At 71.2% G+C, this 114,469-nt stretch carries 94 protein-coding genes and 2 tRNA genes; 44 read left to right on the top strand and 52 right to left on the bottom strand.

Translation table 11 applies throughout. The features are described from left to right. Window positions 1-104 precede the first annotated feature (104 nt). Entirely contained in the window at window positions 105-2,510 is a 2,406-nt protein-coding gene (locus tag G495_RS16735; RefSeq protein WP_051444901.1) for an N-acetylmuramoyl-L-alanine amidase, read from the bottom strand. A gap of 184 nt (window positions 2,511-2,694) precedes the next feature. Next, window positions 2,695-4,056 (bottom strand): SH3 domain-containing protein, encoded by a 1,362-nt coding sequence (locus G495_RS16740; RefSeq protein WP_035250322.1) that lies wholly within the window; start codon window positions 4,054-4,056, stop codon window positions 2,695-2,697. Between the two features lie 350 nt (window positions 4,057-4,406). Here G495_RS16740 and mnmE point away from each other — a divergent pair, with 350 nt between their 5' ends. Continuing rightward, a complete protein-coding gene (mnmE, locus tag G495_RS0100020) occupies window positions 4,407-6,008 on the top strand; it encodes a tRNA uridine-5-carboxymethylaminomethyl(34) synthesis GTPase MnmE (RefSeq protein WP_028586116.1) in 1,602 nt (533 codons plus the stop codon). 1,013 nt (window positions 6,009-7,021) lie between these two features. Here mnmE and G495_RS0100025 read toward each other — a convergent pair. From G495_RS0100025 to G495_RS0100075, 11 genes are all read right to left on the bottom strand, one after another. Further along, on the bottom strand, window positions 7,022-9,151 hold the full coding sequence (locus G495_RS0100025; protein WP_028586117.1) for a hypothetical protein: 2,130 nt from the start codon (window positions 9,149-9,151) through the stop codon (window positions 7,022-7,024). A 27-nt stretch (window positions 9,152-9,178) separates the two neighbouring features. Then, window positions 9,179-9,646, bottom strand: coding sequence for a type III secretion system chaperone (locus tag G495_RS21970; protein WP_028586118.1), 468 nt, complete (start codon window positions 9,644-9,646; stop codon window positions 9,179-9,181). 572 nt (window positions 9,647-10,218) lie between these two features. Beyond that, window positions 10,219-10,295: transfer RNA gene (locus tag G495_RS0100035), tRNA-Pro, on the bottom strand. A gap of 371 nt (window positions 10,296-10,666) precedes the next feature. Continuing rightward, window positions 10,667-11,104: a MerR family transcriptional regulator gene (locus G495_RS21490; protein WP_028586119.1), complete on the bottom strand. Its 438-nt coding sequence runs from the start codon at window positions 11,102-11,104 to the stop codon at window positions 10,667-10,669. A 68-nt stretch (window positions 11,105-11,172) separates the two neighbouring features. Further along, window positions 11,173-13,572, bottom strand: a complete 2,400-nt coding sequence (pheT, locus tag G495_RS0100045) for a phenylalanine--tRNA ligase subunit beta (protein ID WP_028586120.1) — start codon at window positions 13,570-13,572, stop codon at window positions 11,173-11,175. Between the two features lie 404 nt (window positions 13,573-13,976). Further along, complete coding sequence (gene pheS, locus G495_RS0100050; protein ID WP_028586121.1) at window positions 13,977-15,026, bottom strand: phenylalanine--tRNA ligase subunit alpha; 1,050 nt, start codon at window positions 15,024-15,026, stop codon at window positions 13,977-13,979. A 2-nt stretch (window positions 15,027-15,028) separates the two neighbouring features. Then, window positions 15,029-15,382 carry a 50S ribosomal protein L20 gene (rplT, locus tag G495_RS0100055; RefSeq protein WP_028586122.1) on the bottom strand — a complete coding sequence of 118 codons (354 nt, stop codon included), beginning with the start codon at window positions 15,380-15,382 and terminating at the stop codon, window positions 15,029-15,031. An 84-nt stretch (window positions 15,383-15,466) separates the two neighbouring features. After that, window positions 15,467-15,676, bottom strand: coding sequence for a 50S ribosomal protein L35 (rpmI, locus tag G495_RS0100060; RefSeq protein WP_028586123.1), 210 nt, complete (start codon window positions 15,674-15,676; stop codon window positions 15,467-15,469). A gap of 103 nt (window positions 15,677-15,779) precedes the next feature. Further along, window positions 15,780-16,301: a translation initiation factor IF-3 gene (gene infC, locus G495_RS0100065; protein WP_028586124.1), complete on the bottom strand. Its 522-nt coding sequence runs from the start codon at window positions 16,299-16,301 to the stop codon at window positions 15,780-15,782. Continuing rightward, window positions 16,270-18,201 (bottom strand): threonine--tRNA ligase, encoded by a 1,932-nt coding sequence (thrS, locus tag G495_RS0100070; RefSeq protein WP_028586125.1) that lies wholly within the window; start codon window positions 18,199-18,201, stop codon window positions 16,270-16,272. Before thrS ends, infC begins: the two co-directional genes overlap by 32 nt. 138 nt (window positions 18,202-18,339) lie before the next feature. Further along, window positions 18,340-18,414 (bottom strand) — tRNA-Val (locus tag G495_RS0100075). 329 nt (window positions 18,415-18,743) lie between these two features. Between G495_RS0100075 and G495_RS0100080 the strand changes: the two genes are divergently transcribed. The 10 genes from G495_RS0100080 (at window position 18,744) to G495_RS0100125 (ending at window position 32,078) form a co-directional block, all read left to right on the top strand. Next, the gene (locus G495_RS0100080) at window positions 18,744-19,415 is read left to right on the top strand and encodes a glycosyltransferase family protein (protein WP_028586126.1); all 672 of its coding nucleotides are present in this window, start codon (window positions 18,744-18,746) and stop codon (window positions 19,413-19,415) included. A 108-nt stretch (window positions 19,416-19,523) separates the two neighbouring features. Further along, entirely contained in the window at window positions 19,524-19,799 is a 276-nt protein-coding gene (locus G495_RS16750) for a hypothetical protein (RefSeq protein ID WP_051444903.1), read from the top strand. Window positions 19,800-20,494: 695 nt separating this feature from the next. Further along, window positions 20,495-22,051, top strand: a complete 1,557-nt coding sequence (locus G495_RS0100090) for an ABC transporter substrate-binding protein (protein WP_028586127.1) — start codon at window positions 20,495-20,497, stop codon at window positions 22,049-22,051. Between the two features lie 194 nt (window positions 22,052-22,245). Further along, window positions 22,246-23,223: an ABC transporter permease gene (locus tag G495_RS0100095; RefSeq protein WP_028586128.1), complete on the top strand. Its 978-nt coding sequence runs from the start codon at window positions 22,246-22,248 to the stop codon at window positions 23,221-23,223. Window position 23,224: 1 nt separating this feature from the next. Then, the gene (locus tag G495_RS0100100; RefSeq protein WP_028586129.1) at window positions 23,225-24,139 is read left to right on the top strand and encodes an ABC transporter permease; all 915 of its coding nucleotides are present in this window, start codon (window positions 23,225-23,227) and stop codon (window positions 24,137-24,139) included. Between the two features lie 3 nt (window positions 24,140-24,142). Next, entirely contained in the window at window positions 24,143-25,135 is a 993-nt protein-coding gene (locus G495_RS0100105; protein ID WP_245588329.1) for an ABC transporter ATP-binding protein, read from the top strand. 18 nt (window positions 25,136-25,153) lie between these two features. Next, window positions 25,154-26,182 (top strand): ABC transporter ATP-binding protein, encoded by a 1,029-nt coding sequence (locus G495_RS0100110; RefSeq protein ID WP_028586131.1) that lies wholly within the window; start codon window positions 25,154-25,156, stop codon window positions 26,180-26,182. Between the two features lie 14 nt (window positions 26,183-26,196). After that, window positions 26,197-28,068: a GIY-YIG nuclease family protein gene (locus G495_RS22695; RefSeq protein ID WP_084457643.1), complete on the top strand. Its 1,872-nt coding sequence runs from the start codon at window positions 26,197-26,199 to the stop codon at window positions 28,066-28,068. Between the two features lie 138 nt (window positions 28,069-28,206). Continuing rightward, complete coding sequence (locus G495_RS16760) at window positions 28,207-30,687, top strand: c-type heme family protein (RefSeq protein WP_035250327.1); 2,481 nt, start codon at window positions 28,207-28,209, stop codon at window positions 30,685-30,687. Then, window positions 30,684-32,078 (top strand): sigma-54-dependent transcriptional regulator, encoded by a 1,395-nt coding sequence (locus G495_RS0100125; RefSeq protein WP_028586132.1) that lies wholly within the window; start codon window positions 30,684-30,686, stop codon window positions 32,076-32,078. Before G495_RS16760 ends, G495_RS0100125 begins: the two co-directional genes overlap by 4 nt. Before the next feature lie 101 nt (window positions 32,079-32,179). Here G495_RS0100125 and G495_RS20015 read toward each other — a convergent pair whose 3' ends face one another. Continuing rightward, entirely contained in the window at window positions 32,180-34,801 is a 2,622-nt protein-coding gene (locus G495_RS20015) for an EAL domain-containing protein (protein ID WP_051444904.1), read from the bottom strand. A 441-nt stretch (window positions 34,802-35,242) separates the two neighbouring features. Between G495_RS20015 and G495_RS0100135 the strand changes: the two genes are divergently transcribed. Beyond that, on the top strand, window positions 35,243-36,955 hold the full coding sequence (locus G495_RS0100135) for a glutamine--tRNA ligase/YqeY domain fusion protein (RefSeq protein ID WP_051444905.1): 1,713 nt from the start codon (window positions 35,243-35,245) through the stop codon (window positions 36,953-36,955). Between the two features lie 281 nt (window positions 36,956-37,236). Here G495_RS0100135 and rnr read toward each other — a convergent pair whose 3' ends face one another. The 4 genes from rnr to G495_RS0100155 form a co-directional block, all read right to left on the bottom strand. Further along, entirely contained in the window at window positions 37,237-39,456 is a 2,220-nt protein-coding gene (gene rnr / locus G495_RS0100140; RefSeq protein ID WP_028586134.1) for a ribonuclease R, read from the bottom strand. Between the two features lie 114 nt (window positions 39,457-39,570). Further along, complete coding sequence (gene lpxK, locus G495_RS0100145; protein WP_028586135.1) at window positions 39,571-40,632, bottom strand: tetraacyldisaccharide 4'-kinase; 1,062 nt, start codon at window positions 40,630-40,632, stop codon at window positions 39,571-39,573. Window positions 40,633-40,677: 45 nt separating this feature from the next. Beyond that, window positions 40,678-41,385 (bottom strand): Bax inhibitor-1/YccA family protein, encoded by a 708-nt coding sequence (locus G495_RS0100150; RefSeq protein WP_028586136.1) that lies wholly within the window; start codon window positions 41,383-41,385, stop codon window positions 40,678-40,680. 95 nt (window positions 41,386-41,480) lie between these two features. Beyond that, entirely contained in the window at window positions 41,481-42,539 is a 1,059-nt protein-coding gene (locus G495_RS0100155) for an adenine nucleotide alpha hydrolase family protein (protein ID WP_028586137.1), read from the bottom strand. Window positions 42,540-42,760: 221 nt separating this feature from the next. Here G495_RS0100155 and recA point away from each other — a divergent pair, with 221 nt between their 5' ends. Then, window positions 42,761-43,840 (top strand): recombinase RecA, encoded by a 1,080-nt coding sequence (gene recA, locus G495_RS0100160; protein WP_028586138.1) that lies wholly within the window; start codon window positions 42,761-42,763, stop codon window positions 43,838-43,840. A gap of 130 nt (window positions 43,841-43,970) precedes the next feature. Beyond that, entirely contained in the window at window positions 43,971-46,616 is a 2,646-nt protein-coding gene (gene alaS / locus G495_RS0100165) for an alanine--tRNA ligase (RefSeq protein ID WP_028586139.1), read from the top strand. A 406-nt stretch (window positions 46,617-47,022) separates the two neighbouring features. Here the strand turns inward: alaS and G495_RS0100170 are convergent, their stop codons facing one another. From G495_RS0100170 to G495_RS0100180, 3 genes are all read right to left on the bottom strand, one after another. Beyond that, window positions 47,023-47,892, bottom strand: coding sequence for a DMT family transporter (locus tag G495_RS0100170; protein ID WP_028586140.1), 870 nt, complete (start codon window positions 47,890-47,892; stop codon window positions 47,023-47,025). Between the two features lie 80 nt (window positions 47,893-47,972). Continuing rightward, the gene (locus G495_RS0100175; RefSeq protein ID WP_028586141.1) at window positions 47,973-49,067 is read right to left on the bottom strand and encodes an SO_0444 family Cu/Zn efflux transporter; all 1,095 of its coding nucleotides are present in this window, start codon (window positions 49,065-49,067) and stop codon (window positions 47,973-47,975) included. Window positions 49,068-49,080: 13 nt separating this feature from the next. Beyond that, window positions 49,081-49,431, bottom strand: a complete 351-nt coding sequence (locus tag G495_RS0100180) for an ArsR/SmtB family transcription factor (RefSeq protein ID WP_028586142.1) — start codon at window positions 49,429-49,431, stop codon at window positions 49,081-49,083. A 1,043-nt stretch (window positions 49,432-50,474) separates the two neighbouring features. On the opposite strand from G495_RS0100180, the gene G495_RS0100185 reads away from it, so the two are divergent. Both G495_RS0100185 and G495_RS16770 read left to right on the top strand, forming a co-directional pair. Continuing rightward, on the top strand, window positions 50,475-51,746 hold the full coding sequence (locus tag G495_RS0100185; RefSeq protein ID WP_028586143.1) for a double-cubane-cluster-containing anaerobic reductase: 1,272 nt from the start codon (window positions 50,475-50,477) through the stop codon (window positions 51,744-51,746). Window positions 51,747-51,748: 2 nt separating this feature from the next. Continuing rightward, window positions 51,749-52,555, top strand: coding sequence for an acyl-CoA dehydratase activase (locus tag G495_RS16770; protein WP_035250332.1), 807 nt, complete (start codon window positions 51,749-51,751; stop codon window positions 52,553-52,555). Here G495_RS16770 and G495_RS20020 read toward each other — a convergent pair. From G495_RS20020 to G495_RS0100205, 3 genes are all read right to left on the bottom strand, one after another. Then, window positions 52,530-54,671, bottom strand: a complete 2,142-nt coding sequence (locus tag G495_RS20020) for an ATP-binding protein (protein ID WP_051444906.1) — start codon at window positions 54,669-54,671, stop codon at window positions 52,530-52,532. The two genes, G495_RS16770 and G495_RS20020, sit on opposite strands and share 26 nt — an antisense overlap. A gap of 133 nt (window positions 54,672-54,804) precedes the next feature. Continuing rightward, window positions 54,805-55,407: a hypothetical protein gene (locus G495_RS0100200; protein WP_028586144.1), complete on the bottom strand. Its 603-nt coding sequence runs from the start codon at window positions 55,405-55,407 to the stop codon at window positions 54,805-54,807. 182 nt (window positions 55,408-55,589) lie between these two features. Next, the gene (locus G495_RS0100205) at window positions 55,590-56,552 is read right to left on the bottom strand and encodes an ABC transporter ATP-binding protein (RefSeq protein WP_028586145.1); all 963 of its coding nucleotides are present in this window, start codon (window positions 56,550-56,552) and stop codon (window positions 55,590-55,592) included. 77 nt (window positions 56,553-56,629) lie between these two features. Here G495_RS0100205 and G495_RS0100210 point away from each other — a divergent pair, with 77 nt between their 5' ends. The 4 genes from G495_RS0100210 to G495_RS16780 are packed head-to-tail and all read left to right on the top strand — an operon-like array spanning window position 56,630 to window position 59,164. Further along, window positions 56,630-57,094: a DUF3795 domain-containing protein gene (locus G495_RS0100210; protein WP_028586146.1), complete on the top strand. Its 465-nt coding sequence runs from the start codon at window positions 56,630-56,632 to the stop codon at window positions 57,092-57,094. After that, window positions 57,094-58,434 (top strand): methylenetetrahydrofolate--tRNA-(uracil(54)-C(5))-methyltransferase (FADH(2)-oxidizing) TrmFO, encoded by a 1,341-nt coding sequence (gene trmFO, locus G495_RS0100215; RefSeq protein ID WP_028586147.1) that lies wholly within the window; start codon window positions 57,094-57,096, stop codon window positions 58,432-58,434. Before G495_RS0100210 ends, trmFO begins: the two co-directional genes overlap by 1 nt. Next, entirely contained in the window at window positions 58,431-58,922 is a 492-nt protein-coding gene (locus tag G495_RS0100220; protein WP_028586148.1) for an EVE domain-containing protein, read from the top strand. Before trmFO ends, G495_RS0100220 begins: the two co-directional genes overlap by 4 nt. Before the next feature lie 35 nt (window positions 58,923-58,957). Continuing rightward, window positions 58,958-59,164, top strand: coding sequence for a SlyX family protein (locus G495_RS16780; protein WP_035250335.1), 207 nt, complete (start codon window positions 58,958-58,960; stop codon window positions 59,162-59,164). Between the two features lie 327 nt (window positions 59,165-59,491). Here G495_RS16780 and G495_RS21495 read toward each other — a convergent pair whose 3' ends face one another. The 3 genes from G495_RS21495 to G495_RS22700 form a co-directional block, all read right to left on the bottom strand. Continuing rightward, window positions 59,492-60,064 carry a hypothetical protein gene (locus G495_RS21495; protein WP_156939525.1) on the bottom strand — a complete coding sequence of 191 codons (573 nt, stop codon included), beginning with the start codon at window positions 60,062-60,064 and terminating at the stop codon, window positions 59,492-59,494. Then, window positions 60,058-60,987, bottom strand: a complete 930-nt coding sequence (locus tag G495_RS0100230; RefSeq protein ID WP_156939526.1) for a lipid II-degrading bacteriocin — start codon at window positions 60,985-60,987, stop codon at window positions 60,058-60,060. The genes G495_RS21495 and G495_RS0100230 overlap by 7 nt, the downstream gene beginning before the upstream one ends. Before the next feature lie 422 nt (window positions 60,988-61,409). Beyond that, window positions 61,410-63,674, bottom strand: coding sequence for a DUF3536 domain-containing protein (locus G495_RS22700; RefSeq protein WP_028586150.1), 2,265 nt, complete (start codon window positions 63,672-63,674; stop codon window positions 61,410-61,412). 161 nt (window positions 63,675-63,835) lie between these two features. Between G495_RS22700 and G495_RS0100240 the strand changes: the two genes are divergently transcribed. Continuing rightward, entirely contained in the window at window positions 63,836-64,105 is a 270-nt protein-coding gene (locus G495_RS0100240) for a hypothetical protein (protein WP_028586151.1), read from the top strand. A 185-nt stretch (window positions 64,106-64,290) separates the two neighbouring features. On the opposite strand, the gene lon is transcribed toward G495_RS0100240, so the two are convergent. The 21 genes from lon to G495_RS0100350 all read right to left on the bottom strand — a co-directional run bounded on the left by lon (window position 64,291) and on the right by G495_RS0100350 (window position 84,120). Continuing rightward, a complete protein-coding gene (gene lon, locus G495_RS16785; protein ID WP_084457655.1) occupies window positions 64,291-66,849 on the bottom strand; it encodes an endopeptidase La in 2,559 nt (852 codons plus the stop codon). Between the two features lie 142 nt (window positions 66,850-66,991). Next, a complete protein-coding gene (locus G495_RS0100255; RefSeq protein ID WP_028586152.1) occupies window positions 66,992-67,267 on the bottom strand; it encodes an acylphosphatase in 276 nt (91 codons plus the stop codon). Between the two features lie 73 nt (window positions 67,268-67,340). Then, window positions 67,341-68,021: a RadC family protein gene (radC, locus tag G495_RS0100260; protein WP_028586153.1), complete on the bottom strand. Its 681-nt coding sequence runs from the start codon at window positions 68,019-68,021 to the stop codon at window positions 67,341-67,343. 114 nt (window positions 68,022-68,135) lie between these two features. Beyond that, window positions 68,136-69,143 (bottom strand): DNA polymerase III subunit delta, encoded by a 1,008-nt coding sequence (gene holA, locus G495_RS0100265; RefSeq protein ID WP_028586154.1) that lies wholly within the window; start codon window positions 69,141-69,143, stop codon window positions 68,136-68,138. Between the two features lie 10 nt (window positions 69,144-69,153). Further along, window positions 69,154-69,660, bottom strand: a complete 507-nt coding sequence (gene lptE / locus G495_RS0100270) for an LPS assembly lipoprotein LptE (RefSeq protein ID WP_028586155.1) — start codon at window positions 69,658-69,660, stop codon at window positions 69,154-69,156. Between the two features lie 4 nt (window positions 69,661-69,664). After that, entirely contained in the window at window positions 69,665-72,169 is a 2,505-nt protein-coding gene (leuS, locus tag G495_RS0100275) for a leucine--tRNA ligase (RefSeq protein WP_028586156.1), read from the bottom strand. A 31-nt stretch (window positions 72,170-72,200) separates the two neighbouring features. Beyond that, window positions 72,201-72,728, bottom strand: a complete 528-nt coding sequence (locus G495_RS0100280) for a hypothetical protein (protein ID WP_156939527.1) — start codon at window positions 72,726-72,728, stop codon at window positions 72,201-72,203. Next, window positions 72,706-73,215 carry a transcription antitermination factor NusB gene (gene nusB / locus G495_RS0100285; RefSeq protein ID WP_028586158.1) on the bottom strand — a complete coding sequence of 170 codons (510 nt, stop codon included), beginning with the start codon at window positions 73,213-73,215 and terminating at the stop codon, window positions 72,706-72,708. Before nusB ends, G495_RS0100280 begins: the two co-directional genes overlap by 23 nt. A 3-nt stretch (window positions 73,216-73,218) precedes the next feature. Beyond that, window positions 73,219-73,689, bottom strand: a complete 471-nt coding sequence (gene ribH, locus G495_RS0100290) for a 6,7-dimethyl-8-ribityllumazine synthase (RefSeq protein WP_028586159.1) — start codon at window positions 73,687-73,689, stop codon at window positions 73,219-73,221. A 34-nt stretch (window positions 73,690-73,723) separates the two neighbouring features. After that, window positions 73,724-74,950 carry a bifunctional 3,4-dihydroxy-2-butanone-4-phosphate synthase/GTP cyclohydrolase II gene (locus tag G495_RS0100295; protein ID WP_028586160.1) on the bottom strand — a complete coding sequence of 409 codons (1,227 nt, stop codon included), beginning with the start codon at window positions 74,948-74,950 and terminating at the stop codon, window positions 73,724-73,726. A 52-nt stretch (window positions 74,951-75,002) separates the two neighbouring features. Beyond that, complete coding sequence (locus tag G495_RS0100300) at window positions 75,003-75,668, bottom strand: riboflavin synthase (RefSeq protein WP_028586161.1); 666 nt, start codon at window positions 75,666-75,668, stop codon at window positions 75,003-75,005. Between the two features lies 1 nt (window position 75,669). Continuing rightward, window positions 75,670-76,821 (bottom strand): bifunctional diaminohydroxyphosphoribosylaminopyrimidine deaminase/5-amino-6-(5-phosphoribosylamino)uracil reductase RibD, encoded by a 1,152-nt coding sequence (ribD, locus tag G495_RS0100305; protein WP_028586162.1) that lies wholly within the window; start codon window positions 76,819-76,821, stop codon window positions 75,670-75,672. After that, the gene (locus G495_RS0100310; RefSeq protein WP_028586163.1) at window positions 76,808-77,266 is read right to left on the bottom strand and encodes a deoxycytidylate deaminase; all 459 of its coding nucleotides are present in this window, start codon (window positions 77,264-77,266) and stop codon (window positions 76,808-76,810) included. Before G495_RS0100310 ends, ribD begins: the two co-directional genes overlap by 14 nt. Window positions 77,267-77,375: 109 nt before the next feature. Further along, window positions 77,376-78,617 (bottom strand): serine hydroxymethyltransferase, encoded by a 1,242-nt coding sequence (glyA, locus tag G495_RS0100315; protein WP_028586164.1) that lies wholly within the window; start codon window positions 78,615-78,617, stop codon window positions 77,376-77,378. A gap of 58 nt (window positions 78,618-78,675) precedes the next feature. Then, the gene (gene fabF / locus G495_RS0100320) at window positions 78,676-79,920 is read right to left on the bottom strand and encodes a beta-ketoacyl-ACP synthase II (RefSeq protein WP_028586165.1); all 1,245 of its coding nucleotides are present in this window, start codon (window positions 79,918-79,920) and stop codon (window positions 78,676-78,678) included. 123 nt (window positions 79,921-80,043) lie between these two features. Then, window positions 80,044-80,274 (bottom strand): acyl carrier protein, encoded by a 231-nt coding sequence (gene acpP, locus G495_RS0100325; RefSeq protein ID WP_028586166.1) that lies wholly within the window; start codon window positions 80,272-80,274, stop codon window positions 80,044-80,046. Between the two features lie 59 nt (window positions 80,275-80,333). After that, complete coding sequence (fabG, locus tag G495_RS0100330; protein ID WP_028586167.1) at window positions 80,334-81,077, bottom strand: 3-oxoacyl-[acyl-carrier-protein] reductase; 744 nt, start codon at window positions 81,075-81,077, stop codon at window positions 80,334-80,336. Window positions 81,078-81,250: 173 nt separating this feature from the next. Further along, window positions 81,251-82,231, bottom strand: coding sequence for a beta-ketoacyl-ACP synthase III (locus G495_RS0100335; RefSeq protein WP_028586168.1), 981 nt, complete (start codon window positions 82,229-82,231; stop codon window positions 81,251-81,253). A gap of 100 nt (window positions 82,232-82,331) precedes the next feature. Further along, on the bottom strand, window positions 82,332-83,354 hold the full coding sequence (gene plsX / locus G495_RS0100340) for a phosphate acyltransferase PlsX (protein ID WP_028586169.1): 1,023 nt from the start codon (window positions 83,352-83,354) through the stop codon (window positions 82,332-82,334). After that, window positions 83,344-83,526 carry a 50S ribosomal protein L32 gene (gene rpmF, locus G495_RS0100345; protein ID WP_028586170.1) on the bottom strand — a complete coding sequence of 61 codons (183 nt, stop codon included), beginning with the start codon at window positions 83,524-83,526 and terminating at the stop codon, window positions 83,344-83,346. Before rpmF ends, plsX begins: the two co-directional genes overlap by 11 nt. Window positions 83,527-83,589: 63 nt before the next feature. Beyond that, window positions 83,590-84,120, bottom strand: a complete 531-nt coding sequence (locus G495_RS0100350; RefSeq protein ID WP_035250340.1) for a YceD family protein — start codon at window positions 84,118-84,120, stop codon at window positions 83,590-83,592. 211 nt (window positions 84,121-84,331) lie between these two features. On the opposite strand from G495_RS0100350, the gene rpmB reads away from it, so the two are divergent. Further along, a complete protein-coding gene (gene rpmB / locus G495_RS0100355; protein ID WP_028586172.1) occupies window positions 84,332-84,553 on the top strand; it encodes a 50S ribosomal protein L28 in 222 nt (73 codons plus the stop codon). A 298-nt stretch (window positions 84,554-84,851) separates the two neighbouring features. Here the strand turns inward: rpmB and G495_RS0100360 are convergent, their stop codons facing one another. The 3 genes from G495_RS0100360 to G495_RS0100370 all read right to left on the bottom strand — a co-directional run bounded on the left by G495_RS0100360 (window position 84,852) and on the right by G495_RS0100370 (window position 87,313). Next, entirely contained in the window at window positions 84,852-85,514 is a 663-nt protein-coding gene (locus tag G495_RS0100360; RefSeq protein WP_028586173.1) for an acetyltransferase, read from the bottom strand. A 30-nt stretch (window positions 85,515-85,544) separates the two neighbouring features. Next, window positions 85,545-86,948 carry a glutamate--tRNA ligase gene (gltX, locus tag G495_RS0100365; RefSeq protein WP_028586174.1) on the bottom strand — a complete coding sequence of 468 codons (1,404 nt, stop codon included), beginning with the start codon at window positions 86,946-86,948 and terminating at the stop codon, window positions 85,545-85,547. A gap of 143 nt (window positions 86,949-87,091) precedes the next feature. Then, the gene (locus tag G495_RS0100370; protein WP_028586175.1) at window positions 87,092-87,313 is read right to left on the bottom strand and encodes a NifU family protein; all 222 of its coding nucleotides are present in this window, start codon (window positions 87,311-87,313) and stop codon (window positions 87,092-87,094) included. 213 nt (window positions 87,314-87,526) lie between these two features. On the opposite strand from G495_RS0100370, the gene G495_RS0100375 reads away from it, so the two are divergent. From G495_RS0100375 to G495_RS16820, 20 genes are all read left to right on the top strand, one after another. Beyond that, window positions 87,527-88,051: a winged helix-turn-helix domain-containing protein gene (locus G495_RS0100375; RefSeq protein ID WP_028586176.1), complete on the top strand. Its 525-nt coding sequence runs from the start codon at window positions 87,527-87,529 to the stop codon at window positions 88,049-88,051. Continuing rightward, entirely contained in the window at window positions 88,048-89,895 is a 1,848-nt protein-coding gene (locus G495_RS16790) for an ABC transporter ATP-binding protein (RefSeq protein WP_051444907.1), read from the top strand. Before G495_RS0100375 ends, G495_RS16790 begins: the two co-directional genes overlap by 4 nt. Window positions 89,896-89,945: 50 nt before the next feature. Continuing rightward, entirely contained in the window at window positions 89,946-90,956 is a 1,011-nt protein-coding gene (locus G495_RS0100385; protein WP_028586177.1) for an NAD-dependent 4,6-dehydratase LegB, read from the top strand. Between the two features lie 37 nt (window positions 90,957-90,993). Continuing rightward, a complete protein-coding gene (locus G495_RS0100390) occupies window positions 90,994-92,577 on the top strand; it encodes a hypothetical protein (protein ID WP_028586178.1) in 1,584 nt (527 codons plus the stop codon). Continuing rightward, window positions 92,570-93,757, top strand: coding sequence for a UDP-N-acetylglucosamine 2-epimerase (gene neuC / locus G495_RS0100395; RefSeq protein ID WP_028586179.1), 1,188 nt, complete (start codon window positions 92,570-92,572; stop codon window positions 93,755-93,757). Before G495_RS0100390 ends, neuC begins: the two co-directional genes overlap by 8 nt. Further along, entirely contained in the window at window positions 93,750-94,877 is a 1,128-nt protein-coding gene (gene neuB, locus G495_RS16795) for an N-acetylneuraminate synthase (protein WP_051444908.1), read from the top strand. The genes neuC and neuB overlap by 8 nt, the downstream gene beginning before the upstream one ends. After that, complete coding sequence (locus G495_RS0100405; protein WP_028586180.1) at window positions 94,870-95,916, top strand: nucleotidyltransferase family protein; 1,047 nt, start codon at window positions 94,870-94,872, stop codon at window positions 95,914-95,916. Before neuB ends, G495_RS0100405 begins: the two co-directional genes overlap by 8 nt. A gap of 51 nt (window positions 95,917-95,967) precedes the next feature. Continuing rightward, window positions 95,968-96,933, top strand: coding sequence for a fumarylacetoacetate hydrolase family protein (locus G495_RS20025; RefSeq protein ID WP_051444909.1), 966 nt, complete (start codon window positions 95,968-95,970; stop codon window positions 96,931-96,933). After that, the gene (locus tag G495_RS21975; protein ID WP_028586181.1) at window positions 96,930-97,550 is read left to right on the top strand and encodes a hypothetical protein; all 621 of its coding nucleotides are present in this window, start codon (window positions 96,930-96,932) and stop codon (window positions 97,548-97,550) included. The genes G495_RS20025 and G495_RS21975 overlap by 4 nt, the downstream gene beginning before the upstream one ends. Continuing rightward, window positions 97,547-98,260, top strand: a complete 714-nt coding sequence (locus tag G495_RS21980) for an acylneuraminate cytidylyltransferase family protein (protein ID WP_051444910.1) — start codon at window positions 97,547-97,549, stop codon at window positions 98,258-98,260. Before G495_RS21975 ends, G495_RS21980 begins: the two co-directional genes overlap by 4 nt. Before the next feature lie 112 nt (window positions 98,261-98,372). After that, window positions 98,373-99,422, top strand: coding sequence for an N-acetylneuraminate synthase family protein (locus G495_RS0100425; RefSeq protein WP_028586182.1), 1,050 nt, complete (start codon window positions 98,373-98,375; stop codon window positions 99,420-99,422). Between the two features lie 2 nt (window positions 99,423-99,424). Continuing rightward, window positions 99,425-100,234 (top strand): SDR family oxidoreductase, encoded by an 810-nt coding sequence (locus tag G495_RS0100430; protein WP_028586183.1) that lies wholly within the window; start codon window positions 99,425-99,427, stop codon window positions 100,232-100,234. A gap of 22 nt (window positions 100,235-100,256) precedes the next feature. Then, window positions 100,257-101,726, top strand: coding sequence for an aldehyde dehydrogenase family protein (locus tag G495_RS0100435; RefSeq protein WP_028586184.1), 1,470 nt, complete (start codon window positions 100,257-100,259; stop codon window positions 101,724-101,726). Window positions 101,727-101,752: 26 nt separating this feature from the next. Next, window positions 101,753-103,657, top strand: coding sequence for a transketolase C-terminal domain-containing protein (locus G495_RS22705; protein WP_035250573.1), 1,905 nt, complete (start codon window positions 101,753-101,755; stop codon window positions 103,655-103,657). A gap of 14 nt (window positions 103,658-103,671) precedes the next feature. Beyond that, a complete protein-coding gene (locus G495_RS0100445) occupies window positions 103,672-105,162 on the top strand; it encodes a hypothetical protein (RefSeq protein ID WP_028586186.1) in 1,491 nt (496 codons plus the stop codon). Then, window positions 105,159-105,866, top strand: a complete 708-nt coding sequence (locus tag G495_RS0100450) for an acylneuraminate cytidylyltransferase family protein (RefSeq protein ID WP_035250348.1) — start codon at window positions 105,159-105,161, stop codon at window positions 105,864-105,866. The genes G495_RS0100445 and G495_RS0100450 overlap by 4 nt, the downstream gene beginning before the upstream one ends. 14 nt (window positions 105,867-105,880) lie before the next feature. Then, on the top strand, window positions 105,881-106,810 hold the full coding sequence (locus G495_RS0100455; protein WP_035250351.1) for a dihydrodipicolinate synthase family protein: 930 nt from the start codon (window positions 105,881-105,883) through the stop codon (window positions 106,808-106,810). Between the two features lie 74 nt (window positions 106,811-106,884). Then, window positions 106,885-108,474, top strand: coding sequence for a Gfo/Idh/MocA family oxidoreductase (locus tag G495_RS22710; RefSeq protein WP_035250354.1), 1,590 nt, complete (start codon window positions 106,885-106,887; stop codon window positions 108,472-108,474). A gap of 9 nt (window positions 108,475-108,483) precedes the next feature. Continuing rightward, window positions 108,484-109,698, top strand: coding sequence for a glycosyltransferase (locus tag G495_RS20030; RefSeq protein WP_051444912.1), 1,215 nt, complete (start codon window positions 108,484-108,486; stop codon window positions 109,696-109,698). A 10-nt stretch (window positions 109,699-109,708) separates the two neighbouring features. Further along, window positions 109,709-110,857 carry an AI-2E family transporter gene (locus G495_RS16820; protein WP_051444913.1) on the top strand — a complete coding sequence of 383 codons (1,149 nt, stop codon included), beginning with the start codon at window positions 109,709-109,711 and terminating at the stop codon, window positions 110,855-110,857. A gap of 3 nt (window positions 110,858-110,860) precedes the next feature. On the opposite strand, the gene G495_RS0100475 is transcribed toward G495_RS16820, so the two are convergent. Continuing rightward, window positions 110,861-112,054, bottom strand: a complete 1,194-nt coding sequence (locus G495_RS0100475; protein ID WP_028586189.1) for an MFS transporter — start codon at window positions 112,052-112,054, stop codon at window positions 110,861-110,863. Window positions 112,055-112,204: 150 nt separating this feature from the next. Here G495_RS0100475 and G495_RS16825 point away from each other — a divergent pair, with 150 nt between their 5' ends. After that, window positions 112,205-113,320 carry a glycosyltransferase gene (locus G495_RS16825; RefSeq protein ID WP_035250357.1) on the top strand — a complete coding sequence of 372 codons (1,116 nt, stop codon included), beginning with the start codon at window positions 112,205-112,207 and terminating at the stop codon, window positions 113,318-113,320. Beyond that, window positions 113,317-114,447, top strand: a complete 1,131-nt coding sequence (locus G495_RS0100485) for a glycosyltransferase family 4 protein (RefSeq protein WP_028586190.1) — start codon at window positions 113,317-113,319, stop codon at window positions 114,445-114,447. The genes G495_RS16825 and G495_RS0100485 overlap by 4 nt, the downstream gene beginning before the upstream one ends. The last annotated feature ends 22 nt before the right edge of the window (window positions 114,448-114,469 follow it).

Here is a 114,469-nt window from a genome sequence, read left to right on the forward strand (position 1 = left end):
GGGGAAGGGGAGGGCGGGCCCCGCTTTCGGCGCTTGGGGAAAGGGGGGCCCGCCTCCCCTTCCCCGGTGGCCGCAGGCCGCCCCGCCGGGCGCTGCGCCGGGCCTTACAGCCTGCCGCTCTGGAGTTCCTGGCGGTAGGAGTCGATGCCTGCGGTGATGCCATCGGCCACGCGCTGGAGGTAGGCGTCGGAGCGCAGCAGGTCAGCCTCGGCGGGGTGGGTGATGTAGCCGATTTCCACGAGCACGGCGGGCATCTTGGCGCCGATGAGCACGAAGAACGGCGCGCTGCGGGCGCCGTGGTCCACGATGCCCTTGTACTTGGCGCTCAGCTGGCGCACGCAGTTCTTCTGGACGTGCCGGGCCAGGACCTTGGATTCCTCGATCTTGAAGCTGTGCACGAGGTCCATGACGATCTTCTGGGTGTCGCTGATCTTGACGGGATCGACGTTGTTTTCCTTGGCGGCCAGGCGCAGGACGATGTCGTTGCGCGCCTTGCCCAGGTAGTATGTCTCGAAGCCGCGCACGGAGCTGGAGTTGTTGGCGTTGCAGTGCAGCGAGATGAACAGGTCGGCCTTCTTGATGTTGGCGGCCAGCACGCGGTCTTCGAGCTGGATCTTGGTGTCGTCGGTGCGCGTGTAGAGCACCTGGTAGCCGCGTTCCTGGAGGGTTTTGCCCAGGATGCGCGCTGCGCGCAGGGTGATGTCCTTTTCCTTGGTGCGGATGGACTTCTGGGCCCGGCCCTTGCTGTCCTTGGTGGTCACGTATTGCAGGGCGCCGGGGTCGCGGCCGCCGTGCCCGGCGTCGATCATGATGGTGCGCACGGTCATGCCCAGCTGGGCGAGCACGTCGTGGGCGGTCGTGGCTTCCTTCTTGCCGGGGGTGCGCGCGTCGTCGGGGCGGGTTGCCGGGGCGGCGGCCTGCTGCTGGGCCTGCTGGGCCTGCCGGTCGCGCGCCACGGACTGGCGGGCAAACACGTCGATGACGATGCGCGGCGGGTCGGGCAGGGTCAGCACGTGGTATTCCTGCTCGTCCTTGAAGTCGAGGACCACGCGGGCGGTGCTGGCCGTGTTCTGCCCGGCGCGGATGGATTGCAGGAAGCCGCCGGGGATCTCGACCTTGCGTTTGAGTTCGGGGCCCAGGGTGGTCTTGTCCAGGTCCACGTACATGCGGTGGGTCTTGCCCTGGGCGGGGTCGGCGGGCAGCCGGGCGTGCTTGAAGGCCACGGGGCCGGAGATGTCGAGCACGATGCGCGTGAAGTCGTCGCCGCTGCTGTAGCGCACGCCGGTGAGCACGCCGGGGCCGGTGGCCTCGGCGAAGGTGCCCGTGGCCACGTCCTCGGGGAGCGGGGCGCCATCGGCCAGGGCCGGGATGGGGGCCGGGGCGGTCATGGGGCCCTCGGGCCGGGGCAGGGCCTTGGCCCGGGCCTGGTCCATCTCGGCCAGCAGGGCCCGCGCGGGCTTGATCTGGTCGCCGTCGGGGTATTCGGCCAGCAGCAGCAGCAGGTCGGCGTAGGCCTTGTCCTCGTCGCCCAGGTTGCGGTAGGCGACCTGGGCCTTGCGGAAGATGGCGTCGTCGCGCCAGGAGTCCTTGCGGTCGAAGGCGTCGGCGGCGCGGCCATAGTATTCGGCGGCCTGGGCGTAGTCCTCCCGGGCGCCCGAGCGGCGGCCTGCCTCCTCGCTGGCGAAGCCCGCGAAATAGGCGGCCCGGGCGCCCAGGGTGGCGCGCGGAACGGCCCGGTAGACCTCGGCCAGCCGGGCGGCGTTGTCGCGCATCTGGCGGGAGGTGGTGGCCTTGGAGGCGCGCAGGGTGTTGAAGTCGCCCACGGCGCGGTCGTAGGCCGCGCGGATCTTGGGCGTGACCGTGGCGGAAGCGGAGGAGGCCGGAGGCGGCGCGGGCATGGAGGCCCGGGGCGTCTGTGCGGCCTGGGCGGCGGGGGCGGGCTGGGCCTTGCCGGTGATCTGGGTCAGCAGGGCGCTGGCGGCCTTGGCCTGGTCGCCGTTGGGGTAGGCGGCCAGCAGTTCGCGCAGGTCCGCCGCCGCCGTGCGCGGGTCGCCCAGGCGCCGGTAGGTCACTTCGGCCTTGCGGTACAGGCAGTCGTCCACCCAGCTGTGCCCGGGGGGGAAGCGGTTGGCCGCGCGCTGGTAGGCGTCTGCGGCGCGCACGGCGTCGTTGCGCAGGCCCGAGCGGTTGGACAGCTCCTGGTAGCTGCGCCCGATGTAGAACAGCGACTTGGGGGCGAATTCGGTGTCCGTTCCTGCGCGCAGCACGGCCTCGAAGCGTTCCAGGACCTTGCCCCACAGGTCGCGGCGCATGGCGCGCGATTCTTCGGCCATGACCCACTGGAACGACTCCAGGGCCCGGGCGTAGAGCTGCTGGCGCGAAGCGCTCTGGGCCAGGGCCTGGGGCGCGGCCAGGGCCGCCAGCAGAGCCAGCACGGCCAGGACGGCCCCGGGGCGCAGGGCGCGCAGGGTGCGGGCGAAAACCGGGGCGGGGGCTTGGGCTACGGGCATTGCTGGCCGGGCGTTGGAAGTTCACTGCCGATGGCGCGCCGCGCGCGCTCGGGGTCATATACCCGGGTTTGCGCACAAACCGCAAGCCCGGCAACGCATGCCGGGCACGGGTGGAGGCGGCGCGGCGGGGTCGCGGTGGTGGTGCTGTCGGCTGGTCCGGGGCCGGGCGGGCGCCCGGCGGGCCTCAGCGGCCCACCTGGGCCAGCCCGCCGAGCTGAAGCAGCAGGTTGCCCGCGGGGCGTTCGAGCTCGGGCAGGTCTTCGCCGGGTTCCAGGCTGGTGATGACGGTGGCGCCGAGGATGTGGCGCCCCGAGGCTTTGCCCGCGAGGGTGCGCAGGCCCCAGGCCGAATGCAGCACGGCGGGGCGGCCCTGCCACTGGCCGAGGTAGACCACGATGTGCCCGGGGCGCCAGAGCAGGGTCAGCCAGGGCCGGGCCTGGGCGGCGATGGCGTGCAGGCGGGCCTCGCGGTCCATGTCGCCGAAGGGGACCAGCCCCCAGTGGCGGGCCTGGGCGGCGGAATTGCGTGGCTGCCAGATGCCCATGGGCGCGAAGAGGTCCATGACCAGGGCCGAGCAGTCGCGGTTGGCGTACATGCCGCCCCAGCCGTAGGGCTGGCCGAGCAGTTCGTTGGCCAGCCGGGCGAAGTTGGCCGGGGTCGGGGCCAGGGGCCAGGGCGCGGCCACGTCGTCGCCGAGGCTGGCGGTGAGCAGCACGGCCTGGCCCTTGGTGTCGCGCGCGGCGAGGAGCACATCCAGGTTGCGGCTGTCGCGCCCGGTCAGGGGCAGGACCATGCCGACGCGGCCCATGAAGCGGAACTGGCCGAAGCAGTCGGCCACGGGCACGCGGTCGGCGGTCAGGGCGGCGAGGTGCACGGTGTTGAAGGCGTCCATGAACCCGGCGTCCACGAAGGCCAGGTCGCGGGTGGGCATCCACCCGGCGGCGGCGGAGGTCTCCACCAGGGCCCAGGCGCCGTCGGCGGAGGTGTGCAGCACCAGCAGCGGGGTCTGGGCCCAGACGGCGGAGTTCTGGTTGTAGTCGAAGGGGTAGCCCTCCCCGGCCAGGGCGAAGTTGTGGAACAGCGGGCGGACGGTGGGCAGCACGCGCAGGTCGGAGGCCACGACGCTGATGGCCGGGCGCAGGGTGTTGGGGAAGCTCTCGGGGTCGGCCAGCTCGCGCATTTCGCTGGCCAGCCCGGCGGGCAGGGGCAGCCGGTTCTCGCCGTGGTAGCGGGCGGGGTCGAAGCCGTCGAGGAAGCCGAAGACTTCCTTGGGGCCGTGGGCCGGGGCCGTGCGGGCCCAGGGGGCGAAGAAGCGCTGGCGGTAGTCGTCGGCCAGGGCTTTGTGTTGGTCCGGCGGCAGCAGGGGCCGGGTGGCCGTGAGCGGGTCGATGTAGGCCCCGGCGTCCTGGGGCATGTCGCGCAGGTCGGCGATGACGGTGCCGGGCGGGGAAACGCGCGGGGCGCAGCCGGCGGCCAGCAGCAGGGCCGCGAGCAGCGCCGCGAGCAGGACCGGGACGGCGGGGCGGCGGATGGCGGTGGGGTTCATGGGGCCAGTGTTATCCGCCCCGGGGCGGAAAGGCAACCGCCGGGGGCTGCGGGGCAGCGGCGGCGGGCGAAGGAACGGGGCGCGGGGCGACCGGGGAGCGCAAGGGACGGCGGGGCGGGCGGCGGCGTTTGCCCGCGCAGGGTCGCGGCAACCCCGTGCAAACGCCAAGGCGCGTTTCGCGGGGCGTGGGCCCGCACAGCGCCAGGGCCGCACCCTCCCGGGGCTTTCGCCCGCGCCGCCCGGGCCCGGGTCGTCAAGGAAAGCGCGCATCTGCATACGAGATCTTTCGCCCGCGCCCGCCCGGGCCCAGGCGCTTTGCAAACATCCGCCCCTGGCGTATACCCCGGGCCATGCGCCAGTTTGCCATGACCCAGGACACCATCGCGGCCATCGCCACCCCGCCCGGGTGCGGCGGGGTGGGCATCGTGCGCGTGAGCGGGCCCGGGGCGCGGGCGGTGGGGCAGGAGCTGTTTGAATCGTCGCGGCCCGGGTTCGCCGGGTTTCTGCCCTACCGGCTGCACCACGGCTGGGTGCGCGATGCGGCGGGGCGGCGGCTGGACGAGGTGCTGGCGGCGTTCATGCCCGGGCCCGGCTCGTACACCGGCGAGGATGTGTTGGAATTGCAGGGCCATGGCGGCCCGGCGGTGCTGCGCGCGGTGCTGGGGGCGGCCCTGGCCTGCGGCGCGCGCATGGCCGAGCCCGGGGAGTTCACCTACCGGGCCTTCTGCAACGGGCGCATGGACCTGACCCAGGCCGAGGCCGTGGCCGAGCTCATCGCCGCGCCCACGGCGGCGGGGGCGGCCCTGGCGCAGGCGCGGCTGGCCGGGGGCCTGGGCCGCAGCGTGGCGGCCCTGCGTGCGCGGCTGGAGGAGCTGCGCGCGCAGCTGTGCGTGGCCGTGGATTTCCCCGACGACGAGGTGGAGTGCCTGGCGCCGGAGGCCTTCGAGGCCGGGGTGCGCGCGGTGGGTGCCGAGCTGGCCGGGCTGGTGCGCGGCTTCGAGCGCGGGCGGGTCTGGCGCGAGGGGGTGCTGTGCGTGCTGGCCGGGCGGGTCAACGCGGGCAAGTCGAGCCTGATGAATGCGCTGCTGGGCCGCGAGCGGGCCATCGTCACCGATATTCCCGGCACCACGCGCGACTGGATCGAGGAGGCCCTGGACCTGGAGGGCCTGCCCGTGCGGCTGGTGGACACGGCGGGCCTGCGCGAGACCGGCGACGCCGTGGAGCGCGCGGGCCTGGAGCGTGGGCGCGAGCTGGTGCAGCGGGCCGACGTGGTGCTGCTGGTGGTGGACCGCACCCGGCCCCTGGCCGGGGAGGACCAGGCCCTGGCCAGCGAGCTGGGCCCGGGGCGCGTGCTGGCGGTGCTCAACAAGACCGACCTGGCCGGGGAGCCGGGCGGGGCCGGGGCGGCGGACGGACCCCAGGGCCCGGAGGGGCCGGGCGCTGGCGGGGCCCCGGGCGCCGGGCCGCACGCACCGGGCGCCCGCCCGCGAGACGCCGGACCGGGCCCGGGCCCGGCGCCCAGCCCCGAAGTGCCCGCCGCGCCCGAAGCGCCCGGTGGTGCGGCCGCCCCCGGGGCATCGGGCGCGCAGCCCCGCAGCGCCGGGGCCGACCCGGCGGACTGGTTCGCCCGGGCGGGGTTCGAGGCCGTGGCGGTCTCGGCGCGCACGGGCCAGGGGTTGACGGCGCTGTGCGGCGCGCTGCGCGCCCGGGCCCTTGGCGGCGCCGCCCCGGCCACGGGCGAGCTGGTGCCCAACATGCGCCAGGCCCGGGCCCTGGCCGCCGCGCGCGACGCCCTGGTGGCCCTGGAGGCCGACATCCGCGTGGGCCTGCCCTACGACCTGCTGGGCGTGGGCCTGGAATCGGCCTGCACCCACCTGGCCGAAATCACCGGCGAAATCACTCCCTCCGCAGTGCTGGACAGCGTGTTCGGCACCTTCTGCATCGGCAAGTAGCGCAGCGGCGCAGCGGCGCAGCGGCCAGCGGCAGGGCGATGCTGTCCGCAGCAGCGCAGCATCATCAGGCGGCGCCGGGCGGCCTACAGGCCTCGCGGGTCCTTGGCGCGGCGCACGCCAGCCGTCCTGCGGGCCTGTCCGCGCGGGCAGGCGCAGGCGGCGGCCTCGTTCTATGCAGTGCGCCGGGGGCAAGGGCGCTGGCCTTTCCGGCCAAAAAAAGGACGCCCGGCGCGGGTGCGCCGGGCGGGAGTGTGGCCGGGCCGGGGGTGTTTGTGGGGGGTGCCCCCGGACCGCAGAGGTGTCAGCGCGTGTCGGGGACCGTGGGGCCGGTGCCGTGGTGTGCGCAAGGCCCGGGAATATGCCTTGGCACGGGCAAGGGGGTGGTGCCCCGGAACGGTCGCTGCGGCCTGGGGCCGCGTGATGCCTGACTTGTGTGTGTTGCCGTTGGCCTGAAACCAGGCGGCAAGACACATGTAATAAATTTCACATGGCGTTGCAACCGAAAAGCGAAGCGGAAAGGAAAAATTATGAATCCTTTTATTTCAGGCTATTAACGTGATCTTGCGCCGCGCGAGGTGATCCGGGGCGAATCTTGGCATGATTTTCTTTGATTCTAGTGTGTTGTAGCTTTTTTGCCCCACGGGGCAGGGTTTGGGGCCATCAAATATATTGTTTTATTATTCACAACATGTCGGCCCGCCCGGCCCGCGAGCATCGCGCCCCCGGCTGCAACAGGCACCCGCCCGCATCGTGCGCCGCCGCGCGCCCGCATCCCTGCCTGCCTGCCTGCGTGCCGCCTGGCGCGCCCCGGGCGCGTAGGCCGCCCGCGCCGCCCGGCCCGCACGCATCGCGCGGGCCGCAGCCTTGCGGCCACGGCCCGCGCCCGTGCTGTTCCGCTGCCCGGGGCGTCTGGTGGCGCGCCCGCGAGACATGGTGCTTTTCCCTCGCCGTAGCTGCCACTCGCCAAAGGCTTTTGTTCCCAACCCCCCTGGTTCTCCTGCGCGGGCGCGGCCCTAGTGGCGCATGGTGCCCAGGAAGAAGTCGAAGCTGTGCACCTGGACCGTGGGCACGGTGCCCGGCTGGTCGCAGCCGCTCAGGGTCATCTCCACGCGCGAACTCAGGCCGAGGGGCTCGTTGCGGTTGCTCGCCGGGCCCATCCGGCTGCGCTGCATGGCCTGATCCACGCGCACGTCGTATTGCCCCCCGCCGCGCGAGGTGATGCGGAACTCCAGCAGGTCGCTCAGCTTGTTGCCCTGGGCCGTGAAGGTCTTCATGGTCTGCTCTGCGGTGGCGGGGTCGGCGAGCAGCGCGTTGAGGATGGAGGCCCCGGCGGCCTGGAACAGCCCGCGGGTCGCCCGCCCGGCTTCCTCGGCATTGGGGAAGTGGCCGACCAGCCGGTCCAGGGCCTGTTCCATGGCCTCGTAATCGTTGGTCCCCGTGCCCGCGATGCGCTCGCCGTCCACCACGATGCCGTTGCGGAAGAAGTCCTTGAGGAAGGCCTCGGAAAAGTGCGCCATCTTGGCCTGGAACCCCACCGAGGCTTGCAGCATCAGGCCCTGGCCGGGAACGGGCGCCTCGGCATGCATGTCCTCGCCGATGTTCGTTTGCAGGAATTCCTGGGCCTTGGTCATGTCGAAGCCCTCGACCCGGGGCTGCCCGTGGTCGGAGTGCACCCCGGGGCCGAACAACTCGCGGACCTGGCCCATGGTCACGCTGTGCAGCCCGACCTCGCCCATGCTGTCGGAGACCTCCCCGGGCAGGCCCAGGTGCCGGGCCAACCCGGTGAGCAGCTGCATGCAGGCCACGTTGTTCTTGAGCATCTGGGGCTGGGTCATGTCCTGACGGGCCAGATCGAAGCGGTAGAGGTTCATGGCCGAGCCCCGGGCCATCAGGCGGTCCAGGGCCTGGGTGCCCGTTTCGCCGCTCAGGCCCTCGCACTCGAAGGAGCTCTTGAACAGGGCGTCCTTGACCACCTCGACCTCGTCCATGCCGCCGATGCCCTCGCGCAGGCCGCCGTCGCGGATGAAGACTCCGTCCATGGCCTCCCGGAAGGTGTCCATGGCCTCGGCGACCTCCGCGCGGCCCATGCTCGGATGGATCACGGTGGCCACCAGGACCCGGGTGTCGCGCAGGCCGTCGCACAGGGTGGCGACCATGCCCGGCGTGAACACCGAGGGCGCGGACAGCACGGCGTTGCGGGCCGCCGTCTTTTCTTCGGGGCTCAGGGTGGTGTTGGCGTCGATGACCTGCAGCGCGTCCAGGAAGCCGTCGATGACGCGCTCGCGCAGGGCCTGGGTCTCGATGTTCGAGGGCGGGTGGATGGCCTCGGGGTTGTAGGTGCAGCGGGCGGTCAGCTTCGTGTGGACCAGGGCCTCGAGCTTGTCCATCTGCTCGGGGCTCATGGTCACGGTCATGGCGCGCAGCTCCGCGCGCTGGCGCAGGGCCATGGGCAGGGCCGAATCCGGGCCCGAGTGCTCGCAGTGCTGCCGGACCTTGGCGTCGATCTGGCCCCGGACCCGCGTGAGGCTGAACTGGCGGCAGGCCTCCAGGAGGGCGTCCTTGGCCTGGGCCAGGGTCGGGGTGGAGCCCGAGCGCACGAACTGCCGCGCCACCTGCTCCTGGATGCCCTGGAAGTCCTCGGCGGTCAGCGAGTCCAGCTGCTCCTCCATGCCGAAGAGGGTCATCTTTTCGCGCATGGCGGCCTTGAGCAGGGACTCCGAGCCCTCCCCGGCGCTGGGCGAGTCGCACATGCCCTTGATGTTCAGGCGGATGCCCGCCTCGTGGGCCTGGGTTTCGCCCGTCTTGGTGCGCACCAGGTCGCCGATGACCTGGGAGACCTCGCGCCCGGTGATGGGCGTGCCCCGGGTCAGGGCGCTGCCCAGGCGGCCCCGGGCGATTTCCGCGAAGCGGTCGCCCATGCCCTCGGTGTCGCGGATGCGCGCCACCACGTGGTTCATGATCGAGCTGTTGATGGTCGCGGTGTTGCCGATGTTCAGGGCCGACTTGATCCAGTTCACGGCGCGGCCCAGCCAGCTGCCCGCCCCGGCCTGGATCTGGTTGGCGCCGTCCAGGCCCACGTGGCGGTTGCCGATGGTGGCGAATTGCTGCCCCAGATTGGTGAGCCCTTGGATATCCCCAGGCATGTCAGCCTCCTTTGCTTGAAGATGTTGTCAGACCCGGATGCCTGCGGTGGGCGGGGCCTGGGGGCTGTCGTCGTCCTGCGGCGGGGCGTCGGCGGCGATGTCCTGGACGCGTTGCCCGAATTCCTCGGCCAGGGTGACGAAGGCCTGGATGTAGTCGCCAAGAACGTGGGCGCTCGACAGCCCGCCAACGCCAATTTTGTTGGTGTAGACAATGGCCTCGCGGTCCATGTCCACGCCCAGGACGCCGCCGCTGGTGCGCCGGAAAAAACAGTCGCTTTCCAGCAGGTCGGTGAAGACGCGCAGCCGCGTGGGCTCGTGGGCAGGCACGGCCCCGATGCGGCTGTAGAAATAAAATTCTTCAGAATCAGGGAGATACTCGATGTTGACCACGGTCTGGTCGAATTGCAGCGTACAGCAGTTGCCTTCGTCCAGGGTCAGGCCCTCCAGGCCGATGATTTGGCCGAACCCGGCGATGATGGTCTGTGCGGTGCTCATGCGTGGCTCCTTTGCGCCATGTCTGTACAAGATGAGTGCCAACTTTTCCGCAGGGCCGCAGGCGACCCAACGGAGGGCGATGAGAGTTGGAGTCACTCTATAAAGCCCCGGATTGTCTGCGGTGTCAATGGCGGCCTCCCGGGGTGTGGGGCAGAAGGCAGGGCGGGACCGGAGAATGCGGGCGGGCGAGGGAGGGGCGGGCAAGCGGGGGCAAAACGCGGCGGGCACCAGGGAAGGGCACGGGCGAACGCGAAGCATCGGGGCGGCGGGGGGGCGGAGAGGGGCACGGCGGGGAAGGCAGGGACCGAAGAACGCGGACGGGGCCCAGGCAGGGGCTGAGGCCGGAGGCATGAACGGGGGCAGGCAAGGGCGCGGGCGACCGCGAGCGGAGCAGGCAGGATGGCGGCGGGCCGGGGGGCTGCGCGGCGCGGGCCGGAATCGCCCTGTGCGCGCCTGTTCCGCGCAACGCCGCACTCCGCCGTCACCCTCCGGCATCCTGCAACGGACGCAGGCCCTGCCGGGAAAACGAAAAAGGTTCCAAGCGTAACCGCTTGGAACCTTCATCTTTCGCGTGGTCGGGATGAGATGATTTGAACATCCGGCCCCCTGAACCCCATTCAGGTGCGCTACCAGACTGCGCTACATCCCGACGCATGGCGCGCTTTCGCGCGCGGGGAAGGTCTTCCTAGAGCTTTGGGCTTCAAATGTCAACCGCCTGGGGCCGGGGGAGGGGAAATTCTTGGGGGGTGCCGCAGGGAGGGGGAGTGCAGGGGCCGGGGAGCGTGCGGGGCGCGGGCCGCAGGGACAGAGGGAACGGGGCGGCTCCCAGGGCCGGAGTGTTTTTGAGGAGCGCGGGCCGCAGGGGTTGGCCTTTCCGCTTCGTCTTGGAGACGCGGCGGGCAGGAAGGTTCTGGGAGAGCGCAGGCGGCAGGGGCAGGAGCGTGGGGCGCATGGCGCCGAAACCGGAGGATGCAGGCCGCAAGAGGGTGCGGCGGGCCGCCGCGGCGCTGCGGGGCGGGGTCAGTCGCGCAGCAGGCGCCGCAGGGCCAGCAGTTCTTCGACCAGGGTGCGCTTGAGGGTCGTGTCCGCGCTCCCGGTGCCGCCGGGGCTCCCGGCGTCGCCAGGGGCACCGGGGGCTTCCGCGTTGCCTGGGCCGTCCGCGCCTCCGGGGTCGCCCGCGCCGCCCTGGGGGGCCGGGGTTCCGGCGGCCTCGGCCCGGGCCTGGGCGGCAAGCTCTTGCTCCAGGCGCCTGCGGGCGCCCTCGATGGTCAGGCCCTCGCCGTGGAGCATGGCCTGGATTCGCTCCAGCAGGGCCAAGTGCTCGTCGGTGTACAGGCGCTGGCCCTTGCGCGTGCGCACGGGCTCGAGCTGCGGGAATTCGGACTCCCAGTAGCGCAGCACGGAAGGCGCCAGCCCGAGCCTCTTCGCCGCCTGCCCGATGCGGTATCGTCCGCCCATGCCTGCCTCCCGCCGGGGTCGCGCCCCGGGTGGTCGCCACCTTGCGCAGCGCCCCGCCGCCTCTGCCTCTAGATTTCTACGGGCAGCGCCTTGCGCAACCCCTCCACCACCTGGGCGTGGCGCTTGTCCACTTCCTTGTCCTTGAGGGTCCGCTGGGCGTGGCGGTAGGTCAGGCGCACGGTGACGTTGCGCCGCTGCCCGCCCTGGGGCTCGTAGAGGTCGGTCATGGTCACGTTTTCCAGCAGGTCCACGCCCATGCCCGTGATGGCGTCGATGATCGCCTGGGCGTGCAGCCCGGCGGGCGCCTGGACGGTGATGTCGCGGCGCACGGGCGGGAACTTGGCCAGGGGCGCGAAGCCCGGGGCCAACGCCTCGTGCAGGGTCCGCAGGACATCGGCGTCCAGCTCGGCCAGCCAGATTTCGCGCCGCGCGTCGTAGCGGTCGGCCACGGCCTCGCTGACGCGGCCCAGCACACCGGCCTCGTGGCCGTCCACGCTGACCTCCACGCAGGGCGACAGGTAGCTGTGGCCCTCGCGCAGGGCGTAGCGCGCTCCGGGCAGGCCCAGGTGGGTCAGCAGGTGCTCCACCAGTCCCTTGAGGTCGGCGTAGTCGGCGTTGTCCTCCCCGGGCCAGGGCCAGCGCTCGGCGCGCCGCCGCCCGTAGACCAGCAGCCCCAGGCGCGCGGGTTCGCGGGCCGTGGTTTCCGAGGCCGGGTCGGCGAAGAACAGGTGCGCGAATTCGAACAGCCGCAGCCGCGCGGCGCCGTGGGCCACGTTGGTGCGCACGTTGGCCAAAAGGCCCGGGGCCAGGGCCGTGCGCAGCACGTTCTGGTCCTCGGACAGGGGGTTGACCACCGGCACGCGGCCCTGGGCGGGCAGGCCCAGGAGGTCCAGGTCCGCCTGGCCGCAGAAGCTGTAGTTGATGGCCTCGCGCAGGCCCACGCCGCGCGCCCAGCGCTTGAGCAGCATGGCGAAGTCGAAGCGCGTGTCCTTCTGGCCGATGGCGTCCAGGGACTTGGCCACCCGGGGCAGCACCGCCGGGATGCGGTCCATGCCGTGGACGCGGGCCAGCTCCTCGATGAGGTCCACCTCGCGTTCCAGGTCCAGCCGGTGGCTGGGCACCTGGACCTGCCAGTCGGCGGGGTCGGCCTCGTCCACGGCGCAGCCCATGCCCGCAAGGGTCGTGCGGCAGAACGCGTCCTCAAGGGGGATGCCCAGGAGCTTTTCGGCCCGGGCGCGGCGCAGGCGCACGGTGCGCTGGCGCCAGGGTGCGGGCTCGGCCACGCAGACCCCGGGCAGCAGCCGCCCGCCGCCGCATTCGGCCATGAGCGCCGCGGCGCGGTCCAGGCTGCGGCGCGCCAGGCCCTGGTCCACCCCGCGCTCGAAGCGGTAGGAGGCCTCGCTTTGCAGGCCCAGGCGCCGGGCCGTGCGCCGGATGGTCGCCGGGTCGAACACCGCCAGTTCCAGGAACACATCGGTGGTGGCGTCGCCGACCTCGGTCTCCAGCCCGCCCATGACCCCGGCCAGCCCCACGGGGCGCTCGGCGTCCCAGATGAGCAGGTCGCGGGACGTGAGGGTGCGCTCCTGGCCGTCCAGGGTGGTGAAGCGCTGGCCCTCGGCGGCCAGGCCCACGCGGATGGCCGGGCCGCGCAAAAGATTCAGGTCGTAGGCGTGGTTGGGGTGGCCCAGCTCGAACATGACGTAGTTGGACACGTCCACGATGTTGCTGATGGGCCGCTGGCCCACGGCGATGAGCCGCCAGCGCATCCAGTCGGGCGCGGGACCCACGCGAACGCCCTGGATGACCCGGCCCTGGAACAGCGCGCAGCGCGCGGGGTCGTCGATGGCGATGGGCACCATGGCCGAGCAGTCCGGGCCGGACTCCACCACGCGCGGTGCGGGCATGGTCAGCGGCAGGCCGAAGGCCAGGGCTGTTTCGCGGGCCAGCCCGAGCACGGAGTTGCAGTCCGCGCGGTTGGGCGTCACGCCGATGTCGAAGACCACTTGGTCCAGGTTCAGGGCGTCGGCCAGGGGCGTGCCGGGGGCCAGGCCCGGGTCCAGGACCATGATGCCCGCGTGGCTCTTGCCCAGGCCGAGTTCGTCCTCGGCGCAGATCATGCCCGCCGAAACCTGGCCGCGCAGCTTGGCCTTCTTGATGACCAGTCCGCCGGGCAGCTCGGCGCCGATGGTCGCCACGGGCACCTTCTGGCCCTGGGCCACGTTGGGCGCGCCGCAGACGATGGGCAGCGGCTCGCCCTGGCCCACATCCACCAGACAGACGGAGAGCTTTTCGGCCTCGGGGTGGCGCTCGCACTGCACCACATGGCCGACCACCACGCCGTCCAGGTGGCTGAAGGGGCGGATGATCTCCTCCAGCTCCAGGCCGAGCATGGTCAGCCGGTGGCCCAGCTCCTCGGGCGTGCCCTCGTAGGGCACGAATTCGCGCAACCAGTTGAGACTCAGCAGCATGGTATTTCCCCTTGGGCCGGGCGGTCGGGCGCGGGGCGCCCCGGCGGCCCGGGCGGATGTCGGCGTGGGTGGTGCCGGGCGGCGGCGGGCATGGGCCCCGCGCCTGCGGCAGGTGGGTTTGCATATCCTTAAACGGCGCGCTTATCAACCGTGGGGCGGCGCGGGGGCGGGGTGCGGGGCAGGGCAGGTCGGCGCGAACGCAGGGCAAGGGGGACGCGAGGGTGGCGGAGCAGCGGGCGAAAGGGGAGTAAGGCGGGCGGCCCGCCGCCAGGGCGTGTCTTGTGCGCTCGCGCGAGGCGGCGCCGGGCGTCGGCGGGGCGCCCGGCCCGCCGCCCCCCGGCGGGGCATGAAAAAGCCCCGGCTCGTGGGAGCCGGGGCCGTGTGTTCCGGGAGATGGGTTCAGGTCAGGCAAACTGGCCGAGGAAACGCGTGTCGTTCTCGAAGAACATGCGCAGGTCGCCGATGCCGTACTTGAGCATGGTCACGCGCTCCACGCCCAGGCCGAAGGCGAAGCCGGTGTAGACCTCGGGGTCGTAGCCCACGGCCTTGAAGACCTCGGGGTCCACCATGCCGCAGCCCAGGATTTCCACCCAGCCCGTCTGCTTGCACACGCGGCAGGGCTCGCCGTGCAGCGTTCCCGCGCCGCCGCACATGCGGCAGCTGATGTCCACCTCGGCGCTGGGCTCGGTGAACGGGAAGAAGCTGGGGCGGAAGCGCACCCGCGTGTCCACGCCGAAGATCTGGCGCAAAAACGAGGTCAGGGTGCCGCGCAGGTCGGCCATGCTCACCTCGCGGTCCACCAGCAGACCTTCGATCTGGTGGAACATGGGGGTGTGCGTGAGGTCGGAGTCGCGGCGGTAGACCTTGCCGGGCGCGATGACCGCCACCGGCGGCTTGCGGGCCAGCATGGTGCGGACCTGCAAGGGCGAGGTGTGCGTGCGCAGCACCACGTTGTCCGCGACGTACAGGGTGTCCTGCATGTCGCGGGCGGGGTGCTCGGGGGGCAGGTTCAGGGCCTCGAAGTTGTACCAGTCGGATTCGACCTCGGGCCCGGAGACCACCTCGAAGCCCAGCCCGGTGAACACCGTGCAGATTTCCTCCATGACCAGGGTCACGGGGTGCAGGGAGCCCGCCTCGGGCGTGCGCCCGGGCAGGGTCGGGTCGAAGCGCGACAGGGCGCCCCGGGCGGTCTCGGCGGCCAGCTCGGCCTCGCGGGCGGCGAACAGGTCGGTCAGCGCCTGCTTGGCGGCGTTGGCGGCCTTGCCGGCCAGGGGCCGGTCCTCGGGCGCGAGGCTGCCCAGCCCGGCCAGCAGCCCGGCCAGCAGGCCCTTGCGCCCGAGGTACTTGACCCGCAGGTCTTCGAGATCCTGCGCGGCGCAGGAGGCGAGCTCCCCGCGCATGGCGGGGACCAGCGCCTCCAGGCCGCGGACGAGTTCCTCACCCGCCTGGGACATGGCTACTGGACCTTGGCCTTGGCGATCTGGGCGATCTGGGCGAAGGCGTCCTTGTCGCGCACGGCGATGTCGGCCAGGACCTTGCGGTTCAGGGCGATGCCGGCCTGGCCCAGGGCGTGGATGAACTTGCTGTAGCTCATGCCATGCTCGCGGGCGGCGGCGTTGATGCGCATGATCCACAGCGAGCGGAACTCGCGCTTGCGGACCTTGCGGTCGCGGTAGGCGAAGACCAGGGCGCGCTCGACCGTCTCGCGGGCGGTTTCGTACAGCTTGCTGCGCGCGCCGCGGTAGCCCTTGGCCATCTTCAGAAATTTCTTGTGCCGCGCCTTGGCGGTCTTTCCTCTCTTGATGCGCATCGTTCGTTTCCTCCTTGTGGCCCGCCCTCCTGGGTTACCCCGGTACGGCAGGCAGAACGATATTCGGGTTGTCGGGGAGCGGCCCTATTTCTTGAGGGTCGCCTTGGGCACCATGCGCTTGACGGCGGGCTCGTTGGCGCTGTCCACCAGGGCGCCCTGGCCGAGACGGCGTTTGCGCTTGGCGTTCTTCTTGGTCAGGATGTGGCGCAGGCCCTGACGGCGGCGGGCGATCTTGCCCGAGCCGGTCAGCTTGAACCGCTTGGCCGCGCTTCTGTTGGTCTTGAGCTTGGGCATCTGTTTCTCCTTGTCGATTGGCCGCATTGCGGCAAAACCCCGGGACATCCCGGGGATGGTTCGGGCGCGTGGCCCGTCCCGGAACACTCTGCCGGGTGGACGGCTACTTGGGCAACGGTGCCAGCAGCAGGCTCATGGTCCGGCCCTCGCTGCGCGGGAGCTGATCGACCTTGGCCAGGTCCTTGACGGCCTCGACCATGCGATCCAGGATCATCAGACCCCGGTCCTTGTGCACGATCTCGCGGCCCCGGAAGAAGACCGTGACCTTGACCCGGTCGCCGTCCTCCAGGAACCGCCGCACATGCTTCAACTTGGTGTTGAAGTCGTGGTCGTCGGTCTTGGGGCGGACCTTGATCTCCTTGATCTGGACGATGGTCGTCTTCTTGCGGGCTTCCTGGGCTTTCTTCTGCTGCTGATACTTGAAGCGCCCGAAATCCATGATCTTGCAGACCGGGGGTCGCGCGTTGGGCGACACCTCCACAAGGTCAAGGCCCGCATCCATGGCCATCTTGAGTGCGTCCGGGGTGAGCATGATACCCACCTGCTCGCCGTCGTCTCCGATCACGCGCACTTCGCGCGCACGGATCTGCCGGTTACGCCGGACTTGGTTGGCTACCGAAGCTATAGCGCATTCCTCCTCGTTTGAAGGGCTCCTGGCAGTCCTCCAGAATCATCCGCGAGGCCTCGACCAGGGTTTTGAGGCCGCAGTTTTCGCCGCGCAGGCGCACGTTGACGCCGCCGGACTCCACTTCCTTGTCCCCCACCACCAGGATGTAGGGGATCTTGGCCATCTGGGCCTCGCGGACCTTGTACCCCAATTTTTCATTACGCAAATCCGCCTCGGCGCGCACCCCGCTGTCTTGCAGGGCGGCCAAGGCGGTTTCGGCAAACGCCTTCTGGTCGTCGGTCACGGTGAGCACGCGTGCCTGCACCGGGGCCAGCCAGGTGGGGAACGCTCCGGCATACTGCTCGGTGAGGATGCCGATGAACCGTTCCACGGAACCCATGATGGCGCGGTGGACCATGACGGGCCTGTGCCTCTCCCCGTCCTGGCCGATGTACACCAGGTCGAAGCGTTCAGGCAAGGTGAAATCCACCTGGATGGTGGAGCACTGCCACATGCGGCCCAGGCAGTCGCGCAGCTTCACGTCGATCTTCGGGCCGTAGAAGGCGCCGTCGCCCTCGTTGATGGCGTAGGGCAGGCCCATTTCGGCCATGGCGTCCATGAGCGCGGCGGTGGCGCGCTCCCAGTCCTGGTCCGAGCCGATGGACTTCTCGGGCCGGGTGCTGATCTCCATGGCGCACTCGAAGCCGAACAGGCCCATCAGGTCCTGGATCCAGGCCATGACGCCCTTGATCTCGTCCAGGAGCTGGTCGGGCCGGCAGATGATGTGCGCGTCGTCCTGCGTGAACTGGCGCACGCGCAGCAGCCCGTGCAGCACGCCGGACTTCTCGTGGCGGTGCACCACGCCCAGCTCGAAGTAGCGCACCGGCAGGTCGCGGTAGCTCTTCATGCTGGAGTTGTAGATGAGCATGTGCGCCACGCAGTTCATGGGCTTGACGCCGTAGGCCGTCTCGTCGATCTGCGTGAAATACATGTTTTCGCGGTAGTTGGCGTAGTGGCCCGAGGTCTCCCACAGCTCGCGCTTGAGCAGCTGCGGGGTGCGCACGATGCCGTAGCCGCGGCGCAGCATCTCGCGGGTCACGAAATCCTCGAGGATGGTGCGCACCAGGGCGCCCTTGGGGTGCCAGTAGACCATGCCCGCGCCGCCTTCCTCGTGGAAGCTGAACAGGTCGAGCTGCGGGCCGAGCTTGCGGTGGTCGCGGCGCTTGGCCTCCTCGATCTGCGCCAGGTGCGCGGCCAGGGCCTTGTCGTCGGCAAAGGCCGTGCCGTAGATGCGCTGGAGCATGCGGTTGTTCTCGTCGCCGCGCCAGTAGGCCCCGGCCACGGAGAGCAGCTTGAAGGCCGACACGAAGCGCGTGGAGGGCACGTGCGGGCCGCGGCACAGGTCCACGAAATCGCCCTGGCTGTAGAGCGAGAAGTGGTCGCCGCCCAGGTCGTCCATGATCTCGGCCTTGTAGGTCTCGCCCATGGCGTTGAACAGGGCCACGGCTTCGGCCTTGGAGACCTCGCGGCGGGTGAAGGCCGCGTCGCGGGCCACGATGGTGTGCATCTCGGCCTCGATGGCCTCCAGGTCCTCGGGGGTGAAGGGCCGCTCGAAGTCGAAATCGTAGTAGAACCCGCTTTCGATGGCCGGGCCGATGGTCACCCGGGCCTGGGGAAAGAGGGTCTTCACGGCCTGGGCCATGACGTGGGCGGCGCTGTGGCGGATGACCTCCAGCCCCTGGGGCGAGGCGGCGTAGACGGGGGTCAGGGTGGTGCAGCCCTGGGGCACGGTGGCGGTCAGGTCCATGGTGGCGTCGGCGCAGCGTGCGGCCACCACCTGCTTGAACCGTTTCTTGGACAGGCCGCGCGCCAGGGCGTCGGCGCACGACTCCCCGGCTTTGGCTTCCACCGCTTCGATGGCTTCTTGGCCCTGTTCCTGTGCCACGTCATACCTCCCGTGCAATGCAACGGCGCGCGCCGGGCCCCGCCCCCCGGGGAGCGGTCCCGCCGCGCAAACAAGAAGGGGAGGCGAGCGCCTCCCTCGTTGCTGAAATCATGGTAGGCCCGAGCAGATTTGAACTGCTGACCCCTTGCGTGTCAAGCAAGTGCTCTCCCCCTGAGCTACGGGCCTACGCCACTTGGGAAGAGCACGTATAGACGCCTTCCCCAGCGCTGTCAACAATCCGGGGCCACAATTTCCGCACATTCCCGCAGGGCGCGGCGGGGAGCCTCGCGCGGCATGACGAGCCGCCCCGGCGCGGCTGGGGCGCTCGCGCCGGGGCGGTGGGGGGAGCGGCGCGTCGAGGGCAGGCGCCACCCAGGTGCGACGGGCGCCGCAGCCGGGGCCGCCCGCGCACTCCGGGCCCGGCCCCCGTGCGCCGCAGGGCGCGGGGCAGGGGAGGCGCGCGGCCCGTTGCGCCCCGCCCGCGCGCGGTGTACTCTGCCGCCCGGAGGACCGCCGTGGACCAGGCCCCGCTGTTCAGCGTCATCACCCCCAGCCGGGGCGACCGGCCCCGGGCCCTGGCCCTGGCCGTGGACAGCGTGGCTGTGGCCGCCGCCCAGGCCGGGCTGGCCCCCGGCGCCGTGGAAATGCTCGTGGGCTACGATGGCGTGCGCGGGCCGCGCACGGGCCCGGACGGCGCGCCCCCGCCGCCCTGGGTGCGCTTCTTCGACCTGCCCCGGGGCGGCAACTACGGCAACCCCGCGCGCCAGGCCCTGCTGCGCGCGGCGCGGGGCGCCTTCCTGCTGCTGGTGGACGACGACAACGCCCTGACCCCCGGGGCGTTCAATACCTACATGCAAGGGCTGGAGCACGAGATGCAGGTCGGGCGCATCGACGTGTCGCGGGCCTTCGGCAAGCCCTTCCTGCCCGAGGCGCTGCCCGGGCGCGAGACCATCCGCCCCGGCAACATCGACCCGCTGTGCCTGTGCCTGGCGCGCGAGCTGGTGGTGGTGCGCTGCGGGGGCTGGCGCCCCGAGGGCGGCTACGAGTCCGACTACCTGAACATCCTGCGCTACGCCCGCCGGGCGCGCTCCATCCGCCACACCGACGCCCTGGTGGGCGTGTACGACGCGGGCGCGGGCCTGGACCCGGGCGGGCAGAACCCCCGCCAGGCCGCCACCCGGGGCTGAGGCGGACCTGCGGCGCCCGGCGCACTGGACAAATGCTCCCCCCGGGCTTATCTCCCAGCCTGCGGCGCCGTGCGCGCCGCGCCCACCGTCAACCCGAAGGAGACCTCCATGGACGATATCGACCTCACGCGCACCTGCCCCCACTGCGGCCAGCCCCTCAAGCCCTGGCTCGGCCCGCCCGAGACCATGTGGGGCGTGCTGCTGGTGTGCCCCAGCAACCAGTGCCCCCTGTTCCAGTCCTCCAACGACTGCGTGACCGAGTTCAACCCCGAGTCCAAAATCGGCTTTCGCTACGCCGAGGATCCGGCCAACGACTACAAGTCCTTCAACCTCGCGGCCTACTGCGGCGAGACCTTCATGGATCTGACCCGGGCCAGCGAGTAGCCGTCCGGGCGCGCGGGGCGGTGGCGTCCCGCGCCGCCCGGAGGCGGGACGCCGCCGCCCGCCGCCCGCCTTTGCATCCCGGGCCTGCGGTTGTCGCCGCAGCCCGTCGTCCGCCTCCGCTTCCTGGGCTCCTGGCTGCGCTTGCACCGCCGTCCCGGCCGCGTTTCGCCTGCGGCCCGGGCGCGCCATTGGGCCGGGTTGCCCTCTGCGCCTGCGCCCCCGCCCGCTCCGGCTGCGGCGCTGCCCCCGCCCCGGGCCCCGGCCGCACGGAAGCCCCGGCCTGCGGCTGCGCCCCCGCGTGCGCCGCGCCTTCGTTCCACGTGTGTCCCATCTCCCGACTACGCGCGCTGCGCCCCCGCGTGCGCCGCGCCTTCCGGAATGTCTTGAAATAGTCTAAACTTCTGCCCACTCAGAAAATTTTGGAATTGTTATTTTCCCCCGGGCGGGGTAACGAAAGGGGATTGGATTCCTGCGCGTTGCGGCGCGGCGCACCCTGGTGGGGGGACGAACGTCCCGCTGGTGCGCCGGGCGCCGCCGCAGGGCCCGGCGCGGTTGTGGCGCCAGGATTTTTCCGCTACACCCTGCGGGTGCGGCGCCCGGCCCCCCCCCCCCCCCCCCCCTGGTTTCCGCGACGGGGCGGCCCGGCACGACTGCGCGGCGGTGTGCCCTTTCTCAACCCAATTCGGAGGTATTCGATGAAACGCCTGCTTCTCGCCTGCCTGTGCGCGGCCATGCTCTGCGGCTTTGCCGGGGCGGCCCACGCCAAGACCCTCAAGATGGCCCTGGACGCCGACCCCACGTCCCTGGACCCGCATGTCCAGCTCTCGGGCGGCATGCTCCAGTATTCGCACATCTGCTTCGACCCGCTGGTCCGCTGGGCCAAGGACGGCTCCTTCGAGCCCCGGCTGGCCGTGTCCTGGGAGCAGATCGACCCGCTGACCACGCGCTTCCGCCTGCGTGAGGGCGTCAAGTTCCACAGCGGCAACACCTTCACCGCCAAGGACGTGGTCTGGACCCTGGAGCGCCTGAAGCAGAGCCAGGACTACAAATTCCTCTTCGAGCTGTTCGGCCCGGCCCAGGCCGTGGACGACCTGACCGTGGACATCGTGACCACCAAGCCTTACGGCCTGGTGCTGGCCATGGCCACCTACATCTTCCCCATGGACAGCGCCTTCTACAGCGGCGTGGACGACAGCGGCCAGCCCAAGGACCTCATCGCCAAGACCGGGCCCTCCTTCGCCCTGACCAACGAGTCCGGCACCGGCCCGTTCTACGTGACCTACCGCGAGCACGGCGTGAAGACCGTCTTCACCCGCTTCAAGGACTACTGGGACACCAAGAGCCCCGGCAACGTCAGCGAGATCGTGCTCACGCCCATCAAGGAAGAGGCCACCCGCGTGGCGGCGCTGCTGTCCGGCGACGTGGACTTCATCGCCCCCGTGCCCCCGCAGGACCTGGAGCGCGTCGGCACCCACAAGGACGTGCAGCTGGTGACCATGTCCGGCACCCGCGTCATCACCTTCCAGCTCAACCAGAAGCGCCGTCCCGAGTTCGCCGACAAGCGTGTGCGCATGGCCTTCGAGTACGCCGTGAACAACGCGGGCATCGTGGACAAGATCATGAAGGGCTTCGCCACCGTGGCCGCCCAGCAGAGCCCGGCGGGCTACGCGGGCCACAACCCCGAGCTGGCCCCGCGCTTCGACCTGGACAAGGCCAAGGCGCTGATGAAGGAGGCCGGCTACGAGAACGGCTTCACCGTGACCATGATCGCCCCCAACAACCGCTACGTGAACGACGAGAAGATCGCCCAGGCCGTGGCGGGCATGCTGGCCAAGATCAACGTCAAGGTCGAGCTGAAGACCATGCCCAAGGCCCAGTACTGGGATGAGTTCGACGCCCAGGTGGCCGACGTGCAGATGATCGGCTGGCACGCCGACACCGAGGACAGCGCCAACTTCTTCGAGTACCTGCTCATGTGCCCCAACAAGGAGACCGGCTCCGGCCAGTACAACAGCGGCAACTACTGCAACGCCGAGCTGGACGCCCTGGTCGTGGCGGCCAACGCCGAGTTCGACCCCGCCAAGCGCGCCGCCATGCTGCAGCAGGCCGAGAAGATGGCCTACGACGACGCGGCCTTCGTGAACCTGCACTGGCAGAACAACTCCTGGGCGGGCCGCAAGAACCACAAGAACCTGGAGCACATCCTCAACGTCATGGACTTCCCCTACTTCGGTGACCTGACCATCGAGTAGGGCCCAGACGCGCGGGCCGGGGGGTTGCCATGACGCCCAAAGCGTTGTAGTGCCCCCTGCGCCCGGGCGAAGTCCCGCACGGCCCGAAAGCCCCCGGCTTTCGGGCCGCAACAGGGCTTCGCAGGCACGCAGCCGCCGCGGGACAGGCCCGCGCGGCCAGAAGTCCATCCACCCCAGCAGCGGCAAGACACCCTATGTTCGCCTTCATTGTCCGACGCATCGCCCAGGCGGTCATGGTGATGCTCGTTATCAGCGTCATCGGCTTCGCCATCAAGACCGCCGTGGGCGACCCCGTGCGCGATCTGGTGGGCGTGGCCGTCTCCGCCGAGGAGCGCGCCCGGCTGTCCCAGGAGCTGGGGCTGAACGACCCGCTGGCCGTGCAGTGGGTGCGCTTTCTGGGCGGCGCCCTGCAGGGCGACCTGGGCCAGTCCTATTTCTTCAAGCGCCCGGCCCTGGAGGTCATCGTGCGCAAGGCCCCGGCGACCCTGGAGCTGGTCCTGGCGGCCTCGGTGATCATTTTGCTGGTGTCGGTGCCGGTGGGCATCTACGCGGCGGTGCGCCCGCGCGCGCTGGCCTCGCGGCTGCTCATGGGCGGCAGCGTCATCGGCGTGTCCATCCCGGTGTTCCTCACGGCCATCATGCTCATCTACGTGTTCGCCATCCACCTGGGCTGGCTGCCGTCCTACGGCCGCGGCGAGACCGTGCGCCTGACCTCCTGGTGGGACACGGGGCTGCTGACCAGGGACGGGCTGGAGCACCTGGTGCTGCCGGCCATCTCCCTGTCCTCGGTCATGCTGCCGCTGTTCATCCGCCTGATCCGCGCCGAGATGAAGGAGGTGCTCGAGGCCGAATACATGAAGTACGCCCGGGCCAAGGGCCTGCGCCCCTGGCGCGTGCTCTTCGTCCACGGCTTCAAGAACACGCTCTTGCCCGTGATCACCGTGGGCGGCGTGCAGCTGGGCACGATGATCGCCTTCACCGTGCTCACCGAGACGGTCTTCCAGTGGCAGGGCATGGGCTTCATCTTCCTGGAGGCCGTGGAGCGTGCCGACACCTCCCTGCTGGTGGCCTACCTGATTTTCGTGGGCTTCGTCTTCGTGCTGGTGAACACGGCGGTGGACATCATCTACGGCCTGGTCAACCCCATGGTCCGCATCGCGGGGAGGAAGTAGCATGGCCCTGGTCCAGCGCCTGCGCGAATCGTATTTCTTGCACAGCTTCCTGCGCGACCCCGTGGCCATCGGCAGCTTCGTGGTGGTGGCCCTGCTGGTGACGGCGGGGTTCCTGGCGCCGGTGCTGGCGCCCATGAACCCCTACGACCCGGCCCAGATCGACGTGATGGACTCCGAGCTGGCGCCGATGTGGATCGACCAGGACAGCGCCTTCCCCCTGGGCACCGACGCCCAGGGCCGCGATATCCTGTCCACCATCCTCTACGGCACGCGCGTCTCGGTGCTCATCGGCCTGGGCGCCGTGGCCCTGCAGGCGGTGCTGGGCATCGGCATCGGGCTCGTCTCGGGCTACGCGGGCGGGCGCATCGACGCCGTGCTCATGCGCGTGGCCGACGTGCAGCTGTCGTTCTCCACCTACATGGTGGCCATCTTCCTGGGCGCCATCTTCCAGACCGCCTTCGGCGTGGGCCGCTACGAGCAGGTGGCCGTGCCCTTCCTCATCGTGGTCATCGGCCTGGCCGAGTGGCCGCAGTACGCGCGCACCGTGCGCGCCTCGGTGCTGGCCGAGAAGAAGAAGGAGTACGTCGAGGCCGCGCGGGTCATCGGCCTGCCCTCGTGGCGCATCATGTGGCGGCACATCCTGCCCAACACCATGACCCCGGTGCTGGTCATCTCCACCGTGCAGGTGGCCAACGCCATCATGAGCGAGGCGGCCCTGTCGTTCATCGGCCTGGGCATGCCCGCCACCAAGCCCTCCCTGGGCTCGCTCATCAAGTCCGGCTTCGAGTACATCTTCTCCGGCTCGTGGTGGATCACCCTGTTCCCGGGGGTGGTGCTGGTGCTGCTCATCCTGGCCATCAACCTGCTGGGCGACTGGATGCGCGATTTCCTGAACCCCAAACTCTACAAGAGCTGACGCGTGAAGATACAGCCCCAGGACGCCACCGCCACCCCGCGGCTGCTGGAGGTCGCGGACCTCACGGTGAAGTTCGCCCTGCGCAAGGGCACGCTGCCCGCCGTGTCGGGCGTGAGCTTCAACCTCGGGCCCGGCGAGCGGCTGGGGCTGGTGGGCGAATCGGGCGCGGGCAAGTCCGTCACCGGCTTCGCCGTCCTGAACCTCATTGCCAAGCCGGGGTTCATCGAGTCGGGCCGGGTGCTCTTCGAGGGCAAGGACCTGACGGCCCTGCCCGAGGAGCGGCTGCGCGAGGTGCGCGGCAACCGCATCAGCATGATCTTCCAGGACCCGATGATGACCCTGAACCCGGTGCTCACCGTGGGCACCCAGATGGTGGAAACCCTGAAGGCCCACCGGGACATCAGCGACAAGGAAGCCACGGCCATCGCCCTGGAGAAGCTGCGCAAGGTCTACATCCCCTCGCCGGAAAAACGCCTGCGCCAGTATCCCCACGAGTTTTCCGGCGGCATGCGCCAGCGCATCGTCATCGCCATCGCCCTGCTCACCAGCCCGGCGCTGATCATTGCCGACGAGCCGACCACGGCCCTGGACGTGACCATCCAGGCCGAGATCATGGACCTGCTGCTTGCGCTGTGCCGCACCGAGAACATGGGGCTCATCCTCATCACCCACGATCTGGCCGTGGTCTCGCAGGTGACGCAGAAGATCGCCGTGATGTACGCGGGGCGGATCATCGAGATGGGCCTGACCCAGGAGATCATCGCCAACCCGCTGCACCCCTACACCCAGGGGCTGATCCGCGCCCTGCCGCAGTCCGGCTCGGGGCGCGGGGCGCGCCTGGAGCAGATCCCGGGCATCATGCCCAGCCTGTACAACATGCCCCCGGGCTGCGCCTTCCACCCGCGCTGCCCCAAGAAGTGCGCCCTCTGCTCCGAAGAGGCGCCCGCGCTGCTCTCGCGTGAAAGCGGCAGCCTTGTCGCCTGCCACTGCGTGTAGGACGGAGGACCCCAGGACGTGAAAGTGGAACCCGCAAACACCGCACACCTGCTCGAGGTCCGCAACCTCGTCAAGCATTTCGACATCTCCGGCGGGCTGCTCGAACAGCTGACCCTGGACGGCGGCCGCGTGACCCGCAGGCGGACCGTGGTGCGCGCCGTCAACGATGTGTCCCTGGCCATCCTGCCCGGCGAGACGCTCTCGGTGGTCGGCGAGTCGGGCTGCGGCAAGTCCACCCTGGCCCGGGCCGTCATGGGCCTGTATCCGCCGACCTCCGGCGAGGTGCGCTACGAGGGCGCGCGCATCGACCAGCTGGATTCCCGGGCCATGATGCCCTACCGGCGCAAGATGCAGATGGTCTTTCAGGACCCCTACGCCTCCCTCAACCCGCGCATGACCGTGCGCCAGATCCTGGAGGAGCCGCTGCGCTTCCACCACCCCGGCCAGACCGACGCCGCCGTGCGCGACAAGGTGGCCGAGGTCATGCGCCAGGTGGGCGTGCGTCCCGGCTGGGCCGACAACTACCCCCACGAATTCTCCGGCGGCCAGCGCCAGCGCATCTCCATCGCCCGCGCCCTGATGGTCGATCCGGCCTTCATCGTGGCCGACGAGCCCATCGCCGCCCTGGACGTGTCCATCCAGGCCCAGATCCTGAACCTGCTCATGGACGCCCAGGACCAGCGCGGCCTGACCTACCTGTTCATCAGCCACGACCTGTCGGTGGTGCGCCACATCTCCACCCGCGTGGCGGTGATGTACCTGGGCTGCCTGTGCGAGCTGGCGCCCACGGACCCGCTCTTCGACGCGCCCCTGCACCCGTACACCCAGGCCCTGCTTTCGGCCATCCCCCGGCTCGGGGGCACGGCCAGCGGGCATATCCGGCTCACCGGCGACGTGCCCACGCCCATCAACCTGCCCCCCGGGTGCGTGTTCCATGGCCGTTGCCGCCATGCGGACCCGCGCTGCCGCGAGGAGGTGCCCGCCCTGCGCGAGCCCGCCCCGGGCCGCTTCGTGGCCTGCCACGCCGTGGAGGAGGGGCGCATCTGACGCCAAAGGCCATCATGGACGATACGAAACTGCCCTGGCATGTCTACCTGCTGACCTGCGCCGACGGAACGCTGTACTGCGGCGTGACCAACGATCTCACGCGCCGCCTGGCCGAGCACAACGCGGGCACCGGCGCCAAGTACACCCGCTCGCGCCTGCCCGTGGCCCTTACGGCCAGCGCACCCTTTGCCGACCGCTCGGCGGCCCAGGCCGCCGAGGCCGTGGTCAAGGCCCGCCCGCGCGCCAGCAAGGTGGACTACCTGCTGGCCCTGGCCGCCGCGCCGCGCTTCGGCCAGCCCGACCCGGCCCAGGCCGCGCCCGAAAAGAAGCCCCGCTCCGCCAGGGCCCCCAGGGGCAAGGCCCCCGACGCGCCACAGGCCGGGGGCCGGACGGCCAAACCCGAGGCCGCAGCCGAGGCGCAGGCGCCCGGCGCGCCGCAGCCCGGGGCCGCAGCCGCGCCAAAGCCCAAGGCCGGGGGCCGGAAGGCCGCCCCCAAGACGCCCGCAGCCCAGCCCACGGCCACCCCGGCGCCCGAGGCCGCAGCGGCCAAGGCCCCCAAGGGTGGCGCCCGGCCCCGCGAGGCCATGCCCGAGGCCCAGCCCGCGCCCCGGGGCAAGGGCCGCGCCGCCGCGCCCAAGGCTGCGCCCCAGGCCCAGGCGCCCGCCAGCGCCCCGGCGCCCGAGGGCGCCGCCGGGCCCAAAACCAGGGGCAAGGGCCAACAGGCCGCCGCCCCGGCCCCCGAGGCCCGGCCCGCCGCCCGGGCCAAAACGTCCGCTCCGGCCCCGGCCTCCGAGGCTGCCGCGCCCGCAGCCAAGGGCAAAGGCGGAGCCAAGGCCGCCAGCGCCCCGGCTTCCGGCGCGCCTGCCTCGGCGCCCCGGGCCAGAGGCCGGGCCGCCGCCAGCACCTCGGCGCCCGAAGGCGAGGCCCCGGCGCCCCGGGCCAAGGGCAGGGGAGCGACCAGGGGCGAAGCCCCGGCTCCGGCGCCCAAAGCCAGGGCCCAGGGCGAAGCCCCGGCCCCCCGGGCCAAGGGCGGCGCGGCCCAGGGCGAGGCCCCGGCCCGGGAGCCCCGGCCCAAGGCGAAGCAGGCCCCCAAGGCCCGGCCCGCCGAGGCAGCGCCCCAGGCCGCGCCCGTGGTCTGCCTGCCCCCGCGCGACCTGCTGGACCGCCGCCTGGCCCCGCGCCGCGCGGTGGCCGACGTGGAGCCCCTGCGCGGCAAGATCACCAAGGAAGACATCGGCCTGCTGCCCCTGGGCGCCTGGTGCGGCGAGATCGTCATCGTGGACACGCCGCGCGCCGCCGAGGCCGCCGCCCGCGACATGCGCGCCGAGACCGTGCTCGGCTTCGACACCGAAAGCCGCCCGGCCTTCATGAAGGGCCGCTACTACCTGCCCTCGCTGATCCAGATGGCCACCACCGAGACGGTGTACATCTACATGCTCGGGCGCCTGGCCTTCCCGGACAGCCTGATGGCCATTTTCGAGGACCCGAGCATCATCAAGACCGGCGTGGCCGTGCGCGACGACGTGAAGGACCTGCAACGCATCACGCCCTTCGCCGCCCGGGGCTTCATCGACCTGGGCGTGGTCGCCCTGTACCACAAGCTGGACACCCACGGCCTGCGCAACCTGGCGGCCAAGTTCCTGGGCATCCGCATCTCCAAGGCCGCGCGCTGCACCAACTGGGCCAACCCCCGGCTGACCCCGGCCCAGATCAACTACGCCGCCACCGACGCCTGGATCAGCCGCGAGCTGTTCCTGGCCATGGACCGCGAGGGGCTCATCGACCCCGCGCGCGACTACGACAACGGCAACGGCGTGCCCGAGCAGGCCAAGGACAGCAAGACCCGGGCCCGCGTCCGGCGCGGGGGGCGCTCCCGCCGCCGCTGAGCCGGGCCGGTCCCTCCCTGCCAACTCAAGTTTGCACCTGCCGCCAAGTGGTTGCAGGGCAAGGGTTTCCCCTTGCCCGCCGCCGCCGCTGTGCTACAGTGGCAGCGCCCGGCGCCGCCCCGCCGGGCAGGAGCCTGCATGCGCGTATCCCGACCCAAGACCATCCAGACCAAGTTCCTCATGGGCCTGGCGGCCATCGCCCTGGGCGGCGGCCTGCTGTTCTCCCTGGGGCTGTACGTCCACCTGCGCGGGCTGCTGGAGTCCGAGGTGGCCGACAAGGCCGAGATGGTCCTGGACCAGGTGGAGGCCGTGCGCCGCTATGTGCGCGACACCCTGCGCCCGGCCATGTACGAGGTGCTGCCCGCCCACGAATTCGTCATCGAGGCCATGAGCACCTCCTACGTGTCGCGCAAGGTCATGGAGCAGACCGACCTGTCCACGGCCCAGGTCAACTACCGCCGCGTGGCCGTGGGCGCACGCAATCCGCGCTTCGAGGCCGACGACCGCGAGCTGGCGCTCATCGAACACTTCCGCGCCAACCCCGACCAGGAGCGCCTGTCGCGTTTCGAGAAGATCGACGGCGTGGAATACTACATCACCGCCAAGCCCGTGCGCTACGTGGCCGAGTGCATGAACTGCCACGGCGACCCCGACGCCGCGCCCACGGTGCTGCTGGAGCGCTACGGCTCCGGGCGCGGCTTCGGCCACGAGCTGGACTCCCTGGCCGGGGTCACCTCCGTGGCCCTGCCCGTGCACAGCGCGCTGACGCGCATCCGCGGCGCCACCCTGGGCTTCGTGCTGCTGTCGGTTTTCGGCACGCTGCTGTGCTTCGGCGTGGTCAACATGCTGTTCAACCGCGTGGTGGTCTTCAACCTGCGCCGCGTGCTCGACGTGTTTCCCCTCTACTTCAAGGAGCAGGCCCAGAGCCCGATCCTCTCGCGGGTGAACAACCTGGGCGACATGGACGAGGGCGACGAGATCGACGAGATCATGCACGCCGTGGAGGAGATGGCCAGGACCCTGGCCAGCGCCCGCCAGGAGCTGGAACACTACGCCCACAACCTGCGGCGCATGGTGGACGAGCGCACCAAGGACCTCTCCCTGGAGGCCATGGAGCGCAGAAGCGACGTGCTGCTCTTCGTCTCGCTGCTCGACGCCCTGAAGACCTCCCAGACCCGGCGCGAGCTCATCGAAACGGCCCTGCCCAGCATCGGCACGCGCTACGGCGCCTCGCGCGCGGCGTTCATCTGCACAGTGTCCTCGCAGAACTTCTTCTCCTGGCCGGAAAAGGACCGCCGCCCCGACCTGCCTGCGGACTGGGGCCGCGTGGTGGCCGAGGCCCGGCCCGTGATGACCCACGACACCGCGCTCATCCCCGTGCAGCCTTCGGACTCGGCCCTGGAAGGCTACCTGTGCCTGTACTGGGACGCCGAGGCCGAGACCGAGCCCGGCCAGATGCGCGACGTGCTCATCGCCCTGGGCCGCCAGATGGGCATCGCCATGGAGAACCTGAACGCCCTGGACACCCTGCTGCGCCAGAACACCATGCTCGAATCCATCTTCGAGGGCATCGCCGACCCGCTGCTGCTCATGGACGGCTCGTGCAGCGTGATCATGGCCAACGAGGCCGCCCGCCAGCTCGCCGCCGACGAGAACACCTCCGTGTCCGCCGGAGACGGGCTGCTGGCCCGGATGCTGGGCATCGACCCCGCCTCGGGCGAGGGCTGCCCCCTGCGCCGGGTGCTGCTCCAGGGACGCCCCGCGTCCTACGAGGCCACCCTGCCCGGGCCGCGTTCCTTCGCCCTGAGCATCTACCCGCTGCCCGGCTCCCAGGGCCGGGGCGGGCGGGTGGTCGTCTACGCCCGCGAGAACACCGCCGAGAAGCGGATGCTCGAAAGCATCCAGCAGAGCGAGAAGCTCGTCACCGTGGGCAAGCTCGCCGCCGGGCTGGCCCACGAGATCAACAACCCCCTGGGCATCATCCTGTGCTACGCCGAGCTGTTGCGCGCGGCGGCGGACTCGGACCAGCAGCGCGCCGACGTGGACGTGATCATCCGCCACACCAAGCGCGCCCAGCGCGTGATGCAGGACCTGCTCAACTTCGCCCGTCCGCGCGGTGGCGGCCACGGCCCCTGCGACCCGGTGAGCGTCGTCGCCGTGCTGGCCGACGTGTTCTCGCTCCAGGCCCAGAAGGCGGGCGCGACCCTGGAGACCGCCCTGCCGCCGGACCTGCCCCAGCTGGCCATCTCCGCCGAGGCCCTGGAGCAGACCGTGGGCAACCTCTTGCTCAACGCCCTGGACGCCGTGTCGCAGGACCCCGCCGCCCCCGGGCGCATCACCATCGGCGCCAGCCACGACCCCCAGACCGGCACCGTGACCATCACCACCGCCGACAACGGCCCGGGCATCGCCCCCGAGCACCTGCGGCGCATCTTCGACCCCTTCTTCACCACCAAGGAGGTGGGCAAGGGCACCGGCCTGGGCCTGGCCGTGGCCTACGGCCTGGTGCAGCAGGCCGGGGGCAGCATCGAGGCCGCCAGCGACGGTGGCGCCGTGTTCACCCTGACCCTGCCCGTGGCCGCCCCCGCCGCCCCCGCCGCCCCAGGAGACGCTCCATGACCACGCCCCAGGAGACCATCCTCATCGTCGATGACCAGGCCGTGTTCGCCCAGGGCCTGGCCCGGCTGCTGGACACGGAGTTCCCCGGCGTGCACAGCGTGGTGGCCACCAGCGGCCAGCAGGCCCTGGACATCCTGGCCGCCCGGCCTGTGGCGCTGATGCTTTCCGACCTGCGCATGCCCGGCCTGTCGGGCATGGAGCTGCTGGCCCGCGCCCTGGAGGCCGAGCCCGCCCTGTCCGTGGTCATGATCACCGGCTACGGGTCCATCGAGACCGCCGTGGAGGCCCTGAAGGCCGGGGCCTACGATTTCCTGACCAAGCCCGTGGACCGCGAGAGCCTGGTGCGCGTGGCGGCCAAGGGCCTGGAGCGCGCCCGGCTGCTGGGCGAGAACCGCCGCCTGCGCGCCCTGGTGGCCCAGGCCGGGTCCTTGCAGACCCTGCTGGGCCGCTCCCAGGCCATGAACCGCCTGCGCGAGTCCATCGCCGCCGTGGCCGCCAGCGACTACACCGTGCTCATCGGCGGCGAGTCGGGCACCGGCAAGGAGATGGTCGCGCGCACCATCCACAACTCCTCGCCGCGCGCGGCCCAGGCCCTGGTCAGCGTCAACTGCCCGGCCATCCCCGACCACCTGCTGGAATCCGAGCTGTTCGGCCACGTCAAGGGCGCCTTCACCGGCGCGGACCGCAACCGCAAGGGCCTGTTCCTGGCCGCCCACGGCGGCACCCTGCTGCTGGACGAGATCGGCGACATCCCCATGAACGTGCAGACCAAGCTGCTGCGCGTGCTCCAGGAGCGCGAGGTCCGGCCCGTGGGCGCCAACGAGAGCACCCCCGTGGACGTGCGCATCCTGGCCTCCACCAACCAGAACCTCGAGGCCAAGATGCAGGCCGGGGCCTTCCGCGAAGACCTCTTCTACCGCCTGAACGTCCTGCATATCCACGTGCCGCCCCTGCGCCAGCGCGCCGACGACGTGCCGCTGCTGGCCCACCACTTCCTCACCGAGGCCTGCCGCGACATGGGTCTGCCGCCCAAGGACATCGCCCCCGAGGTCCTGGCCTTCCTGGCCGCGCGGCCCTGGCCCGGCAACGTCCGCGAGCTGCAGAACTTCATGCGCCGCCTGGCCGTCTTCGCGCGCACCGAAACCGTGGACCTGCCCCTGGCCCGGCTGGCCGACAGCAACGGCCCGGGCGACCCCGGCGACGACCACCTGCCGCCCTACAAGGACGCCAAGACCAAGATCCTCGACGACTTCACCCGCACCTATGTGCGCCAGCTCCTGGCCATCACCGAGGGCAACATCTCCCAGGCCGCGCGCATCTCGGGCCTGGAGCGCGTGTCGTTGCAGAAGATCCTGCGCCGCCTGGACATCGACGCCGAACGCTACCGCTAGCTGACGCCGGGCGCCAGCCGCAGGCCGCCAGCCCGCCGGGCGGCGGGGGCGGCTGCGTGCGCGGTATCGGCAGTGTGCCCGCGCCTTCTGGCGCGGCGGGGCTAGGCCGAGCGGGCCAGCAGGGCGTCGGCGGAGTCGGGGTCCAGCGGGTGGGAGAGGTAGAAGCCCTGCACGTTGTCGCAGTCCAGCCCGCGCAGCAGGGTCATCTGCTCGCGTTCCTCCACGCCCTCGGCCACCACGTCCAGGCCCATGCTCTTGGCCAGCACCACCACCGCGCGGACGATGGCCGTGTTCTCGGCGTTGCGGGCCATGTCGCAGATGAAGGAGCGGTCCACCTTGAGGGTGTCCACGGGGAACTTCTGGAGGTAGGACAGCGAAGAGTAGCCCGTGCCGAAGTCGTCGATGGACAGCTTGATGCCCAGGGTCTTGAGGCGGCGCAGCATGGACAGGGCGCCCTCGGCGTTGTCCATGATGGTCGATTCGGTGATCTCGAGCTTGAGGTGGTGCGGCGCCAGGTGCGATTCCTCAAGGATGCAGGTGATCTGCTCCACCAGGCTCTGCTGCGAGAACTGCCGGGGCGAGAGGTTCACGGACATGTGCAGGTGGTCCTGCCCGGGGTAGCGGGCCAGCCAGCGGGCCATGGTCTCGCAGGCCTTGCGCAGGATGATCAGGCCCAGGTCGATGATATGCCCCGAGTCCTCGGCCACGGGGATGAACAGCCCCGGGGAGAGCACCCCGCGCTGGGGGTGGTTCCAGCGCACCAGGGCCTCGAAGCCGATGAGCCGGTCGTCGCGCAGGTTGACGATGGGCTGGTATTGCAGGAAAAACTCGTCGCGCTCGATGCCCCGGCGCAGGTCGCGCTCCATGGTCATGGCCTCCACCGCGAGCTGGAACATGCGCGGGTTGAAGACCTTCATCCGGTTGCCCCCGGCGCGGATGGCGTGGTGCATGGCGATGTTGGCGTTTTGCAGCACCGCCTCGGGGGACAGGTCCGGCATGGGGGAGAGCACGATGCCCATGCTCACGGTGATGCGGATCTCCTGGTCGCCCAGGTGGAAGGGCTCGGCCAGCACCTGGCGGATGCGCTTGGCCACGCCGATGGCCTCGCGCGGGGAGACCAGCTCGTCGAAGACGATGACGTACTCGTCGCCCGCGTAGCGCGACACGGTGTCCAGGCTGCGCACGCAGCGCAAGAGCCGGTAGCTGACCTCGCGCAGCAGGGCGTCGCCCATCTGGTGGCCCAGGCTGTCGTTGACCACGCGGAAGCGGTCGATGTCCAGGAAGGCCAGGGCGTAGAAGTGGTCGTCGCGGCGCTTGGAGCGCTCCATGGTCTGGCGGATGCGGTCCAGGCACAGGGAGCGGTTGGCCAGCCCGGTGAGCGAGTCGTGCAGGCTCTCGTAGCGCAGCTGCTTTTCCATGGTCTTCTGGTCGGTGATGTCGCGCATGCTGCAGCGCAGGCCAAGGCAGGAGCCGTCGTCGTCGGTCACGGCCTGGCTGACCACCGAGAGCCAATGCATGCGCCCGTCCTCGCGGAAGATGCGGAAATCCATGCTCTCCCCGGCGCTGCTGCACGGGTCGGCCACGAATTCGCGCCACAGGGGCAGGTCGTCGCGGTGGATGATGTGCTCCATGAGGTAGGGGTCGCTCATGAAGGCCTCGGGCGGGTAGCCGGTGATGCGCTGGCACGAGGGCGAGACGTAGATGAGCGTGCCGTCGGGCGCGCGCCAGGTCTCCATGTTGAAGGCCGAGTCGGACACCGTGCGGTAGCGCTTCTCCGACACGCGCAGGGCCTGCTCCATGCGCTTGCGCTCGATGGCCATGGCCACCTGCTCGGAGATGGCCGTCATCAGATGGACCTCGCGCTGGCCGTAGTGGTCGGGGTCGCTGTAGTCCTGCACGGCCATGGCGCCGATGGTCTTGCCCTCGACCACCAGGGGCACGCCGAGCCAGATTTCCGCCGCCGTGCCCACCACACCCGAGGCGCCCGGGCGGCCCTTGGCGAACAGGGTCGCCAGCTCGTCCTTGCGCACCAGCAGCGGCTTGCCCGAGCGGATGACCCACAGGGTCAGGCTCTGGGTGGCGGGGTCGGAGATGCCCTCGATGGCGTAGGCCGCGCGGTCCACCGTGTCCTCGAAGTAGGGGAAGATCAGGCGGTCGCGCTCCTCGTCCACCAGGGCGATGAAGAAGTTCGTGGCGTCGATCACGTCGCGCAGGATGGCGTGGATGGCGGCGTAGAGGTCGGGCAGGTCGCGGGTGACGTGCACCGTGTTGGAGATGCGGTAGAGCACGGTGAGCAGGGTTTCGCTGCGGCGGTGGGCCTGCTCGGCCAGGCGGGTGGGCGTCACGTCCTCGAACAGGCCCAGGGCCAGGGCCGGGGCGCCGTCGCCCCCGGGCAGCGGCGAAAACGAGGCCCGCAGCCAGCGGTCCGCCCCGGCGCAGCGCAGCGGCACCTCGCCGGCCCAGGGCCGCTCCCCGCCTACGACCTCGCGCAGCAGGGCCCCGGCGTCGCCCAGGGGCGTGCGGGTGAAATCGAAGTCGCCCAGGCCCCCGGGGGCCTGGGTGCGCAGGGCCGGGCTGGCGTAGCGCGTGGTGCCCGTGGCGTCCACCAGCAGGGCCATGGCCGGGCCCTGCTCGAAGGCGGCGGCCAGCAGGTCCGCGCAGGGGCAAAGGCCCGGCGTGGTGGCGGGTTCGAGGGGGGATGCTGTGCGCCGCTTGCGGGTCATCGGTCCATCCAGAGAGTGGCGGTTCCGTCCAGGAGCGGGTGCACAGGCCGGGCTGTGGGAAGCCTGGAGGCTTCCAGCATGCCAGAGCCCTGGTTCCTGTTGCCGGGCTGGCCTGTCCATCCGTGGGCTTGTGTCAGAACATCATCAAGCCTGCATTGCCCAATGCACGCGTCACTGCCTTTCGCCGTACCGCATTCGCAAGGAATAATCCATAGTTGTTTTTGTCCAGGTCAAAGCATACCTGGGCGGGAGGGCAAGGGAGGCAGGCGGCCAGCCTGCCCCGCCGCCGCCTGCCCAGGAAGGGTTTGACCGCCTGTGCCGATTTCCGTATGCCCTTTTCCTGCCCCCGTGCGCCTCTGGCGCGGCGCGGGGTTTCGTGGCATAGTGCCCGGCGGCGCCAGCGTGCGCCCCATGCCCGACCACACACGAGGTACTCCCCCCATGGCCGCAGACAAGACCATCGCCCCCGCCACGGACCCCGGCGCCGAGGCCGCCGCCCCCCGCCACTTCATCCGCCAGATCATCGACCAGCACCTGGCCGACGGCACCTGGGACCATGTGGCCACCCGCTTCCCCCCCGAGCCCAACGGCTACCTGCACATCGGCCACGCCAAGTCCATCTGCCTCAACTTCGGGCTGGCCCGGGAATACGGCGGCATCTGCAACCTGCGCTTCGACGACACCAACCCGACCAAGGAAGAGGTCGAGTACGTGGAGTCCATCCGCGAGGATGTGCAGTGGATGGGCTTCCAGTGGACCAACAACTTCTTCGCCTCGGACTACTTCGAGCAGCTCTACGGCTTCGCCGCGCGGCTCATCGAAATGGGCAAGGCCTACGTGGACGAGCAGACCGCCGAGCAGATCCGCGAAAATCGCGGCACCCTGACCCGCCCCGGCACCCCCAGCCCCTGGCGCGACCGCCCTGCGGCCGAAAGCCTGGACCTCTTCGCCCGCATGCGCGCCGGGGAGTTCCCCGACGGCCACTGCGTGCTGCGCGCCAGGATCGACATGGCCCACCCCAACGTCGTGCTGCGCGACCCGACCCTGTACCGCATCCGCCACGCGCACCACCACCGCACCGGCAGCGCCTGGTGCATCTACCCCATGTACGACTTCGCGCACTGCCTCTCCGACGCCATCGAGGGCATCACGCACTCCATCTGCACCCTGGAGTTCGAGAACAACCGCGCGCTGTACGACTGGGTGCTCGATACCCTGGGCTTCGACCCCCGCCCGCGCCAGTACGAGTTCGCGCGCCTGAACATCACCGGCACCGTGCTCTCCAAACGCCGCCTGATCCAGCTCGTCCAGGAAGGCCACGTGCGCGGCTGGGACGACCCGCGCATGCCGACCATCAGCGGCTTCCGCCGCCGGGGCTACACCCCCGAGGCCATCCGCGACTTCTGCGAGCGCATCGGCGTGGCCAAGGCCGACAGCACCGTGGACTTCGCCCTGCTCGAACACTGCCTGCGCGAGGACCTGAACACCCGCGCCCCGCGCGTCATGGGCGTGCTCAACCCCCTGAAGGTCGTCATCGAGAACTACCCCGAAGGCCAGGTCGAGACATTCGACATGGCCTACCACCCCGAAGACCCGGCCATGGGCTCGCGCACGGTGCCCTTCTCGCGCGAACTGTGGATCGAACGCGAAGACTTCATGGAAGACCCGCCCAAGAAATTCTTCCGCCTGGCGCCCGGCGCCGAGGTCCGCCTGCGCTACGCCTACTACGTGACCTGCACCGGCGTGGTGAAAAACGAGGCGGGCGAAATCACCGAACTGCGCTGCACCTACGACCCGCAGACCAAGGGCGGCTGGTCCCAGGACGGCCGCAAGGTCAAGGGCACCCTGCACTGGGTCAGCGCCGCCCACGCCGTGCCCGCCGAGGTCCGGCTCTACGACCGCCTGTTTTCCACCGACAACCCCATGGACGTGCCCGAAGGCGGCGACTTCAAGGACAACCTCAACCCCGAGTCGCTGACCGTGGTCCGCGCCCTGCTGGAACCGGGGCTGGCCGACGCCGCGCCCGGCCTGCGCTGCCAGTTCGAGCGCATGGGCTACTTCTGCGCCGACCCCGACTCCGCCCCGGGCGCCCCGGTCTTCAACCGCACCGCCACCCTGCGCGACACCTGGGCCAAGATCGCCCAGAAGGGCTAGCCCCCAGGGGCTGCCGGGTTGCCGGGGCGCTGCCCCGGACCCCGCCAGGGGGCGCTGCCCCCTGGACCCCCGCCAGGGGCCAAGGGCCCCTGGACCCCATACGCCGGCGCGGGCCGGGCGACAGGAAGCCGCCCGGCCCGCGCCGGAGGTTTTTGCGGAGAACATGGGGGACGGCGTGAGCGGCCACAGGCTGAACCCCTGAGCAGGCCCACCCCAAACAGGAACCGTCCCCGCCCCGCGCGGCCCCGCGCGCCCCGCGCGGCCCCGCGCGCCCTGGGCGGCTACCGCCCCCGGCGGCCCTTGGGGCGGGGGGTGGTTTCCTGGTCCAGGAGTTCGAGGTCCACTTCCAGGCGGGCGAGGCTGACGCTGCCCAGGCGTACGCGCAGCTTCTGGCCCAGGGCGAAGCGTTTGCCGGTGCGTTCGCCCACGATCTCCTGGCGGTCGGTGAGGTAGTGGTAGTAGTCGTCGGACAGGGTGGACAGGCGGACCATGCCCTCGGCCATGACCTCGTTCAGCTCGACCCAGAAGCCGTAGTCGGACAGGCCGTTGACGATGCCGGTGAAGGGTTCGCCGACCTTGTCTTCCAGGAAGAGGATGGTCAGGCGCTTGAGGATTTCGCGTTCGGCGTCCACGGCCACGCGTTCGCGGGCGCTGATGTGGTCGGCGATCTTCTTCATGGTCGCGGGCCGGGGCAGGGGTTCGCGGTCCTGGCCGATGGCGGCCTTGAGGGCGCGGTGGACGACCAGGTCGGCGTAGCGCCGGATGGGCGAGGTGAAGTGGCAGTAGCACTCCGAGGCCAGGCCGAAGTGCCCGGTGTGTTGCGGGGAGTAGACGGCCTGCATCATGGAGCGCAGCACCAGCCGCCCGGCGAGGAATTCCAGGTCCGTGCCCTGGGCGGCGCCCAGCAGGGCCTGGAGGTCCGCCGGGGCGACGGTGGCGCTCGGGGCGGGCAGTTTGGGTGCCAGCTCGGTGCGCGAGAGCAGTTTGAACACGGCGCGCAGCTTGTCGGCGTCGGGCGCGGGGTGGATGCGGTACATGCAGGGCAGCTCGCGCGCGGTGAGCAGCCGGGCCACGGCCTCGTTGGCCGCGATCATGAACTCCTCGATGAGCTGGTGGGCGAAGGTGCGCGGGCGCGGGCGGATGTCGGTGGTCTCGCCCAGCAGGTTGAACAGGATTTCGGGCTCGGGCAGGTCGAAGTCCAGGCTGCCGCGCGCGGAGCGCACGCGGTTGAGCACGCGCGCCAGGCGCTCGGCCTCTTCGAGCATGGGCAGCACCGGGGCCAGGGCCTTGCGCTCGGCGGGGTCCTTCTCGTCCAGGGCGCGGTGGACCTGCATGTAGGTCAGCCGGGCGTGGCTCTTGATGACGGCGGCGTGGAAGCGCTCGTCGCGGGGCTGCCCGTCGGGGGTGAAGCCGATCTCGGCGACCATGGCCAGCCGGGGCACGTCGGGGTTCAGGCTGCACAGGCCGTTGGAGAGCGCCTCGGGGAACATGGGTTCCACGGACTGCGGGAAATAGTAGGAGTTGCCGCGCTCGAAGGCCTCGCGGTCCAGGTGCGAGCCGGGGGCCACGTAGTGGCTCACGTCGGCGATGGCCACGGTGAGGCGCCAGCCGTCGCCCTCGCGGCGCACGTGCACGGCGTCGTCGAAGTCGCGGGCCTTGGCGCCGTCGATGGTCACCAGCCCCAGGCCGCGCAGGTCCTTGCGGCCTTCGAAGTCTTCGGGGCCGGGGTCGCCGGGCAGCACGCTGGTTTCCTCCAGCACGCGGCGGGGGAACTTGCGCGGCACGCCGTGGGCGGCCTTGACCAGGGCCTCCTGGACCTTGGGGTCGTTTTCCGAGCCCAGGTTTTCGGCGGCGGTGGCGGCCCACAGCCCGGCGTCGAGCTTGTCGCCGGGCAGCACGTGCACGATGTCGCCGCGCTCGGGGTCGTCGGTGAGCGGCTTGGTGTCGGCCATGACGTTGAAGTGCAGGCGCGGGTCGGTGGGGAAGGCCAGGTACAGGTCCGGCCCCAGGCGGCGCTCCACGCGCACGGGCAGGGTCTTGAGCCCGCGCGAGAGCACGCGCACGATGCGTCCCTCGGGGCTTTTGCCCCGGCCCTCGCCGTCGCGCCCGCCGCGCGGGGGCGCCACGGCGACCATGACCTCGTCGCCGTGCCAGGCGTCGCCGAAGCTGCTGCGCGGCACGAAGATATCCTTGCGGCGCTGGTCCTCGGGGATGACGAAGCCCACGCCCGAGCGCTGGACCTGGAGCCGCCCCTTGAGCAGCGACATGCTCTCGGTCAGCCCGTAGGCCCCGCCTCGGGTGTGGATGATCTTGCCCGCTTCCAGCAGGGCATCCAGCACGGCCTTGAGCTCCCGCTTCTGGTTCTTGTGGACGCCCAGGCGCCGCAGGACCTCCGTGGTCCTGAGCGGCTGGCGCGCCTCGCGGAAGGCGCGCAGCACGGCGGCCTGGTCCATGGCGGGGGCGTCGGGGGTCTGCTTTTTGGCTTTGCGTTTGCGGGCCATGGGGGGCTCCTGGGGCTCGGGTGTGCGGGGGGGCGGCCCGGGGCCGCTTGGGCGATTGTACAGCAGGGGGCGGGAATGGCAACCCGCCAGGGCGGGGCCGGGGCGCGCGGGCGGTCAGGCGCGCTGTGCGACCTTGTTCCACCAGCCGGGGAAGTCCTGGTCGGTGAACAGGGCCTCGCCGAAGGCCAGGGTGGTGTCGAAGGTCCACAGCCGCGCGGCGCCCAGGGCGGCGAGCTTCACGGCGTCCTTGGTGGTGCACAGCACCTGGGCGGCGTTCACCCGCCGGGCCTCGGCGTCGATGAAATCGCGGTCGGCGCGGGTGTAGGCGTGGTGGTCGTCGTAGCGCAGGTGGTGGACCGGGGCGGTGCCCAGCAGGGCCTGGGCCGTGGCCGCCACCTGGGCGGGCTCGCCCACGCCGGTGACCAGCAGGTACGGCTCGCCGCCGAAGTCGCGCACGGTGCCGCCTTGGTCCAGGCGCACCAGCCCGCGCACGGCCAGGGAGAAATTGAACACCGGCCTGCCCAGGGCTTCCAGGTGCTCGCGGATGAGCGGGTCCAGGGCCCGGAACTCGTCGGGCGGGCATTTGATGAGCAGGGCGTGGGCGGCGCCCAGGGCGGTTTCGCCCTCGCGCCAGGGCCCGGCGGGCAGCACGCGGTTCCAGTCGCCCACCAGGTCCGCCGGGCGCAGCAGCACGAGGTCGATGTCGCGGGCCATGGCCAGGTGCTGGAAGCCGTCGTCGAGCACCAGCAGGTCGGGCGGGTCGTTGCTTGCGGCCAGCAGCTGCGCGGCCCGGGCGCGCCGGGGGTCCACCACCACGCGCGCCCCGGGGTGGGTGCGCGCCAGCAGCAGGGGCTCATCGCCCGCCTGGCGGGGCGAGGACTCCGGGCTGACGAGGTAGGGCAGGTGCGGCGGGCTGGCCTTGTAGCCCCGGGTGAGCACGGCGGGGCGCCGCCCGGCCTTGAGGGCCCAGTCCACGATCCAGTCGGTGAGCGGGGTCTTGCCCGTGCCGCCCCAGCAGATGTTGCCCACGCTCACGGTCAGGCACGGGGCGCGATGGGCGCGCAGGGCGCCGCTGGCGTAGGAGCGCCGGCGCATGCGCATCAGCGCGGCGTAGAGGCGGCCCGGCACGCGCAGCAGGGGGGAGAGGGCGTTTTGCAGGGGGATGAGCTGGTGCATGGGAGTATCCGGGGGCGGCGGGCGCCGCCCCCGGGGAATGCGCGTCTAGTTGCGCGAGGAGCCCATGAAGCGCAGCAGGAACAGGAAGAGGTTGATGAAGTCGAGGTACAGGGTCAGGGCGCCGAGGATGGTGCCGCGGCGCAGGGCGGCCTCGTCGCCCGCCGGGGCGGTCTCGCCCATGACCTTGAGCTTCTGGGTGTCCCACGCGGTGAGCCCGGTGAACAGCAGGACGCCGACGCCGGAGATAATCCAGTCCATCGCGCTGGACTGCATGAACATGTTCACGACCATGGCGATGATCAGGCCGAAGACGCCCATCATCAGGAAGCTGCCCATGGCGGTCAGGTCGCGCTTGGTGGTCATGCCGTAGACGCTCATGGAGCCGAACATGCCCGCGCAGACCAGGAAGGTCTTGAACACCGAGGCGCCCGTGTAGGCGATGAGCACGCTGGACAGCGACAGGCCCATGGCGGCGCTGTAGGCCAGGAACATGCCCGTGGCCATGCCCGGGGACATCTTGCGGATGCCCGCCGACAGGGCGATGACGAAGCCCAGGGGGGCCAGGATGACGATGAACATGGAAATCTGGTTGCCGAAGATCAGCTGGAGCATGGCCGGGCTAGACGCCGTCATGAAGGCCACGGCTGCGGTGAGCGCCAAGCCGGCAGTCATCCAGCCGTACACGCCGCGCATGAAGGCGTTGACGACTTCGGCTCCGGTGCGGGTGACGCCCGCAGTCTGGTACCTTTGCATTGTTTCCTCCACAGTCAGAAGTTTTGCGGTTTCACTGACTGTCTAATAAACAGCATCCGGGCCCCTGGCAAGGGAAAGCGGACGCGTGGCGCCGGTCAGGGATGGTTCTTGGGGTCCATGCGGTCGCGCACGGGGGCGGCGTCGGCCCAGGTGGGTTCGCTCCAGGTCAGGGGTGTGGTCCGCGCCGGGGTCACGCTCACGGTGCGCTGGGTTCCGGCCTGGCGCACGGCCACGGTCACCGCCTCGCCGCTGGCCACGGCGCGCGGGCTGAAGGAGGCCACGAAGGCCGCCGCGTCGGCCACGACCTCCGGCGCCCAGGGCCCGGCCAGCTCGCGGCCCACGGCCAGGGGCCCGGGGTGGCCCTGGAGCACGAAGACCAGATCCTCGGGCCGGGCCAGCTCCGAGAGCAGGTCGTTGCTCTTCTTGTCGCGCCCGATGGCCAGCCAGTGCGTGCCCGACCAGTACTGCCGGCCCACGTTGGCCAGGTAGAAATGGGCCGCCGGAGGCTCGGCCAGGGTGGCGAAGATGGGCGCGTAGCGTTTGGCCGACGACTCCTCGGTGAGCAGGCAGCCGCCCGCCGGGGTGGGGATGTCGGTAATGCCGAAGGCCCTGGCCAGCTCCAGCTGCGCGGTGCGGCCCCGGCCCCAGAAGCCGTGCAGGCGCTCCCGGTCCACCAGGCCCGAGGTCTCCATGGGCGTGGGCTCCTGGCGCAGGGCGCACAGCGGGCGCAGCAGCACGTCGCGCGTGCCGGATTCGTTGCGCACGCTGTTCATGGCGTCCTGGCGCTGGGACATGGGCCGCTGGCCGACCACCTCGCCGGTGATGATGAACCGCGCGCCGTAGTGCTCCATCAGCTCGCGGGCGCGGGTGAGCATGAGGATCTTGCAGTCCACGCAGGGGTTGAAGAAGCGCCCGAAGCCGAAGCGCGGCCCGGCCAGCATCATGCGCACGAAGGCTTCGCCCGCGTCCACGGCGGTCACGTCCAGGCCGTGGGTGCGGCGCCAGTAGCCCACGCGGCGCGGGTGCCCGAAGAAGGGGCTGGTGAAATGCAGGCATTTGACCGCCAGGCCCTGGGCCTCGACGACCTTCACGGCCAGCAGCGAATCGAGCCCGGCGCTGAACAGCGCCACGGCGTCGTAGGTCTTTTTGCTCATGGGGGGGTACTCTCGCGGGCAATGTCCCGTTGGGGGGCTATAATCCCTGGGCCTGGGGCTGGCAAGGGCGGGCGGCGGGGTGCCGGGCCGCGCCGCACCACGCCCGGCGCGGGCCGTTGCGGCCCCTGGGGGCCGTGTACAGTGCTGTTGCCCGCCGCCGCGCGTTTTGCTATGTCCTTTCCTCTTTGCACACACGACCCCGCCCAGCCAGGAGAACCAGCATGGCCCGACGCCCCCAAGCCAGCCCCGAGGACATGCGCCGCGAGGCGCTCGACACCGCGCTGTCCACCATCGAGCGCAAGTACGGACAAGGCTCCGTGATGAAGCTGTCCGACGACGCGCACGTGCGCATCCCGGTCATCCCCACGGGCTCCATCGGGCTGGACCTGGCCCTGGGCGTCGGCGGCGTGCCGCGCGGGCGCGTCACGGAAATCTACGGCCCCGAGTCGTCGGGCAAGACGACCCTGGCCCTGCACATCATCGCCCAGAGCCAGAAGCAGGGCGGCACCGCCGCGTTCATCGACGCCGAGCACGCCCTGGACGTGAGCTACGCCCGGCGCCTGGGCGTGAACACCGAGGAGCTGCTCATCTCCCAGCCCGACTACGGCGAGCAGGCCCTGGACATCGCCAGCCTGCTGGTGCGCTCCGGCGCGGTGGACGTCATCGTCATCGACTCCGTGGCCGCGCTCATCCCCCAGGCCGAGCTGGAGGGCGAGATGGGCGAGTCGCAGGTGGGCGGCCACGCGCGGCTCATGTCCCACGCCCTGCGCAAGCTCACCGGCACCATCCACAAGTCGCGCACCTCGGTGGTCTTCATCAACCAGATCCGCATGAAGATCGGCACCACCGGCTACGGCAACCCCGAGACAACCACCGGCGGCAACGCGCTGAAATTCTACTCCTCCGTGCGCATGGACATCCGGCGCATCCAGACCCTGAAGGACAAGGAGGAGGCCTACGGCATCAAGGCCCGGGTCAAGGTCGTCAAGAACAAGGTCGCCCCGCCCTTCCGCGAGGCCATCTTCGACGTGCTCTACGGCACGGGCATCTCCCGCGAGGGCGAAATCATCGACATGGCCGCCGACGCGGGGGTCATCGACAAGTCCGGCGCGTGGTACTCCTTCGGCGACGAGCGCCTGGGCCAGGGCAAGGAGAACGTGCGGGCCATGCTCCAGGAGAACACCGAGCTGCGCGCGGCCGTGGAGGCCAAGCTGCTGGAGCACCTGGGCATGCACGAATACGCCGCCCCCGCCGTGGAGGGCGACCTCGAAGACCTCGGCGCCGGAGACGACCAGGACTAGCGCCGCAAGGCAGCGACATGCACCCCGAAGCCGGGGGCGGGCCGCGCGCCGCGCTCCCGGAACGGTTTTTTCCTTCCGCGCCCCGGGCCCGCCCGGGGCGCGGAAATCCACCTCAAGGAGACGCCACACCGTGCTCACCGCCAACGAAATCCGCCAACGCTTCCTGGACTACTTCGAGCAGAACGGCCACACCCAGGTGCCGTCCTCGGCGCTCATCCCGCGCGACGACCCCTCCCTGCTGTTCACCAACGCGGGCATGGTCCAGTTCAAGAAGATCTTCCTCGGCCAGGAGCGCCGCGACTACGTGCGCGCCACCACGGCCCAGAAGTGCCTGCGCGTGGGCGGCAAGCACAACGACCTGGAGAACGTGGGCCGCACCGCGCGCCACCACACCTTCTTCGAGATGCTCGGCAACTTCTCCTTCGGTGACTACTTCAAGGAAGACGCCATCCGCCTGGCCTGGGGCTTCTTGACCGAGGAGCTCGGCCTGCCCAAGGACCGGCTCTACATCACCGTCTACAAGGACGACACCGAGGCCGCCGAGCTGTGGCAGAAGGTGGCGGGCGTGGCCCCCGAGCGCATCTACTGGCTGGGCGAGAAGGACAACTTCTGGTCCATGGGTGACACCGGCCCCTGCGGCCCCTGCTCCGAGATCCACTTCGACCAGGGCGAGGAGGTCGGCTGCGGCCCCGGCTGCGGCATCGGCAAATGCGACTGCGACCGCTTCCTGGAAGTCTGGAACCTCGTGTTCATGCAGTTCGACCAGGCCGAGGACGGCACGCGCACGCCCCTGCCGCGCCCGAGCATCGACACCGGCATGGGCCTGGAGCGCATCGCCGCCGTGTGCCAGGGCGTGCACTCCAACTACGACTCCGACCTGTTCCAGGAGTTCATCCAGTTCACCGCCACGCGCGCCGGGGTGGCCTACCGCCAGGGCGAGGACAGCGACACCGCCCTGCGCGTCATCGCCGACCACAGCCGGGCCATCGCCTTCATGGTCGCCGACGGCATCCTGCCCTCCAACGAGGGCCGGGGCTACGTGCTGCGCCGCCTGATCCGCCGCGCCCTGCGCTTTGGCCGCCTCATCGGTCTCACCGAGCCCTTCCTCTACGCCACGGCCATGCGCGTGGTGGAGGTCATGGGCGGGCACTACGCCGAGCTGACCGGCAACGCGGATTTCATGGTCCGCGTGGTGCGCGAGGAGGAGGAGCGCTTCGCCCAGACCCTGGACAAGGGCCTGGCCCTGCTGGAAGAGGAGCTGGCTGCCCTGGGCAAGGCCGGGGCCAAAACCGTGCCCGGGCAGGTCTGCTTCAAGCTCTACGATACCTTCGGCTTCCCCCTGGACATCGTGCGCGATGTGGCCGAACGCCAGGGCTTCACCGTGGACGAGGCGGGCTTCGACGCCCACATGCGCGAGCAGAAGGAGCGCGCCAAGGCCGCCTGGAAGGGCTCCGGCGAAAAAGACCTGGCCACCCGCTTCCAGCCCCTGCTGGCCGAGGGCCTGCACACGGAATTCTGCGGCTACGAGGCCCTGACTTCCCACTCGCGCCTGGCCGTGCTCCTGGACGAAGCCGCCCTGCCCGTGGACAGGCTGACCAAGGGCCAGAAGGGCTACGCGGTGGCGACAAGGACGCCTTTTTATGGCGAATCCGGCGGCCAGGTGGGAGATATTGGCGAAATCGCCACGCCCAGCGGCAAGGCTGTGGTGACGGACTCCCTGCATCCCTCGGCGCAGCTCACCGTCCAGGCCATCACCGTGGCCGAGGGCGAACTGCTGTGCGACCAGGAGGCCGACCTGGCCGTGGACGAGGCCACCCGCACCGCCACCGCCCGCAACCACACCACCACCCACCTGCTGCACGCCGCCCTGCGCACCGTGCTGGGCGAGCACGTCAAGCAGGCGGGCTCCCTGGTCGGCCCCGACCGGCTGCGCTTCGACTTCCAGCACATCAGCGCCATGACCCCCGAGGAAATCGCCCGCGTGGAGGCCCTGGTCAACGCCGCCGTGCTGGCCGACACCGCCGTGGACGTGCGCGAGATGGACCACGCCGCCGCCGTGGCCGAGGGCGCCACGGCCCTGTTCGGCGAAAAATACGCCGACCGTGTGCGCGTGGTGCGCGTGCCGGGCGTGTCCATGGAGCTGTGCGGCGGCACGCACCTGCGCGCCACCGGGCAGGCCGGGCCCTTCGTCATCCTCTCCGAATCCGGCGTGGCCGCCGGGGTGCGCCGCATCGAAGGCGCCACCGGGCACAACGCCCTGGACTTCCTGCGCGCCCAGCGCGAAGCCATGGCCCAGGTGGCCGAGCTGCTGCGCGCCAAGCCCCAGGAGGCCCCCGAACGCGTCCGCGCCCTGCAAAAGGAAATCAAGACCCTGCGCAAGGACCTGGAAAAGGCCGCCACCCAGGCCGCCAGCGCCGGGCCCGCCGGGGACATCCTCGACGCCGTACAGACCGTGGGCGGCGTGCGCCTGCTGGCCGTGAAGACCGGCGCCCCCAACATGGGCGCCCTGCGCGCCATGATGGACGACGTGCGCTCGCGCCTGGACTCCAACAGCATCATCGCCCTGGCCTGCGAGGCCGACGGCAAGGCCAACCTCATCGTCGCCGTCTCCAAAGACCTGCACGCCCGCTTCACCGCCCCGGCGCTTATCAAGCCCGTGGCTGCCGAAATCGGCGGCTCCGGCGGCGGCAGGCCCGATATGGCCCAGTCCGGCGGCACCAACCCCGCAGGCATCCCCGCCGCCTTCGCCGCCCTGCGCGCCCTGGTCCAGGGCTAGGCGCCGGGGGCGCGAAACGGGGGCGGGAAGGAACCCCCTTCTTGAGGAGAAGGGGGTTCCTTCCCGCCCCCGCACCCCCACCCATCCTCCCCCAAGACCTTTTTCTTTGGGGGGTAGAGGCTGGCAGGGGGCAGGGACGGTTCCTGTTTGGGGTGGGCCTGATCAGGGGTTCGGCCTGTGGCCGGGAGAAACCCATTGGGGCCGCCCGCCCTGGCTGCCGAGCCGCCGACCTCCGCTCCCGCCATCTCCCGCAACGGTCCCCCGTGTTCTCCGCAAAAACCTCCGGCGCGGGCCGGGCGGCTTCCTGTCGCCCGGCCCGCGCCGGCGTATGGGGTCCAGGGGCCGTTGGCCCCGGGCGGGGTCCGGGGCAGCGCCCCGGCATCGCGCCGCGCCGCGTCGTCCGGCGTCAGCTCCGGTTGGTCAGCCAGACGCCGCCGAGGACCATGGCGGCGCCCAGGGCCAGGGCGGGGTCCACGGGTTCGCCCAGCAGCGCGAAGCCGCTCAGGGCTGCGGACACGGGCACGAGGTTGATGAACACGGCTGCCCGCGAGGCGCCGATGGCCCGCACGCCCTCGTAGAACCAGGTGAAGCCCGCCACGGTGCCCAGCAGGCCCAGGTAGAGGATGCTGGCCCAGACGGGCGCGGGGATGCGGCCCAGGGTGGCCGGGAGCCCTTCGGCCAGGGCTCCGGGCAGCAGGAACAGCGCCCCTGCGCTGCACGACAGGGCCACGGAGGCCAGGGCCGACAGTCGGCCCATCACGAGTTTGCCCAGCAGGGAATAGGCCGACCAGCTCAGCACGCAGCCCAGGACGAACAGGTCGCCGGTGCCCACGCCGTGGGCGAACAGGGCCAGGGGGTCGCCGTGGGAGAGGATGAACACGGCCCCGGTCACGGACAGGGCGATGCCCAGGGCCTTGCGCAGCGTCAGCCGTTCGCCCAGGAACAGCGCCGCCCCCAGGGCGATGACCACCGGGTTGGCCGCCACGATGGACGCCGCGCGCCCGGCGGGCACGGTCTGCAATCCGCTGAAGAAGAAGATGTTGTAGGCGAAGACCCCGGTGAGCCCGAGCAGGCAGACCCCGGCCAGGGTGCGCGGCGTCATGGGCGGCACGCCGCCCTCGTACCGCGCCAGCAGCCACAGCAGGCACACCGAGGCCGTCAGGAAGCGCAGGAAGCTCGCCGAATAGGGCCCCAGGTGCGGGCCGATGATCCGTCCGCAGACGAAGGTGCCGCCCCACAGGGTCACGGCGGCGGTCAGCTTGAGGAAGACGTGCATGGCGCCGCACTGTGCGCCCGCTGGCGGCGGGCGTCAAGCGCGGGGGTGCGGGGGCGCCCCGGGCTGTTTGCGGGCCGGGGTCAGTGGGCCGCGCAGCCTGCGCCGTGCGCGGCGTGGCGGCGTGCGGCCCAGGCGGCGCGGGCCACCAGGGCCAGCAGGGCCACGGCGCACAGGGTGCTGAACCAGGTGGTCTGCTCGACCTCGGCGCGGGCGATCCAGGAGGCGATGTCCAGGCCGAGCAGGGCGTAGAGGCGGTTGACGCACCAGCCCAGGAGCAGGGCTGCGGCGGCGATGGCCGCCACGTAGACCCCGGCCACGGCCCGGCCCATTTCGCGGGCCACCACGGCGATGGTCGCGGCGTTGGTGGCGGGCCCGGCCAGCAGGAAGACCAGGGCCGCCCCGGGCGACAGGCCCTTGAGGGCCAGGGAGGCGGCGATGGGCGTGGAGGCCGTGGCGCAGACGTACAGCGGGATGCCCGCCACGAGCATGAGCAGCATGGCCCAGCCCTCGTGGCCGAAGGCGCCCGCCAGGGCGTCCTGGGGCACGAAGGCGGCGATGGCCCCGGCCACGGCGATGCCGCCCAGGAGCCACAGGCCGATGTCGGCGAGCATGTCGCCGAAGGCGTGGGCGAAGCCTGCGCGCAGGCGCGGGCCGAGCCCGGCGCGGGCCGGGGCCCGGGGCGCGCAGCAGGCGCCGCCCGTGCAGCCGGTTGCCGGGGCGGCGGCCAGGGGCAGGGCGCGGGGCGCGGGGGCGGGCTTGGGCGCGGGCAGCAGGTCCACGGCCAGCCCGGCCAGGGTGGCGGTGATAAAGGCGGCCACGGGGCGGGCCACGGTCATCACCGGGTCGAGCAGGGCCCAGGTCACGGCCACGGAGTCCACCCCGGTTTCGGGGGTGGAGACGAGGAAGGCCGTGGTGGCGCCGCGTCCGGCGCCCTGGCGGCGCAGCCCCAGGGCAGCGGGCACCACCCCGCAGGAGCACAGCGGCAGGGGCACGCCGATGAGCGAGGCGCGCAGCACCGGGCCGATGCCCTGGCCGCCCAGGTGGCGGGCGATGAAGGCGTCGGGCACAAAGGCCTTGAGCAGCGCCGCCACGGCGAAGCCCAGCAGCACCCACGGTGCGGCCTCGTTGAGCAGTACCCAGGTCTGGTCGAGGAAGAGCGTTATGGCGTCGGACATGGGTTCTCCGGGGTCACTCGCAGGCGTGGCACAGGCCTTCGTGCAGCAGGTGGCGGACGTGGTCGTCGTCCAGGGCGTAGAAGGCCATCTTGCCCTCGCGGCGGTAGCGCACCAGCCGCCCGGCGCGCAGCAGGCGCAGCTGGTGCGATACTGCCGAGGCGCTCATGCCGGTCAGCGCCGCCAGGTCGCACACGCACAGCTCTTCCAGCGACAGGGCGTAGAGGATGCGCGCCCGGGTCGGGTCGGCCAGGGCCTTGAACATGTCGGCCAGCCGGGCGAAGATCTCCCCGGCGGGCATCTTGGCGCCCACGCGCTCCAGCGCCTCCGGATGCAGCCCCTGCACCTCGCACAGGTCGTGTGCCATTGCTTCCCCCTCGCGGTGACGAATTGGGTAACGCATGAACAAATGTTCATGTGTTAGGTATGTCGTTTCGGAGGCGGTGTCAATGGGGGGCGGGTGGCGTGCTGGCGCGGCGGGCAGGCTTGGGCGCGGAAGGTGGGCTCGGGCGGCGGGCAGGCGGGCGCGGCATAAAAAACACGCCCGGAGCGGGGTGGGGGCGCGCGCGGAAGCGGGCAGGCGGGCCCTGGTTTGGGCGCGCGGGCTGCCGGGCGCCAGAAAGCGAAAGCCCCCGGCCAATCCAGGGGCTTTCAGGATGAGGAAGTGAAGCGATGAGGCAGTGAACAAGTGGGAGGACGAGTCCCGGCTCCGTATTCCGGCGGAGCCGGGCGGCTGGGCACTGCCGGAACGGTGGGCAACCCGGACCGGCGGGGGCTGGCGATGGCAGCCCTGCCCTCTGTCAGGAATGATTGCCATTATCTGATGGGAAGTCAAGGGCCCGGTTGAAATAAATTCTCAATGGCCTGCGAACGCTGCCGGGGCGGGGTTCGCCGGGGTTGGACGCCCCGGGGCCGGACTCCGGATGAACCCTGCGGTGGACGCCCGGAGCCGGAGGCGGGCCCGGGCCGAGGGGGTTGCGCTCCGGCTGTGCGCGTGTTGGGCACCCCGGGAACCGGGGCGGGACCGGGCTCCGGGCGCATCGCCTGTTCTGCCCCGGGGCCGGAAGTTCCCTGGAGCCGGAAATCCCAAGGGCCGGACTGTGCCAGGAGCCGGATTCCGGCGGATTGCCCGCGCTGGCGCCCGGAGTCGGGCATTGCCGAAGCCGGAGCCCCCCGGCTGGGGCGCCCCGGAGCAGGATTCCGGAAGGTGCGGAGGCCCGGAGCCGGAGCCCCCGGAGCCTGCGGAGTCGAATTCCCCGGGAACCGCCTGCGGGGGTGGCCTGCGGGGTCGGGGCAGGCTGTCTATGGGTGCCAATTCATCAATAGGAAGCATCGATTTGTCCGATAGCGCGGCCCGGGGTATGGTCCGCCCAGTTCGATAACGCCAACCCCGATGAGGAGGGCTGCGGCATGAGCGACCACAAGCGGATGTGGGAAAAGCTGAACCTGGACATCGAGGCCCACGACGGGCTGCTGGAAGTGCTGGGCAAGTTCTACGGCGACATCTACATGTCCCAGGATAATCGGCTCAAGGGCATGGAATACATGGACTTCGTGCTTTCCGAGGTTCACGGGCTGCGCATCAAGGAATTGCAGGACGCCAAGGCCGCCGGGCGCAAGGTGGTCGGCACGTTCTGCGTGTTCGTGCCCGAGGAGCTGACCCTGGCGGCGGGGGCGGTGCAGGTGGGGCTGTGCGCCGGGGCCGAGGTGGGCAGCGCCCGGGCCGAGGATCTGGTGCCGCGCGGCACCTGCGCGCTCATCAAGTCCTTCATCGGCTTCAAGCTCTCACGGCTGTGCCCGTACATCGAGTCCTGCGACATGATCGTCGGCGAGACGACCTGCGACGGCAAGAAGAAGGCCTACGAGGCCTTCGCGGCCCACGCGCCGCTGTACGTCATGGAGGTGCCGCAGACCAAGAGCGCGGCGGCCCGGGCCCTGTGGCGCGCGGAGATCGTGCGCTTCAAGGAGCGCCTGGAAGAGCTGACGGGCAAGGCCATCACCGTGGACGCCCTGAAGGCGGCGATGAAGACAGTCAACGCCCGGCGCCGGGTGCTCCAGCGCCTGAACGCCCTGCGCGCGGCGGACCCCGCGCCCATCTCCGGGCGCGATGCGCTGCTCATCAACCAGATCAGCTTCTACGACGACCCCGAGCGCTTCACGGCCAAGATCGGCGAGCTGTGCGACGAGCTGGAGGCCCGCGTGGCCCGGGGCCAGGGCGTGGCCCCGGCGGGCACGCCGCGCCTTCTGCTCTCGGGCTGCCCCATGGCCGTGCCCAACTGGAAGCTGCCCTACGTGGTGGAAAGCTCCGGGGCGGTCATCGTCGGCGAGGAGTCGTGCATCGGCACGCGCAACACCCGCGACCTGGTGGACGAGACGCCCGAGACCATGGACGGGCTGCTGGACGCCCTGGCCGAGCGCTACATGAAGATCGACTGCGCCTGCTTCACGCCCAACGACGAGCGCATGGACAACGTGGCCGCCCTGGCCGCCAGCCAGAAGGCCGACGGCGTGATCCACTACGCGCTGATGTTCTGCCAGCCCTACGCCCACGAGGCCATGAAGCTGGGCCATACCCTGGCCGACAAGGGCGTGCCCATGCTGGCCCTGGAAACGGACTACTCCATGGAGGACGTGGAGCAGCTCAAGACGCGCGTGGAGGCCTTCGTGGAGATGGTGTCCTGACCATGATCGCCGGGCTGGACGTCGGGTCGCGCTCGGTGGAACTGGTGGTGGTGGACGCGGCGGGGCGGGTGGTCCTGGCCCGCCGCGTGCCCACCACGTTTCATCCCCTGCGCCAGGTGGCGGCGGTGCTGGACGGCGCGGCGCCCGAGGCCATCGTGGCCACGGGCTATGGCCGCGACCTGGTGGCCGGGGCCGGGTTGGACGTGCCGGTGACGACGCTCACGGAGATCAAGGCCCACGCCGCCGGGGCGCGCAGGCTCTTCCCCGGGGCGCGCACGGTGGTGGACGTCGGCGGGCAGGACACCAAGGCCATTCGCCTGGGCGAGGGCGGGCGGGTGCTGCGCTTCGAGATGAACGACCGTTGCGCGGCGGGCACGGGCAAGTTCCTGGAGCACCTGGCCGGGGTGTTCCAGATTCCCGTGGAGGACTTCGGGGCCTACGCCCTGCGCGGGGCGCGCGCCGTGCCCATCGGCAGCATGTGCACCGTGTTTGCCGAAACCGAGGCCGTTTCGCTCATGGCCGGGGGCGCCCCGCCCGAGGACATCGCCCTGGGCCTGCACGCGGCCATCGCCGCGCGCACGGCGGGGATGGTGCGCCGGGTGGGGCTGGAGCCGCCGGTGGTCTTCACCGGGGGCGTGGCCCGCAACCCTTGCATGGTGCGCCTTTTGGCCCGCGAGCTGGGCCTCGACCCCCTGGTGCCCGAGGACCCCGACCACTGCGGCGCCCTGGGCGCGGCCCTGGAGGGCCTGGCCCGGGCGAACGGGGCGCCGGACGCCAGGGGGGCTACGGCGCCAGGGGCAGGCGGATGACGAAGCGCGCGCCCTGGTCCGGGGCCGAGCGGACCTCGAAGCTGCCGCCGTGGTTGCGGGTGATGATGAAATAGGAGACCGACAGCCCCAGCCCCGTGCCCTGGCCCGGGGCCTTGGTGGTGAAGAAGGGCTCGAAGATGCGCTTTTCGGCCTGCTCCGAGAGGCCGGGCCCGTTGTCCTGCACCTCGATGACCATCTGCCCGCCCTCGGCCCGGGCCGCGATGCGGATGGTCGGGTCCGGACGGCGGGGCTCCATGGCCGACAGGGCGTGGGCCGCGTTGCGCACGAGGTTCAGCAGCACCTGCTCGATCTGCCCCCGCGAGCAGGGCAGGGGCGGCAGGTCCTCTGGCAGGTCGCGCAGCACGCGGATGTTGCGGAAGTCGTGCTTGTTCTTGAGGTCATAGTCGTTCTCGGCCAGGGCCAGGGTTTCGTCCACCAGTTCGGCCAGGTCGCAGGGGGTGCGGCTGGTGCCCTCCTGGCGGCTGAAGGAGAGCAAGGACGCGACGATGCGCGCGGCGCGCGTGCCCGAGGCGGCGATGCCGTCGAGCATCCGCCCGATGCCCCGGGCTTCGAGGTAGCACTGCATGGCCTGCATGGGCAGCCCGCAGCGCTGCGCGGCCTCGGCGTTGGCCTCCAGCTCCGGCGAGAGCCTGCGGGCGATGTTCTGGGCGCTCTGCAGGATGCCCGCCAGGGGGTTGTTGATCTCGTGGGCCATGCCCGCCGCCAGCCCGCCCAGGGAGAGCATCTTTTCCGACTGCATCATCATCATCACCGCCCGCTTGCGCTCGGTCACGTCGGAGAACAGCGTGGCGAACTGCCCCCGGGCCGGGCTGTAGACCACTACCTCGAAGTGGCGGTCCAGGGCGGCGGAAAACTCCTCGAAGGTCTCGGGTTCGCCGGTCAGGGCCACGCGCCCGTACCGCTCGATCCAGATCCGCTCGGTTTCGGGCAGCACCCCGAGCACCGTTTGGCCGATGATTTTCGCGGCGTCCAGGCCCGTCAGGCGCTCGAAGGCCGGGTTCACGGCCAGGAAGCGGTAGTCCGCCGGCTGGCCCTGGCCGTCGAGGATGATCTCGTGCAGGGCGAACCCGGTCTGCATGGACGCGAACAGGTCCTGGTAGTTCTTGCGGCTGGCGCGCAACTCGGCCTCGGCGCGCTGGCGCTCGGCCACCTCGCGCGCCAGGCGGCGGTTCCACAGCAACACCCCGGCCGCGCACAGCGCCGCCGCAGCGGCCAGGCCCAGGGCCCAGTGCAGGGCCCGGCGCAGGCGTGCCCCGTCGTCGTAGGCCAGGGATATCCAGCGCAGGCTGATGGCGTCGCGCTCTTTCTGGCTGATGCTGTCCATGGCCTTCTGCATGACGCCCGCCAGCAGGGGCCAGTCGCTGCGCACGCCCACGGCCAACTCCTGGCGCTCCCACGAGGTGGGCGCGGCCACGCGCAGGTTGGACAGGCCGTTCTTGCGGATCAGGTAGCTGGCCACGGCCAGGTTGGACGCGCAGGCGTCCACCTTGCCTGAGGCCACGGCCAGCAGGGCGTCCAGGGAGGAGGGCGCAGGCCAGATCTCCAGGGCCGTGGCGCCCAGGGCCGCCTTGAAGTTCTCGCTGCTGGCCAGGTTCTGCACCACGGCCACCCTGCGGCCTTGCAGGTCATGGACCCCGGTGATGATCGGCGCGTCATCGCGGGTGATGATGACCACCGGGTAGGAGAGGTAGGGTGTGGTGAACAGCAGGAACCGGGCGCGCTCGGGGCTGATGGCCGAGCAGATGAAGACGTCGATCTTGCGGGCCCGGCCCAGCTCCAGGGCCTGGGGCAGGTCCACGTCCAGCGCGGGCTCAAGGTGCACGCCCAGGCGCTGTTCCAGCAGGGCCGCGTAGTCCGAGGCCATGCCCTTGAAGACCGGCACCCCGCCTTCGGTTTCCACATACTGGAACGGCGGCAGCCCGCGGCCCACGCCCATGCGCAGCACGGGGTGCTCCGCGAGCCATTGGCGTTCCTCGTCGGTCAGCTCCAGGGCGGCGCCGGGCTCGACGGGATGGTCCGCCCCCAGGGGCGGGGCGGGCCACAGGGCCAGACTCAGGGCCAGGGCAAGCAGCAGGAACCGGGCCGGGAGGGGCATGGGCGTCCGGGGGCCAAGGGTTGCATCGGGGTGGCCGATGACCAGTCGTCGGCCCGAATGCATTATAGCCTAAGCGAGAGGTCCGCGTCGAGGGAAACGCGCGAATTGCCGGCCTGGCGCCTCCTATTCGCCGCTACAGCAGCCCGGCCAGCCCCAGGCGCATGTCGCCCTCGGCCAGATCGACCATGAACAGCCCGTTGTTGGAGCCGGACTGCCCCGAGTTCTGGAGATAGGCGTCCAGGCCCTTGCGCAGGGACATGTACTTGCTGTTGGTCTGCACCTTGCTGATCAGCCCGGCCTGCTCGGTGATCTTGGCGAAGGCCTCCTTGAGCTGCGTGTCGGTGTTGATGGCGGCCTCGATGGCGGCCTTGTCGGGGTGCGAGCCGTTCACGCGCACCTCGCCGCTTGCGTCGGCCTGCAGGGTGAATGCCTCGGTGACGTTGACCCCGGCCTTTTGGAGCTTCTGCTCCAGGGATTCCATGAACCCGGTCTGGAGCAGCTCCAGGTCGGCGTTCATGGTGTCCACGATGTTCAGGGTCGGGTAGTCGCGGGTCAGCCGGGAGAGCTTGACCCCCAGGTCCGTGAGGCTGATGTCGTCCAGGGTGTCGGGCTTGCCGTCGCCGTCGCGGTCGATGCGCTGGCCCTTTTTCGATTCCGGATCGATGCCGTCCTCTTCCTGGGAGCGGAAGCTCACGGTGCCCAGGACGCCGTTGTGCGAAACGCCGTAGATGCTCATGGGTCCTCCTGATGGCCGATGGGCAAAAACTTCCGGCGGGAGCCGGACGCGGGGAGAAGAGCAAGGATCATGCCCGGAGCGCGGGGCGGGGGATGCGGGGGCGGGCGGAGTCGGGCGCGGGGGGCGCGGGTGTTGGCGGGCGGGGGCGGCGTACAGGCCCGGGGCGGGCGGGGCGGGCCTGCTCAGGCGTGCAGCCAGCAGCGCACGCCGCGCCCGGCCTGCGGGCCGAGCATGGGCGGGCGCTCTTCGCGGCAGCGGGGCATGGCCTGCGGGCAGCGGGGGTGGAAGCGGCAGCCCCGGGGCAGGGCCCTCAGCCCGGGCACCACGCCGGGGATGGGCTCCAGCTCGCGCCGGCGCGCGCCGGGGCGCGGCAGGGAGCGCAGCAGCCCCCGGGTGTAGGGGTGCAGCGGGTCGCGGAACAGCTCGGGCACCGGGGACTGCTCCACCACCTGCCCGGCATACATCACCGCCACCCGCGAGCAGGTCTGGGCCACGATGCCCAGGTCGTGGGTGATGAGCAGCACGGCGGAGTCGTTGCGCTCCTTGAGGTCCATCATCAGGTCCAGGATCTGGGCCTGGATGGTCACGTCCAGGGCCGTGGTCGGCTCGTCGGCCAGCACCAGCTCGGGGTCGCAGGCCAGGGCCATGGCGATGACCACCCGCTGGCGCATGCCGCCGCTCAGTTCGTGGGGGTAGGCCCGGGCGCGCTCGTCCGGGCCGGGGATGCCCACCAGGCGCAGCATCTCCACGGCGGCCTCGTGGGCCTCGCGGGCCGTGGCGCCCCGGTGCAGGCGCACGGCCTCGGCGATCTGCTCGCCCACGCGGAACACGGGGTTCAGCGAGGTCATGGGCTCCTGGAAGATCATGGAGATGCGGTTGCCGCGGATGGAGCGCATGGCCGCCTCGGGCAGGGCCAGCAGGTCCGTGCCGTCGAAAAACACCTGCCCGCCGGTGATGCGCCCGGCGGGCGCGGGCACCAGCCGCAGCACCGACAGGGCCAGCATGGTCTTGCCGCAGCCCGACTCGCCGACCACGGCCACCGTCTGCCCCCGGTCCACGTCCAGGGACACGCCGTCCACGGCGCGCGCGGCGCCCTGGTCGGTGAAGAAGGTCGTTTCCAGGTCGCGGATGGAAAGCAGGTCCATGGTTGCCTCGCTGCGGGGAAGCGGTCATACTCGGGCCACGCCGCCCGCATAGTGAACGGGAGGCCGAGGCAATGTCAATGAACGAACGGAAAACAGCACCCGGCGCGCCGCAGCCCCTGGACGACCTGGCCCCCTGCGGGCTCGACTGCGGGCGCTGCCTGTCCCACCCCGGCAGCCCCATCGCGCGGCTGGCGCGCGAGCTGCGCGCCGAGCTGGGCGGCTTCGCAGCCATGGCCGGGCGCTTCGCGGGCATGGACCCCGCCTTTGCCGCCTACGCCGACTTCGAGCGCGTACTCGACCGCCTGGGCGGCGGGCAATGCACCGGCTGCCGCAGCGGGCGCTGCCTGCTGGGGTCGTGCGCGGTCAAGGACTGCGCGCCCGCCCACGGCGTGCGCTGGTGCTTCCAGTGCCCCGAGTTCCCCTGCCAAAGGACCAACCTGCCGCCCGCGCTGCACGAGCGCTGGCGCGCCAACAACGAGCGCATGGCCGCCCAGGGCCCCGAGGCCTTCTTCGCCGCCATGCGCGCCAAACCGAGGTACTAGTGCCGCACCATACCGTCGCCGTGGTCGGCGGTGGGCTGGCCGGGTGCGAATGCGCCTGGCAGCTGGCCCGCCGCGACGTGGGCGTCACCGTCTTCGAGATGCGCCCCGGGCGCAGCACCCCCGCGCACACCGGCGCCGGGCTGGCCGAGCTGGTCTGCTCCAACTCCCTGCGCTCGGACCTGCCCGACACCGCCGTGGGCTGCCTCAAGGCCGAGATGCGCCGGGCGGGCAGCCTGGTCATGGCCGCCGCCGAGGCCACCCGCGTGCCCGCAGGCAAGGCCCTGGCCGTGGACCGCGCCCTGTTCTCCGAGCAGATGACCCGCGCCGTGGAAGACCACCCGGCCATCAGCGTGCGCCGTCAGGAGATGACCGCCCTGGACGACCTGGCCCTGGCGGGCTTCGACGCCGTGGTCCTGGCCGCCGGGCCCCTGGCCTCCGACGCCCTGGCGGCGGATCTCGCCCGCGTGGTGGGCGGGCAGAGCCTGTATTTCTACGACGCCATCGCGCCCATCATCGAGGCCGATTCCGTGGACATGGACAAGGCCTACTGGGGCTCGCGCTACCGCCCCGAGGACGACGACTACCTGAACTGCCCCATGGACGAGGCCCAGTACCGCGCCTTCCTGGACGCGCTGCTGGCCGCCGAGAAGGTCCAGCCCCGCGAGTTCGAGCGCGAGATGCACTTCGAGGGATGCCTGCCCATCGAGGTCATGGCCGAGCGCGGCGACAAGACCCTGCTCTTCGGGCCTCTCAAGCCCGTGGGTCTGGCCGACCCGCGTACCGGGGCCCAGGCCCACGCCGTGGTCCAGCTGCGCGCCGAGAACCGGGCCCGGACCCGCTTCAACATGGTCGGCTTCCAGACCAAGCTGACCTACCCCGAGCAGCGCCGCGTGTTCCGCATGATCCCCGGCCTGGAGCACGCCGAATTCGAGCGCCTGGGCAGCATCCACCGCAACACCTATGTCAACGCGCCCCAGGCCCTGAGCCAGGCCCTGGAGCTGCGCGCCCGCCCCGGGGTCTACCTCGCCGGGCAGATCACCGGCGTGGAGGGCTATGTGGAGTCCGCCGCCTGCGGGCTGTGGCTGGGCCTGAGCCTGGCCGCGCGCCTGGCCGGGCGCGAGGTGCCGCCCGCGCCGGTGGAAAGCGCCCTGGGCGCCCTGCTCGGGCACCTGCGCACCCCGGCCAAGAGCTTCCAGCCCTCCAATGTCCAGTTCGGCCTGATGCCCGAGCTGGGCGTGCGCGCGGGCAAGCGCAGGCGCATGGAACTCTACGCCGCCCGCGCCGAAAAGGCCTTTGGCGCATACCTGGACACCCACTTCCCCGGGGAGGTTGCCCCATGACCGCTTCCGCCGCCCCCGCCGCCCCCGGCCACTGGCTCGTGAAGACTGAGCCCGGGTGCTTCTCCATCGACGACCTGGCCGCCGCCCCGGGCCAGACCACCGCCTGGGACGGGGTGCGCAACTTCCAGGCCCGCAACTTCATGCGCGACGCCATGCGGCCCGGCGACCCCGTGCTGTTCTACCACAGCGTCACCGACCCCGGCATCGTCGGGCTGGCCGAGGTCGCCCGCGCGGCCTACCCCGACCACACCGCCCAGGACCCCGAAGGCAGACACTTCGACCCCCGCCATTCCCAGGAGCGGCCCCTGTGGTATATGGTGGACATCCGACTGGTGGAGCGCTTCGCCGCGCCGCTGCCCCTGGCGCTTTTGCGCGGCGTGCCCGCCCTGGCCGGAATGGAGCTGTTGCGCAAGGGCAGCCGCCTGTCCGTGCAGCCCGTGCGCCCCGAGGAGTTCCAGGCCATCCTGGCCCTGGCCCGTCAACGCTGACAGGCCCCCCGGTCTCCAACCCACCGGAGGACACCATGGAAGAGCGCATCATCCGCCTGGAAGAAACCGTCGCCCTCCAGGAAAAGACCATCGAAGACCTCTCCGACGTGATCGCCGCGCAGCAGAAGCAGATCGACGCCATGGAGCGCCTGCTCCAGGCCGTCGCCACCCGCCTGCAGGCCGCCTTCACCGCCGGAGCCAGTACCGCCACCCCGCCCGACGAGGCGCCGCCGCACTACTAGGGCGGGCAGGGCGCCGCAAGGCGCGCGAGCCGGGGCGCGCGGCAAGGAAAGGCCACGCCCCCGGGGAGCAGGGCGCCGGGTGCGCGGCGCGCGGGCCGGGGCAAAGCGGCGTGAAGGTGGCGCGCTGTAGTCTGCGGTCGCCGGGGAAGGGGAGGGCGGCCCCGCTTTCGGCGCTTGGGGAAAGGGGGGCCGCCCTCCCCTTCCCCGGACCCCATCCCCTCCCACCACCGACAGGCGCTCTCGGGGAGCGGTGCGCGCAGTTTCCTTCTGGGCTAAAAAACGACCGGGCCGGACTCCCATGGGGAATCCGGCCCGGTCGGGTTGGTGCTATTGGCCCTGTTGCTCGGCCATGAACTCGGCGTATCCAGAGAGCTGGTCGAGGATGCCCTCCTCCAAGAGCAGGGAGTGGAGTTTTTTTCTAAACGTAAAAAAACTGTTGTAGTTAAAGCGTTTTTCTGGAAATGGCTGGACGTATATTTCATCTCCAAATATCCATATGATCAAGAATGTTTTGCGTTGATCGTTGGCAATGATTTCTATTCCAAGCTGATTTGACATGCGGACACGCGATTTTCCATAGCTATCTCTCCCGCTTGAATTATTGATCGCACTGACAAGCGCCTCGATGGTCGTCTTGTCAGTTATGCGTCGTATCAGGCGCATCTTTTTTCTTGTCCTTTCGCAGGGGAGATCCATTTCAGGCGGGAGTTCGTAAAAGGTGATTTCCTGGATTGTCTCTGCTGGAACCATTGGGTCCCCGTCGAATATGGCACTGCTGAACGCGTCGTCATATTCCTCATATGGGTTGCAAAACAAGGCAATGATCTCTGGTCTGATCATGGCGTAAACGAAGATGAGGAGAAAAGGGATGGCGAAGTATCTTTTGCGCAGTTTTACCATGATCCTTGCTCCTTGATACGTTTGCTGCCGTTTATCTTGATGGAAAATTTTTTCCCGTCGAATAGACCTCCAAATCGTGTGGACGCTTCGGCGGGTCCACTGCGCTCCCCTTCTTTCATTTTGTTGAAATCATAATCGTCTGGCTCTGAGCCCAACTCACCGTCCAGGTGCCAGCCGTTTTCGTCCACGGTGAGTTTGCCTTCCAGCTTCAGGGTGATATGCCCCAGGGCGGCGTGTTGTGCGCCCTTGGTGCTGTAGGTCTTGCTCAGGGAGACGGTGGCCGTCCCGCCGCCCGCCGCGCGCAGGGCGTCCAGCTGCTTCTGGAAGCCGGGGAACTGCTCCGGGGTCACGCCGGAGGTGTCCACATTGTTGAAATCCATCTCCAAATTTTCCTCGCTGCCCCCAAGGTAGTGCAGGAAAAGCTTGGCCGCGTCCAGGGCGCCGCCGTCCAGGATGGGCAGGTCTTCGCGTTGCGTGGCCTCGGGGGCGGCCTCGGGAGCGGGGACGCGCTGCGGGGAGTGCGGGGCATCCTGGGGCGCGGTGGTTTCGGCGCCGGAGAGCGCGACGGCGGCGGGCTCGTGCTGGGGTGTTGCGCTGCCCTGGGGGTGCAGGGCGAGGCTGGTCTGCGGGGCGGCGCTGGCGGTGCGCAGGAAGGTGGGCAGCTCGAGAAGGAGCGGCGCGTTGGGCTCGCCGGAGGCGCCAAGGGGCGGCCCGGCGGGCAGGCCCGGGAGCGGGGAGGCGGCCTTGGGGGCCTGCTCCTCGACCGGCAGGGTGGTCAGCACCGGGGGCTGGCGGTGGAGATCGCCGAACTCTTCAAGCCAGTAGTCCGGGCTGTCCATGCGGGCCGTGTTTGCGCTACGCCGCGCCTCCCTGGCCGTATCGGCCCCGAACACCACGGTGCGGAAGAATTCTTCGAGGGGCATGGGAGGTCTGCGGGGGGTGCTGGGCAGCTGCTTTCGGGCGGGCTGGGGCATGGGTGTTCCTCCTGGCGGGGTCGCTTGTGGGGGTGGGTGTGTTTCGTGTTGCCCCTTTATAGGCCAAAATCGCCTATGTGTCAAAATGTCACCCTATAAAAGATATGCAATTGGCTTGGGCATGACCGCCGTGGCCGTAGCCGCAGCACAGGCAACCCGGCCATGACGGCAGCCGATCTGGCTGTGCTTGTTTCCCGCCGTGCCCAGGCCCAGGCCCTCCGTCCCGGCTCCGCGCGGCGAGACTTCGCCGCGCCGTGCGGGGCCGGGACGGCGTGCGGGGTCGAGGGGGCGTTGCCCCCTCGCGGGGTGCAGGGGCGGCGCCCCTGCAGCGCATTGCGCGGCGCCCAGCGCGGCGCCCGGGACGGCTGACCCTAGGCCATGGCGAAGCCGAAGGCGCGGGCGGCGGCCCGGGCCTCGGGGGAGTCGGGGGCCAGCGCCCAGAGGCGGTTCTGGGTGGGCCACCAGTCGGGTTGGGCGTCCAGGGCCTGGGCGCGGGTGGCGAGGCGGGCCAGGGCGGCCCAGTCGGGTCCAGGCGCGGCGAGCAGGGCCAGGGCGGCGTGGTTGAGGGTCTGGGCAAGCTCCTGGCGGGCGGCGTCGGGCCAGGGGTGGGCGGTGAGCAGGGCGCGCAGGGCTTCGTCCTCGGGGGAGTCGGTGCCGTTGGCGATCCAGTGGTGGGCCAGGGCGGGCAGCAGGTGCTGCCAGTGGTCGGCCTCGTTCTGGGTGGTCTGGGCTTCGGCCAGGGGCAGGGTCAGGGCGCGGGCGGTGGCGGCGCGGGCGGCCAGGGTGGCGCGCTGGGCGGTGGCCGAGGCGGCGGCGAAGGCCAGGGCGATGTCCTGGCGCTTGTTCCAGGGCAGGTCGCGGGCGGCGAGCCAGGGGCCGTTGTCCAGGCGCAGGCGGCTGGCCCAGGGGTCGGCGGCGGGCGGCTCCCAGAGCAGGGCGTGTTCGGCGGCGGCTTCGCCGTGGGTGTGGCTGATGCGCGCGGTGCCTGGGAGGGCGCCGGGCTGGGCTGCGGGCGCGGCGTCCCAGCGGACGGCGACGCGCGCGTCGGGCCAGGCGTGGTCCACGGGGGCGCCGCCGGGGGGCAGGCCGGGGTTTTGGGCCCAGGCCAGGAGCAGGGCGTGCAGGGCGAGGCTGGCGGGGGTGCCGTGGCGCGGGCGGGCCTCCTGGCGCAGGATGTCGTCGCCGCTGCGGCCCTGGGGGTGGCGCGGGCAGGGGTTGGAGCGCGCCTGGGCCAGGGCCTGCTCCAGGGCGGCCTCCAGGGCCTGGGCGCCGCCGGGGATGTTCGTGCGCCCGGCCAGCTCGCAGGCGCGCAGGGCGTTGGTCAGGGCGTTGACGGGCTCGATGCGGTCCAGGTCATCGAAGAACCAGGCGCAACTGGCGAAGGAGGCCAGGGCGTGGCGCTGCATGGCCAGCAGCTCCCAGGCCTGCTGCCGGGCGGCGGGCTCCAGGCCGGGGGCGAGGTGGGCGGCGGCGAAGGCCTCGCCCCCGGCGGGCGCGGCGATGACGCGGCCATAGTCGCGCAGGGCGGCGGCGGGGTCGCGCAGCAGGGCCGGGGCGGCCTGGGCGTAGTGGGCGTCCAGGCGGGCCTTGAGGGCGGCCAGGGCCTCGCGCAGGGGGCCGCGCCAGGCCTGGGCCCAGCCCGGGTGGTCGCCGGTCTTGCAGCCGCAGTCGGCGCGCCAGCGCTCCACGCCGTGGACGCAGCTCCAGGACGAGGGCTCGTGCAGGCGCACCAGGCGCACGGGCGGGTGCGCGGCGAGGTGGGCGGCGAAGTTGGTCAGGCGCACGTCGGGGTCGGCCTGGGCCTGTTCCAGGCACCAGGCCAGGGCCATTTCGCCGAAGGTGAAGTGGTGGCCGTAGGTTTCGCCATCGGTGGCCAGGCAGACCAGGCCCGGGGCGGCGGCGGCGCGCAGGCGGCTCCAGAAGGCGCCGCCGTCGGTGAGCAGGCGCTCGAAGGCCACGGCCTGGGACAGGGCGCCGTGGTAGAAGAAGATGGCGATGGAGCGGCCCGAGGGCAGCTCGGCGCGGTAGGGCTTCGTGATGTCCAGGGAGGCTTCGTCCACAGGCTGCCAGGGGCCGCCGGGGTCGGCCACGGCGGCGGCCTGGCGCGGGGCCAGGACGGTGTAGGCGATGCCCGCCTCGGCCAGGGCTTCGAGGCTGGCGGTGTCGGCGGCGGCCTCGGGCAGCCAGAGGCCATCGGGGCTGCGGCCGTAGCGGGCTTCGAAGTCCTGCACGGCCCAGGCGGTTTCCACGCGTTTGTCCTCGGCGCTGGCCAGGGGCATGATGGTGTGGTGGCGGATCTGGGCCATGGCGTTGCCGAAGCCCAGGCGCGCGCGCGAGGCGCGGTCGGCTTCAAGGATCAGCTCGTAGGTCTCGGGGGCCTGCCTGGCCATCCAGGCCAGCAGAGTGGGGCCGAAGTTGAAGCTGATGAACTCGTAGGCGTTGACCAGGGTGCGGATGCGGCCCTGGGCGTCGAGCAGCCGGGCGCGGGAGAGCGGGGCGTAGCTTTCGCGGGTGATGCGCGCGTTCCAGTCGCGCCCGGGGGCGGCGCTGCCTTCGGGGAGCACGGCGCCGAGCCAGGGGTCCTCGCGGGGGGGCTGGTAGAAGTGGCCGTGGATGCAGAGATGGCGGTCGGTCATGGCGGCTCCTGCGCGCTGCGCTGCGTGGGGCGTGGTCCTGGGGGCTTGTCCGTTGTGGCGTGCCTGGGCGGGCAAGTCAACCGGGCGGGCGGTTCTTGACGGGCCGGGGCGCGTGCCGTAGGGAAGCGAAAACCCGCCGCACCGGGCATCAGGAGAACGCCATGAACGACGAACGGATTGAGCTGGAAGATTTGTCCCGCGAGGAGCTTTTGGAGGTTTTCGAGGGCGCCTTGTTCGAGCTGGTGACCGAGGGCAAGGAATATCCGGAGATCCTGGAAATGACCCTGGCGCTGGGGCTCAAGCATTTCGTCGGCGCCAAGCTGGCGGGCCGCACCCGCGAAGAGCTGGTGGAGCTGTTCCTGGACAGCGAGGCCGCCGTGGTGGCGCTGGTGGATTTCGCCGCCGAGCAGGGGCTGCTGGAAGAGGCGTAGGCCCGCGCGCCCGGGTGGAAAGGCGGCGGCCTCCCGAGGGGGGCCGCCGTTTTTTTGGGGGCCGGGTTGGGGCTGGGCCGGGCCGGGACCGGGGGCGCCGCCTGCTGGCCCGGGCGGCTCCCGGGGCCGGGGCGGCCCGGCGGGCCAAGGAAAAGGGGCGGCCCCTGGCGGGGTCGCCCCTTGTGCTATTTGGCGGCGGGCTTGCGCGCGGCCCCGGGCCTGGGGGCCGCCTTGGCCTTGCCCGCGCCCTTGCCCCGGGCTTCGCCCCGGGCTTCGCCCCGGGCTTCGCCCTTCCGGGGCGCGGCCTCGGGGGGCTGCTGGGCCTTGGCGGGGGCGGCCTTGGCCCCGGGGGTCTTGCGGCAGGCCAGGGGCCAGACCTCGTCGATGATCTCCACCGGGCGCACGGTGATGCGCCGGCGCAGCTCGGCGGGGATGTCCACGAGGTTGTGCTCGTTGTCCTTGGGGATGATCACCGTGTTCATGCCGTGGGCCACGGCGGCGAGGATCTTCTCCTTGATGCCGCCCACGGGCAGCACGCGCCCGCGCAGGGTGACCTCGCCGGTCATGCACACGTCGCCGCACACGGGGGTGTCGGTCAGCGCCGAGACCAGGGCCGTGACCAGGGTCACGCCCGCCGAGGGCCCGTCCTTGGGCGTGGCGCCTGCGGGCACGTGGATGTGGATGTCCATCTTCTCGGTGAAGTCGGGGTCGATGCCGAACTGCTTGGCCCGGGCGCGGGCGTAGGACAGGGCGGCCTGGGCGGACTCCTTCATCACCTCGCCGAGCTGCCCGGTGAGGGTCAGCTTGCCCTTGCCGGGCATGGCCTGGACCTCGATGTGCAGGATCTCGCCGCCGAAGGGCGTCCAGGCCAGGCCCAGGGCCACGCCCGGGGTCAGGCTGGCCTCCAGGGCGTCTTCGCGGAAGCGCGGCGGGCCGAGGAACTTCTCCACGCCGGAGGCGGTGACGCGGAAGGGGCCCTTGTGGCCTTCGGCCTTGCGCCGGGCCAGCTTGCGGCAGATGGAGCCGACCTCGCGCTCGAGGTTGCGCAGGCCCGCCTCGCGCGTGTACTCGCGCACGAGCTTGGCCAGCACGGAGTCCGAGAGTTGCAGCTCGCGGGGTTTCAGGCCATTTTCCGTGGCCTGACGCGGCAGCAGGTAGCGCCGGGCGATCTTGACCTTCTCGTGCTCGGTGTAGCCGGGGATGCGGATGGTCTCCATGCGGTCGAGCAGCGGCGCGGGCACGGTGTCCAGGGTGTTGGCCGTGCAGATGAACATGACCTTGGACAGGTCGAAGGGCACGTTCATGTAGTGGTCGGTGAAGGTGTTGTTCTGCTCGGGGTCGAGGACTTCGAGCAGCGCCGAGGACGGGTCGCCCCGGAAGTCCGCGCCGAGCTTGTCGATTTCGTCGAGCATGAACACGGGGTTGCGGTTGCCCGCCTGCTTGAGGCCCTGGATGATGCGCCCGGGCATGGCGCCGATGTAGGTCCTGCGATGGCCGCGGATTTCGGCCTCGTCGCGCATGCCGCCCAGGCTCATGCGGTGGAACTTGCGGCCCAGGGCGCGGGCGATGGAGCGGCCCAGCGAGGTCTTGCCCACGCCGGGAGGGCCCACGAAGCACAGGATGGGGCCCTTCATCTTCGGGTTGAGCTTGCGCACCGAGAGGTATTCGAGGATGCGCTCCTTGACCTTGGACAGGTCGTAGTGGTCCTCGTCGAGGATCTGCTCGGCCTTCTTGATGTCCAGGCGGTCGCGGGTCTGGCGGTTCCAGGGCAGCTCGATGATCCAGTCCAGGTAGGTGCGGATGACCGTGGCCTCGGAGGAGTCCTGGTGCATGGAGCCCAGGCGCTTGAGCTGCTTTTCGGCCTCCTGCATGACCTCGGCGGGCGGATTGGCCTTGGCCAGGGCCTCGAGCAGTTCCTCGATTTCCTCGGCGTCGTCGCCGCCGTCGCCCAGCTCGCGGCGGATGGCCTTCATCTGCTCGCGCAGGAAGTAGTCCTTCTGGGCCTTGTCCATGCCCTCCTTGGCCATGGACTGGATCTTGGCCTGCATCCCGGCGACCTCGACCTCCTTGGCCAGCTGGGCGTTGACCAGCCGCAGGCGCTCGATGGGGTCCACGCAGGCCAGGATGGTCTGGGCGTCGGCGACCTTCATGCGCAGGTTGGAGGCCACCAGGTCGGCCAGGCGCCCGGGGTCGTCCACGCTGGAGAGCACGCCCATGATGTCCGGCGAGGACACGCCGCGCAGGTTCATGATCTGCTCGCTCTGCTCCTTGGCGGCGCGCACCTGGGCCTCGTGCTCGCTGGTCAGATCGGTGATCTCCTGCTCTTCGAGCAGCTCGATGCGCGCCGTCAGCCCGGGGCCCTGGCCGGTAAACTCCGCCACCCGGGCCCGCGACAGGCCCTGGACGAGGATTTTCAGCCGCCCGTCGGGCATCTTGAGCATGCGCATGATCAGGCCCACGGTGCCCACGTCGTAGAGGTCGTCCGGCCCGGGTTCGTCCACGCGCTCGTCCTTCTGGGTCAGGATGAGGATGTGGCGGTCGCCGGCCAGGGCGGTCTCCACGGCGGCCACGGAGTGCTCGCGGCCCACGAAGAGCGGCAGGATCATGTAGTTGAACACCACGATGTCGCGCACGGGCAGGACGGGGACCTCGGTGGGGATCTTGGGCTTCTGGTCCTGCCCTTCGCCCTCCTTGGGGTCCGCGTCCGCGAGCACGAGGATGTTTTCCAGGGTGTCGTTGCTCATCTATGGTTCCTTTTCGGCCCGGGAGGGCCGTTTTTGGGGCGTACCGGACCGCAGGCCGAGCGAAACCCGGCCCGCAGCCACGCTGGGGGGACGCGCCCGTGGCGCCGGGCGCGGGCGGCGAGATCCGGGCCGGGGGCCCGGGTCAGGTCCTGATTTCGAAGCGGTCGTGCCGCTTGTCGTAGTCGATCCACTTGGAGCGCACGTCCTGGACGCGCGCCAGGGGCGAACCGGTCAGCAGCCGGTCGCGCAGCTCCTGCACGGCGGCCTCGTCGCCCTGGGCCAGAATTTCCACGGCGCCGTCGGCCAGGTTGCGGGCCCAGCCGGTGACGCCCAGGCTCTGGGCCTGGCCCTGGACCCAGGCGCGGAAAGCCACACCCTGGACCGTGCCGGTGACGATGGATTGCAGGCTGCGGATCATGGGCTGTCCTCCTTGCGGGGCTTGGCGCCGCTTGTCCGGTGTGCGTCCGTTTCGTCCTTGCCCTGGCCGCCGGTCAGTCCAGCAGGCCCTGGCTCCTGAAGCTCAGATAGCCCCCCGAAGCGACCACCAGGTGGTCGAGCAGGCGCAGGCCCAGGGCCTTGGCCGCCTCGTCCAGGCGGCGGGTGAAGCGCCTGTCGCTCTCCGAGGGCGCGGGGTCGCCGCCCGGATGGTTGTGCACCAGGATGATGCCGTGGGCCTCGAAGCGGATGGCCGCGTGCAGCACCTCGCGCACGGGCACCGCCACCTCGCCCACCGTGCCCTGGCCCACGCGCTCCCAGCCCACCAGCCTGTTTTTCGCGTCCACCAGGGCCAGCCACAACTCCTCGGTGGTCCTGTCGGCCAGGCGGGCCAGGGCCATGGCGGCCACACTGTCCGGCCCGTCGAGCACCTGGCGTTCGCGCAGGGGGCTCTCGGAGAGCCGGGCCCAGGTTTCGCGCCACAGGGCCCAGAAGGCCTCCAGGGCCGGGCCGAAGCCGGGCACGCGCCGCAGGTCCTCGGGCCGGGCGGCGAACACCTCGCGCAGGGTGCCGAAGCGCTGCAGCAGCGCCTTGGCCAGGGGCTTGGTGTCGCGCCGCAGCAGCACATGGCCCAGGAGCAGCTCCAGCAGCTCGTAGTCGGCGAGCTGGCGCGGGTCGCGCAGCAGCCTGGCGCGCAGGCGCTCCCGGTGGCCCGTGTAATGCGGTTCCTGCTTCATATGAGCACTTCCTGCCCGGCTGGCAAGGGGGGCTGGCGTGGTTTGGCCCGGAAACCGGGCTCCAAGGCCACTTCTACCCGCATGGGGAGGGGGATTCAACCCGAAACAGGGGCGCTAGCGGCGCGCGGGGGCCGATTTGGCGCCGAATGCGGCGTGCAGGCCCATGATCATGGCCTCGAAGGCCTGCTCGGGGCTGCGCTGGCCGGTCTTGACGCCGAATTCGGCCTGCATGGCCAGGTCGAAGACCCGGGCCGCGGCCCGGGGGCCCACGCGCCGGGCCACCTCGGCCTTGGCGCGCTGGGCGCCGGGGGGCATCCAGGCCGAGGGCGGCTCGCCGCTGGCCAGCTCCCACAGCAGGCGCGCCTCGCGCTGGAGCAGGGAGAGGAAGGCGAAGAAGATGTCGTCGCTGGCGCTGGTCTGGCGGTTGTCCAGGACCTTCTTCCAGACCTGATCGCTGGAGCGGCCCTCGATGATGGCGGCGATGAAGGCGAAGACGTCCATGCCCACCTCGAAGGAGACCAGGCCGAGGTGCTCGCCGGTGATGGCGCCGCCGGGCCCGGCGGCCAGGGCGATCTTGTCCAGCTCGTTCTTCGCGCCCAGGGCGTCGCAGGGCAGGGCCTGGCACAGGGCGCGCAGGGCGTCGGGGGCGACGGTCAGCCCGGCGCGGGCGGCGTGGGCGCGCACGAAGTCCTCCATGCCCTGGGGGGTCAGGCCCGGGGAGGTCCAGACCCAGCCGCGCTTTTCGGCCACGGGCCAGAACCTGGTCTTGACCAGCACCGCCGGGGGCTTGGGGCCCTTGCGGTCGGCCTCGGCCTCCAGGCAGAACACGGGCCAGATGGCGGCGTTGAAGCTGCCCAGGGGCTGGGTCAGCTTGTCCCAGGTTTCCTTGAGCAGCTTGTGGGCCCGGCGCACGACCACCAGCCGGGGCGTGCCCATGAGGTCGGGCACGGTCAGGTCGGCCCAGAAGGAGCCGGGCAGCTCCTCGTCGCCCCAGTGGACGCGCCGCTCCCAGGGGCGGCCCTGGCCGTGCTCGGCCACCAGGGCGTCCAGGCGCTGGCGGATCAGCTCCGGGTCGGGGCACAGCAGGAAGCTGAAGCCGGGTCTGCCTGGGGGCTGGGCCATGGGCGCTCCGTCAGTAGTTCTGGGCCATGCGGTCCACGGCGCGGCGCACGGCCATGTCCAGCACGTTGGCCTCGGCCTGGGTCCGGTCGTTGCCGGTGAAGGACTCGCTGGCGCCGACCTTGTCGGCGGACCAGACCAGCGCGCCGTCCGAGCGGCGGAAGATCTCCACCGTCAGCGAGATGCTGGCGCTGGATTTCAGGGTCTCGTCGTCGGAGCCGGTGAGCGAGGTCTGGGAGGTGAAGCGGTGCACGGTCACGTCCACATAGGCCGTGGCGGCCTCGCGCGAGGCCCAGGCCACGCGGGCCCGGCGGGTCAGCTCGTCGCGCAGGGCCGAGCGCAGGGTGGCTTCCAGGCCGGGGGCCATGGTCGGGTTGGTCACGGTGCGCAAAAACAGGCTGCGGCAGTCCGCAGGCAGCTTGAGCGGCGCGTCCGGCTCGGCGGAGTTGCGGTAGCCGGAGCAGGAAGCCAGAACCAGGCCCAGGGCCAGTGCCGCCAGGACGTGAAGAACCCGTTGCATGACGCTACCCCACCACGATGTTCACGAGTTTGTCGGGCACGGTGATGACCTTGCGCACGGTGTGGCCTTCCAGGTGTTTGGCCACGTTGGGCTCGGCCAGGGCCAGGGCCTGCATCTGCGCGCCGTCCGCCCCGGCGGGCACGGCCACGCGCCCGCGCACCTTGCCGTTGACCTGCACGATGACCGTGACCTCGTCCACGGCCAGGGCGGCCTCGTCGTGGGCGGGCCAGGGTGCGCTGGCCAGCAGGGTGTCGTAGCCCATGCGCTGCCACAGCTCCTCGCAGAGGTGCGGGGCCACGGGCGAGAGCACCACCAGGGCCGAGCTGATGGCCGAGGAGAGCGCCCGAGCGCCGTCTGCTGCGCCCGCCAGCTCGTCCTTGGCCAGGTACAGGGCGTTGACCAGCTCCATCACCGCCGCGATGGCCGTGTTGAACTGGAAGTTGGCCATGATGTCGCGCTGGACCTTCTGCACCGTCTGGTGCTCCTTGCGGCGCAGGTCGCGGGCGGCCTCGCTGAGGGCGGCCCCGTCCATGGCCGCGCAGGGGCCCACGGGCGAGAGCACGGGCAGCAGCTCGTCCACCAGCCGCCACAGGCGCTTGAGGAAGCGCGAGGCGCCTTCCACGCCCTGCTCGCTCCACTCCAGGTCCTTTTCCGGCGGCGCGGCGAACAGGCAGAACAGGCGCGTGGTGTCCGCGCCGTAGGTGCGGATCATGTCGTCGGGGTCCACCACGTTGCCCTTGGACTTGGACATCTTGGACCCGTCCATGAGCACCATGCCCTGGGTCAGCAGGTTGGTGAAGGGCTCGTCCAGGTCCACCACGCCCAGGTCGCGCAGGGCCTTGACGTAGAAGCGCGAGTAGAGCAGGTGCAGGATGGCGTGCTCGATGCCGCCGATGTACAGGTCCACGTTGAGCCAGTATTTCAGGGCCTCGGGGTCCAGGCCCGTGGCCTCGTCGCGGGCGCAGGCGTAGCGCATGAAGTACCACGACGACTCCATGAAGGTGTCCATGGTGTCGGTTTCGCGCCGCGCGGGGCCGCCGCAGGTGGGGCAGGTGGCGGCCAGGAAGCTGTCGGTCTCCGGCAGGGGGCTCTTGCCGTCGGGGAGGGTCTTCACGTCCAGGGGCAGCAGCACGGGCAGGTCGGCCTCGGCCACGGGCACCACGCCGCAGCGCTCGCAGTAGACCACCGGGATGGGCGCGCCCCAGTAGCGCTGGCGCGAGACGTTCCAGTCGCGCAGGCGGTAGTTGACGGTGGTCCTGCCCAGGCCGCTGTGGGCCAGATGGTCGGTGATGGCTGCCTTGGCCTGTTCGTTGGGCAGGCCGTCGAAGGGCCCGGAGTTGACCAGCACGCCCGGGGCGGCGTAGGCGGCGTCCATGGTCGCGGGGTCCAGGGTCTGGCCCTCGGGCTGGATGACCACCTGCATGGGCAGGCCGTATTTGCGGGCGAACTCGAAGTCGCGCTGGTCGTGGGCGGGCACGGCCATCACCGCGCCGGTGCCGTAGCCCATGAGCACGAAGTTGGCGACCCAGATGGGCATCTGCGCGCCGGTGACGGGGTTCACGCAGTAGGCCCCGGTGAACACACCCTCCTTTTCCAGGTCGTCGGCGCCGCGCACGATGCGGTCCATGTTGCGGACCTTGTGCACGAAGGCCCGGGCCTGCTCGGCCAGCTCGGAGTCGGGGCAGGCAGCCAGCAGCTTTTCCACCAGGGGGTGCTCGGCGGCCAGGCTCATGAAGGTCGCGCCGTAGAGGGTGTCGGGCCGGGTGGTGAACACGGCCACGCGCTCGTCCATGCCCTGGACCTGGAATTCCAGCTCCGAGCCGAGGCTCTGGCCGATCCAGTTGCGCTGCATGGTCAGCACGCGCTCGGGCCAGCCGGGCAGCTTGTCCAGCCAGTCGAGCAGCTCGCCCGCGTAGTCGGTGATGCGCAGGAACCACTGCTCCAGCTCGCGCTGCTCCACGGCGGAATCGCAGCGCCAGCACAGGCCTTCCTCCACCTGCTCGTTGGCCAGCACGGTGTGGCAGCTCGGGCACCAGTTCACGGGCGATTTCTTGCGGTAGGCCAGGCCCTTTTCCAGCAGCTTGAGGAAGTAGAGCTGCTCCCAGCGGTAGTAGCCGGGGTGGCAGGTGGCCAGCTCGCGGTCCCAGTCATAGGAGTAGCCCAGGCGGCGCAGCTGGGTGCGCATGGTGGCGATGTTTTCGTAGGTCCACTTGGCCGGGTGGGTGTTGTGCTTGACTGCCGCGTTCTCGGCGGGCAGGCCGAAGGCGTCCCAGCCCATGGGGTGCAGCACGTTGAAGCCCTGCATGCGCTTGAAGCGCGCCACCACGTCGCCGATGGAGTAGTTGCGCACGTGCCCCATGTGGATGCGCCCCGAGGGGTAGGGGAACATTTCCAGCACGTAGAACTTGGGGCGGGAGGGATCGACCTGGACCTTGAAGATGCCGCGCTCTTCCCAGGTCTTCTGCCATTTGGCCTCGATGGCCTCGGGGGCGTACACGCTTTCGGGCATGGGAATTCCTTGCTTGCGCCTGCGGGGGCGTCTACTGGCGGTTGAACAGCGCGGGGAACAGCCGGAAAAGCGTCCTGCGCACGGGTTTGTCCTTGAGTTCCTCGGTTTTGTGCCGCACCTGGAGGTCGATGTCGAGCCGCTGGTCGAAGGCCACATGGGCGAAGGCCCGGGTCCAGGCGTCCACGCTGCGCTGGGCGGCCTTGCGTCCGTCGTCGCCGATGATGACGTACACGTCGCCGGCGGTGCGGTAGTGGGCCCAGAACTCCAGGCCCCAGCCCGTGAGGCGCTGGCCGGGGGGCAGCTCGGCGGCGTCGGCCACGCTCTGGGCGTCCAGGCTCCAGGCGGGCCAGCGCAGGTCGGCCAGGGCCAGGGCCATGTCCCGCGACCACTGGGCCAGCTCGCTGCCCCAGGCCACGTTCCAGCGCAGCTCGACGCTCTGGCTGCGGCGCTCGTGCCACGCGCGCAGGGTCGGGCCGCCGCCGGGCGCCTTGCCCACCACCACGCGGGGCGTGCCCCGGGGGCACTGCGCGGCGTCCTTAACGAACCCTAAGTTCACCATGTTCCACGGCCCTGGCCACGGCGTCGAGGATGCCGTTCACGAAGTTCTTGGAGTTGTCGTCGCCGTAGCGTTTGGCCAGCTCCACGGCCTCGTTGATGGCCACCTTGAGCGGGATGTCGTCCAGGTAGAGCATCTCGTACAGCGCCACGCGCAGGATGGTCAGCTCCACGCGGGCGATGCGCGCCAGCTTCCAGTGCTGCGAGAAGCCGGTGATGGTCTTGTCCAGCTCGTCGCGCCGGGCCCAGACCCCGGCCACCAGGGCCCGGGCGAACTCCTCGCGGCCCGAGTCGCGCCCGTCGGCGTCGGCGTCGCAGGGGTCGCAGGCCTCGGGGGGGGTGTCCTGGTCCTGCTCCTGGCGCGCCTCGGGGGCCAGGGCCACGGCGCGCGCCGTGTCATCGCCCTCGGGCGGGGCGAAGCACAGCCCGTAGAGCACCTCGAAGGCGCGGCGGCGGCCCGAGCGGCGGCCACCTTTCTTGGTTGCGTGCATGGGCTAGAGCTGCTCCATGACCCGGACCATTTCCAGCACCGCCGAGGCCGCTTCCACGCCCTTGTTGCCGGCCTTGGACCCGGCGCGCTCGATGGCCTGCTCCAGGGTGTCGGTGGTCAGCACGCCGAAGCCAATGGGCACGCCCGTTTCCAGCATGGCGTGGGCGATGCCCTTGGCGGCCTCGCCGGACACGAAGTCGAAATGCGGGGTGGCGCCACGGATGACCGCGCCCAGGCAGATCACGCCGTCGTAGTTGCCGCTGGCGGCCAGCTTCTTGGCGGCCAGGGGCATCTCGAAGGCCCCGGGCACGCGCACCAGGGTCATGTTCTCGCGCGTGGCGCCGTTGCGGGTCAGGTAGTCCACCGCGCCGCCCACCAGGCGGTCCACGATGAAGTCGTTGAAGCGGGCGGCCACGAGGGCGAAGCGCAGGCCCTGGGCCTGGAACTGGCCCTCGATGGTCTTGATATGGTGCATTGCGTTTTCTCCTTGGGGGATGGGGCCACGGGGCCTAGGCGCGCTTGTCTTCCGCGTCCAGGTGCAGGAGGTGGCCCATCTTTGTCTTCTTGGTTTCCAGGTAGGTGTGGTTCCACTGGCAGGCGGTGATCTCCACGGGCACGCGATCCACGACCTCCAGGCCGTAGCCTTCCAGCCCCACGATCTTCTTGGGGTTGTTGGTCATGAGCCGCATCTTGGTCACGCCCAGGGAGACCAGGATCTGCGCGCCGATGCCGTAGTCGCGCAGGTCGGCCTTGAAGCCGAGCTTGCGGTTGGCCTCCACGGTGTCGTAGCCCTCGTCCTGCAGGGCGTAGGCCCGGATCTTGTTGCACAGGCCGATGCCCCGGCCCTCCTGGCGCATGTAGAGCAGCACGCCCTTGCCCTCGGCGGCGATCATCTGCATGGCCGCCTGGAGCTGGCCGCCGCAGTCGCAGCGCATGGAGCCCAGCACGTCGCCGGTCAGGCATTCGCTGTGCACGCGCACCAGCACCGGCTCGCCGGGGGTGATCTTGCCCATGACCAGGGCCAGGTGCTCCTTGCCGTCCACCTGCGAGAGGTAGGCGTGGGCCGTGAACTCGCCGCCGTAGCACGAGGGCAGCCGCGCCTCGGCCACCTTGTCCACGGCCATGTTGCCGAACTTCATGCGGTATTCGATGAGGTCGCGGATGGTGGCGATCTTGAGATCGTGCTTCTTGGCGAACTCCACGAGGTCGGGCATGCGGGCCATGTTGCCGTCCTCGCGCATGATCTCGCAGATGACCCCGGCGGGGCGCAGCCCGGCCAGCTTGGCCAGGTCCACGCTGCCCTCGGTCTGCCCGGCGCGGGCCAGGACCCCGGCGGGGTTGGCGCGCAGGGGGAAGACGTGCCCGGGGGTCACGATGTCCTCGGGGCTCACGGTGTCGCTGATGGCCGTGAGGATGGTGGTGGAGCGGTCGTAGGCCGAGATGCCCGTGGTCACGCCCCGGCGGGCCTCGATGGACACCGTGAACGGCGTGCCGTAGCCCGACTCGTTCTTGGTGGTCATCATCGGCAGTTGCAGGCGCTCCACCAGCGGCGGGGCCATGGACAGGCAGATCAGCCCGCGCCCGTGGGTGGCCATGAAGTTGATGGCCTCGGGCGTGGCGAATTCGGCGGCGATGGTCAGGTCGCCCTCGTTTTCCCGGTCCTCGTCGTCCACAAGAATGATCATCCGCCCCTTGCGGATTTCCTCGATGGCCTCCTCGGCCTTGACGATGGGCATGTGTGGTGTCCTCGCGAGGGGCGGGCGGTGCGCCCGGCCCCGGTGTGTCGTATCAGAATCCGTGCCTGCGCAGGAAGTCCTCGGTGATGGCGCCGCCCGGGGCGTCGGCCCCGGGGGCCCCGCCCCGCGCGGCCCAGGGGCCGAGCATACGCTGCACGTACTTGCCGATCAAGTCCGTCTCCATGTTCACGCGCCGCCCCGGCGCCCAGGCGGCGATGGTCGTCACCCGCCGGGTTTCGGGGATGACGTTGACCTCCAGCCAGTCGTCGCCGCAGGCGTTGACGGTCAGGCTCACGCCGTCCAGGGCCACGGAGCCCTTGGGGATGACCTGGGCCCCGAAGGCGGCGGGAAACGCCAGCCGGTAGACCATGGATTCGCCCGCCGGGCTGGCGGCGGCCACCTCGGCCAGGCAGTCCACATGGCCGGAGACCAGATGCCCGCCCAGGCGGTCGCCCAGGGCCAGGGCGCGCTCCAGGTTGACCGTGGCGCCCGTGCGCAGCGCGCCCAGGCTGGTCACGCGCAGGGTCTCGGCGGAGGCGTAGGCCGAGAACCAGTCCGGCCCGAAGGCCTCCACCGTCAGGCAGGCGCCGTTGACGGCGATGCTCTCGCCGCGCGTGAAGCCGCCCATGGCCGCCGGGGCCACGCGCAGGCGCGTCTGGGCGCCGCGCGGCTCCAGGCCGGTCACCGTGCCGGTGCATTCCACCAGTCCCGTGAACATGCTAGCCGTCCTCCCGGGGGCGGTAGATGAGCAGAACGTCCTCGCCGCTGGGCCGGGCCTCGGTCCAGCGCAGGGCCAGGGCCTGGTCCATGGTCTGCGGGGCCAGGCCGTCGAACAGCGGCCGGGCCTGCCCGTCGGCCAGGACCTTGGGGGCCACGAAGAGCCGGAACTCGTCCATAAGCCCCGCGTGCAGGAAACTCAAGGCCAAAGACCCGCCGCCCTCGCACAGCACGTACCACGCCGCGCACTCGGCGCGCAGCCGGGCCAGGCCCGCGCCCAGGTTCAGCCCCGGGGCGGCGGGCGCCCCGGCGGACGGCACGGGCGGCAGGGCCCAGACGCGGCAGCCGCGCGCGCGCAGGGCGTCGGCCCGCCCGCCTGCGGCCCCGGCCTCGTCGGTCCAGAAGATCGTCTCGCCCGGGCGTTCGCGGGTCAGGGCGCAGTCGTCCGGCCCGGGCAGGGCGCGGGTGACCACCACGGCCAGGGGCTGGGGCCCGGGGGCGGGCACGTCGCCGGGCAGGCGCACGGTGAGCCGGGGGTCGTCGGCGCGCAGGGTGCCCCCGCCGACGATGACCGCCTGGCAGCGCGCGCGCAGGGCGTGGACCGCCGCGCGCGACTGGGCCCCGCTGACCCAGCGCGAGTGCCCCGTACGCGTGGCGATGCGCCCGTCCAGGGTGCCGGCCAGTTTGAGGTAGACGTAGGGCCGGTCCGTGCGCTGCCAGACCAGGAAATCCGCCACGAGGTCGCGGCACAGGGCCTCTTCCACCCCCAGGCGCACGGCCACGCCGTGGGCGCGCAAAAAGTCCGCCCCGCCCCCGGCCACGGGGTTGGGGTCGGCCATGCCCGCCACCACCTCGCGCACCCCCGCTTCCAGGATGGCCCGGGTGCAGGGCGGGGTCTTGCCCTGGTGGTTGCAGGGCTCCAGGGTCACGTAGAGGGTGCAGCCTGCCGGGTCCACGCCCTTGGCCCGGGCGTCGGCCAGGCACTGCGGCTCGGCGTGGGGCCCGCCGTAGCGCTGGTGCCAGCCCTGCGCCAGCACCTCGCCCCCGCGCACGAGCAGCGCGCCCACGCAGGGGTTGGGGGCCGTGGCGCCCCGGCCCAGGCGGGCCAGGGCCGCCGCCTGGCGCATGAAGTCCTCGTGGCTAGGGGCGTGCATAGGCGATGCGCGTGAAGGTCACGCCGGAGTCGGCCATCATCCGTTCGGCCAGGGGGTCGGGGTAGGCCTCGGCGAAAAAGACGTTCACCACCTGGGCGTTGATGAGCATCTTGGTGCAGATGAGGCAGGGCTGGGTGGTACAGTAGATGTCCGCGCCGCGGATGCTCACGCCGTGCAGGGCGGCCTGGATGATCACGTTCTGCTCGGCGTGCAGGCCGCGGCAGATTTCGTGGCGCTGGCCCGAGGGCACGCCGAGTTCCTCGCGCAGGCAGCCGATGTCCAGGCAGTGGGGCGTGTCGCTGGGCGCGCCGTTGTAGCCCGTGGCCAGGATGCGCTTGTCGCGCACGGCCACGGCGCCGACCTTGCGCCGGGTGCAGGTGGAGCGCTCGGCCACCAGGTAGGTGATGCCCATGAAATAGTCGGGCCAGGACATTCGCGTGTGCATGTGCCTCCACCTCCGGGCCCGGGGGCCGGGGGGCTTGATGTCAATGCGCGGCCCGGGTGCCGGGTCCGCGCGCCGGGGCGGGGGGCCGCCCCGGCGCGGGCCGGGCGCGCTACCAGGTGAAGAGCGGGAAACGGCTCGTGTAGCCGCGCACCGCAGCCTTGATCTCGCCCAGGCGCGCCTCGTTGGTCACATCGGCCAGGGCGTCCACGATCCACTGGCCGACCTGCTCCATGTCGGCCTGCTTGAAGCCGCGCGTGGTCATGGCCGCCGAGCCCAGGCGGATGCCCGAGGTCACGAAGGGCGAGCGGGTGTCGAAGGGCACGGTGTTCTTGTTGGCCGTGATGCCCGCCTTGTCCAGGGCGATCTGGGCGTCCTTGCCGGTGATGTTCTTGTTGGTCAGGTCCACCAGGATCAGGTGGTTGTCCGTTCCGCCGGAAACCAGGTCGAACCCGGCGGCCAGCAGGGGCTGGGCCAGGGCCTGGCAGTTGGCCACCACCTGGCGCTGGTAGGTCGCAAACTCGGGGCGCAGGGCCTCGCCGAAGGCCACGGCCTTGGCGGCGATGACGTGCATCAGCGGGCCGCCCTGCATGCCGGGGAAGATCTGCGAGTTCAGGCGCTTGCCCAGGTCGGGGTCGTCGGCGAGGATCATGCCGCCGCGCGGGCCGCGCAGGGTCTTGTGCGTGGTGGTGGTCACGATGTGGGCGTGGCCCATGGGCGTGGGGTGCACCCCGGCGGCGATGAGCCCGGCGATGTGGGCCATGTCCACCATCAGCGTGGCGCCCACCTCGTCGGCAATGGCCCGGAAGCGCGCGAAATCGATGATGCGCGGGTACACGGTGGCCCCGGCGATGATCATCTTCGGGCGGCAGTCCTTGGCGGTTTTCTCCAGGGCGTCGTAGTCGATGCGCCCGGTCTCGCGGTCCACGCCGTAGGCCTTGATGTCGTAGAGCTTGCCGGAGAAGTTCACCGGGCTGCCGTGGGTCAGGTGGCCGCCGTGGCACAGGTCCATGGCCAGCACGGTGTCCCCGGGCTCGCAGGCCGCGAAGTAGGCGGCCATGTTGGCCTGGGAGCCGGAGTGCGGCTGCACGTTGGCGTAGGCGCAGCCGAACAGGGCCTTGGCGCGGTCGCAGGCCAGGTCCTCGACGATGTCCACGTATTCGCAGCCGCCGTAGTAGCGCTTGCCCGAGTAGCCTTCGGCGTACTTGTGGGTCAGCACGCTGCCCATGGTCTGGCGCACCGCCGGGGAGGTGAAGTTCTCCGAGGCGATGAGCTCCACGTTGTGGATCTGGCGGTCGATTTCCTGGGTGACGGCCTTGGCCACCTCGCGGTCTTGCAGGAACAGTTCTTCCATCGCGGTTTCCTTCCTTGATGCTCTGTTGCGCGGGCCCTGCGGGCCCGTGGCGGGCCCGCTAGCCCTCGAAACGCTTGAACAGCACCGAGCCGTTGGTGCCGCCGAACCCGAAGGAGTTGGACAGCACGTAGTTGACGCGGCGGCGCACGGTGCCCTGGGCGGTGTAGTCCAGGTCGCATTCCTCGCCGGGGGCGTCGAGGTTCACGGTGCCCGGGATGGCGCCGTGGTGCAGGGTCAGCACCGAGAACACGCCCTCCACGCCGCCCGCGGCGCCCAGCAGGTGGCCGATCATGGACTTGTTGGCGGTGATGGCCACGTTTTTGGCGTGGGCGCCGAACACGGTCTTGATGGCCCGGGTTTCGCACAGGTCGTTCAGGAAGGTGCTGGTGCCGTGGGCGTTGATGCAGTCCACCTCGGCGGGCGAGACCTGGGCCTCGCGCAGGGCGGCGGTCATGGCCAGGGCCATGCCCGAGCCGTCCTCGGGCGGGGCGGTCATGTGGTAGGCGTCGGCCGAGGCGCCGAAGCCCACGACCTCGGCGTAGATGGTCGCGCCGCGCTCGCGGGCGTGGTCCAGCTCCTCGAGCAGCAGCATGCCGCAGCCCTCGCCCATGACGAAGCCGTCGCGGTCCTTGTCGAAGGGGCGCGAGGCGCGGGCGGGCTCGTCGTTGCGGGTGCTCATGGCCTTCATGGAGCAGAAGCCGCCCACGGCCAGCGGGCTGATGGTGGACTCCACCCCGCCGGTGATCATGGCGTCGGCGCGGCCCAGGGCGATCTCGCTGAAGGCGTAGCCGATGCCGTGGGTGCCCGAGGCGCAGGCCGAGGTGATGGCCAGGTTGGGGCCCTTGGCGCCGGTGAAGATGGCCGCCTGGCCCGGGGCCATGTTGCCGATGACGATGGGGATGAAGAAGGGCGAGATGCGCCGGGAGCCGCCTTCCATGTACTTGGCGTGCTGGTTTTCGATGGTCTCCAGGCCGCCCAGGCCGCAGCCGAGGATGGTGCCCGTGCGGGGGGCGTTGGCCTCGGTGATGGCCAGGCCCGCATGGGCCAGCAGGGCCTGCGAGCAGGCCACGGCGTACTGGGTGAAGATCTCCATACGCTTGGCCTGCTTGAAGGGGATGTGCGCGGTGGCGTCCCAGCCCTTGACCTCGGCGGCGATGGTGGTGGCGAAGTCGGAGGCGTCAAAGCGCGTGATGGGGCCCACGCCGCTGACGCCGGCCAGCAGGTTCTCCCAGCTCGTTTCCAGGTCGTTACCGATGGGGGTGATGGCGGAAAGTCCGGTAACGACTACCCTTTTCCTGTTCATACGTCCTCGCTTGAGCCCTGTGGGGCGGCTCATCGGGGTGGGGTTGACGGAGAAAACGGAAGCGTCTCATGACCCTGCCCGGGCCACAAGACGCTCCGCGAAGGGCAGCGGCAGGGCGTGGCCCTACTTGTTGTTGGCGATGTAGTCGATGGCGTCCTGCACCTTGACGAGCTTCTGGGCCTCGTCGTCGTCGATCTCGATGCCGAACTCCTCTTCCATGGCCATGATCAGCTCGGTCAGGTCCAGGGAGTCGGCGCCCAGGTCCTCGACGAAGGAGGCGTCGTTGTTCACTTCGTCGGCGGAAACGCCCAGCTGGTCCACGATGATTTCTTTGACTTTGGCTTCGACGGACATGGTTCCTCCAGTCTTCAATTTTTTTGTGTGGCGGATTGTGCCCGCCGTTTGCTTCGGGTCTACATGTACATGCCGCCGGTGACCGACAGGCACTGGCCCGTCATGTACGCGGCGGCGTCGGAAACGAGGAAGGAGACGACCCCGGCGATGTCTTCGGGGCTGCCCAGGCGCTTCAGGGGGATGCGCTCGAGCATCATCTCGGTGATTTTTTCGGGCAGCTCGGCGGTCATGTCCGTGGCGATGAAGCCCGGGGCCACGGCGTTGACGGTGACCCCGCGCGGGGCCAGCTCCAGGGCGGCGGTCTTGGTCAGGCCGATGAGCCCGGCCTTGGAGGCCACGTAGTTGGCCTGGCCCGCGTTGCCCATCTGGCCGACCACCGAGGCCATGTTGACGATGCGCCCGGCGCGCTGGCGGCCCATGATCTTGGCGGCCTCGCGCAGGCAGGCGAAGGCGCCGGAGAGGTTCACGCCGAGCACGGCGTCCCAGTCCTCGTCCTTCATGCGGATGAGCAGGCCGTCGCGGGTCATGCCCGCGTTGTTGACCAGCGCGGCGAGGTGGACCTTGTCCTTGATGTGCTCGGCGAAGAAGGCGGCGATGGCCGCGCGGTCGCCCTGGTCCAGCCGGAAGGCCCGGGCGGAGCCCCCGGCGGCCTCGATCTCGGCCACGGTGCGCTCGGCCTCTTCGGGGCGGCTCACATAGGTCAGGTAGACCTGGAAGCCGTCGGCCCCCAGGTGCAGGGCGCAGGCCTTGCCGATGCCCCGCGAGCCGCCGGTAACGAGTGCTGTCTTGGGAAGATCGCTCATGGTGTGGTCTGTCCGGGCTCGGGCCCGCGTCTGGCCGCGCCCGGGGCGCGAGGGGTTGTCCGGTTCGCCTCGAAGCCGTGTTTGTAGCGTAAATCAACGGCGGGGGCAACAGGAGTCTTGGGCATGAATGTCCTGTTATTCCAGGCTTTGGCAAACATCATTGCGGGCGCAGTTTAAAATTGGAGCAGCACCGCGCCCCAGGTGAACCCGGAGCCGAAGGTCGTCAGCAGCACGCGCTGGCCGGGGCCGAAGGTGCCGTCGGCGCAGCCCTCGGCCAGGGCGATGCCCACGCTGGCGGCGGACGTGTTGCCGTAGCGCTGCACGTTGGCGAAGACCTTCTCGGCGGGCAGGTCGAGCTTCTTGCCCACGGCCTCGATGATGCGCAAATTGGCCTGATGGGCCACGAACATGTCCAGGTCGTCCACGCCCAGGCCGTGGCGGGCGAGCATGCGCTGGCACACGTCGGTCATGCTGCGCACGGCGACCTTGAAGACCTCGCGCCCGTTCATCTGGATGAAGAAGTCCTCACCCACGGGCTCGCCCAGGGTATAGGGCCGGGCCGAGCCGCCGCCCAGGATGGTCAGCAGCTCCCCGTACTGGCCGTCGGATTCCAGCAGGGCGTCGATGATCTCCACGCCGCGCCCGGATTTCTCGCCGCACACGATGGCCGCCCCGGCCCCGTCGCCGAAGAGCACGCAGGTGGTGCGGTCGGCCCAGTTGACGCGCGAGGAGAGCACCTCGGAGGCCACCACCAGCACCACGGCCCTGGGGTCCAGGGTGACCAGGGCCCGGGCGGTCTGCAGGCTGTAGAGGTAGCCGGAGCAGGCGGCGTTGAGGTCCACGGCCATGCGCCCGCGCAGGTCGAGCTTGCGGGCGATCTGGGTGGCGGTGTTGGGGCAGTAGGAGTCGGGGGTGCAGGTGGCGCACAGGATGTGCGTCACGGCGTCCGCGGTCAGCCCGGCGTCGGCCAGGGCCGCGCGGGCGGCCTGGGCGCCCAGGTCCGAGGTCAGCTCGCCCTGGCTGATGTGGCGCTGGCGGATGCCCGTGCGGGTGACGATCCACTCGTCGCTGGTGTCCACGCGCTGTTCCAGGTCGTGGTTGGTGACGGTGTGCGCGGGAACGTGGAATCCGACTCCGCAAATATATGCTGGCATTGTGGATTGTCCTGATGTTGGCGGCGTGGCGGGCCCGCCCCGGGGCGGGCGGCAGGCGCATGCCCGGCTGGCCCGTGCGGCCTGGGGCCCGCCCGTCCGGCTAGGTCCGGGTGAGGTCCCGGTTCGCCTCGAGGGCCTGGCGGATGTGCTCGTTGGCGCCGCTGGCCACGAAGCGCCCGGCCATCTTGACCGCGCTGGAAATGGCCTTGGGGCTGGAGGCGCCGTGGCAGACGATGACGATGCCCTGGAGCCCCAGAAGCGGGGCCCCGCCGTATTCGGCATAGTCCGCGAAACGGGCGAAGCGCTTGAGGCGGCCCATGGCCAGCAGGGTGCCGATGCGCCCCAGCAGGCTGCCGGTCAGCTCGCGCTTCAAGACCTTGCCCATGTTGGAGGCCAGGCCTTCGGCCAGCTTGAGGGCCACGTTGCCCACGAACCCGTCGCAGACCACCACGTCCACGTCGCCGGTGAAGATGTCGCGGCCCTCGACGTTGCCCAGGAAGCGCAGCGGGGAGGCCTTGAGCATCTCGAAGGCTTCCTTGACCTGGGTGTTGCCCTTGCCCTCCTCCTCGCCGATGGACAGGATGCCCACCCGGGGGGAGTCGTAGCGCAGCACGTCGCGCGCCAGCACGTCGCCCAGAAAGGCGAACTGGAAGAGGTGCTCGGGGCGCGAGTCCACGTTGGCGCCCACGTCCAGCAGGATCGTGGGGTTCTTCACCGTGGGCAGGATGCCCGCGAACGCGGGGCGCAACACGCCCTTGACCCTGCCGATGACGAACATCCCGCAGGCCACGGACGCGCCCGAGTTCCCGGCGCTGACCACGCCATCGGCGCGGCCCTCCTTGACCAGGCGGCAGGCCACCTGGATGGAGGAATCCTTCTTGCGCCGCAAGACGTCCGACGGCTTGTCGGACATGGCGGCAACCTCCGAGGCGTGGACGATTTCCACGTCCAGCCCGGCGGTGTCGTGGCGGGCGAGTTCCGCTTCCAGCGCGGTCTGGTCGCCCACCAGCAGCAGGCGCAGGCCCTGCTCACGAGCGGCGGCCAGGGCCCCAGGGACGTTGACCCCGGGGCCGTGGTCGCCGCCCATGGCGTCCACGGCGATGCGCGGGGTGCTATTCGCCATTGTCCACGGCGATCATCTGCTTGCCCTTGTACACGCCGCAGCTCGCGCAGACGCGGTGGGGCACGGTGGGCTCACCGCACTCGCAGTAGATCACGGTGGGCTTGGCGACGTGGTCGTGGGCACGGCGCATGCCCTTCCTGGACTTGGAGGTCTTCTTTTTGGGAACAGCCATGGTGGTTTACCTCGTTTGCTCGTATTCGGGCCCGGGGGCCCGTGCGTCCGCCCGGGGGCGGCGCTAGTTCTTGCGTCCGGTGATGGTCAGGCCGCGCAGGGCGGCCAGGCGCTGGTCCCCGCCCTCGGTCTTGCAGGCGCAGGGCTCAAGGTTCAGGTCCGCGCCGCAGGTGGCGCACAGGCCCTTGCAGCCCGGGGCGCACAGGGGCTTGCCGGGCAGGGCGAGGACGAACTGTTCCCAGAGGACGGCCCCTGCGTCAAGTTCAATTTTTCCGTCCCGCTCGCGCAGCAGGGGCTGGCCCGCGCCGTCCTCGTCGTCCAGGTCCTCGGAAACCTCGAAGTCCTGGTCGAGGGGGCTGGGGGCGGGCTGGGCGCAGCGCGCGCAGGGCAGGGTCACCTGTCCCGTGAGCTTGCCGGACATGGTCGCGCCCCGGCCATGGGGCCAGACGCGCACGACCGCCGCCAGGGGCGAGCCGAAGGCCACGTCCACGCCGAAGGCGGCGGCGGGTTCGGTCCAGATCGCCTGGTCGTCAAACGAAAACTCCCGGCCTTCCGCCGGGATGTCGGAAATGTCCAGCCAAATGCTTTTTATCATGGTGCTGTGCCTCGCGCGAGGCCCTAGGTCTATCCGAAATTGTCACGTTGTCAAGGCAAAAGCGCTTGCGTTTTCTCCGGCGAAGATATAAAGAGGCAAATTCGCTGCGGCTGAAAGGCCGATCGGGCCGGGCGGCCCCGGCGGAGCATATCCGAAATCGCGCAGCGGCGGGCCCAGAGCCACGCCGCCGGGAATAAAGGAGGACCACCCCATGAGCCATACGTGTGACATCTGCGGCAAGCGCCCCCAGGTCGGCAACAACGTCAGCCACGCCAACAACAAGACCAAGCGCCGCTTCATGCCCAACCTGCAGCACGTGCGCGTGCAGCTGGACAACGGCTCCGTGCAGCGCATGAACGTCTGCACCCGCTGCATCCGCTCCGGCGCCGTGGCCAAGCCCGTGGCCAAGGCCCCGGCCCAGGCCGCCTCCTAGCCCGCGCCAGCGTCCATACCGACGAAAAGGCCCCGCCCGGCAACCCCGGCGGGGCTTTTCGCGTTGTGCGCCGCCCGCTGCGGCGGGAAGCCTGGGGACGGTGCGCGTATCCTCCGGGTTGATGAGCCTCCGGCGGCTCAAGGGGCACGCCCCTTGAGGATCCCGCATTGGGTGGGCGCGCCGCCACGCCCACCCCGAATGGGATTCTTAAGGGCCCACGGCCCTTAAGCCGCCGGAGGCCAATCAACCCCAAGGAGCACGCACCGTCCTCAGGCTTCTCTCTCCGCGCGCCTCCGCGCTAGTAGTAGCGTTCGCCGGGCTCGCGCCCGCGCACGGCCCGCGCCGGGATGCCCAGGGCCACCACCCGCGCGGGCACGTCGCGCACGGCCACGGCGCCCGCGCCCAGCACGGCGTGTTCGCCCACGGTCACGCCGTGGATCACCGAGGCTCCGAGGCCCACATGGGCGAAGGCGCCCACGCGCGCGTTGCCGCCAAGCACCGCCCCGGGGCCCAGGCTGGCGTAGTCGTCCAGCACCCCGTCGTGGTCCAGCATGGCGCCGGTATTGACGATGCAGTGGCGCCCCACGCGCGCGTCGGGCCCGAGCACGGCTCCGGGCATGACCACGCTGCCCGGGCCGACCTCGGCGCCCCGGGCCACGCTGGCTGCCGGGTGCACCGCCGTGGCGAAGGCCAGCTCCGGGGCCAGGGTCTGGGCGCGCTCCACCACCCGGGCGCGCACGGCGTTGTCGCCCACGGCCACCAGCAGCGCGCGCACCCCGTGGGCCCGGGCCAGCTCGGCCAGGGCGGCCTCGTCGCCCAGCACCGGGCAGCCGAAGTGCACGGCCCCGGCGGGCAACCGGGCGTCGATGAGCCCCGCCACGCGCCAGCGGCCCTGGCGTTCCACGATGTCGATGACCACCTTGGCGTGGCCCGACGCGCCGATGATGAAGATGGCGTCCACGCGGCCTCCGGGGTTGCGGGGGGTGCGGGGCTAGGCCCCGGCCAGGGCTGCGGCCCGGCGCAGGCGGCGCACGGTGGACTCGCGGCCCAGCACGAGCATCATCTCGAACAGCCCGGGCGAGAACGTGCGGCCCGACAGGGCCACGCGCACCGGCTGGGCCACGGCCTTGAACTTCAGACCCTGGCCGTCCAGCCAGGTCTTGAAGCTCTCTTCCAGGGGCTCGGGCTCGAACACCGGGGCCTCTTCCACCAGCCGCGCGGCGGCCTCCAGCAGCGGCGCGCTTTCGGGCGTGACGAACTTGGCCAGGGCCTCGGCGTCGTGCTCCAGGGCCTGGTCGGGCGCGAAGAAGAAGGCCATGCCCTCGGCCATTTCGCGCAGCGTCTTGGCCCGGGGCTGGTAGAGCGGCACCGCCGCCGCCAGCCGCGCGGGGTCGGGGTCGGCCACACCCAGCTCGGCCAGGAAGCGCGGCAGCAGCCCGGCCAGGCGCGCGGGGTCGGCTTCCTTGATGTAATGGGCGCTCACGGCTTCGAGCTTGGCCATGTCGAACATGGCCGGGGAGGTGCCCAGGCCTTTTTCGGAGAACAGCTCGATCATCTCCTGGCGGGTGAACAGCTCCTGGTCGCCGTGGCCCCAGCCCAGGCGCAGCAGGTAGTTGACCACGGCCTCGGGCAGGAAGCCCATGGCCTCGTATTCCATGACGCTCATGGCGCCGTGGCGCTTGGAGAGCTTCTTGCGGTCGGGCCCGAAGATCATGGGCAGGTGCCCGAAGGCGGGCACAGGCAGGCCCAGGGCCAGGTACAGGGCGATCTGCTTGGGCGTGTTGGAGAGGTGGTCCTCGCCGCGGATGATGTGCGTCACGCCCATTTCGGCGTCGTCCACCACCACGGCCAGGTTGTACATGGGCGAGCCGTTACCCCGGCGGATGACGAAGTCGTCCACCATCTCCTCGAAGTCCATTTCCATGGGGCCCTTGACCATGTCGGCCCAGGCGCACAGGCCCTCGGGCGCGCGGAAGCGGACCACCCGGCCCGGGCCGGGGCCCAGGTTCCTGTTGCGGCAGCTGCCGTCGTACTTGGGCTTTTTGCCTGCGGCCTTGGCGGTTTCGCGCATGGCGTCCACGGCCTCGGGGGTGCAGTCGCAGTAGTAGGCGTGGCCCGAGGCGATGAGCCGCTCGATGTACTGGTTGTACAGCTCGGTGCGGTCGCTTTGCAGGTAGGGCCCGTGGTCCCAGTTCAGGCCGAGCCAGGTCATGCCGTCCACGATGGCCTGGGTCATTTCGGGGGTGGAGCGGGCCTGGTCGGTGTCCTCGATGCGCAGGACGAACTCGCCGCCCCGGCCCCGGGCGAAGAGCCAGTTGAACAGCGCGGTGCGCGCGCCACCGATGTGCAGAAAGCCCGTGGGGCTGGGGGGGAACCTGGTGACCACCTTGCTCATAGACGTCTCCGGATGCAGGTGTGGCGCGGGTCGCCGGGCTTTTGACCGCCGGGGCGAAAAGGCGTAGCCGCCGCTTTCGCTCCGGGCGCGGCCCGGGGCGCGCTCATTATCATACAAAGAAAAGCGGGAACGGACGGCGGGGGCTAGGCGGCCTCCACGCGCACGGCCTCGGGAACTTCCTTGAGCACCACGCGCTCCACGCCCAGGCGCAGGGTCTGGCCCGCCATGGGGCAGCCCTTGCAGGCGCCGGTCAGCCGCACGCGGACCACGCCCTCGGGCGTGACCTCCACCAGCTCCACGTCGCCGCCATCGGCGCGCAGGGCGGGGCGGACCTTGGCCAGGGCCTGTTCGACTCTTTCGCGCATGGCGCGGACCTCCGTAGCGTGTTGACCGGGCTGTATCCGCTCCCGGGGGGCATGTCAAACACGGTGCGGGGCCCGGGCCCGGGGTGCGGGGCACGGCGAGCGGACGGCCCGCGCGGGCCGGGGCGCTGCCCCCGCAGGGCCCGGGCGCCGCAAATCGATTTCGATCGGTTTTTCTTGACAACATCGTTTCCGCAGGCGTAATTCCCGGATACCATGCTCACCGAGCTGTTCACCTCCAAGACGCGCGTCAAGCTGCTGCTCAAGCTGTTCCTGAACCCCAGCGTTTCGTGCTATCTGCGCGAGCTGGCCAAGGAGTTCGCCGTGGCGCCCTCGGCCATCAAGGAGGAACTGGACAGCCTGACCAGCGCCGGATACCTGGAGCGCGAGCAGCAGGGCCGCAGCGTCTACTACGCGGCCAACACCAGGCACCCGTTTTTTCCGGAAATCCATTCCATCGTGCGCAAGACCCTGGGCATCGACCGCATCGTGGACCAGATCCTGACCAAGGTCGGGCAGTTCGAGGCCGTGTACCTGCTGGACGACTACGCCGAGGGCCGCGACTCGGGCATCATCGACGTGCTGGTGGTGGGCGATGTGGACAGGGTCCGGCTGGAGCAGCTCTGCGCCGTGGCCGAAACGAAGATCAATCGGAAAATCAGAACAATGGTCGTCGGGCCCCGGGAGTTCGAGGCCAGCAAAGACGTGTACATGCGCAGGCCGCATTGGAAGGTCGTGTGAACGAAAAGACGGTTTCCAGTCAGCAGGGGCACGCGCAGGCGCCGCCCCGGCTGCGCATCTTCGGGTTGACCGGGCCGCGCGTGGCCCTGTTTTTCGGGCTCTCCGCCCTGGCGGCCCTGCTGGAGGGCTTTGGCATCGCCATGTTCCTGCCGGTGCTGGAGTTCGTGGAGAAGGGCCGCGACCTGGAGGCCCTGGCCGCGCAGTCGTGGATGTGGGCCTGGCTCGTCGAGGCCTTCCGCCGCATGGACATGGAGGTGACGCTCACCGCGCTGCTGGTGGCGGCTGTGGGCATGATGCTGCTGCGCACGGGGGCCATGTACGCGCGCCAGGTCTACACCGCCTGGCTGGGCCAGACCGTTCTGCACACCGCGCGCTCCCGGCTGTTCGCCGCCTGCATGGCCCTGGACTATGGCCGCTTCACGCTGCTGTCCAGCGGCACGATCATCAACCTGCTGACCACCGAGGCCCAGCGCGCGGCGGTCAGCTACTCCACGCTGTTCCAGATGATCTCCAACGGCGTGGTGGTGCTGGGCTTTTTCGGCGTGCTGCTGTGGCTGTCCGTGCCGCTGACCCTGCTGGCTGCGGCCTGCCTGGGCGTTTCGGCGGTGGTGGTGGCCTTTTTCGTGCGCCATACGCGCGACTACAGCTACCGGACCACCGACGCCAACGCCGCGTATTCGCGCATGGTGCTCGAACGCCTGGGCGGCTTCCGGCTCATCAAGCTCACCGCCACGGCGGACCGCGAGGCGGCCAGCGCGCGCCGGGCCTCGGGCCGGGTGCGCGGCCTGCTCTACCGCCTGGCGCAGATCAACGCCAGCGTGGAGCTGATCATGGAGGTCCTGGCGCTGCTGGTGGGCGGCATCATCCTGTCCGTGGCCGTGGGCGTGCTGGGCATGGGGCTGGCCGAGGTCGGGCTGTTCGTGCTCATCCTGCTGCGCCTGCTGCCCCTGACCAAGGAGGTCATGAAGTCGCGCCAGTCCTTCCAGGCTTCTGCCGGCAGCCGGGCGACGGTCGTCGAGGGATTCACGGCCTTCGCGGCGCAGCAGGAGCCGGGCGGGGGCGGGCGGCCCTTTGCGCACCTGCGCCAGGGCATCCGTTTCGAGGGCGTGACCTTCGCCTACGACAACGCCGCCCGGCCCGCCCTGCGCGACGTGACCCTGGACATCCCCGCAGGCAGGGTCACGGCCCTGGTGGGCCGCTCCGGCGCGGGCAAGACCTCCCTGGCCGACCTGGTCATCCGCCTGCGCGTGCCCGGGCAGGGCCGCGTGCTCTACGACGGGGTGGACGGCGCGGAATTCGACCTGACCTCGCTGCGCAAGAGCATGGCCTACGTGTCGCAGGACGCTGCCATCCTGGACGATTCCGTGGCCGAGAACCTGCGCTTCGCCAACCCCGAGGCCAGCCCGGAGCAGCTCTGGGAGGCCCTGGAGCGGGCCCAGGCGGCGGCCTTCGTGCGCGCCCTGCCCGAGGGCCTGGACACCCGGCTGGGCGAGCGCGGGGTCCTGCTCTCCGGCGGGCAGAAGCAGCGCCTGGCCCTGGCGCGCGTGTTCCTCCAGCAGACCAGCGTGCTCATCCTCGACGAGCCCACCAGCGCCCTGGACTCCGAGACCGAGCGCGACATCCAGAAGGTGCTGGCCGAGCTGCGCGCCGAGGGCAGCGTCACCGTGCTGATCATCGCCCACCGCCTGTCCACCATCCGCGACGCGGACCTGATCGTGGTCATGAAGGACGGGGGCGTTGTGGAACAGGGGCACCACGCGGGTCTGCTGGCCCAGGGCGGCTGGTACGCGCGCATGTGCGCCATGCAGAACGGGGACGGCGAGTCCCCGGAGTCGCTGGACTGACCGGGCGCGCGGCGCCCTGGCCGCCCGCCGGGCGGCACAAGGAGGCAACCATGGACCTTCGCGGCAAAAAGATTCTCGTCACCGGCGCCGACGGCTTCATCGGCTCGCACCTCACCGAGGAGCTGGTGCGCCAGGGCCACGACGTGCGGGCCTTCGTGCTCTACAATTCCTTCAATTCCTGGGGCTGGCTGGACCACAGCGAACCCGGGGTGCGCAAGAGCCTGGACGTGTTCGCCGGGGACGTGCGCGATCCGAACGGCGTGCGCACGGCCATGCGCGGCTGCGACGTGGTCTTCCACCTGGCGGCGCTCATCGCCATCCCCTATTCCTACCATTCGCCGGACACCTACGTGGACACCAACGTCAAGGGCACGCTGAACGTCGTGCAGGCCGCGCGCGATCTGGGCGTTGCGCGCGTGGTGCATACCTCCACCAGCGAGGTCTACGGCACGGCGCGCTATGTGCCCATCGACGAGGAGCACCCCCTGCAGGGCCAGAGCCCCTACTCGGCGTCCAAGATCGGCGCCGACCAGATCGCCCTGTCCTTCCACCGCTCCTTCGACACGCCGGTGACGGTGGCCCGGCCCTTCAACACCTACGGCCCGCGCCAGAGCGCGCGCGCGGTGATCCCCACGGTCATCACCCAGATCCGCGCGGGCGCGCGCACCCTCAAGCTGGGCTCGCTGCACCCCACGCGCGACTTCAACTACGTCGCGGACACCGTGGGCGGCTTCCTGGCCCTGGCCGGGGCCGACGCCGCCGTGGGCCAGGTGGTCAACGTGGGCAGCGCCTTCGAGGTCTCCATCGGCGACACCGTGCGGCTCATCGCCGAGGTCATGGGCGCGCAGGTGGAGGTCAGCACCGACGACCAGCGCGTGCGCCCGGAAAAGAGCGAGGTCGAGCGCCTGTTCGCCAGCAACGACAAGGTGCGCGCCCTCACGGGCTGGAGCCCGGAGTTCGCCGGGCTGGACGGCTTCCGGCGTGGCCTGGAGCGCACCGCCCGCTGGTTCGCCGACCCGGAGAACCTCCGGCTGTACAAGGCCGACATCTACAACATCTAGGCGCGCCCGGCGGGTTCCCCCGGGCACGACGGAGCCTATGCAGTACATTCCCAAGGCAATCGCGGCGGACGCCGGAGGCGTCAAGACCATCGGCCTGGAACGCTGGCGCGAGGATTTCCTCTGGCCGGTGACCAACGAGCAGGTCCTGACCTTCGCGCGCTTTTTCCTGGACCAGTGGGCTGGCGCCTACGAGGGACTGCGCGGCAAGGACCGCGACCTGCTCCTGGCCAGCATCGGCACCTGCGTGTGGTTCTTCGACCACGCCCTGGCCGGGGGCGTGCGCCACTATTGCCGCGAGCGGGGCATCGCCCTGGAATATTCCACCCTGGCCCGGGAGATCTACGAGCCGGATTTCGCCGTCCTGGCCGCGAAGCCGCGCGAATCCATGCGCACGCTCACGGCGGGCCGGACCAGGAACGTCCTGCGCGCCGCAGCCAAGAACGTGGCCTTCAACCGCGGCGCGGGCGCGGCCACCATCGTGCGCAGCGTGCTGGGCTGGACGGACACCTGGGGCCTGGGCAGCGCCACGGGCTTCAAGCGCGACTACATCCGCCAGCGCGGGCTGTGCTGCCACCACCTGTACCTCTCCGAGCTGTTCCCCACGCTGCCGCCCCGGGGCGCGGTGTCCGGCGATCTGCGCGAGGCGGCGTACGCGGTGCTGCGCGCCATGGCCGACCACGCCCACGCCGTGTGGGGCGGCAGCGTGGATGTGGACGCGGCCCTGGGCTGCTGGGTAGGGACCCTGGAACTGCTCTCGGGGGTCTACGACACGGTGCGGGCCATGCGCCGCCTGCCCCGGACCATCCTGCTCAGCGAGGTCGGCCAGCCCCTGCACCGGGCCATCGTGCTGGCCGCGCGCCGCCGGGGCACGCGGGTGGTGGGCTTCGCCCACGGCACCCCGGTGGGCAACCTGCTGGAGCTGTTCGACTCCTACGTGGAGTTCGCCCAGTGCGACGAGTTCGTCTGCCCCACCCGGGCCATGAGCGAGAACTTCGCCAAAGTGCACGCCATGTCGCCCCTGGGCAGGCTCTGCCCCGTGACCTTCGACGCCGTGGGCACCGACAGGTACCAGAAACTCAGCGCCGACTACCGCTCCAGGCCGCCCATCCGCCGCGTGCGCTCGGCCATGGTCATGGGCTACCCCCTCAAGGCCTTCCTGGGGCCGTTCATCGTCGAGGCCAACTTCTTCTCCTACCAGCTCGAGGTGCAGCTGCACCTGCTCGACCAGCTGCGGGAGTTCGACGGCGAGGTGATCTACAAGATGCACCCGGACACCGAGGGCGAGTCCGAGGGCATCTTCGAGGGCCGCTGCCAGCGGATCGTGCGCACGCCCTTCGAGCAGTCCGCCGACGAGGCCGAGGCCTACATCTTCACCCACATCGGCACCTCGACCTTCGGGCGCGCGGTCTGCTCCAACCGCCCGGTGATCCTGTTGCAGATCGAGGGCAACACCTGGAACCCCGACGTGCTGCCCCTTTTGTCCCGCCGCTGTACCCTGATCCCGGCCCGCTTCGACGAGCGCGGGCGCATCCGCTACGACGAGCGGATGCTCATGGACGCCCTGACCCGCGAGCAGCCCGACATCGACTACGGCTACGTGGAGCGGTATTTCCATGTCTAGGGCCGGACGCCGCACCATCTGCGTGGTCACGGGCTCGCGGGCCGATTACGGCTACCTGCGCCCGCTCATGCGCCTGGCAGCCGCCGACCCCGGCTGCCTGCTGCAGGTGGTGGTCACGGGGATGCACCTGTGGCCCGCGTTCGGTGACACCTGGCGCGAGATCGAGGCCGACGGGTTCGGCATCGACCAGCGGGTGGCGCTGCCCTTCACGGGCACCGGAGCCCTGGACGTGGCAGGCTGCGTGGGCGCCGCCGTGCCGCTCTTGGCCGCCGCGTTCCAGCGGCTGGAGCCGGATTTCGTGGTCCTGCTGGGCGACCGCTACGAGACCTTCGCCGCCGCCCTGGGCGCGCTGTTCGCGCGCGTGCCCGTGGCGCATCTGGCCGGGGGTGACGTGACCGAGGGCGCCTTCGACGAGGCCCTGCGCCACGGCATCACCAAGATGGCCCACCTGCATTTCACCACCAACGAGCGGTCCTCGCGCCGTGTGGTCCAGCTCGGCGAAGACCCGGCGCGGGTCTTCACCGTGGGCGCCACCAGCCTGGACGACCTGTTGCGGGAGCCGCCCATGCCCCGCGCGGAGCTGGAGCGCGAACTGGGCTTCACCTTCCTTGCCCGCAACGTGCTGGTGACCTATCATCCGGTAACCCTGGACCCGACGCCCCCGGCCACGCAGTGCGCCGAGCTGCTGGGCGCCCTGGACGACCTGGGGGCGGGCAAGGAGCTGGGGGTGGTGTGTACGGCGCCCAACGCCGACACCGGCGGGCTGGACATCCTGGCCCTGCTGGAGCGGTGGGCCGCCGGGCGCCCGGGCATCCTGGTGCGCAAGTCGCTGGGGATGCGCCGCTACTTCGGCGCGCTGGCGGCGGTGGACGCCGTGGTGGGCAATTCGTCCAGCGGCATCTACGAGGCGCCGTCGTTCAAGGTGCCCACGGTGGACATCGGCGCCCGTCAGCGCGGGCGGATGCGGGCGGCCTCGGTGCTGCACTGCGCCCCCGGGCGGGCGGCCATCGCGGACGCCGTGGGCCGGGCCCTGGCCCTGGACTGCTCGCAGGTGGTCAACCCCTACGGCGACGGCCAGGCCAGCGGGCGCATCCTGGCGGCCCTCAAGGCCGAGCCGGACCCGCAGGCCCTGCTCATGAAACGTTTCTTCGACCTGCCCGGGGAGGGCGGCCATGTCTGAACCGCGCGTCTTCATCATCGCCGAGGCCGGGGTGAACCACAACGGCTCGCCGGACATGGCCCTGGAGCTGGTGGACGCCGCCGCCCGGGCCGGAGCCGACGCCGTGAAGTTCCAGGCCTTCCGCGCCGAGAGCCTCGTGTCGCGCGACGCGCCCAAGGCCGCGTACCAGAGCCGGGCCACCGGCGGGGGCCAGGGGCAGTTCGAAATGCTCAAGGCCCTGGAGCTGGGCCGCGAGGCCTTCGCTGCCCTGGCCGCGCGCTGCGCCGAGCGCGGTATCGAGTTCATGTCCACGGCCTTCGACCGCGAGAGCCTGGCCCTGCTGCTGGAGGTGGGCATCGGCAGGATCAAGGTGCCCTCGGGGGACGTGACCGACGCGCCCATGCTGCTCGGCGCGGCCCGCACCGGGCTGCCGGTGATCCTGTCCACGGGCATGTGCACCCTGGGCGACGTGCGCGCCGCCCTGGGCGTGCTGGCCTTCGGGATGCTCGGGGCCGGGGAGCCCTGCGCGGCGGCCTTTGGCCGGGCCCTGGACGCCCCCGGCGCCCGGGAGCTCCTGCGCAGCCGCGTGACCCTGCTGCACTGCACCACGGAGTACCCCGCGCCCCTGGACGAGGTGAACCTGCTGGCCATGGACACCCTGGCCCGGGAATTCGGCCTGCCCGTGGGCTACTCCGACCACACCCGGGGCATCACCGTGCCCGTTGCTGCTGCCGCCCGGGGCGCGGTGGTGCTCGAGAAGCATTTCACCCTGGACCGGACCCTGCCCGGGCCGGACCACGCCGCCAGCCTGGAGCCGGACGAACTGGCGGCCATGGTGCGCGCCGTGCGCGAGGTGGAGCTGGCCCTGGGCTCGGCGGACAAGCGCCCGGCGCCCAGCGAGCTGCCCAACCTGGCCGTGGCGCGCAAGAGCCTGGTGGCGGCCCGGCCCGTGGCCCGGGGCGAGCTGTTCACCCCGGACAATCTGGCCGTGAAGCGGCCCGGGGGCGGCATTTCGCCGCTGTGCTATTTCGACCTGCTGGGCCAGCCCGCCGCGCGCGACTACGCGCCCGACGAGCCCCTGGACCAGCCGACCCCCTGCGGGGGCGCAACACCCAAAACGGACGGGCAGGATCATGGTTGATTGGCGCAAGGCTGCCGTGGCCCCGGGAACCCCCATCCGGGAACTGCTCGCGGCCATCGACGCGAGCAGCTGCCAGATCGGGCTGGTGGTGGACCAGGACGACCACCTGCTGGGCACCGTCACCGACGGCGACATCCGCCGGGGCCTGCTGCAGGGCGTGGAGCTCGCCGAGCCGGTGGAGCGCGTGCTCAACCGCACCCCGGTGACGGCCCAGGCCGGGCCCGGCCCCGCCGAGCTGCTGCAGATCATGCGCGAGAAGCGCGTGCGCCAGCTGCCCGTGCTGGACGGCCAGGGCCGGGTGGTCGCCCTGGAGCTGCTGCGTGAGGTGCTCGAGCCCGAGAGCCGCGACAACGTGGTGGTGCTCATGGCCGGGGGCCTGGGCACGCGCCTGCGGCCGCTCACGGAAACCTGCCCCAAGCCCATGCTCGACGTGGGCGGCAGGCCGATCCTGGAAACCATCCTGGTCAACTTCCGCACCGCGGGGTTCCGGCGCTTCTGCATCTCGGTCAACTACATGGCCGAGGCCATCGAGAAGCATTTCGGCGACGGCTCGGCCTTCGGGGTGCACATCGACTACCTGCGCGAGACCACGCGCCTGGGCACCGCAGGCGGGCTGTCCCTGCTGCCCGAGCGGCCCGCCGAGAGCTTTTTTGTCATGAACGCCGATCTGCTCACGCGGGTGGACTTCCAGCGCCTGCTGCAATTCCATGGCGAGCACGGCGCCGCCGCGACCATGTGCATCCGCGAGTATTCCCTCCAGATTCCCTACGGCGTGGTCCGGTGCGACGGGCACCGCATCCTGGGCATGGAGGAGAAGCCGCTGCACACGTTCTTCGTCAATGCGGGCATCTACGTGCTGGACCCCTCCGCCCTGGACCTGGTGGAGCCCGGGGTCTACCTGGACATGCCCACGCTGCTGGAGCGCCTGCGCGCGCAGGAGCGGCTGGTGGCGGCCTTTCCCATCTTTGAATACTGGCTGGACATCGGGCATATGAACGACTACCAGCGCGCGCGGCAGGACTGTTCGCTTTTCGGATAGCGCCCATGGCGCAGGCGGCGCCCGGCCCGGCCGGAGCGCGCGGAGACGACGATGAAGGTTGCATTGCGCGAGGTGGCGGGCAGGGCCAGGATCTGTCTGGCCCGGGGCGACGCCTGGCTGGACGCCCTGGCCTGTGGCCGGGCTCTGGGCCTGGCGGAGCGCGCCCCCCGGGAAGTGGCCCGCGAGGACGGGCCGTGGACGGACAACCTGCTGGCCGTGGACGGCCTGTGGGCCTACCTGGGCGAGATGGACGCGGCCCTGGCCTCCGCCGGGCCCCCGCCCGGGGCGCAGGTGCCTGCGGACGCGCCCTTCCTGCCGCCGCTGCCCGCGGCGCCGCTGATCTTTGGCCTGGCGGGCAACAACCCCATGGTCTGGCGCAAGACCGCGGCCCCGGTGCCCACCTATCCCGTGGGTTACACCCGGCCCTGGGCCAGCCTGTCCGGCCACGGGCAGACCGTGACCCTCGGGCCGGAGGTGACGAGCTTCCGCTGCGCGGTGGAGCTGGGCGTGGTCATCGGGCGGCGGGCCCGCAACGTGAGCCGCGAGCGGGCCATGGAGCACGTGGCTGCCTACACCGTGGTCAACGACATGATCGGCAACCAGTGGAAGGACTTCGCCCGGGAGCGCAACCCCGCCGGGGAGCCGAGCTTCATGGAGCTGCTGGTGACCAGCTACTACGGGCGCGGCAGCGATGGCTTCTGCCCCATGGGGCCCGCCCTGGTCAGCCGCGAGGAGGTCGCCGACCCCTACGGGCTGCTCATGTGGACCCGCGTCAACGGCCAGGTGCGGGACCGCAGCCACACCAACGCCATGGTCGTGGGTATCGACACGGCCATCGCCTACCTCTCGGCCCTGTTCACCCTGGAGCCGGGCAGCGTGATCCACATGGGCACCATGGGCATCGACGGAGTGACCCTGGCTGCGGACCAGCCCCTGGGGCCCGCCGACCACGTGGAGCTGGAGATCGAGGGCCTGGGCGCGCTGCGCACGCATTTCAACGACCTGAGGCGCCCATGAGAACCCTGTGGCTGAACATCAACGGCACCGAGGCCGAGCGGCAACGCCAGGGCATCGCGGCCCTGGACTACCCGCTGTGTTTCAACCTGCCCCGGCCCGCCTGGCGCGAGGGCGGCGGACCCATCGCCCTGAACGCGGGGGTCGCGCGCTTCGCCCTGTGCCTGGACGTGCTGGTGGAGCTGGACGCGCCGCTACGGGGCCGTCCGGCCACCCCGGCGGACGTGCGCGCCTGTCGGGTCTGCGCCGGGCTGGAGGACACCGGGCTGGCCGACGCCCTGGTGGCGCCCTCGGTGCGCGACCTGGGCGTGGCGCAGTACTACGCGCGCTTCGGGCAGCACGCCAACCTGGTGGGCCCGCCCCTGCCGCCCGCAGCCGCCCTGGCCCCGGAGGCCCTGGGGCTCACGGCGCAGTGCGACGGGCAGCCCCAGGCGGTGTCCACCGCCGTGCGCCTGGGTGCGCTGGACGTGCTGTCCTTCCTGGGCACTTTCACGACCCTGCACCCGGGAGACCTGGTGTCCCTGGGCACGCTCTGGCGCCGGGAGTTCCCCGCCCGGGGCGCGGTGGCGCTGGACGCAAGCTGGCCCGGGGGCAGCCTGGCCGTGCGGGTGGAGCCGTGACGGGCCTGCGTCTGGCGCTCATCCCGGCGCGCGCGGGATCCCGGCGGCTGCCGGGCAAGAACATGCTGCCCCTGGGCGGCAAGCCCCTGACGGCCTGGACCATCGAGGCCGTGCTGGCCTCGGGGGCCTTCGATACGGTGGTGGTTTCCTCCGACGACCCCGCCGTGCTGGAGCTGGCGCGCGGCTACGCGGGCGTCCGGGCCATGGAGCGCCCGGCGGAGTTGGCCTCGGACCAGGCCACCACCTCCCAGGTGCTGACCCAGGTGCTGGACGCCCTGGGGGCCCGGGCGGGGCTGTGCGGCCTGTTTTTGCCCACGGCGCCCCTGCGCGGCGCCGGGCATATCCGCGAGGCCGTGGCCCTGCTGGCCCCGGGGGTGGACGCCGTGGTGGCCGTGACGGCCTTCCCCGCGCCGGTGGCCTTCGGCGTGGAGCTGCGCGGCGGCCTGCTGGACATCCCTGAGGGCTCCCCCCTGCGCCAGGGCCGGACCCGCAGCCAGCAGCACCCGACCCTCTACCGCCCGAACGGGGCCCTGTACCTGTCGCGCATCGAGGCCTGGCGGCGCTGGGGCGGGTTCTACGGCGGGGCGGTGGCCGGGTACGTCATGGACAAATGCGCCTCGGTGGACGTGGACGAAGAGGACGATTATCTCATGGCCAGGGCGCTGTTCGCCCTGGGGGCCGCCGGGGCGCCGGGCCGGGCCGGGGGCTGAGGCCCGTCCGGCCGCCCGCGTGGCGGCAGACGACGATCCGCCCTTCCGGATGTTCCGGAGGGCTTCACCAACTTCGGGGGCCTGCGCGGCTTCCCGGCAAGGAGTGCAAGGCATGCGCGAAATCATTCTCGATGGCGTCCGCGTGGCCGACGATACGGATGCCTACGTCATCGCCGAGATCGGCCACAATCACCAGGGCGACCTGCGTATCGCCAAGGAGATGTTCACCACCGCCAAGGAGTGCGGCGCCAACGCCGTGAAGCTCCAGAAGCGGCACAACAAATCGCTGTTCACCCGGCAGCTTTACGACGCCCCCTACACGGGCGAGAACAGCTACGGCCCGACCTACGGCCAGCACCGCGAGGCCCTGGAGTTCAACACCGACCAGTACCGCGAATTGCAGGCCCACGCCCGGGATCTGGGGCTGGCCATGTTCAGCACGGCTTTCGATTTCGAGAGTGCGGACTTCCTGGCCAAGCTGGACATGCCCATGTACAAGATCGCCTCGGCGGACCTGAACAACACGCCGCTGCTGAGGCACATCGCCGCCATCGGCAAGCCCATGATCCTGAGCACCGGCGGCGGCACCCTGGCCGACGTGCGCCGCGCCGTGGACGCCATCATGCCCATCAACCCCCAGCTCGTGATCCTGCAGTGCACCGCCTGCTACCCGGTGGAGAACTACGAGGACATGAACATCGCGGTGGTGGACACCTTCCGCAGGGAGTTCCCGGACAACGTCATCGGCCTGTCGGACCACGAGAGCGGCATCGCCATGGCTCTGGTGGCCTTCACCCTGGGCGGGCGCGTGGTGGAGAAGCACTTCACCCTGAACCGCGCCTGGCGCGGCACGGACCACGCCTTCTCCCTGGCGCCCACCGGCCTGCGGCGGCTGGTGCGCAACCTGCGCCGAGCCCGCGTGGCCCTGGGCGATGGCGTCAAGCGCCGCCTACCCAGCGAGGAGCGGCCCCTGTACAAGATGTCCAAGAAGCTGGTGGCCGCCCGCGACCTGCCCGCCGGGCATGTGCTCACGCGCCAGGACGTGGCCATCAAGTCCCCTGGCGACGGTTTGGCGCCCTACGAGCTGGACGCCGTGCTGGGCCGCGCCCTGGCCCAGCCCCTGGCCGAGGACGCCAACATCACCTTCGAGGGCCTGAAGTAGCCATGCGCAAGGACGTGTTCGATATCGCGGGGCGCGTGGTGGCCATCACCGGCGGCCTGGGCCAGCTCGGCAGGCAGTACGCCGCCGAACTGCTGGCCCGGGGCGCGCGGGTGGCCCTGCTCGACCTGCCCGCCGCGCCCGGGGCCGTGCTGGAGGCCCTGGGCGGCGGGCCGGACCTGATGTACCACAGCCTGGACGTGACGCGCCGCGACGCGGTGCAGGCCGCCCTGGACGCCGTGGCCGCGCGCTGGGGCGTGCCCCACGCCGTGATCAACAACGCGGCCCTGGACTCGCCCCCCGGGGCCCCCGCGGGGGAGAACGGCCCCTTCGAGACCTACCCCGAGCAGTCGTGGACCAAGGTCATGGACGTCAACGCCAAGGGCGTGTTCCTGGTCTGCCAGGTCTTCGGCGGGGCCATGGCCGAGGCGGGCCGGGGCTCCATCGTCAACGTCTGCTCGACCTACGGGCTGGTGTCGCCGGACCAGAGCCTCTACGAGTACCGCCGCAGGCGGGGCGAAACCTTCTTCAAGCCCGTGGCCTACGCGGCGTCCAAGTCGGCGCTGCTCAACCTGACGCGCTACGTGGCGACGTACTACGCGCCGCGCGGCGTGCGGGCCAACCTCATCTCCCCCGGCGGGGTGTTCAACGGGCAGGACGAGGAATTCCTGGCCGGGTACCACGCCCGGGTGCCCCTGGGCCGCATGGCCCGCGAGGACGAGTACAACGGGGCCATCGTGTTTCTCGTCAGCGACGCATCGTCGTACATGACGGGCGCGAACCTCGTCATCGACGGCGGCTGGACCGCGTGGTAACCCGCAACCCGAGGGAAGTCTCTTGACCAGACCGATGCCCGAAACCGTGCCCAACATCGTGGCCGGGCAGGATTGCCCGGCGGCCAGCGGCCAGACCCTGGACAAGCTCGACCCGGCCAGCGGCGAGGTGCTCTGCCGGGCCGCCCGCTCGGGCGCGCCCGACGTGGACGCCGCCGTGGCCGCCGCCCGGCGGGCCCAGGCCGCCTGGGCCGCCACCCCCGCCGTGCAGCGCGGGATGCTGCTGCACGAGGTGGTGCTGGGGATGCGCAGGCGCAGCGCCGAGCTCGCCGCCGTGGTCGCCCGCGAAACGGGCAAGTCACCCCGCGACGCCCAGGGCGAGACCGGCGGCGCCATCGCCTGCGGGCTGTTCTACGCCGGAGAGGGCCAGCGCCTGTTCGGGCGCACCTGCCAGAGCGGCGTGCCCGGCAAATACGCCATGACCGTGCGCCAGCCCGTGGGCGTGGCTGGGCTGATCATCGCCGCCAATACCCCGGTGGCCAACGTGGCCTGGAAGGTCTTCCCGGCCCTGGTCTGCGGCAACACGGCGGTGCTCAAGGCCCCGGAGGACACCCCGGGCACGGCCTGGCTCGTGGGCGACATCGCCCGCGAGGCCGGGCTGCCCGACGGCGTTTTGAACATCGTCCAGGGCTACGGCCCCGAGGCGGGCCAGCCCCTGGTGGAGCACCCGGACGTGGGCGTGGTCAGCTTCACGGGCTCCACGGCGGTGGGGCGGATGATCGCCGGCAAGTGCGCCCAGCGCCTGGCGCGCGTCTCCCTGGAGCTGGGCGGCAAGAATCCGCTGCTGGTCTGCGACGACGCGGACCTGGACAACGCCGTGCGCTGGGTGCTGGCCTCGGCCTTCAGCAACGCGGGGCAGCGCTGCGCCTCGGCCAGCCGGATCATCATTTTCGACGCGGTGTACGACCGCTTCCGGGCCATGCTGCTGGAGGCCACGGCGCGCCTCACCGTGGGCCCCACGGACGACGACTACTACGGCCCGGTGATCAACGCCCGCCAGTTGGAGAACATGCTGGCGGCCATCGCCCGGGCCGAGGCCCAGGGCGCGCGGGTGCTCACCGGGGGCCAGCGGCTGACGGGCCCGGCCCACGCCCGGGGCTTCTACCTGGCGCCCACGCTCATCGAGGGCGCGGACCCGGGCGCGGAGATCTCGCAAAAGGAGCTTTTCGGGCCCATCGCCTGCCTGTATCGCGCGGCGGGCTTCGAGCAGGCCCTGGCCCTGGCCAACGCCTCGGACTACGGGCTGACCGCCTGCATCCACACCCGCAACTTCAGCCGCGCCACCGAGTTCACCCGGCGCGTGGAGGCCGGGGTGGCCGTGGTCAACGCGGGGACGTTCGGCAGCGAGCCGCATATGCCCTTCGGCGGGGTCAAGCAGTCGGGCAACGGCTCGCGCGAGCCGGGCACCGAAGCCCTGGACGTGTACTGCGAACTCAAGGACATCTACGTCAACACCGACCAGGCCGACCTGTAGGCCGGACGCATCACCGGATGGAAGCCATGACCATGCTGCATTATGTGCCCAAGGACGAATTCGGGCGCCTGCGGGCCCTGGAGTGCCCGGCCCCGGAGCGCGCGGCCCTGTTCGCCGACGCCTGCCGCCTGAACACCCTGTACATGATCGCCCGGGCCGGGTCCGGGCATATCGGGTCGAGCTTCAGCAGCCTGGACATCGTGTCCTGGCTCTACCTGGAGGAACTGCGCCCCGGCGACACCTACTTCTCCTCCAAGGGCCACGACGCCCCGGGCTTCTACGCCGTGCTCACGGCCCTGGGCATCGTGGAGTTCGACAAGATCCACGCCCTGCGCCGCCTGGACGGGCTGCCGGGCCACCCCGACGTCCACGTGCCGGGCATGGCCACCAACACCGGCTCGCTGGGCATGGGCGTGTCCAAGGCCAAGGGCATGGCCCGCGCTGCGCGCCTGGCGGGCCGCGACGAGCGCCTCTATGTGCTCACCGGCGACGGCGAGCTGCAGGAGGGCCAGTTCTGGGAATCCCTGCCCCAGGCCGTGAACCACGGGCTGGCCGAGATCACCGTCATCGTGGACCACAACCGCATCCAGTCGGACATCTGGGTCGCCCAGACCAGCGACCTGGGCGACCTGCAGGCCAAGTTCGCGGCCTTCGGCTGGCATGTGCAGCGCGTGGACGGCCACGACGGCGCGGCCCTGGGTGCGGCCCTGGCCGCCGCCCGGGCCGAGACCGCGCGCCCCAGCGTCATCGTGGCCGACACGGTCAAGGGCCGGGGCGTGTCGTTCATGAACCACGCCGTGCCCGCCGCCGACCGCAGCCTGTACCGTTTCCACAGCGGCGCCCCCAGCCGCGAGCACTACGAGGCCGCCGTGGCGGAGCTGCGCGCGCGCATCGACGCGGCCCTGGCGGCCCTGGGCGCGGCGCCCCTGGCCCTGGTGGCCGAGGCCGAGCCCCGGCGCAGCGTGCCCGCCGCCCCGCAGCGGCTGGTGCCCGCCTATGCCCAGGCCCTGGTGGCCCTGGCCGACCGCCGCGAGGACGTGGTGGCCCTGGACGCGGACCTCAAGCTCGACTGCGGGCTGATCCCTTTCGAGGAGCGCCACCCCGGGCGGTTCATCGAGTGCGGCATCGCCGAGCAGGACATGGTCTCCCAGGCGGGCGGGCTGGCCCTGCGCGGCAGGCTGCCCGTGGTCCATTCCTTCGCCTGCTTCCTCACGCCCCGGGCCAACGAGCAGATTTTCAACAACGCCACCGAGCAGACCCACGTCATCTACTGCGGGTTCCTGGCCGGGCTGCTGCCCGCCGGGCCGGGCCATTCCCACCAGAGCGTGCGTGACATCGCCGCCCTGGGGGCCATCCCGGGGCTGGTCATGGCCCAGCCCGCCGACGAGGCCGAGGTGGGCCTGCTGCTGGACTACCTCGCCGACGAGCTGGACGGCCCCTGCTACCTGCGCATGGTCAACATCCCCTGCGACGTGCCCTACGCGCTGCCCGAGGGCTACGCGCCCGCGCGCGGCCGGGGCTGCCTGCTGCGCCAGGGCCAGGACGCGCTCATCGTGGCCTACGGCCCGGTGATGCTTGCCCAGGCCTGCAAGGCGGCGGAGCTGTTGGAGGCGCAGCACGGCGTGCGCGTGGCCGTGGCCAACCTGCCCTGGCTGAACGAGGTGGACGCCGCCTGGCTGGCCGGGGCCCTGGAAGGCTGCCGGGTGCTGGTGACGGTGGACGACCACAGCGCCCAGGGCGGCCAGGGCGAGATGCTCGCCGCAGCCCTGGCGCGCACCGGGCTGGCCCGGCGCGTGGGCTGGGTCGGGCTGGGGGTGGAGGGCATCTCCGCCTGCGGCTGGAACGACGAGATCCTGGCCCACCACGGGCTGGACGCCGCGAGCATCGCCGCGCGGGTCCGGGCGGCCCTGGGCCATGGCGGCCAGGGCTGAGGCGTGGGCCGCGCATGAAGATACTGTACTTCCACAGCACCATCTGGAGCGGCTTTTTCGCCTCGCTCCTGGGGGCCTATGCGGGGCAGCGCGGGGCGCGCACGGCCATCGTCTGCCCCCGGCGCTTCCGCCAGCCCTACGCGGCGAACTTCGCCGCCGGGGCCGAGCACGTGGACGCCCCCGACACAGATGCGCCCCAGGACTGGGAGCGCGACCCCGGCGAGGTCGCGCGGGTGGCGGCCCTGGTGGCCGAGTGCGAGCGGGCCTCGGGCCGGGCCCTGGGGCGTTTCCTGCTGGCCTGCGAGCGCGACATCGGCGCGGGCTATTCCCTGGGCGCCTTCTACTGGCCCGCCCTGGAGCCGCGCGCCAGCTGCCTGGCCGACACCGCGCTGCCGGGGCGCATCGCCCTGCGGGTGTTCCGCTTCGTGGAGCAGCTCTTCGAGCGCTTCCAGCCCGACCTGGTGCTGGCCCGCGCCTTCAACGCGCCCCTGGAGTTCGTGGCCCGGATGCTGGCCGTGCGCGCCGGGGTGCCCATGCTGTGCTGCCAGTTCTCCAAGGCCATCGGCAAGCGCGCCTTCTGGACCGACGACTACCTGATGTACAACACCCCGGGGCGGGAGCTGTTCGCGCAGTACACCGCCCAGGGCCGCCCGGCGTCGGACTTCGCCGCCGGGTTCCTGGACGAGTTCCGCACCCGGCCCCGCACCGTGGACTACATCGCCGCCAACTGGGCCCGCACCAGCGACTGGGCCACGGAGCACCGCAAGTTCCTGGCCCTGGCCAAGGCCGGGGTCCTGCACCGGCTGGGCGGGGGCCAGGGCAAGGCGCCCATGGCCGTGCTGCCCAAAGTTTGCGAGTATTACCGGGTCCTGCTGGCCCAGCGCTGGCACGCCGGGCGCTTCGCCACCTTCGGCGAGGACGCCCTGGCGGCCATGCCCTACGTGTACTACCCGCTGCACAAGGAGCCGGAGCTGATGCTCAACTACAAGGCTCCGCTGTGGCACGACCAGTTGCACGCCATCCGCTTCCTGTCGTCCATGCTGCCCTCGGGGCTGCGCCTGCTGGTGCGCGAGCACCGCTTCAACTGGGGGCGGCGTACCGGAGCCTTCCTGGACGCCCTGGCGGCCATCCCCAACGTGACGCTGGTCCACCCCCTGGACCCGCAGTTCAAGTACATCCGCCACGCCGAACTGGTGGTCACCGACAACGGCTCCACGGGCTGGGAGGGGCTGCTGCTGGGGCGGCGCGTGCTGGCCCTTGAGCCCTGTTTCTACGACGTTTTGCCCGGGCTGCACCGCGCGCCCGACCCGCGGGAGCTGGACCGCGTGATCCTGGACGCCCTGGCCGCCCCGGCTGTGCGCGACGCCGACGGGCACGACCAGGCCCTGGGCCGCTTCCTGGACGCCGAGCGGGCGACCACCCTGGACATCGAGGCCATGCACGGGGACGTTACCCCGACCATGGCGCGCATCGACGAACTTCTTTCCCTGCGGAGGGCATCATGACGCAACCCGCTGCCGCACCCCGGGTGCTGGGGGTCATTCCGGCCCGGGGCGGCTCCAAGCGGCTGCCGCGCAAGAACGTCAAATCCCTGTGCGGCAAGCCCCTGCTGGCCTGGACCATCGAGGCCGCCGCCCGCGCGGGCAGCCTGACCGACTGGCTGGTGACCACCGAGGACAGCGAGATCCTCGCCGTGGCCCGGCAGTACGGCGCGCCCACGCCCTTCGTGCGGCCCCCGGAGCTGGCCGGAGACAAGGTGCGCAACATCGACACCGTGCGCCACGCCATGGAGTTCATGGAGCAGGCCACGGGCCGCCCCTACGACATCCTGGTCCTGCTCCAGCCCACCTGCCCGGTGCGCGACCCCGCGCACATCGAGGAGGCCGTCTCCCGGCTGTGGGCCTCGGGCCTGGACTCCGCCGCCAGCGTCAAGGGGCCGTACAAGAAGCGCGACCCGATCCTCAAGGCCATCCGGGGCGGGGCGCTGGAAGACTACTGCCCCGTGCCCGACCGCGCCGACCCCGAGGCCTTCTACCTTTACAACGCGGCGCTCTACGCCGTGCGGCGCCAGTGGTTCGTGGAGCATTCGAGCTTCATCTCGCCGCGCCAGGTGCCCGTGATCATGGACCAGTTCCATTCCATCGACATCGACACCATGGCCGACTTCCTGGTGGCGCAGGCCTACCTGCAGCACCTGGGCCGGGCCTGAAAGGAGTACGCAGCATGATCAAGACGCGCCCCATCCGCGGCGTTGTTCCGGTGGTCGCCACGCCCTTCACCGCCACGGGCGACATCGACGAACCCGCCCTGCGCAGGCTCATGGACTTCCTGTGCTCCCAGCGCATCGGGGGGCTGTGGGTCCTTGGCACCGGCAGCGAGGACATGAACCTCGGCTACGACAAGCGCCTGCGCGTGGCGCGCATCGCCACCGAATGCAACGCGGGGCGCATCCCGCTGGTGCTGGGGGCCGGGTTCTTCGCCATGGAAGACATCCTGCGCTTCATCGACGACACGGCGGACCTGGAGTTCGACGCGTACCACGTCATGCCCTACCACACGCTGCTCGGTTTCGACCGCCTGGAGTGGTTCTACCGGGCCATCGCCGACCACGCGCCCAGGCCGCTGTGGATGTACACCAGCGCCAACTGGAGCAAGCCCTTCACCCCGGAGTTCGTGGCCCGGCTCAAGGACCACCCGAATATCGCCGGGGTCAAGTACAGCACCAAGGACGCCGCCTTCCAGTTCAAGGTCGCGTCCATGGCCTGCGACGAGTTCCAGGTCATCACCGCCGTGGCGCTCCAGTTCTACGCCTGCCTGTGCATGGGCAGCCCGGCGCATACCTCCAGCCTGGGCAGCGCGCTGCCCGAGGCCATGATCGCCATCTACGAGCACTTCCAGGCCGGGCGCCTGGAGGAGGCCAAGGCCGCCCAGCGCGAGTTGAACGCCTTTCTGGGCGAGTGGCCCAAGCGCCTGAAGGCGGACAACTTCCTGCAGGCGGCCCAGGAGAAGTACATCCTGTCCCTGCGCGGCATCTGCGAGCCCTACACCAGCAGCTACTACGCCGACGCCGACGAGCAGGAGCGCGCCCTGCTGCGCGGGCTGCTCATGAAGTACGACGTGGGCTTCCGCCCGCAGGCTGACCCGGGGCGCTGACCACCGGCCCCGGCCCGCCTGCGGGCCCGGGGCGCCGTTCACGGGGCGCAGTGCGCCCGGGGAGGAGAGAGCGCATGGCACGCGACATCGCCGTCATCGGTTCGGGCTACTGGGGCAAGAACCTGGTGCGCAACTACCACGCCCTGGGGCGGCTGGGGCTGATCTGCGACCGCAGCGAGGCCACCCTGGCGGGCTTCCGTGAGCAGTGCCCCGGCGTGGACACCTGCCTGGCGCTGTCCGACGTGCTCACGCATCCGGCCATCCGGGGCGTGGTGGTGGCCACCCCGGCGGAGACGCATTTCGCCGTGGCCCGCGAGGCGCTGCTCTCGGGGCGCCATGTCTACGTGGAAAAGCCCCTGGTGCTCGACGAGGCCCACGCCCGCGAACTCATCGCCCTGGCCGGGGCGCGCGGGCTCACGCTGATGGTCGGGCACCTGCTCCAGTACCACCCGGCCTTCGAGCGCCTGCTGGCCATGGCCCGGGGCGGGGAGCTGGGGCGCATCAACTACATCTACTCCCATCGCCTGAACCTGGGCAAGATCCGCCGCGAGGAGAACGCCCTGTGGTCGTTCGCCCCGCACGACATCTCCATGATCCTGGCGCTGACCGGCGAGGAGCCGCGCTCGGTGCTGGCCACGGGCGGCAACTACCTGCACAGCGCCCTGGCCGACGTGACCACCACGCACCTGGCCTTCGCCTCGGGGGTCAAAGCCCACGTCTTCGTGTCCTGGCTGCACCCCTTCAAAGAGCAGAAGCTCGTGGTGGTGGGCGACCGCAAGATGGCCGTGTTCGACGACACCCTGCCCTGGGCTGACAAGCTGCTGCTCTACCCGCACTCCATCGACTGGAAGGACCAGGCCCCCGTGCCCGTGCGCGGCGAGGCCGAGCGCGTGGAGCTGGCCCAGGAGGAGCCGCTGCGCCGCGAGTGCCTGCATTTCCTGCGCTGCGTGGACGAGGGCGCCGCCCCGCGCACCGATGGCCGCGAGGGCCTGGCCGTGCTGCGCGTGCTGCACGCCGCCCAGAAGTCCATGGACGCGGGCTGCGCCGTCACCGGGCTGGGCGCCTGCCCGCTGCCCACGGGCTCGGGCGACTACTTCGCCCACGAGACGGCCCTGGTGGACCCCGGGGCGGTGGTCGGCGCGGGCACGAAGATCTGGCATTTCTCGCATGTTTTGCCCGGCAGCGTGGTCGGTGCGCGGTGCAGCATCGGCCAGAACGTGGTCATCGGCCCCGACGCCGTGGTCGGCGACGGCTGCAAGATCCAGAACAACGTCTCGGTCTACAAGGGCGTGACCCTGGAGGAGGACGTGTTCTGCGGCCCGGGCATGGTCTTCACCAACGTCTGGAACCCGCGCGCGCACATCCGGCGCATGGACCAGATCCGCCCGACCCTGGTGCGCCGTGGCGCGACCATCGGCGCCAACGCGACCATCGTGTGCGGCAACACCATCGGGCGCTACGCCTTCGTGGGCGCCGGGGCCGTGGTCACCCGCGACGTGCCCGACCACGCCCTGGTGGCGGGCAACCCGGCCACGGTGCGCGGCTTTGTCTGCGCCTGCGGCGAAAAGCTTGATGAGCACCTGGTCTGCCGGGCCTGCGGCGCGGGCTACGAGCAGGCCGGGCCCGGGCTGGCGCCCCTGCCCGGGGCGCAGGGGCGGGCGTGAGGCCGGGCCGTGGCCGTGCGTAAGGTCGTGGTGCTCGAATCGGGCGTCTCCGGGGGCGGGTCCTTCGAGATTCTCGTGCAGTTCCTGGCCGCCCTGGACCGCAAGGCCGTCGAGCCGGTGGTGGGGTTCCTGAACGAGACGGTGCACCTGGAGCGGGTGCGCGCCCTGGGCATCGAGGCGCAGTTGCTGCACGACCCGCTGCTTACGGCGGCGCGGCGCGGCGTGGCCTCGCGGCTGTGGGGGCGGGCTGCGGTGTGGTCCGGCGCGCTGGCCCCGGGCCTGGGGCTGGCCGTGCTGCGCCGGGCCCACGCCGGGCTGGTGCGCGATGTGGCCGCCCTGGCGCGCCGCACCGGGGCCGGGCTGCTCTATTGCAACACTCAGATCAGCCGCGACATGTACGGCGTGTTCGCCGCCCGGGCCACGGGGCTGCCCTGCGTCAGCCACCTGCGCTCCATGGACGGCAGGCTCTTCACCCCGGCCCGGGCCGCCCTGGCCAACGCGACGGTGGCGCGCTTCATCGCCAACTCGCGCGCCTGCCGGGACTACTGGGTGGGCGCGGGGCTGGACCCGGCGCTGGTGGAAACCGTCCCCGACGCCGTGCCGCCCCTGGAGGCGGCGCCCCTGGACCTTGGGGCGCACTGGCCTGCGGCGCGCGGGGCCTCGTGCGTGGTGGGCTGCGTGGGGCGGCTGGTGGAGCTCAAGGGGCAGCACGTGCTGCTGCGGGCCTTTGCGCGCTTTCTGGCCGCGCGGCCCGGCGCGGTGCTTCTGCTGGTCGGCGACGGGCCCGAGCGGACGGCCCTGGAACGGCTGGCCGGGGAGCTGGGCATCGCCGGGTCCGTGGTCTTCACCGGCTTCGAGACGCGGGCCAAGGAGATCACCGCCGCCCTGGACATGCTCGTGCTGCCCTCGCGCTACGATGCCGTGGGCCTGGTGCTGCTGGAGGCCATGGCCCTGGGCGTGCCGGTCATCGGCGCCGACCGGGGCGGCATCCCCGAGGTCATCGACCACGAGGCCAACGGCCTGCTGACGCCCTGGGGCGACGAGCAGGCCCTGTGCCAGGCCATGCAGCGCCTGGCCGCCGATCAGGCGTTGCGCCAGCGGCTGGTGGCGGGCGGGCGCGAGGCCGTTGCGGGCCGCTTCGGCATCGCGCGCTACGCCGGGGCCGTCACCGCCGTGCTGCTGGGGGCCATGGGCTCTTCCCAAGCGCCGCGTCCTCCCCTATAGTCCGCCCAACATGAGCACCATTCCCGACGACAACGCGGGGGGCCTCAAGGGGCCGACCTCGAACATCTACAAGTGGGTCCTGGCCGCGCTGATCCTGCTGGCCCTGTACCTGGGCTACCGGGTCTTCAGCCCGTTCCTGGCGCCGGTGATCTTCTCCTCGGTGCTGGCGGCCATCTTCTACCCGCTCCAGGCCCGGCTGGCGGCGCGCCTGGGCGGGCGCGACACCCTGGCGGCCCTGGCCGTGCTGGTGCTGGTGGTGGTCTGCGTGTTCCTGCCGACCTTCGTGTTCTTCTCCGGGCTGGTGTCCCAGGCGGCGACCTCCATCGCCGACCTCACGGCCTGGGTCCGCAGCGAGGATTTCGCGCGGCTGGCCCAGCGCGCCCGGGTGGACGAGGTCACGGCCTGGCTGCACGAGCGCCTGCCCTTCCTGGACCTGAGCGGGCTGGACATCCAGGCCGGGCTCCTCGATTTTTCGCGCAACCTCGGGCAGACCGTGATCAGCACCGGCACGTCCATCGTGGGCAACGCCGTTGACGTGCTGTTCTCCTTTTTGATCATGCTCTTTGTGCTGTTCTTCTTCCTGCGCGACGGGCGGCGCATCGTGGCCTACGTCAAGTACCTCTCGCCCCTGCACGAGAGCCAGGAGGACTCCATCATCGCCAGCCTGCGCAACGTGTCGCGGGCGGTGCTGGTGGGCGGGCTGCTGGTGGCCGTGCTCCAGGGCGTGGCGGGCGGCGTCGGGCTGGCCATCGCGGGCATCCCGGCCCTGTTCTGGGGCACGATGATGGGCTTCACCTCGCTCATTCCGGTGCTGGGCACGGGCCTGGTGTGGGTGCCCGCCAGCACCTACCTGCTGCTCACGGGGCAGTGGAAGATGGGCGTGTTCCTGCTGATCTGGTGCGGGGTGGGCGTCACGAGTATCGACACCTTCCTGCGGCCCTATTTCATGCGCGGGTCGTCGGGGATGCCGCTTCTGGCCATCTTCCTGTCGGTCATCGGGGGCTTGCAGATCTTCGGCCCGGCGGGGCTGCTCTACGGGCCGCTGATCCTGGCCTTCGCCATGGTCATGCTGCGCCTGTACGGCGAGGAGTTCCGCGAGATTCTTGAATTCGACCCCCGGCGCCCGCCGGGCGGCCCCTGCCCTCCGGGCGAAGGCTAGCCCTTACGCCCCCCGGGGCGAGAAGCGCACCAGCCGCAGCAGCGGCACCCCGCCCAGGATGCAGCCCCCAAGGACCATGAACCCCGTGGCGAAGGCGCCCCGGTCGCCGAACCAGCCCAGGAGGGTGGGCGTGGCGCCCGAGCCGACGAAAATGGCCAGCGGCACCACCAGCGACACGGCCACATTGCGCACGCCCTGGGTGTAGGTCTGCGACATGGCTGTGAGCCCCGCCGAGAAGAAGCACACCGCCAGGGTCGGCTGGAGCACCACCGCCGCCGCCAGCCAGGGCCCGGAGAGCAGCCCCAGCAGCAGGGTCAGGGCGCCCGACGACGCCAGGGACAGGGCCGCCGTGCGCCGTGCGCCGATGCGGTCCACCACGAAGCCCGTGGCCAGGGCCACCAGCGGCCCGGCCACGCGCGAGGCCGTGAGCAGGGCGTTGGCCGTTTCGGGGCGCATGCCGCGCTCGGTGGCCAGGTACAGCGGCAGCATGCTGTAGGGCCCGAAGCTCGCGGCCACGGCCAGGGAGAACAGCACCACCAGCACCGGGAAGGCCGGATGCAGCACCACCTCGCGCAGGGCCGCCGCGCGCGGGGCCGCGCCGCGCGCGTCGCCGCCGCGCCCGAAGGCCTTGAACAGCGCGCCCAGCCCCAGAGCCAGCACCCCGAAGAGCAGGAACACCCCGCGCCAGGGCAGCACCCCCGCCAGGGCCGCCGCCAGGGCCGGAACGGTGACGAAGGCCAGGTTGGGGGCCATCTCGTGCACGGCCAGGCCCCGGCCCCAGTGCCGGGGCTCCAGCAGGGTGGTGATGGTCGCCACCGCCGAGGGGAAGTACAGCCCGCCCGCCAGGCCCGTGGCCAGCAGCAGCGCCCGCAGCTCGAAGAAGGACCGCGACAGGCCCACGCCGATGAGGAAGGTGCCCAGCAGGGCCGTGGACAGCAGCACCGTGCGGCGGTGCCCCAGGCGTCCGGCCACGAAGCCCGAGCAGGTCATGGACAGGCTCATGCCCCCGGCCACGAAGAAGAACAGCCCGCCCGCGCTGGCGTGATTGATGCCGAACTCGTGCTCCACCAGCCCGAGCAGCGGCGCCAGGATGACCCGCGAGACGAAGTTGGCGTAGAACAGGCCCGCCAGCAGCAGCAGCGAGGGCAGGGCGGCGCGCAGGGGCAGGGGGGTGTCCCGGGGCGGGAGCTGGGGCATGGCGCGGGTCTCCGGGCGGGTTGGGGTGCGAGCACGGTCTTACCGCCCAACGCGAGCCGGGGCAACGGGAAAGACCAGCGCGCTCCCTCCGGCCCTGGCGCGCGCAAAACAGGTTTTGACGGGACCCGGCGTTTGCGGCAAGGGAAGCGAGTGAGCGGCCGTCTGTCCATAGTCTTCGTCCTGCCTGCGCTGACCTTCGGGGGGGCGGAGCGCGTGATGCTGACCCTGCTCGCCCATCTGGACCGGGAGCGCTTCGCGCCCGTGCTGGCCGTGGGCGCCGCCCAGGGCCAGTTCGCCCGGGACGTGCCCGCCGGGGTGCCGGTGGTGGAGCTGGGCGGAGCCCGGGCCCGGCGCGCGGTGCCGGGGCTGGTGCGCCTGGTGCGCCGCCTGCGGCCCCAGGTGGTCTTCTCGACCCTGGGCTACCTCAACGTGCTGGTCATGCTCGCGCGCGGGCTCATGCCGCGCTCCACGGCCTTCATCGGCCGCGAGACCAACATCCCCAGCCTGCACCTGCCGCGCAGCGGCTGGCCGCGCCTGCTGCCGCTGCTCTACCGGCGGCTCTACCCGCGCTTCGACCGCGTGGTCTGCCAGTCCGAGGACATGCGCCGCGACCTGGTGCAGGCCTTCGGGCTGCCTGCGGCGCGGGCCGTGGTCATCAACAACCCCGTGGACGTGGACGCCGTGGCCGCGCGCGCGGCTCGGGGCGGCGCCGGGCTGCCCCCGGGGCGGGTCAACGTGCTGGCGGCTGGCAAGCTCACGGCCCAGAAGGGCTTCGACCTGCTGCTGGAGGCCCTGGCCCGCAGCGGCGACCCGGCCCTGCACCTGACCATCCTGGGCGAGGGCCCCGAGCGCGCCGCCCTGGAGGCCCGGGTCCGCGAGCTGGGTCTGGCGGGCCGGGTGGCCCTGCCCGGCTTTGCCGCCGACCCCTGCCCGGCCATGGCCGGGGCGGACCTGTTCGTGCTCTCCTCGCGCTACGAGGGTTTCCCCAACGTGGTGCTGGAGGCCATGGCCTGCGGCACGCCGGTGCTGGCCTTCGACTGCCCGGGCGGGCTGGCCGAGATCGTGCGCCAGGGCGAGAACGGCTGGCTGGTGCCTGCGGGCGATGTTGCGGCCCTGGCCGCCGCCCTGCCGGAGCGCGCGCGCACGGCCCTGGACCCGGAAGCCGTGCGCGCCACGGTGCGCGACCGCTACGGCGCGGCGGCGGTGGCCGCGCGCTATGCGGCGCTGTTCGAGGCCGTGGCCCGCGGCGGGGAGGGCGCGCCGTGATCCGCGTCGTGCACCTGATCACCGGGCTGAACACCGGCGGCGCGGAGATGATGCTGGCCAAGCTCGTGGCCGGGCTGGACCGCGCCCAGTTCGCCTCCCATGTGGTGACCCTGCTGGACGAGGGGCCCCTGGCGGAGCGCGTGCGCGCGGCGGGCGTGCCCGTGGACAGCCTGGGCCTGGCGCGCGGCGCGGTGGACCCCAGGGCCCTGTGGCGCCTGGCGCGCCTGCTGCGCCGGGTGCGGCCCCAGGTGGTGCAGACCTGGCTCTACCACGCCGACCTGCTGGGGCTCGTGGCCGCGCGGCTGGCGGGCACGGGCCGGGTGGTTTGGAACCTGCGCTGCTCGAACATGGATTTTTCGCATTCCGGGCGCCTGACGCGCTGCACCGTGGCGGCCTGCGCCCGGCTCTCGCGCCTGCCCGAGGCCGTGGTGGCCAACTCGCGCGTGGCCGTGGACGTGCACCGCGCCCTGGGCTACCGCCCCCGGCGGGTGGAGGTCATCCCCAACGGCTTCGACCTGGAGCGCTTCGCCCCCGACCCGGCGGCGCGCGAGGCCGTGCGCGCCGGGCTGGGTGTGCCCGCGCAGGCGCCTCTGGTGGGCATGGCCGCACGCTTCGACCCCCAGAAGGACCACGCGACCTTCCTGCGCGCGGCCAGCGCCGTGGCCCAGGCGCGGCCCGACGCGCACTTCTCCCTGCTTGGCGACGGCACCGGCCCGGACGGCGCCGGGCTCACGGCCCTGGTGCGCGAGGCGGCCCCGGGGCTGCGCCTGCACCGCCTGGGGCGGCGCGACGACGTGGCCCGCGTGCTGGCGGGCCTGGACGTGGCCGTGCTGTCCTCGGCCTACGGCGAAGGGTTCCCCAACGTGGTGGGCGAGGCCATGGCCTGCGCCGTGCCCTGCGTGGTCACCGACACCGGCGACAGCGCCGAGGTGGTCGGCGGCACGGGCCGCGTGGTGCCCCCGCGCGACGCCCAGGCCCTGGCCGGGGCCGTGCTCGGGCTGCTGGCCCTGCCCGCCGGAGAGCGCCAGGCCCTGGGCCAGGCCGCGCGCCAGCGCGTGGGCGAGCGGTTCTCCCTGCCCGCCGTGGTCCGTCAATACGCCGCCCTGTACCGCCTCGTGGCGGGCTGAGGCCTGGCCTCCGGCCCTTCCC

The sequence above is a fragment of the Desulfocurvus vexinensis DSM 17965 genome, from assembly GCF_000519125.1.
In the GTDB taxonomy this organism is placed as follows: Bacteria; Desulfobacterota; Desulfovibrionia; order Desulfovibrionales; family Desulfovibrionaceae; genus Desulfocurvus; species Desulfocurvus vexinensis.

What these genes read in the sequence shown, in the direction of transcription:
- G495_RS16735 (WP_051444901.1), bottom strand. Translation starts at nt 2,510, where the DNA reads ATGCCCGTAGCCCAAGCCCCCGCCCCGGTTTTCGCCCGCACCCTGCGC.
- G495_RS16740 (WP_035250322.1), bottom strand. Translation starts at nt 4,056, where the DNA reads ATGAACCCCACCGCCATCCGCCGCCCCGCCGTCCCGGTCCTGCTCGCG.
- mnmE (WP_028586116.1), top strand. Translation starts at nt 4,407, where the DNA reads ATGCGCCAGTTTGCCATGACCCAGGACACCATCGCGGCCATCGCCACC.
- G495_RS0100025 (WP_028586117.1), bottom strand. Translation starts at nt 9,151, where the DNA reads ATGCCTGGGGATATCCAAGGGCTCACCAATCTGGGGCAGCAATTCGCC.
- G495_RS21970 (WP_028586118.1), bottom strand. Translation starts at nt 9,646, where the DNA reads ATGAGCACCGCACAGACCATCATCGCCGGGTTCGGCCAAATCATCGGC.
- G495_RS21490 (WP_028586119.1), bottom strand. Translation starts at nt 11,104, where the DNA reads ATGGGCGGACGATACCGCATCGGGCAGGCGGCGAAGAGGCTCGGGCTG.
- pheT (WP_028586120.1), bottom strand. Translation starts at nt 13,572, where the DNA reads ATGCTGCTGAGTCTCAACTGGTTGCGCGAATTCGTGCCCTACGAGGGC.
- pheS (WP_028586121.1), bottom strand. Translation starts at nt 15,026, where the DNA reads ATGTCCCAGGCGGGTGAGGAACTCGTCCGCGGCCTGGAGGCGCTGGTC.
- rplT (WP_028586122.1), bottom strand. Translation starts at nt 15,382, where the DNA reads ATGCGCATCAAGAGAGGAAAGACCGCCAAGGCGCGGCACAAGAAATTT.
- rpmI (WP_028586123.1), bottom strand. Translation starts at nt 15,676, where the DNA reads ATGCCCAAGCTCAAGACCAACAGAAGCGCGGCCAAGCGGTTCAAGCTG.
- G495_RS16750 (WP_051444903.1), top strand. Translation starts at nt 19,524, where the DNA reads ATGGACGATATCGACCTCACGCGCACCTGCCCCCACTGCGGCCAGCCC.
- G495_RS0100090 (WP_028586127.1), top strand. Translation starts at nt 20,495, where the DNA reads ATGAAACGCCTGCTTCTCGCCTGCCTGTGCGCGGCCATGCTCTGCGGC.
- G495_RS0100095 (WP_028586128.1), top strand. Translation starts at nt 22,246, where the DNA reads ATGTTCGCCTTCATTGTCCGACGCATCGCCCAGGCGGTCATGGTGATG.
- G495_RS0100100 (WP_028586129.1), top strand. Translation starts at nt 23,225, where the DNA reads ATGGCCCTGGTCCAGCGCCTGCGCGAATCGTATTTCTTGCACAGCTTC.
- G495_RS22695 (WP_084457643.1), top strand. Translation starts at nt 26,197, where the DNA reads ATGGACGATACGAAACTGCCCTGGCATGTCTACCTGCTGACCTGCGCC.
- G495_RS16760 (WP_035250327.1), top strand. Translation starts at nt 28,207, where the DNA reads ATGCGCGTATCCCGACCCAAGACCATCCAGACCAAGTTCCTCATGGGC.
- G495_RS0100125 (WP_028586132.1), top strand. Translation starts at nt 30,684, where the DNA reads ATGACCACGCCCCAGGAGACCATCCTCATCGTCGATGACCAGGCCGTG.
- G495_RS20015 (WP_051444904.1), bottom strand. Translation starts at nt 34,801, where the DNA reads ATGACCCGCAAGCGGCGCACAGCATCCCCCCTCGAACCCGCCACCACG.
- G495_RS0100135 (WP_051444905.1), top strand. Translation starts at nt 35,243, where the DNA reads ATGGCCGCAGACAAGACCATCGCCCCCGCCACGGACCCCGGCGCCGAG.
- rnr (WP_028586134.1), bottom strand. Translation starts at nt 39,456, where the DNA reads ATGGCCCGCAAACGCAAAGCCAAAAAGCAGACCCCCGACGCCCCCGCC.
- lpxK (WP_028586135.1), bottom strand. Translation starts at nt 40,632, where the DNA reads ATGCACCAGCTCATCCCCCTGCAAAACGCCCTCTCCCCCCTGCTGCGC.
- G495_RS0100150 (WP_028586136.1), bottom strand. Translation starts at nt 41,385, where the DNA reads ATGCAAAGGTACCAGACTGCGGGCGTCACCCGCACCGGAGCCGAAGTC.
- G495_RS0100155 (WP_028586137.1), bottom strand. Translation starts at nt 42,539, where the DNA reads ATGAGCAAAAAGACCTACGACGCCGTGGCGCTGTTCAGCGCCGGGCTC.
- recA (WP_028586138.1), top strand. Translation starts at nt 42,761, where the DNA reads ATGGCCCGACGCCCCCAAGCCAGCCCCGAGGACATGCGCCGCGAGGCG.
- G495_RS0100170 (WP_028586140.1), bottom strand. Translation starts at nt 47,892, where the DNA reads ATGCACGTCTTCCTCAAGCTGACCGCCGCCGTGACCCTGTGGGGCGGC.
- G495_RS0100175 (WP_028586141.1), bottom strand. Translation starts at nt 49,067, where the DNA reads ATGTCCGACGCCATAACGCTCTTCCTCGACCAGACCTGGGTACTGCTC.
- G495_RS0100180 (WP_028586142.1), bottom strand. Translation starts at nt 49,431, where the DNA reads ATGGCACACGACCTGTGCGAGGTGCAGGGGCTGCATCCGGAGGCGCTG.
- G495_RS0100185 (WP_028586143.1), top strand. Translation starts at nt 50,475, where the DNA reads ATGAGCGACCACAAGCGGATGTGGGAAAAGCTGAACCTGGACATCGAG.
- G495_RS16770 (WP_035250332.1), top strand. Translation starts at nt 51,749, where the DNA reads ATGATCGCCGGGCTGGACGTCGGGTCGCGCTCGGTGGAACTGGTGGTG.
- G495_RS20020 (WP_051444906.1), bottom strand. Translation starts at nt 54,671, where the DNA reads ATGCCCCTCCCGGCCCGGTTCCTGCTGCTTGCCCTGGCCCTGAGTCTG.
- G495_RS0100200 (WP_028586144.1), bottom strand. Translation starts at nt 55,407, where the DNA reads ATGAGCATCTACGGCGTTTCGCACAACGGCGTCCTGGGCACCGTGAGC.
- G495_RS0100205 (WP_028586145.1), bottom strand. Translation starts at nt 56,552, where the DNA reads ATGGACCTGCTTTCCATCCGCGACCTGGAAACGACCTTCTTCACCGAC.
- G495_RS0100210 (WP_028586146.1), top strand. Translation starts at nt 56,630, where the DNA reads ATGAACGAACGGAAAACAGCACCCGGCGCGCCGCAGCCCCTGGACGAC.
- G495_RS0100220 (WP_028586148.1), top strand. Translation starts at nt 58,431, where the DNA reads ATGACCGCTTCCGCCGCCCCCGCCGCCCCCGGCCACTGGCTCGTGAAG.
- G495_RS16780 (WP_035250335.1), top strand. Translation starts at nt 58,958, where the DNA reads ATGGAAGAGCGCATCATCCGCCTGGAAGAAACCGTCGCCCTCCAGGAA.
- G495_RS21495 (WP_156939525.1), bottom strand. Translation starts at nt 60,064, where the DNA reads ATGGTAAAACTGCGCAAAAGATACTTCGCCATCCCTTTTCTCCTCATC.
- G495_RS0100230 (WP_156939526.1), bottom strand. Translation starts at nt 60,987, where the DNA reads ATGCCCCTCGAAGAATTCTTCCGCACCGTGGTGTTCGGGGCCGATACG.
- G495_RS22700 (WP_028586150.1), bottom strand. Translation starts at nt 63,674, where the DNA reads ATGACCGACCGCCATCTCTGCATCCACGGCCACTTCTACCAGCCCCCC.
- G495_RS0100240 (WP_028586151.1), top strand. Translation starts at nt 63,836, where the DNA reads ATGAACGACGAACGGATTGAGCTGGAAGATTTGTCCCGCGAGGAGCTT.
- lon (WP_084457655.1), bottom strand. Translation starts at nt 66,849, where the DNA reads ATGAGCAACGACACCCTGGAAAACATCCTCGTGCTCGCGGACGCGGAC.
- G495_RS0100255 (WP_028586152.1), bottom strand. Translation starts at nt 67,267, where the DNA reads ATGATCCGCAGCCTGCAATCCATCGTCACCGGCACGGTCCAGGGTGTG.
- radC (WP_028586153.1), bottom strand. Translation starts at nt 68,021, where the DNA reads ATGAAGCAGGAACCGCATTACACGGGCCACCGGGAGCGCCTGCGCGCC.
- holA (WP_028586154.1), bottom strand. Translation starts at nt 69,143, where the DNA reads ATGGCCCAGCCCCCAGGCAGACCCGGCTTCAGCTTCCTGCTGTGCCCC.
- lptE (WP_028586155.1), bottom strand. Translation starts at nt 69,660, where the DNA reads ATGCAACGGGTTCTTCACGTCCTGGCGGCACTGGCCCTGGGCCTGGTT.
- leuS (WP_028586156.1), bottom strand. Translation starts at nt 72,169, where the DNA reads ATGCCCGAAAGCGTGTACGCCCCCGAGGCCATCGAGGCCAAATGGCAG.
- G495_RS0100280 (WP_156939527.1), bottom strand. Translation starts at nt 72,728, where the DNA reads ATGGTGAACTTAGGGTTCGTTAAGGACGCCGCGCAGTGCCCCCGGGGC.
- nusB (WP_028586158.1), bottom strand. Translation starts at nt 73,215, where the DNA reads ATGCACGCAACCAAGAAAGGTGGCCGCCGCTCGGGCCGCCGCCGCGCC.
- ribH (WP_028586159.1), bottom strand. Translation starts at nt 73,689, where the DNA reads ATGCACCATATCAAGACCATCGAGGGCCAGTTCCAGGCCCAGGGCCTG.
- G495_RS0100295 (WP_028586160.1), bottom strand. Translation starts at nt 74,950, where the DNA reads ATGCCCATCGTCAAGGCCGAGGAGGCCATCGAGGAAATCCGCAAGGGG.
- G495_RS0100300 (WP_028586161.1), bottom strand. Translation starts at nt 75,668, where the DNA reads ATGTTCACGGGACTGGTGGAATGCACCGGCACGGTGACCGGCCTGGAG.
- ribD (WP_028586162.1), bottom strand. Translation starts at nt 76,821, where the DNA reads ATGCACGCCCCTAGCCACGAGGACTTCATGCGCCAGGCGGCGGCCCTG.
- G495_RS0100310 (WP_028586163.1), bottom strand. Translation starts at nt 77,266, where the DNA reads ATGCACACGCGAATGTCCTGGCCCGACTATTTCATGGGCATCACCTAC.
- glyA (WP_028586164.1), bottom strand. Translation starts at nt 78,617, where the DNA reads ATGGAAGAACTGTTCCTGCAAGACCGCGAGGTGGCCAAGGCCGTCACC.
- fabF (WP_028586165.1), bottom strand. Translation starts at nt 79,920, where the DNA reads ATGAACAGGAAAAGGGTAGTCGTTACCGGACTTTCCGCCATCACCCCC.
- acpP (WP_028586166.1), bottom strand. Translation starts at nt 80,274, where the DNA reads ATGTCCGTCGAAGCCAAAGTCAAAGAAATCATCGTGGACCAGCTGGGC.
- fabG (WP_028586167.1), bottom strand. Translation starts at nt 81,077, where the DNA reads ATGAGCGATCTTCCCAAGACAGCACTCGTTACCGGCGGCTCGCGGGGC.
- G495_RS0100335 (WP_028586168.1), bottom strand. Translation starts at nt 82,231, where the DNA reads ATGCCAGCATATATTTGCGGAGTCGGATTCCACGTTCCCGCGCACACC.
- plsX (WP_028586169.1), bottom strand. Translation starts at nt 83,354, where the DNA reads ATGGCGAATAGCACCCCGCGCATCGCCGTGGACGCCATGGGCGGCGAC.
- rpmF (WP_028586170.1), bottom strand. Translation starts at nt 83,526, where the DNA reads ATGGCTGTTCCCAAAAAGAAGACCTCCAAGTCCAGGAAGGGCATGCGC.
- G495_RS0100350 (WP_035250340.1), bottom strand. Translation starts at nt 84,120, where the DNA reads ATGATAAAAAGCATTTGGCTGGACATTTCCGACATCCCGGCGGAAGGC.
- rpmB (WP_028586172.1), top strand. Translation starts at nt 84,332, where the DNA reads ATGAGCCATACGTGTGACATCTGCGGCAAGCGCCCCCAGGTCGGCAAC.
- gltX (WP_028586174.1), bottom strand. Translation starts at nt 86,948, where the DNA reads ATGAGCAAGGTGGTCACCAGGTTCCCCCCCAGCCCCACGGGCTTTCTG.
- G495_RS0100370 (WP_028586175.1), bottom strand. Translation starts at nt 87,313, where the DNA reads ATGCGCGAAAGAGTCGAACAGGCCCTGGCCAAGGTCCGCCCCGCCCTG.
- G495_RS0100375 (WP_028586176.1), top strand. Translation starts at nt 87,527, where the DNA reads ATGCTCACCGAGCTGTTCACCTCCAAGACGCGCGTCAAGCTGCTGCTC.
- G495_RS0100385 (WP_028586177.1), top strand. Translation starts at nt 89,946, where the DNA reads ATGGACCTTCGCGGCAAAAAGATTCTCGTCACCGGCGCCGACGGCTTC.
- G495_RS0100390 (WP_028586178.1), top strand. Translation starts at nt 90,994, where the DNA reads ATGCAGTACATTCCCAAGGCAATCGCGGCGGACGCCGGAGGCGTCAAG.
- neuC (WP_028586179.1), top strand. Translation starts at nt 92,570, where the DNA reads ATGTCTAGGGCCGGACGCCGCACCATCTGCGTGGTCACGGGCTCGCGG.
- neuB (WP_051444908.1), top strand. Translation starts at nt 93,750, where the DNA reads ATGTCTGAACCGCGCGTCTTCATCATCGCCGAGGCCGGGGTGAACCAC.
- G495_RS0100405 (WP_028586180.1), top strand. Translation starts at nt 94,870, where the DNA reads ATGGTTGATTGGCGCAAGGCTGCCGTGGCCCCGGGAACCCCCATCCGG.
- G495_RS20025 (WP_051444909.1), top strand. Translation starts at nt 95,968, where the DNA reads ATGAAGGTTGCATTGCGCGAGGTGGCGGGCAGGGCCAGGATCTGTCTG.
- G495_RS21975 (WP_028586181.1), top strand. Translation starts at nt 96,930, where the DNA reads ATGAGAACCCTGTGGCTGAACATCAACGGCACCGAGGCCGAGCGGCAA.
- G495_RS0100425 (WP_028586182.1), top strand. Translation starts at nt 98,373, where the DNA reads ATGCGCGAAATCATTCTCGATGGCGTCCGCGTGGCCGACGATACGGAT.
- G495_RS0100430 (WP_028586183.1), top strand. Translation starts at nt 99,425, where the DNA reads ATGCGCAAGGACGTGTTCGATATCGCGGGGCGCGTGGTGGCCATCACC.
- G495_RS22705 (WP_035250573.1), top strand. Translation starts at nt 101,753, where the DNA reads ATGACCATGCTGCATTATGTGCCCAAGGACGAATTCGGGCGCCTGCGG.
- G495_RS0100445 (WP_028586186.1), top strand. Translation starts at nt 103,672, where the DNA reads ATGAAGATACTGTACTTCCACAGCACCATCTGGAGCGGCTTTTTCGCC.
- G495_RS0100450 (WP_035250348.1), top strand. Translation starts at nt 105,159, where the DNA reads ATGACGCAACCCGCTGCCGCACCCCGGGTGCTGGGGGTCATTCCGGCC.
- G495_RS0100455 (WP_035250351.1), top strand. Translation starts at nt 105,881, where the DNA reads ATGATCAAGACGCGCCCCATCCGCGGCGTTGTTCCGGTGGTCGCCACG.
- G495_RS22710 (WP_035250354.1), top strand. Translation starts at nt 106,885, where the DNA reads ATGGCACGCGACATCGCCGTCATCGGTTCGGGCTACTGGGGCAAGAAC.
- G495_RS16820 (WP_051444913.1), top strand. Translation starts at nt 109,709, where the DNA reads ATGAGCACCATTCCCGACGACAACGCGGGGGGCCTCAAGGGGCCGACC.
- G495_RS0100475 (WP_028586189.1), bottom strand. Translation starts at nt 112,054, where the DNA reads ATGCCCCAGCTCCCGCCCCGGGACACCCCCCTGCCCCTGCGCGCCGCC.